The 111,543-nt window shown below is 71.5% G+C and carries 103 protein-coding genes and 3 pseudogenes; 50 read left to right on the top strand and 56 right to left on the bottom strand.

Features of this window, described 5'->3' with window-relative positions; genetic code table 11:
* Positions 1–367: 367 nt before the first annotated feature.
* Complete coding sequence (locus tag ACWGL3_RS01315; RefSeq protein WP_267950415.1) at positions 368–1,078, top strand: ABC transporter ATP-binding protein; 711 nt, start codon at positions 368–370, stop codon at positions 1,076–1,078.
* Positions 1,075–3,600, top strand: a complete 2,526-nt coding sequence (locus ACWGL3_RS01310) for an ABC transporter permease (protein ID WP_267944902.1) — start codon at positions 1,075–1,077, stop codon at positions 3,598–3,600. Before ACWGL3_RS01315 ends, ACWGL3_RS01310 begins: the two co-directional genes overlap by 4 nt.
* Before the next feature lie 204 nt (positions 3,601–3,804).
* Here the strand turns inward: ACWGL3_RS01310 and ACWGL3_RS01305 are convergent, their stop codons facing one another.
* Entirely contained in the window at positions 3,805–4,497 is a 693-nt protein-coding gene (locus ACWGL3_RS01305; RefSeq protein ID WP_267944901.1) for a TetR/AcrR family transcriptional regulator, read from the bottom strand.
* 81 nt (positions 4,498–4,578) lie between these two features.
* Between ACWGL3_RS01305 and ACWGL3_RS01300 the strand changes: the two genes are divergently transcribed.
* On the top strand, positions 4,579–5,499 hold the full coding sequence (locus ACWGL3_RS01300) for an alpha/beta fold hydrolase (RefSeq protein WP_267944900.1): 921 nt from the start codon (positions 4,579–4,581) through the stop codon (positions 5,497–5,499).
* 153 nt (positions 5,500–5,652) lie between these two features.
* On the opposite strand, the gene ACWGL3_RS01295 is transcribed toward ACWGL3_RS01300, so the two are convergent.
* On the bottom strand, positions 5,653–6,228 hold the full coding sequence (locus ACWGL3_RS01295; RefSeq protein WP_267944899.1) for a snapalysin family zinc-dependent metalloprotease: 576 nt from the start codon (positions 6,226–6,228) through the stop codon (positions 5,653–5,655).
* A 424-nt stretch (positions 6,229–6,652) separates the two neighbouring features.
* On the opposite strand from ACWGL3_RS01295, the gene ACWGL3_RS01290 reads away from it, so the two are divergent.
* From ACWGL3_RS01290 to ACWGL3_RS01275, 4 genes are read left to right on the top strand one after another with little or no spacing between them, the layout of a single operon-like run.
* Positions 6,653–7,684: an ABC transporter substrate-binding protein gene (locus tag ACWGL3_RS01290; RefSeq protein WP_267944898.1), complete on the top strand. Its 1,032-nt coding sequence runs from the start codon at positions 6,653–6,655 to the stop codon at positions 7,682–7,684.
* Positions 7,684–8,475 (top strand): class I SAM-dependent methyltransferase, encoded by a 792-nt coding sequence (locus tag ACWGL3_RS01285; protein ID WP_267944897.1) that lies wholly within the window; start codon positions 7,684–7,686, stop codon positions 8,473–8,475. The genes ACWGL3_RS01290 and ACWGL3_RS01285 overlap by 1 nt, the downstream gene beginning before the upstream one ends.
* The gene (locus ACWGL3_RS01280; protein WP_452460643.1) at positions 8,472–9,620 is read left to right on the top strand and encodes a FecCD family ABC transporter permease; all 1,149 of its coding nucleotides are present in this window, start codon (positions 8,472–8,474) and stop codon (positions 9,618–9,620) included. Before ACWGL3_RS01285 ends, ACWGL3_RS01280 begins: the two co-directional genes overlap by 4 nt.
* Complete coding sequence (locus ACWGL3_RS01275; RefSeq protein WP_267944895.1) at positions 9,617–10,402, top strand: ABC transporter ATP-binding protein; 786 nt, start codon at positions 9,617–9,619, stop codon at positions 10,400–10,402. The genes ACWGL3_RS01280 and ACWGL3_RS01275 overlap by 4 nt, the downstream gene beginning before the upstream one ends.
* Before the next feature lie 379 nt (positions 10,403–10,781).
* Here ACWGL3_RS01275 and ACWGL3_RS01270 read toward each other — a convergent pair whose 3' ends face one another.
* Entirely contained in the window at positions 10,782–12,326 is a 1,545-nt protein-coding gene (locus ACWGL3_RS01270; protein ID WP_267944894.1) for a trypsin-like serine protease, read from the bottom strand.
* Between the two features lie 115 nt (positions 12,327–12,441).
* Positions 12,442–13,047, bottom strand: coding sequence for a TetR/AcrR family transcriptional regulator (locus tag ACWGL3_RS01265; protein ID WP_267944893.1), 606 nt, complete (start codon positions 13,045–13,047; stop codon positions 12,442–12,444).
* Positions 13,048–13,250: 203 nt separating this feature from the next.
* Here ACWGL3_RS01265 and ACWGL3_RS01260 point away from each other — a divergent pair, with 203 nt between their 5' ends.
* Both ACWGL3_RS01260 and ACWGL3_RS01255 read left to right on the top strand, forming a co-directional pair.
* The gene (locus tag ACWGL3_RS01260) at positions 13,251–14,366 is read left to right on the top strand and encodes an FAD-dependent monooxygenase (RefSeq protein ID WP_267944892.1); all 1,116 of its coding nucleotides are present in this window, start codon (positions 13,251–13,253) and stop codon (positions 14,364–14,366) included.
* Between the two features lie 112 nt (positions 14,367–14,478).
* Positions 14,479–15,963, top strand: a complete 1,485-nt coding sequence (locus ACWGL3_RS01255; protein WP_267944891.1) for an MFS transporter — start codon at positions 14,479–14,481, stop codon at positions 15,961–15,963.
* 518 nt (positions 15,964–16,481) lie between these two features.
* On the opposite strand, the gene ACWGL3_RS01250 is transcribed toward ACWGL3_RS01255, so the two are convergent.
* Positions 16,482–17,084 carry a TetR/AcrR family transcriptional regulator gene (locus tag ACWGL3_RS01250; protein ID WP_267944890.1) on the bottom strand — a complete coding sequence of 201 codons (603 nt, stop codon included), beginning with the start codon at positions 17,082–17,084 and terminating at the stop codon, positions 16,482–16,484.
* Positions 17,085–17,156: 72 nt separating this feature from the next.
* Here ACWGL3_RS01250 and ACWGL3_RS01245 point away from each other — a divergent pair, with 72 nt between their 5' ends.
* Complete coding sequence (locus ACWGL3_RS01245; RefSeq protein WP_267944889.1) at positions 17,157–17,933, top strand: SDR family NAD(P)-dependent oxidoreductase; 777 nt, start codon at positions 17,157–17,159, stop codon at positions 17,931–17,933.
* Positions 17,934–18,111: 178 nt separating this feature from the next.
* On the top strand, positions 18,112–18,654 hold the full coding sequence (locus ACWGL3_RS01240; protein WP_267944888.1) for a hypothetical protein: 543 nt from the start codon (positions 18,112–18,114) through the stop codon (positions 18,652–18,654).
* A gap of 264 nt (positions 18,655–18,918) precedes the next feature.
* On the opposite strand, the gene ACWGL3_RS01235 is transcribed toward ACWGL3_RS01240, so the two are convergent.
* The 15 genes and pseudogenes from ACWGL3_RS01235 to ACWGL3_RS01165 all read right to left on the bottom strand — a co-directional run bounded on the left by ACWGL3_RS01235 (position 18,919) and on the right by ACWGL3_RS01165 (position 35,845).
* Positions 18,919–21,150, bottom strand: coding sequence for a xanthine dehydrogenase family protein molybdopterin-binding subunit (locus tag ACWGL3_RS01235; RefSeq protein WP_452460642.1), 2,232 nt, complete (start codon positions 21,148–21,150; stop codon positions 18,919–18,921).
* Entirely contained in the window at positions 21,147–22,130 is a 984-nt protein-coding gene (locus ACWGL3_RS01230; RefSeq protein ID WP_267944886.1) for an FAD binding domain-containing protein, read from the bottom strand. Before ACWGL3_RS01230 ends, ACWGL3_RS01235 begins: the two co-directional genes overlap by 4 nt.
* Positions 22,130–22,552, bottom strand: coding sequence for a (2Fe-2S)-binding protein (locus tag ACWGL3_RS01225; protein WP_378554867.1), 423 nt, complete (start codon positions 22,550–22,552; stop codon positions 22,130–22,132). Before ACWGL3_RS01225 ends, ACWGL3_RS01230 begins: the two co-directional genes overlap by 1 nt.
* Before the next feature lie 1,006 nt (positions 22,553–23,558).
* Positions 23,559–24,068 (bottom strand): GNAT family N-acetyltransferase, encoded by a 510-nt coding sequence (locus ACWGL3_RS01220; RefSeq protein ID WP_267950414.1) that lies wholly within the window; start codon positions 24,066–24,068, stop codon positions 23,559–23,561.
* 222 nt (positions 24,069–24,290) lie between these two features.
* A pseudogene (locus tag ACWGL3_RS01215) lies at positions 24,291–24,815 on the bottom strand (SAM-dependent methyltransferase); the annotation flags it as partial.
* 41 nt (positions 24,816–24,856) lie between these two features.
* Entirely contained in the window at positions 24,857–25,951 is a 1,095-nt protein-coding gene (rsgA, locus tag ACWGL3_RS01210) for a ribosome small subunit-dependent GTPase A (RefSeq protein ID WP_452460641.1), read from the bottom strand.
* Between the two features lie 927 nt (positions 25,952–26,878).
* The gene (locus ACWGL3_RS01205; RefSeq protein ID WP_452460640.1) at positions 26,879–27,220 is read right to left on the bottom strand and encodes a hypothetical protein; all 342 of its coding nucleotides are present in this window, start codon (positions 27,218–27,220) and stop codon (positions 26,879–26,881) included.
* 293 nt (positions 27,221–27,513) lie between these two features.
* Positions 27,514–28,308, bottom strand: a complete 795-nt coding sequence (locus ACWGL3_RS01200) for a nucleotidyltransferase domain-containing protein (protein WP_267944882.1) — start codon at positions 28,306–28,308, stop codon at positions 27,514–27,516.
* 131 nt (positions 28,309–28,439) lie between these two features.
* Positions 28,440–29,093 (bottom strand): hypothetical protein, encoded by a 654-nt coding sequence (locus ACWGL3_RS01195; RefSeq protein WP_267944881.1) that lies wholly within the window; start codon positions 29,091–29,093, stop codon positions 28,440–28,442.
* Between the two features lie 150 nt (positions 29,094–29,243).
* Complete coding sequence (locus ACWGL3_RS01190) at positions 29,244–30,290, bottom strand: hypothetical protein (protein ID WP_267944880.1); 1,047 nt, start codon at positions 30,288–30,290, stop codon at positions 29,244–29,246.
* Between the two features lie 364 nt (positions 30,291–30,654).
* Positions 30,655–31,209, bottom strand: coding sequence for a hypothetical protein (locus ACWGL3_RS01185; protein ID WP_267944879.1), 555 nt, complete (start codon positions 31,207–31,209; stop codon positions 30,655–30,657).
* A gap of 107 nt (positions 31,210–31,316) precedes the next feature.
* A complete protein-coding gene (locus ACWGL3_RS01180; protein WP_452460639.1) occupies positions 31,317–32,012 on the bottom strand; it encodes an alpha/beta hydrolase in 696 nt (231 codons plus the stop codon).
* A 301-nt stretch (positions 32,013–32,313) separates the two neighbouring features.
* Positions 32,314–32,997, bottom strand: coding sequence for an NAD(P)H-binding protein (locus tag ACWGL3_RS01175; protein WP_267944877.1), 684 nt, complete (start codon positions 32,995–32,997; stop codon positions 32,314–32,316).
* Positions 32,998–33,357: 360 nt separating this feature from the next.
* On the bottom strand, positions 33,358–34,443 hold the full coding sequence (locus ACWGL3_RS01170; RefSeq protein WP_267944876.1) for an SDR family oxidoreductase: 1,086 nt from the start codon (positions 34,441–34,443) through the stop codon (positions 33,358–33,360).
* 169 nt (positions 34,444–34,612) lie between these two features.
* Positions 34,613–35,845 carry an alkene reductase gene (locus ACWGL3_RS01165; protein WP_452460638.1) on the bottom strand — a complete coding sequence of 411 codons (1,233 nt, stop codon included), beginning with the start codon at positions 35,843–35,845 and terminating at the stop codon, positions 34,613–34,615.
* Between the two features lie 218 nt (positions 35,846–36,063).
* On the opposite strand from ACWGL3_RS01165, the gene ACWGL3_RS01160 reads away from it, so the two are divergent.
* Positions 36,064–36,450 (top strand): MerR family transcriptional regulator, encoded by a 387-nt coding sequence (locus ACWGL3_RS01160; protein ID WP_267944874.1) that lies wholly within the window; start codon positions 36,064–36,066, stop codon positions 36,448–36,450.
* A 259-nt stretch (positions 36,451–36,709) separates the two neighbouring features.
* On the opposite strand, the gene ACWGL3_RS01155 is transcribed toward ACWGL3_RS01160, so the two are convergent.
* From ACWGL3_RS01155 to ACWGL3_RS01130, 6 genes are all read right to left on the bottom strand, one after another.
* Positions 36,710–37,456 carry a sulfite exporter TauE/SafE family protein gene (locus tag ACWGL3_RS01155; protein ID WP_267944873.1) on the bottom strand — a complete coding sequence of 249 codons (747 nt, stop codon included), beginning with the start codon at positions 37,454–37,456 and terminating at the stop codon, positions 36,710–36,712.
* Positions 37,440–38,354: a sulfotransferase family protein gene (locus ACWGL3_RS01150; RefSeq protein WP_267944872.1), complete on the bottom strand. Its 915-nt coding sequence runs from the start codon at positions 38,352–38,354 to the stop codon at positions 37,440–37,442. Before ACWGL3_RS01150 ends, ACWGL3_RS01155 begins: the two co-directional genes overlap by 17 nt.
* Complete coding sequence (locus ACWGL3_RS01145; RefSeq protein ID WP_267944871.1) at positions 38,351–39,658, bottom strand: aminotransferase class III-fold pyridoxal phosphate-dependent enzyme; 1,308 nt, start codon at positions 39,656–39,658, stop codon at positions 38,351–38,353. The genes ACWGL3_RS01150 and ACWGL3_RS01145 overlap by 4 nt, the downstream gene beginning before the upstream one ends.
* A 9-nt stretch (positions 39,659–39,667) precedes the next feature.
* Positions 39,668–41,164: a GMC oxidoreductase gene (locus tag ACWGL3_RS01140; RefSeq protein WP_452460637.1), complete on the bottom strand. Its 1,497-nt coding sequence runs from the start codon at positions 41,162–41,164 to the stop codon at positions 39,668–39,670.
* Positions 41,165–42,076: 912 nt separating this feature from the next.
* Positions 42,077–43,357, bottom strand: coding sequence for an S-methyl-5-thioribose kinase (mtnK, locus tag ACWGL3_RS01135; RefSeq protein ID WP_267944869.1), 1,281 nt, complete (start codon positions 43,355–43,357; stop codon positions 42,077–42,079).
* 39 nt (positions 43,358–43,396) lie between these two features.
* Positions 43,397–45,103, bottom strand: coding sequence for a flavin monoamine oxidase family protein (locus ACWGL3_RS01130; protein WP_452460636.1), 1,707 nt, complete (start codon positions 45,101–45,103; stop codon positions 43,397–43,399).
* A 38-nt stretch (positions 45,104–45,141) separates the two neighbouring features.
* Here ACWGL3_RS01130 and ACWGL3_RS01125 point away from each other — a divergent pair, with 38 nt between their 5' ends.
* The gene (locus ACWGL3_RS01125) at positions 45,142–45,900 is read left to right on the top strand and encodes a hypothetical protein (protein ID WP_452460635.1); all 759 of its coding nucleotides are present in this window, start codon (positions 45,142–45,144) and stop codon (positions 45,898–45,900) included.
* 164 nt (positions 45,901–46,064) lie between these two features.
* Here ACWGL3_RS01125 and ACWGL3_RS01120 read toward each other — a convergent pair whose 3' ends face one another.
* On the bottom strand, positions 46,065–46,874 hold the full coding sequence (locus ACWGL3_RS01120) for a hypothetical protein (protein ID WP_267944866.1): 810 nt from the start codon (positions 46,872–46,874) through the stop codon (positions 46,065–46,067).
* Between the two features lie 237 nt (positions 46,875–47,111).
* The gene (locus ACWGL3_RS01115; RefSeq protein WP_452460634.1) at positions 47,112–47,669 is read right to left on the bottom strand and encodes a DUF5956 family protein; all 558 of its coding nucleotides are present in this window, start codon (positions 47,667–47,669) and stop codon (positions 47,112–47,114) included.
* A gap of 257 nt (positions 47,670–47,926) precedes the next feature.
* On the opposite strand from ACWGL3_RS01115, the gene ACWGL3_RS01110 reads away from it, so the two are divergent.
* Together ACWGL3_RS01110 and ACWGL3_RS01105 are read left to right on the top strand one after the other, a co-directional pair.
* On the top strand, positions 47,927–48,301 hold the full coding sequence (locus ACWGL3_RS01110) for a hypothetical protein (RefSeq protein ID WP_267944864.1): 375 nt from the start codon (positions 47,927–47,929) through the stop codon (positions 48,299–48,301).
* A 66-nt stretch (positions 48,302–48,367) separates the two neighbouring features.
* Complete coding sequence (locus ACWGL3_RS01105) at positions 48,368–48,787, top strand: hypothetical protein (RefSeq protein ID WP_267944863.1); 420 nt, start codon at positions 48,368–48,370, stop codon at positions 48,785–48,787.
* 183 nt (positions 48,788–48,970) lie between these two features.
* Here the strand turns inward: ACWGL3_RS01105 and ACWGL3_RS01100 are convergent, their stop codons facing one another.
* The 3 genes from ACWGL3_RS01100 to ACWGL3_RS01090 form a co-directional block, all read right to left on the bottom strand.
* Positions 48,971–49,717, bottom strand: a complete 747-nt coding sequence (locus ACWGL3_RS01100) for a phosphotransferase family protein (RefSeq protein WP_267944862.1) — start codon at positions 49,715–49,717, stop codon at positions 48,971–48,973.
* Positions 49,718–50,069: 352 nt separating this feature from the next.
* On the bottom strand, positions 50,070–50,603 hold the full coding sequence (locus ACWGL3_RS01095; protein ID WP_452460648.1) for a hypothetical protein: 534 nt from the start codon (positions 50,601–50,603) through the stop codon (positions 50,070–50,072).
* 249 nt (positions 50,604–50,852) lie between these two features.
* The gene (locus ACWGL3_RS01090; protein ID WP_267944861.1) at positions 50,853–51,218 is read right to left on the bottom strand and encodes a MerR family transcriptional regulator; all 366 of its coding nucleotides are present in this window, start codon (positions 51,216–51,218) and stop codon (positions 50,853–50,855) included.
* A gap of 146 nt (positions 51,219–51,364) precedes the next feature.
* On the opposite strand from ACWGL3_RS01090, the gene ACWGL3_RS01085 reads away from it, so the two are divergent.
* Positions 51,365–52,270, top strand: coding sequence for an NADP-dependent oxidoreductase (locus tag ACWGL3_RS01085; protein WP_267944860.1), 906 nt, complete (start codon positions 51,365–51,367; stop codon positions 52,268–52,270).
* Between the two features lie 228 nt (positions 52,271–52,498).
* Positions 52,499–53,413 carry an IS982 family transposase gene (locus ACWGL3_RS01080; protein ID WP_452460633.1) on the top strand — a complete coding sequence of 305 codons (915 nt, stop codon included), beginning with the start codon at positions 52,499–52,501 and terminating at the stop codon, positions 53,411–53,413.
* A 217-nt stretch (positions 53,414–53,630) separates the two neighbouring features.
* On the opposite strand, the gene ACWGL3_RS01075 is transcribed toward ACWGL3_RS01080, so the two are convergent.
* Together ACWGL3_RS01075 and ACWGL3_RS01070 are read right to left on the bottom strand one after the other, a co-directional pair.
* Positions 53,631–54,293 carry a hypothetical protein gene (locus tag ACWGL3_RS01075; RefSeq protein WP_267944858.1) on the bottom strand — a complete coding sequence of 221 codons (663 nt, stop codon included), beginning with the start codon at positions 54,291–54,293 and terminating at the stop codon, positions 53,631–53,633.
* A gap of 190 nt (positions 54,294–54,483) precedes the next feature.
* Positions 54,484–55,896: an MFS transporter gene (locus tag ACWGL3_RS01070; protein WP_267944857.1), complete on the bottom strand. Its 1,413-nt coding sequence runs from the start codon at positions 55,894–55,896 to the stop codon at positions 54,484–54,486.
* A gap of 109 nt (positions 55,897–56,005) precedes the next feature.
* Between ACWGL3_RS01070 and ACWGL3_RS01065 the strand changes: the two genes are divergently transcribed.
* The 5 genes from ACWGL3_RS01065 to ACWGL3_RS01045 all read left to right on the top strand — a co-directional run bounded on the left by ACWGL3_RS01065 (position 56,006) and on the right by ACWGL3_RS01045 (position 60,948).
* On the top strand, positions 56,006–56,695 hold the full coding sequence (locus tag ACWGL3_RS01065; RefSeq protein ID WP_267944856.1) for a TetR/AcrR family transcriptional regulator: 690 nt from the start codon (positions 56,006–56,008) through the stop codon (positions 56,693–56,695).
* A gap of 174 nt (positions 56,696–56,869) precedes the next feature.
* Positions 56,870–57,373 carry an NUDIX hydrolase gene (locus tag ACWGL3_RS01060; RefSeq protein ID WP_452460632.1) on the top strand — a complete coding sequence of 168 codons (504 nt, stop codon included), beginning with the start codon at positions 56,870–56,872 and terminating at the stop codon, positions 57,371–57,373.
* A 245-nt stretch (positions 57,374–57,618) separates the two neighbouring features.
* Positions 57,619–58,692, top strand: a complete 1,074-nt coding sequence (locus ACWGL3_RS01055) for a CPBP family intramembrane glutamic endopeptidase (protein ID WP_267944854.1) — start codon at positions 57,619–57,621, stop codon at positions 58,690–58,692.
* 143 nt (positions 58,693–58,835) lie between these two features.
* Positions 58,836–59,438, top strand: a complete 603-nt coding sequence (locus ACWGL3_RS01050; protein ID WP_267944853.1) for a dihydrofolate reductase family protein — start codon at positions 58,836–58,838, stop codon at positions 59,436–59,438.
* Between the two features lie 274 nt (positions 59,439–59,712).
* On the top strand, positions 59,713–60,948 hold the full coding sequence (locus ACWGL3_RS01045) for an epoxide hydrolase family protein (RefSeq protein ID WP_452460631.1): 1,236 nt from the start codon (positions 59,713–59,715) through the stop codon (positions 60,946–60,948).
* A gap of 91 nt (positions 60,949–61,039) precedes the next feature.
* Here ACWGL3_RS01045 and ACWGL3_RS01040 read toward each other — a convergent pair whose 3' ends face one another.
* On the bottom strand, positions 61,040–61,543 hold the full coding sequence (locus ACWGL3_RS01040; RefSeq protein ID WP_267944851.1) for a CGNR zinc finger domain-containing protein: 504 nt from the start codon (positions 61,541–61,543) through the stop codon (positions 61,040–61,042).
* Positions 61,544–61,650: 107 nt separating this feature from the next.
* On the opposite strand from ACWGL3_RS01040, the gene ACWGL3_RS01035 reads away from it, so the two are divergent.
* Both ACWGL3_RS01035 and ACWGL3_RS01030 read left to right on the top strand, forming a co-directional pair.
* Positions 61,651–62,520, top strand: coding sequence for an alpha/beta fold hydrolase (locus ACWGL3_RS01035; RefSeq protein ID WP_267944850.1), 870 nt, complete (start codon positions 61,651–61,653; stop codon positions 62,518–62,520).
* A gap of 226 nt (positions 62,521–62,746) precedes the next feature.
* Positions 62,747–63,268 carry a hypothetical protein gene (locus ACWGL3_RS01030; protein ID WP_452460630.1) on the top strand — a complete coding sequence of 174 codons (522 nt, stop codon included), beginning with the start codon at positions 62,747–62,749 and terminating at the stop codon, positions 63,266–63,268.
* Positions 63,269–63,403: 135 nt separating this feature from the next.
* Here the strand turns inward: ACWGL3_RS01030 and ACWGL3_RS01025 are convergent, their stop codons facing one another.
* The 4 genes from ACWGL3_RS01025 to ACWGL3_RS01010 all read right to left on the bottom strand — a co-directional run bounded on the left by ACWGL3_RS01025 (position 63,404) and on the right by ACWGL3_RS01010 (position 68,091).
* Entirely contained in the window at positions 63,404–64,486 is a 1,083-nt protein-coding gene (locus ACWGL3_RS01025) for an MBL fold metallo-hydrolase (protein ID WP_267944848.1), read from the bottom strand.
* An 82-nt stretch (positions 64,487–64,568) separates the two neighbouring features.
* Positions 64,569–65,705 carry an NAD(P)-dependent alcohol dehydrogenase gene (locus tag ACWGL3_RS01020; protein WP_267944847.1) on the bottom strand — a complete coding sequence of 379 codons (1,137 nt, stop codon included), beginning with the start codon at positions 65,703–65,705 and terminating at the stop codon, positions 64,569–64,571.
* Positions 65,706–65,845: 140 nt separating this feature from the next.
* Positions 65,846–66,949, bottom strand: coding sequence for a Gfo/Idh/MocA family protein (locus ACWGL3_RS01015; protein WP_267944846.1), 1,104 nt, complete (start codon positions 66,947–66,949; stop codon positions 65,846–65,848).
* A 170-nt stretch (positions 66,950–67,119) separates the two neighbouring features.
* Positions 67,120–68,091, bottom strand: coding sequence for an aldo/keto reductase (locus ACWGL3_RS01010; RefSeq protein ID WP_267944845.1), 972 nt, complete (start codon positions 68,089–68,091; stop codon positions 67,120–67,122).
* 137 nt (positions 68,092–68,228) lie between these two features.
* Between ACWGL3_RS01010 and ACWGL3_RS01005 the strand changes: the two genes are divergently transcribed.
* Positions 68,229–68,882, top strand: a complete 654-nt coding sequence (locus ACWGL3_RS01005) for a MarR family winged helix-turn-helix transcriptional regulator (protein WP_267944844.1) — start codon at positions 68,229–68,231, stop codon at positions 68,880–68,882.
* Between the two features lie 61 nt (positions 68,883–68,943).
* Here ACWGL3_RS01005 and ACWGL3_RS01000 read toward each other — a convergent pair whose 3' ends face one another.
* Positions 68,944–69,330, bottom strand: a complete 387-nt coding sequence (locus ACWGL3_RS01000) for a winged helix-turn-helix transcriptional regulator (RefSeq protein WP_452460629.1) — start codon at positions 69,328–69,330, stop codon at positions 68,944–68,946.
* A 202-nt stretch (positions 69,331–69,532) separates the two neighbouring features.
* On the opposite strand from ACWGL3_RS01000, the gene ACWGL3_RS00995 reads away from it, so the two are divergent.
* The 3 genes from ACWGL3_RS00995 (at position 69,533) to ACWGL3_RS00985 (ending at position 74,121) form a co-directional block, all read left to right on the top strand.
* Positions 69,533–72,307 carry an AAA family ATPase gene (locus ACWGL3_RS00995; protein WP_452460628.1) on the top strand — a complete coding sequence of 925 codons (2,775 nt, stop codon included), beginning with the start codon at positions 69,533–69,535 and terminating at the stop codon, positions 72,305–72,307.
* A gap of 876 nt (positions 72,308–73,183) precedes the next feature.
* Complete coding sequence (locus tag ACWGL3_RS00990; RefSeq protein ID WP_267944841.1) at positions 73,184–73,789, top strand: hypothetical protein; 606 nt, start codon at positions 73,184–73,186, stop codon at positions 73,787–73,789.
* A gap of 77 nt (positions 73,790–73,866) precedes the next feature.
* The gene (locus ACWGL3_RS00985) at positions 73,867–74,121 is read left to right on the top strand and encodes a hypothetical protein (protein WP_344178076.1); all 255 of its coding nucleotides are present in this window, start codon (positions 73,867–73,869) and stop codon (positions 74,119–74,121) included.
* A 208-nt stretch (positions 74,122–74,329) separates the two neighbouring features.
* Here the strand turns inward: ACWGL3_RS00985 and ACWGL3_RS00980 are convergent, their stop codons facing one another.
* The 3 genes from ACWGL3_RS00980 to ACWGL3_RS00970 all read right to left on the bottom strand — a co-directional run bounded on the left by ACWGL3_RS00980 (position 74,330) and on the right by ACWGL3_RS00970 (position 76,066).
* Positions 74,330–74,755 carry a VOC family protein gene (locus tag ACWGL3_RS00980; protein WP_344178160.1) on the bottom strand — a complete coding sequence of 142 codons (426 nt, stop codon included), beginning with the start codon at positions 74,753–74,755 and terminating at the stop codon, positions 74,330–74,332.
* Positions 74,756–74,908: 153 nt separating this feature from the next.
* Positions 74,909–75,406 (bottom strand): hypothetical protein, encoded by a 498-nt coding sequence (locus ACWGL3_RS00975; RefSeq protein ID WP_344178078.1) that lies wholly within the window; start codon positions 75,404–75,406, stop codon positions 74,909–74,911.
* 345 nt (positions 75,407–75,751) lie between these two features.
* Positions 75,752–76,066, bottom strand: a complete 315-nt coding sequence (locus ACWGL3_RS00970) for a hypothetical protein (protein ID WP_352987109.1) — start codon at positions 76,064–76,066, stop codon at positions 75,752–75,754.
* A 1,102-nt stretch (positions 76,067–77,168) separates the two neighbouring features.
* Here ACWGL3_RS00970 and ACWGL3_RS00965 point away from each other — a divergent pair.
* Positions 77,169–78,377, top strand: a complete 1,209-nt coding sequence (locus ACWGL3_RS00965) for a methyltransferase domain-containing protein (RefSeq protein WP_344178084.1) — start codon at positions 77,169–77,171, stop codon at positions 78,375–78,377.
* A 190-nt stretch (positions 78,378–78,567) separates the two neighbouring features.
* On the opposite strand, the gene ACWGL3_RS00960 is transcribed toward ACWGL3_RS00965, so the two are convergent.
* Entirely contained in the window at positions 78,568–79,242 is a 675-nt protein-coding gene (locus tag ACWGL3_RS00960; RefSeq protein ID WP_452460627.1) for a TetR family transcriptional regulator, read from the bottom strand.
* Positions 79,243–79,426: 184 nt separating this feature from the next.
* Between ACWGL3_RS00960 and ACWGL3_RS00955 the strand changes: the two genes are divergently transcribed.
* From ACWGL3_RS00955 to ACWGL3_RS00940, 4 genes are all read left to right on the top strand, one after another.
* On the top strand, positions 79,427–79,870 hold the full coding sequence (locus ACWGL3_RS00955) for an ester cyclase (protein ID WP_452460626.1): 444 nt from the start codon (positions 79,427–79,429) through the stop codon (positions 79,868–79,870).
* Positions 79,871–79,911: 41 nt separating this feature from the next.
* Positions 79,912–80,838, top strand: a complete 927-nt coding sequence (locus ACWGL3_RS00950; protein WP_452460625.1) for an oxidoreductase — start codon at positions 79,912–79,914, stop codon at positions 80,836–80,838.
* Positions 80,839–80,906: 68 nt separating this feature from the next.
* Positions 80,907–81,785: a patatin-like phospholipase family protein gene (locus ACWGL3_RS00945; RefSeq protein ID WP_452460624.1), complete on the top strand. Its 879-nt coding sequence runs from the start codon at positions 80,907–80,909 to the stop codon at positions 81,783–81,785.
* A gap of 47 nt (positions 81,786–81,832) precedes the next feature.
* Positions 81,833–82,006, top strand: coding sequence for a hypothetical protein (locus tag ACWGL3_RS00940; RefSeq protein WP_452460623.1), 174 nt, complete (start codon positions 81,833–81,835; stop codon positions 82,004–82,006).
* Between the two features lie 214 nt (positions 82,007–82,220).
* Here ACWGL3_RS00940 and ACWGL3_RS00935 read toward each other — a convergent pair whose 3' ends face one another.
* Positions 82,221–83,672, bottom strand: a complete 1,452-nt coding sequence (locus ACWGL3_RS00935) for an MFS transporter (protein ID WP_452460622.1) — start codon at positions 83,670–83,672, stop codon at positions 82,221–82,223.
* A 158-nt stretch (positions 83,673–83,830) separates the two neighbouring features.
* Here ACWGL3_RS00935 and ACWGL3_RS00930 point away from each other — a divergent pair, with 158 nt between their 5' ends.
* Positions 83,831–84,568, top strand: a complete 738-nt coding sequence (locus ACWGL3_RS00930) for a helix-turn-helix domain-containing protein (protein WP_452460621.1) — start codon at positions 83,831–83,833, stop codon at positions 84,566–84,568.
* Positions 84,569–84,783: 215 nt separating this feature from the next.
* Positions 84,784–84,990, top strand: coding sequence for a hypothetical protein (locus ACWGL3_RS00925; protein ID WP_452460620.1), 207 nt, complete (start codon positions 84,784–84,786; stop codon positions 84,988–84,990).
* Between the two features lie 674 nt (positions 84,991–85,664).
* Here ACWGL3_RS00925 and ACWGL3_RS00920 read toward each other — a convergent pair.
* The 3 genes from ACWGL3_RS00920 to ACWGL3_RS00910 form a co-directional block, all read right to left on the bottom strand.
* Entirely contained in the window at positions 85,665–86,309 is a 645-nt protein-coding gene (locus ACWGL3_RS00920) for a hypothetical protein (RefSeq protein ID WP_452460619.1), read from the bottom strand.
* A 425-nt stretch (positions 86,310–86,734) separates the two neighbouring features.
* Positions 86,735–87,313, bottom strand: a complete 579-nt coding sequence (locus tag ACWGL3_RS00915) for a hypothetical protein (protein WP_452460618.1) — start codon at positions 87,311–87,313, stop codon at positions 86,735–86,737.
* Between the two features lie 3 nt (positions 87,314–87,316).
* A complete protein-coding gene (locus ACWGL3_RS00910; protein ID WP_267944832.1) occupies positions 87,317–87,652 on the bottom strand; it encodes a PadR family transcriptional regulator in 336 nt (111 codons plus the stop codon).
* Between the two features lie 420 nt (positions 87,653–88,072).
* Here ACWGL3_RS00910 and ACWGL3_RS00905 point away from each other — a divergent pair, with 420 nt between their 5' ends.
* The 4 genes from ACWGL3_RS00905 to ACWGL3_RS00890 all read left to right on the top strand — a co-directional run bounded on the left by ACWGL3_RS00905 (position 88,073) and on the right by ACWGL3_RS00890 (position 92,486).
* Positions 88,073–89,053, top strand: a complete 981-nt coding sequence (locus ACWGL3_RS00905; protein ID WP_267944831.1) for an ArsR/SmtB family transcription factor — start codon at positions 88,073–88,075, stop codon at positions 89,051–89,053.
* A 590-nt stretch (positions 89,054–89,643) separates the two neighbouring features.
* Positions 89,644–90,819, top strand: a complete 1,176-nt coding sequence (locus tag ACWGL3_RS00900) for a sensor histidine kinase (protein WP_267944830.1) — start codon at positions 89,644–89,646, stop codon at positions 90,817–90,819.
* Positions 90,816–91,496: a response regulator gene (locus tag ACWGL3_RS00895; RefSeq protein WP_267944829.1), complete on the top strand. Its 681-nt coding sequence runs from the start codon at positions 90,816–90,818 to the stop codon at positions 91,494–91,496. Before ACWGL3_RS00900 ends, ACWGL3_RS00895 begins: the two co-directional genes overlap by 4 nt.
* 177 nt (positions 91,497–91,673) lie before the next feature.
* Complete coding sequence (locus tag ACWGL3_RS00890; protein WP_267944828.1) at positions 91,674–92,486, top strand: CPBP family intramembrane glutamic endopeptidase; 813 nt, start codon at positions 91,674–91,676, stop codon at positions 92,484–92,486.
* A 388-nt stretch (positions 92,487–92,874) separates the two neighbouring features.
* Here the strand turns inward: ACWGL3_RS00890 and ACWGL3_RS00885 are convergent, their stop codons facing one another.
* Positions 92,875–93,180 (bottom strand): hypothetical protein, encoded by a 306-nt coding sequence (locus tag ACWGL3_RS00885; protein WP_267944827.1) that lies wholly within the window; start codon positions 93,178–93,180, stop codon positions 92,875–92,877.
* Between the two features lie 74 nt (positions 93,181–93,254).
* Positions 93,255–94,820: a molybdopterin-dependent oxidoreductase gene (locus ACWGL3_RS00880; RefSeq protein ID WP_267944826.1), complete on the bottom strand. Its 1,566-nt coding sequence runs from the start codon at positions 94,818–94,820 to the stop codon at positions 93,255–93,257.
* A gap of 151 nt (positions 94,821–94,971) precedes the next feature.
* On the opposite strand from ACWGL3_RS00880, the gene sigK reads away from it, so the two are divergent.
* Together sigK and ACWGL3_RS00870 are read left to right on the top strand one after the other, a co-directional pair.
* Positions 94,972–95,592 (top strand): ECF RNA polymerase sigma factor SigK, encoded by a 621-nt coding sequence (gene sigK, locus ACWGL3_RS00875; RefSeq protein ID WP_267944825.1) that lies wholly within the window; start codon positions 94,972–94,974, stop codon positions 95,590–95,592.
* Positions 95,589–96,311, top strand: a complete 723-nt coding sequence (locus tag ACWGL3_RS00870; RefSeq protein ID WP_267944824.1) for an anti-sigma factor — start codon at positions 95,589–95,591, stop codon at positions 96,309–96,311. The genes sigK and ACWGL3_RS00870 overlap by 4 nt, the downstream gene beginning before the upstream one ends.
* 419 nt (positions 96,312–96,730) lie before the next feature.
* On the opposite strand, the gene ACWGL3_RS00865 is transcribed toward ACWGL3_RS00870, so the two are convergent.
* Positions 96,731–97,327 (bottom strand): TetR/AcrR family transcriptional regulator, encoded by a 597-nt coding sequence (locus tag ACWGL3_RS00865; protein WP_267944823.1) that lies wholly within the window; start codon positions 97,325–97,327, stop codon positions 96,731–96,733.
* A gap of 110 nt (positions 97,328–97,437) precedes the next feature.
* On the opposite strand from ACWGL3_RS00865, the gene ACWGL3_RS00860 reads away from it, so the two are divergent.
* Positions 97,438–97,683, top strand: coding sequence for a hypothetical protein (locus tag ACWGL3_RS00860; RefSeq protein WP_267944822.1), 246 nt, complete (start codon positions 97,438–97,440; stop codon positions 97,681–97,683).
* 48 nt (positions 97,684–97,731) lie between these two features.
* Here the strand turns inward: ACWGL3_RS00860 and ACWGL3_RS00855 are convergent, their stop codons facing one another.
* Together ACWGL3_RS00855 and ACWGL3_RS00850 are read right to left on the bottom strand one after the other, a co-directional pair.
* Positions 97,732–99,309 (bottom strand): alpha/beta hydrolase, encoded by a 1,578-nt coding sequence (locus ACWGL3_RS00855; protein WP_267944821.1) that lies wholly within the window; start codon positions 99,307–99,309, stop codon positions 97,732–97,734.
* Positions 99,310–99,433: 124 nt separating this feature from the next.
* Positions 99,434–100,132, bottom strand: a complete 699-nt coding sequence (locus tag ACWGL3_RS00850; protein WP_267944820.1) for a hypothetical protein — start codon at positions 100,130–100,132, stop codon at positions 99,434–99,436.
* Between the two features lie 113 nt (positions 100,133–100,245).
* Between ACWGL3_RS00850 and ACWGL3_RS00845 the strand changes: the two genes are divergently transcribed.
* A complete protein-coding gene (locus ACWGL3_RS00845) occupies positions 100,246–100,908 on the top strand; it encodes a TetR/AcrR family transcriptional regulator (RefSeq protein WP_267944819.1) in 663 nt (220 codons plus the stop codon).
* 17 nt (positions 100,909–100,925) lie between these two features.
* On the opposite strand, the pseudogene ACWGL3_RS00840 reads toward ACWGL3_RS00845, so the two are convergent.
* Together ACWGL3_RS00840 and ACWGL3_RS00835 are read right to left on the bottom strand one after the other, a co-directional pair.
* Positions 100,926–101,892 (bottom strand): annotated as a pseudogene (locus ACWGL3_RS00840) (IS630 family transposase).
* A gap of 234 nt (positions 101,893–102,126) precedes the next feature.
* Entirely contained in the window at positions 102,127–102,714 is a 588-nt protein-coding gene (locus ACWGL3_RS00835) for a TetR/AcrR family transcriptional regulator (protein WP_267944816.1), read from the bottom strand.
* Positions 102,715–102,814: 100 nt separating this feature from the next.
* Between ACWGL3_RS00835 and ACWGL3_RS00830 the strand changes: the two genes are divergently transcribed.
* Both ACWGL3_RS00830 and ACWGL3_RS00825 read left to right on the top strand, forming a co-directional pair.
* A complete protein-coding gene (locus tag ACWGL3_RS00830) occupies positions 102,815–104,041 on the top strand; it encodes an amidohydrolase family protein (protein WP_452460617.1) in 1,227 nt (408 codons plus the stop codon).
* On the top strand, positions 104,038–104,907 hold the full coding sequence (locus ACWGL3_RS00825; RefSeq protein ID WP_267944814.1) for an alpha/beta hydrolase: 870 nt from the start codon (positions 104,038–104,040) through the stop codon (positions 104,905–104,907). Before ACWGL3_RS00830 ends, ACWGL3_RS00825 begins: the two co-directional genes overlap by 4 nt.
* Before the next feature lie 70 nt (positions 104,908–104,977).
* Here the strand turns inward: ACWGL3_RS00825 and ACWGL3_RS00820 are convergent, their stop codons facing one another.
* A complete protein-coding gene (locus ACWGL3_RS00820; RefSeq protein ID WP_267944813.1) occupies positions 104,978–105,967 on the bottom strand; it encodes an alpha/beta hydrolase family protein in 990 nt (329 codons plus the stop codon).
* A gap of 56 nt (positions 105,968–106,023) precedes the next feature.
* On the opposite strand from ACWGL3_RS00820, the gene ACWGL3_RS00815 reads away from it, so the two are divergent.
* The 5 genes from ACWGL3_RS00815 (at position 106,024) to ACWGL3_RS00795 (ending at position 111,208) form a co-directional block, all read left to right on the top strand.
* Positions 106,024–106,602, top strand: coding sequence for a helix-turn-helix domain-containing protein (locus ACWGL3_RS00815; protein ID WP_267944812.1), 579 nt, complete (start codon positions 106,024–106,026; stop codon positions 106,600–106,602).
* Positions 106,603–107,399: 797 nt separating this feature from the next.
* Positions 107,400–109,274 (top strand): hypothetical protein, encoded by a 1,875-nt coding sequence (locus ACWGL3_RS00810; protein WP_452460616.1) that lies wholly within the window; start codon positions 107,400–107,402, stop codon positions 109,272–109,274.
* Between the two features lie 221 nt (positions 109,275–109,495).
* Complete coding sequence (locus ACWGL3_RS00805; RefSeq protein ID WP_267944810.1) at positions 109,496–109,813, top strand: hypothetical protein; 318 nt, start codon at positions 109,496–109,498, stop codon at positions 109,811–109,813.
* A 9-nt stretch (positions 109,814–109,822) separates the two neighbouring features.
* Entirely contained in the window at positions 109,823–110,680 is an 858-nt protein-coding gene (locus tag ACWGL3_RS00800) for a hypothetical protein (RefSeq protein WP_267944809.1), read from the top strand.
* A gap of 309 nt (positions 110,681–110,989) precedes the next feature.
* Complete coding sequence (locus ACWGL3_RS00795; RefSeq protein ID WP_267944808.1) at positions 110,990–111,208, top strand: cold-shock protein; 219 nt, start codon at positions 110,990–110,992, stop codon at positions 111,206–111,208.
* An 84-nt stretch (positions 111,209–111,292) separates the two neighbouring features.
* Here the strand turns inward: ACWGL3_RS00795 and ACWGL3_RS00790 are convergent.
* Positions 111,293–111,543: pseudogene (locus ACWGL3_RS00790) on the bottom strand (hypothetical protein); the annotation flags it as partial.

Here is a 111,543-nt window from a genome sequence, read left to right as displayed (position 1 = left end):
CGTGCGAAATTCGCATTCGGGGGAGGGGCGGCGACGCTGATGCCGATTCTCTCCGACGTCCCTCGCGCGGTCCCACGGCCACCGGGAGAGGGGGAATCGGACGAGCCCCCACCGGTGGGAAGAAAGGTCGCCACCGGTGGTCGAGGTTTCTCTACCCGACCACTCCCACCAGGGCCAGTGACGTTCGCGGCCCGCTTTGTTTGACTTTCCTCGAGTGGGCGACAGGGCGCACCCGGGGCCTGCGACCCGCGCAAGCGATCGGAACATCGGCATGGGCACAAATGGAGGGCGTCGATCCTCGAAAAAGGGGATCGGCGCCCACGACCGGCCATACGGAAAAGAAAAGGATGATCCGACGGTCCTGCGGATCACGGGACTGACCAAGACCTACTCCCGGGGCGTCGTTCCCGTCCATGCCCTGAGAGGGGTGGACGTCGTCTTCCCCCGAGGGGGGTTCACCGCGATCATGGGACCCTCCGGATCGGGGAAGAGCACCCTCCTGCACTGCGCGGCCGGACTGGAGCGCCCCGACGCCGGCGCGGTGCTGGTGGAGGGGCGGGACATCACGGGCCTCTCCGAGAAGGACCTGACACGGTTGCGCGCACGCGCGTTCGGCTTCGTGTTCCAGTCCTTCAACCTCCTCCCCGTGCTCGACGCGGAGGAGAACATCACCCTCGGGCAGCGCCTGGCCGGCCTGCCCCCGGACAAGGCCCGGCTGGCCGGACTCGTGGACTCGCTCGGCCTGGAGGGCCGCCTCCGTCACCGGCCCGCCGAACTGTCCGGAGGGCAGCAGCAGCGGGTCGCCGTGGCGCGGGCGCTGCTGCACCGGCCGAGCGTGCTCTTCGCGGACGAGCCCACCGGCAACCTCGACTCCCGCTCCGGCGGCCAGGTCCTGGAGGCTCTGCGGCGTGCGGTGACCGAGCACGGCCAGACCGTCGTCATGGTCACCCACGACCCGGTGGCCGCGGCGCGCGCCGACCGGGTGCTCTTCCTCCGCGACGGCGGCATCGAGGACGAACTGTCCGACCCCGCCCCGGACACCGTGCTGGAGCGGATCAGGCGCTTGGAGTCCGTGTGATCAGGCTCGTGCTGCGGGGCGTGGCCGACCGGGCGCGCCCACTCGTCCTGTCCGTCCTGACCGTGGCCCTGGGGGCGGGGCTGGCCGTGGCCGCCCTGTCCCTGCAGGGTTCGGCCGACCGGGTGGCCGCCGAGGGAGCGGGTGCTCCCTGGCGGCTCTCGGAGCCGCCGATCGTCGTGGTGGCCGCCCCGGAGGACGCGGGCCTCACCGCGACGCCCTCCGGGGAGCCCGCGCGACTGCCCCCCGCGACCGTGGAAGCGCTGGCGGGGGTCCCCGGGGTCGCGGAGACGGAGGTGGAGGCGCCCTTCCCCGCCTACGTGGTGACCGACGAGCGCACGCTGGGGGGCCAGACGCAGCGCTCCTGGGGGCACTCGTGGGCGCTCGCCGAGGCCGAGCCCCTCACGCTCGCCCTAGGGCTGCCGCCCGGGGCGCAGGGGGAGGTGGCGATCGACGCCGGGACCGCGGCCGACGCGGGTGTGGCCCCCGGTGACCGCACCCGGGTTCTCACCCCCGAGGGCACAGCCACCGTGCTCGTCACCGGGATCGTGGACCGCGACACGGCCGGCGGGCAGGACCGGGGCGTCTTCTTCACGCCGGGCGAGGCCGCCGCGCGGGGCGGGGACCCGGTCCTGGCAGCGGTGTGGCCCCGGGAGGGGACGGACCCCTCCCGGCTCGCCGAGGCGATTCGGGAGGAGGTCCCGCAGGTCAGGGTGTTGACCGGGGTCGAGCGGAGCGAGGCGCTCGCACCGGGCCGGACCGGCCGCGAGCTGGCCTCGGGCATGGGGAGGTTCCTGGGCACGGTGTCCGGACTCGTGCTGGCGGTGGCGGCCGTCATGGTCGCCGGCCTGCTCACCACGACGGTGCGCAACCGCGTCCGGGAATTCGCCCTGCTGCGCCTGGCCGGGGCCGGGCCCGGGCTCGTCCGGCGCCTGGTCCTCGGTGAGGCCCTGGTCCTGGGCGCCGTCGCCGCGGTGCTCTCGTGGGTGGCGGGTGCGCTTCTGGCGTTGCTCATGGCCCGGTTCTTCGAGGCCATGGGGGTGCTCCCGCCGGGGTTCGAGCCGGAGGTTGGGCTGCCCGCGCTCGCCGCCGGAACGGTTCTGGCACTGGCCGTGCCGCTGCTGGCCTCCTGGGCGCCCGCGCGTGCGGCGGGGCGGACGGCGCCGGTCGAGGCCATGCGCGCGGCCCAGGTCGCGTCCGCGCCCCTGGCACGGGTGCGGGTCGCTCTGGGCGGGGTGGTCCTGGGCGGGGCTGTGGCGCTGCTCGCCGTGGCATGGGCGGCGGCGGGGAGCCGGGGGGCGGTGGTGGCGGCGCTCGCCGCCTCGATGGTCCTCGTCCTGGCGGCGGCCCTGCTCGCCCCGGTCCTCGTCCGGGGCGTGCTGCGCCTGGCGGGTCCGCTGGCGTCGAGGGGATCGGTGCCCTTCCTGGTGCACAGGGAGGCGTACGCCGACACGCGCCGGGTGGCGGGTGTGATGACGCCGCTCATGGTGACCACCGCCGTCGCCTGCGTGCTGCTGTTCCAGGGGCCGACCACGAGCGAGGCACGCATGCACTCCTACGGGGAGCGCCTCGCCGCCGACCTGGTGGTGTCCGGCTCCGTGGGGGTCGGGCTTCCCGAGACCGCGGCGCAAACAGCCGCCGGGGTTCCCGGGGTGTCCGCCGCAGGAGGGTTCCGGCAGACGGTCACGGCCGGCACCGGCGCTTCCCTGACGACCTACCTCGTCGATCCCGGGACCGTGGCGGACCTCTACCGGATCGACGCGGAACAGGGTGCGTGGGAGGCGTTCGACGCCGGCGGGGTCGCTCTCGACGCCGGGACGGCGGGGCAGGAGGGCTGGCGGGTGGGCGACACCGTCACACTCTCCGGGCCCGACGGGCAGCCGATCCTGGCCCGGGTGGCGGTTCTCTACGAGGCGGGGCTCGACTTCCCCGAGGTCCTGCTCCCCCGGCAGGTGCTCGCCCCCCGGATGCTGGACGCGATGGAGAGCGCCGTCTACGTCACGCTGGACCCCGGGGCCGACCCCGCCGCGGTCGCGCGCCGGCTGGAGGGGGCGATCGACGCCGGGCCCGGAATCCTGGTCACCGACCGGCCCGGCCACCTGGCCGACGTGGCGGCCCAGGGGGAGGGCGACGACTGGATCACCTACCTGATGGTGGCCGTGGTGGCGGGCTTCGCCGGGATCGGCGCGGTCAACACACTCGTCGTCTCCGTGGCGGCGAGGGCGGGGAACTTCTCCCTGCTGCGCCTGGTGGGGGCCTCCAGAGGACAGGTAGCGGGCATGGTCGCCGCCGAGGCGCTGGCGGTGTCGTCGGCGGCGGTGGCCCTGGGGACCGCGGCCGCGCTGGCCGGGCTCGCAGCCTCCGGGTACGCCTTCACCGGTGACACGGTGGTCCTGTCCGTCGCCCCGGGCCGGTACGCCCTCCTCGCCTCGGCGGTCCTGGCGCTGGGCCTGTCGGCGAACCTGGCGCCGGTCGCCGCGGCCCTGCGTGCCCGGCCCCTGCACGTGGTGTCCGCCACCGGATGAGGTACCACCGCCCGGACGCGGCGACCGGGCCGGTCGGGCGCTCCCGGCCGACCCGGCGGGGGCGGGTACGCGCGGGGAGCTCCCGCGCTCCTCCGAGGGCTGCCGCGACCTGTCGGGGACACGTCGGCCGTCCACGGCCGTTGAGCCGCGGAAGGGGCGCGGGCGCCGGTGCGGCCGGGACCGCCCCGGGCGCCCGCGGGCGGTTCAGGGGTTGTCGACGAGCCCGGTGAGCACCCGGCGCACCACCCGCTCGAACAGGGTGTGCGTGTCCTGGGGCGCTTCGGCGCCGGGACCGTCCGCCAGCGCGGCCAGCAGGAGCGGATGCCGTTCCGCGGTCGCCGCGGAGGCCAGGTGGGAGGCGTGCGCCCGTCGGGGGTCGGCGGGCGCGTTCCGGCGCTGGAGCTCGGTGCGGGCGAACAGGGTCACCAGCCCGTTCAGCACCCCGACGGTCTCCAGCCGGGCGGGGGAGGACAGCGGCGCCGGAGCCAGTGCGCGCAGTGCGTACTCCAGGTAGTCCATGCCCCGGGGGCCCAGGGCGGGTTCCGCGGGCAGGTCGAGCAGCCACGGGTGGCGCAGGTGGACCTGCTTGGCGCGGCCGGCGAGGGCGGCCAGGTCCTCGACCGGGTCCCCGCTCAACGGGACGCCGAGGTCGATCTCCGCGGCGGCGGCGTCCGCCATGAGGTCGAGGAGGTCGGCCCGGGTGGACATGTAGCGGTACAGCGAGGCCGGTCCCGTGCCGAGCTGTCCGGCCACCTGGCGCATGGACACCGCCGCGAGGCCGCCCCCGTCCGCCAGCCCGATCGCGGCGGCGGTGATCTGTGCCCGGCTGCGCTCCGGCGCGGGACCGCGTGCACCCCGTTCGGGGCGGTTCCACACGGTCGTCGGTTCCTCGGTCATCGGTCCCCGTTCCACTCCTGTTGCGACGCCCCCTATCCTAATACTGAGAACATTGATCGCAGTATTGTGAGGAGTGGGAGCATGGACCGACGACCGTGGACACCGACCCGGTGGGCACGCAACGGCGACGTCCGACTGGCCTGCGACACGTGGGCCGGCGCGGACGGGGGCGAGCCGCTCCTGCTCGTCATGGGCATGGGCGTCAGCCGGCGGTGGTGGCCGGACGGCCTGTGCCGGATCCTGGCCGAGCACGGCTTCTCGGTCGCCCGCTACGACCACCGCGACGCCGGCGAGTCGACGCACCTGCCGCCGGCGAGGACCCGCCTGCCCGCCACCGCCCTGCTGGGCAGACGCGGCGAGGCCTACACGGCCGAGGACATGGCCGACGACGCCGTCGCCGTGCTCGACGAGCTCGGCTGGGAGGCGGCCCACCTGCTCGGCGTGTCCCTCGGCGGCGCCGTGGCGCAACGCGTCGCGATCCGCCACCCGGGCCGTGTCCGCACCCTGACCTCGATGTCGGCGGTCCCCGCGGACGCGGCGGGGCTGGGCGTCCTGCGCTACATCCGCGTCCCCGCCGTCGCCAGGCTCAGCCGGATGCACTATCCCGACACCGAGGAGGGCACCGTCCGGGCCGGCCTGGCCATCGCCCGGTTCTGCGCCTCACCCGCCCGGCCCTTCGACGAGCGGGAGGAGCGGGCGAAGGCCGAACGCCTCGCCGACTCCGGCACCCGCGACACCCGGGCGCAGAGCCGTCAGATCGGAGCCCAGTGGCACGGCCCGGCGATCAGCACGATCACGGCCCCCACACTGGTGCTGCACGGCCGGGACGACCCCCTGATCCGGCCGAACGCCGCCGCCGCGATCGCCTCCCGCGTCCCCGGCGCGCGCCTGGTCGCCCTGCCGGGCGTCGGCCACGACATCCCCGCACCGGTGTGGCGCACCGTCGCCGCCGAGGTGCGCGCACTCGCCGACGGCTCACCGGATCGGCCGCACCGGGGCTGATCACATCGCGGTCCCGGCCCGGAACGGGGGAGTGGAGGCCGTGGGACCGGAGCGTCGGCGACCGGTCTCACGCGGAAGCGGTGACGCCTCCGGCGCCGACCCCTGGTGAGGGTCGGTGCCGGAGGCCGGTGACCGCCGATCCGGTGTGCCCGGTCAGAAGCGGTCGACCAGGAGCCGCCCGTCGGCGGCGCGCTGGCCCGCCAGGCCGCCGCCGTAGTTGGCCTCGACCCGCGCGCGCTCGGAGGCGTTGGGGGCGCGGACGGTGCAGTTCACCCCGCCGGTGGAGCCCGACATCAGCGAGGAGCACGGGCCGGGCTTGACGTCGGGCAGGCCCAGGCTGTGGCCGAGCTCGTGCGCGGCGATGCGCACCGCGTCGTAGCCCTGGGCGGTGCCCTGGCGGCCCATCCAGACGGTGACCTGCCCGCCCGGGCGCACCGGGCCCAGGTGGGCGCGGGGCCAGCCGTCGTCGGCGATGATGCGGATCTCGGCCCGCCGCCCGGCGGGGGCCGGCTCCAGGCGGACGTTGTTGACGCTGGAGTTCCACACGCCCACGGCCGAGGCGACGGCGGAGGCGTACTCCGCGGACTGGCTCGCGTCGTAGTACAGGGTGGTCTGGCGCAGGGGCTGGACCTGGTCCGCGGGTTCCGCGGAGGCCGGTACGGCGCCCACCAGCGTCAGCGCCAGGGCGCTCAGCGCGATGAGGAGGGGTGTGAGGATGCGTCTCAGCATGGGGGTCTCCCTGGGGTGAGGGTGCTGATCTCTCTGGTGACCCGGTGAGGTCGCCCTGATGCTATGTGTAGTGCCGTGTCGCCACAAGACGGGCAGAACGTCTGTTTGCGGCGCGGTGTACCGGCGGCGAGGGCCGGGGAGGGAGAGCCGGTTCCGCCCCGGCGGGCGGCTTCGCGGGGCGGGGCCCTGCCCGGGCGGAGCCGGGGTCGCGTCGACCACGGCCCGACCCCCGGCCGGACCGGCGCCGAGAAGGTCGAACCGGCAGTGGCGGGGGAACGCGTCGTCGCCCCCTCGGGAAGTCCTGACGACGGCGCGGCACCGTCGCGGGACACGGGCGGAGGGTCCGAAGGCGGTCCGCGGGCGCCTCCTCGGTCGTCACGCAGTGGAGTACAGGCTGGTGGCAGAGGCACTGTAACCTACGGTCATGAAATTGAAAATCATTATCAGAACCGTAGGAGTCGCATCGACTCTCGCCCTGGCCGGCTGCGCGACGGCGGCCGTCCCCGAAACCGACTCCACGGCGGCAGCGGGCGGGGGAGCGACCCCCTACCCCCTCAGCGTCGAGAACTGCGACACCGAGGTGACCGTCGAGCAGGCTCCCGAGCGCGCGGTCTCGCTGAACCAGTCGGCCACCGAGATCATGATCCGGCTCGGCCTCGCCGATCGCATGGCAGGCACCTCGTACGAGACCGACCCCGTCCCGAGCGACATCGCCGACGCCTACGAGGGCATCCCCCTGCTCACGGACGGCCTGCTCAAGCACGAGACCCTGCTGGAGGCGCAGCCCGACTTCGTCTACTCGTCGTTCGCCTCGTTCCTCACCGCAGAGAACGCCGGTGAGCGCGCCGAACTCCACGAACTCGGCGTCCCGACCTACCTCAGCGAGTTCGACTGCACCTACCACGAGGCCGTCGAGGGCGGCGCGACCTTCGAGATGCTGTTCGACGAGATCGAGACCATTGCCGAGGTCTTCGACGTGCCCGACGCCGGCGAAGAGCTCGTCGCCGAGCAGCAGGCCGTGGTCGACGAGGGACTCGAGATCGCCGAACAGATCGAGGGCACGCCGAGCCTGGTCTGGTTCTACTCGACCGCGTCGTCCTCTTCCACCCCCTCGGTCGCGGGGCCCGGCGGGCTCCCGCAGACCGTGACCGAGATGCTCGGCGCCGAGAACGCCTTCAGCGACGCCTCGACCAAATGGCCGGAGGTCAGCTGGGACGAGGTCGCCGCGCGCAACCCCGACGTGCTCGTGCTCGCCGACCTGAGCCGCGGATACCCCGGCGACACGGCCGAGGAGAAGATCGAGTTCCTCAAGAACGACCCGCTGACCTCGACCATGGACGCCGTCGTCAACGACCGCTTCATCGTCGTGCCCGGACAGCACATGGACCCGTCGGTCCACAGCGTGCAGGCCGTCCCGACCGTCGCGCAGGGCCTCATCGACATGGAGATCGAGTAATGACGAACACGAACGCCCTCGACCGGCTCATCCGCGCCTGGGACGACCAGCAGGCGGCGTACATCACCCACCGCGAGCAGAGGTTCGAGATCATGCTCGACGTCATCACGCGGATGTGCGCCTCCTCGGACGAGTTCGAGACCGACGGAACCGGCATGACCGTCCTCGATCTGGCGTGCGGCCCCGGCAGTCTCTCGCAGCGCGTCCTCGACCGGTTCCCGGGCGCCCGGGTGATCGGAGTCGACTACGACCCGGTGCTGCTCGCGATCGCGGGCTCCTGGCTCGGCCGACGCCACGGTTCACGCTTCACGCCCCTCGACGTCGATCTGGCAGCGCCCGGCTGGAGGGCTCAGCTCCCCGACGGGCCCGTGCACGTCGCCGTCTCGTCGACCGCGCTCCACTGGCTGGAGCCGGCGCAGCTCGTCGCCGTCTACGACGCCCTGGGGACCCTGCTCCCCGCCGACGGCGTCTTCATGAACGCCGACCACCTGCGCTACGACCCGCGCTCGCAGCCCTTCCTCACCGAGGCGGCGGCCGCCGACGACGAACGCACCCAGCACGACGCGCACGCGCAGGGCGTGCAGACCTGGGACGAGTGGTGGGCGGACGCCGTCGCGGACGACGCGTTCGGACAGCACCACGCCGAGCGCGAGCGCCGCTTCGCCGACCGCCCGCCCACACCGCACGCGCCGCTCGAGCTGCACCTGCAAGCGCTCGGCACCGCCGGCTTCGCCGAAACCGGTGTCATCTGGCGGTACTACGACGATGTCGTGGTGTTCGCGCGAAGATGACGAAACTCACCGATCCCTCACAGACCGGCTCGCGCGACACGGGCGCGCTTCCCGGAGCCGATCCCCTGGCGGCGCGAGCGACGGCAGGCGATGCCGTGGTCTCCCCGACACGTGCACCGGGCAGGCTGCGCTCGTCCCTCATCGTCGGCGCCTTCATCGTCGCGTTGTGCGCGTCGATCATCGTCGCGACCTTCGTCGGCACGGCGGACATCGGGGCGCTCGACGTGCTCGGGATCATCCTGCGCAACATCGGGCTGGGCGCCCTCGCCCCCGTTGCGCCGGCGCCGCCGCTCATCGACGCCCTCGTCTGGGAGTCGCGTCTGCCACGTGTGCTCCTCGCCGCCGTGGTCGGGCTCGGACTCTCGGTCTCGGGCGCGGTGCTGCAGTCGGTCACCCGCAACCCGCTCGCCGAACCGTACTTGCTCGGGGTCTCCTCCGGGGCGTCCACCGGGGCGGTCTCGGTCATGATCCTCGGGCTCGGCTCGGGCGCGGTGACCCTCTCGACGGGCGCTTTCGCCGGCGCGCTGGTCGCCTTCGCGATCGTGCTGTTCCTCATCGGGGGCGGACGCGTCTCGAACCCCGCCCGCGTGGTGCTCACCGGTGTGCTCGTGTCGCAGTTCTTCTCGGCGATCACCTCGCTCGTGCTGATGCTCGACGGCGACGCGGACGCCACCCGGGGCTTCACCTACTGGCTGCTCGGCTCACTCGGGGGTGCGCGCTGGGAGCCGCTGATCGTGGCGTCCGCCGTCATCGTGCTCGGAGCCGTCGGCTGCCTGTTCCTCGCGCCGGCCCTGGACGCGTTCACCTTCGGCTGGGACACCGCTTCCTCGCTCGGGATCAACGTGACCCTGGCACGGGTGACGCTCATGGTCCTCACCGCGCTCATCACGGCGGCGGCCGTCGCGGCGTCCGGGGCGATCGGGTTCATCGGGCTGCTCGTGCCGCACATCGTGCGTCTGCTCGCCGGGCCCACGCATCGCCTACTGCTTCCCCTCTCGGGGCTCGGCGGAGCGATCTTCCTGGTGTGGGTCGACACCTTCGCCCGCTCGGCGTTCTCGCCGCACGACATCCCGGTGGGGGTGATCACGGCGCTGCTCGGTGCGCCGATGTTCGCGATCGTTCTGCGCAAGGCGGCTCGGCAATGACGGCACTGGCAGCGAACGACATCACGTGGTCGGTCGACAGGACACGCATCCTCGACGGGGTCTCGATCGAGGTGCGCTCGAACGAGGTGCTCGCCGTGCTCGGGCCCAACGGGGCCGGCAAGACCTCACTGCTGCGCATCCTGGCGGGGCTTCGGCGGCCGGATGCGGGGACGGTCCTCCTGGGCGGGGAACCGGTTCGCTCGTTGTCCCGGCGCGCGGTCGCCCGGCGGATGGCGATCGTCGAACAGTCGCCCGAGGTGCACACCGACATCACCGTCGACGAGGCCGTGGCGCTCGGCAGAACGCCGTACCGCAGCACCTTCGCCGGACTGGACGGCGAGGACCGTGCCGCGATCGAACACGCGCTCTCCCTCACCGGGATGCGCGCGTATCGATCCCGGTCGTGGCGGACGCTCTCCGGCGGTGAACAGCAGCGCGCCCAGCTCGCCCGCGCGCTCGCGCAGCAGCCGGAAGTGATCGTGTTGGACGAGCCCACCAACCACCTCGACGTCCGTTACCAGCTCGAAGTCCTCACCCTGCTCCGCTCGCTCGACATGACGGTGGTGACCGCCCTTCACGACCTCAACCTGGCCGCACGCTACTGCGACCGGGTCGCGGTCCTGCACGACGGTCGGGTCGCGGCGTCCGGGCCGCCCGCCGCTGTGCTGACGCCCGAGCTCATCCGCTCCGTCTATGCGGTCGAAGCCGTCGTCGACACCTCTCCACACACGGGTGCGCCGGTCGTGACCTACCTGGGGGCCGAGACCGGCATGCCCGCGTAGCCGGGTAGCGCCTGTTCGGGGCCGGGCTCCTGCCGAAAGACCACGGAGAGCCGTGGTCGGGGGCGTAGCGGTTCCCGGGGCTGCCCGGACCACGGCCGGGGGAGAGCCGGCGGCTGTCAGGGCTGTTGCCCGTGGCCGATCCGGCTCTCTCCCCATCTGCCACAAGCGCCCGGCCGAGCATGCCGATGGCTTTCGGGACGAGTTCCCGGGTGAGGACCGGGACCTTCGGGTACGCGGGAAGCACCGTCGGCGGGCCCCCCCCGGGGGGGGGCCGCGGCCCCCCCGGGGGCCCCCCCCGGCGGGGGGGGCGGCGGGGGGCCCCCCCCACGGGTCCGCCGCGGAGGCGGACCGGCGGGTGCGCCCGACCCGGACGGGTCGCTCAGGGGCGCGAAGCCCCGGTGAGGGTGCAGTCCGGCTGCGCCAGGTCCAGCTCCGACCCGGTGGTCAGGCAGTCCGTGACCATGTGCACCTGCTGGCCGTAGGCGCGGCCCTGCCCGAAGGTGACGTTCCCGTCCCCGTCCACCTCACAGGGGTTGTCGTCGGTGCACTCCTCGCCGTCCCGGTTGTGGGTGTTGTGGACCCCCACCACCGTGGAGCCGTCGGGGGCCAGCAGCGCCGAACCGGACATGCCCGGAAAGACATCGCAGCCCCCGCCCGAGGCGTAGCGGATCGCGTCGTCCTGCTCGTAGCCGCCCTCGCGCAGGTGCGGGACCACGGCTTCGGCCGAGCACCCCAGACGGGTGTAGGGGACGAGCATGCTGAGCGGATCGCCCGAGCGCACGGGTTCGGAGGCCAGTTCGAGGACCTTGGCCCCCTCCGACTCCAGCTGCCCGTAGGTCGTGTCCAGGCGGTAGAGGGCGACGTCGGTGCCGGTCATCGTCGCGTACACCAGGCGCTCCAGCCGGGCGGTGGCCTGCGGGTAGCCCCGGGGGTCGCCGATGTGCACCTCGCCGTCGGCCGGGCGGTCGACCAGCGCGCTTCCCGGGGCGGGCCGCTCCTCCTGCACGCAGTGGCCGTTGGTCAGCATGAGCGCGGGGTCCTCCGGGAGCGAGGAGGCGGTGCGCACCACCGAGCCCGCGCAGCCGCCCAGGTACGCCGCCCCCTCCACGTCCGGGATCTCGTCGTCGGCGGGCACGTCGGTGCCGTCGACGATGCCGTCGATCCACGCGGTGTGCAGGGTGGCGTCGGTGAACCAGACCGGGGCGTCGTTCCCGCTCGGGCCGCTGACCACGCCGGCCACGGCCCACTCACCGTCCTCGCGGACCAGCGCGGGCCCGCCCGAGTCCATGTTGGCCGCGTTGACGCTGCCGTCGCGGCTGCCGATGCACAGTTCGTCGGTGCGGTCCGTGATCCCGCACGCCGAGGCCGGCTGGACCACGGTGTCGGCCTCGTGCAACCGGTTCGGGTAGCACGCCGGGTCGTCGCTGTCGTCGCAGGTCATGCCCCAGCCCAGGAGTCTGGCCGGTGAGCCCTCCGCCGGGGTGCTCCGGGCGATCCGCACGGGTTCGGCCTCGACCGGGGCCGCCAGGTGCATCAGCGCCAGGTCCCTGCCCCAGAAGCCGCCCTCGTCGTTGCTGGTCGCCAGCCGGTAGTAGTGGTCGACCTCGGCCACCTCGCCCCCGGAGGTGCTGTCCAGCGACCCGATCCGGACCTTCCAGCCCTGGGGGACGCCCACCTTCGCGTTGGTCGGGTTCTTGCCGGCGCAGTGGCTGGCGGTCAGCACCCACTGGGGGGCCAGGAGCAGGACGCCGCATCCGTGGCCGTCCTCGCGCGGGGGAGCGGGATACGAGGGTTGGAACGAGCCCATGAAGGAGTAGGCGCGGGTGGACTCGGTGCCGCCCACGATCGCCTGCGCCGGGACCGCGGTGAACAGGGGTACGGCGAGCGCGCACAGGGCGCCGAGCAGGAGGAGTTGTCTACGCATGCGCCGGACCGTACTCGGCCCCGTGTTGCGCAAATGTGTGGTGCCGCGCCGCAGCGGAGGCGTCCGCCGGAGGCGCTCCGGCCCCCGGCCCGAACCTCGCGGCCGGGGCGGCGGCTCAGGTGTGCGCAGCCGTGGCCCGGAGGCCGGCGAGCACCACGCCGACGATGCGCTCCGCGTCCGCGCGGGTGAACGTGCGCATGCCGCGGTTGACGATGAGGTGCACCGGGCCGGAGATCATCTCGCCGAGGAAGGAGCTCTCGACCGGGGGGAGCTCGCCCCGCTCCACGGCGGTGTCCACCCGCCGCTGCATGGCGGCCACGCGCTGGTCGAGGATCCTGGTCAGCGCCTGGACGGTGGGGCCCTGGCGGGCGGGTTGGACGGCCTGTTCGAGGGTCCGGCCGAACGGCGTCTCCAGACCGCCGGCGAGGGCCTCCAGGAAGTCCACCAGGTCCCGGTGGATGTCGCCGGTGTCGGCGACCGAGGCGAGGTCCTCGGCGTAGCGCAGCAGGGCTTCGACCACCAGCTCCTCGCGGTCGGGCCAGTTGCGGTAGACGCTGGTCTTGTGCACGCCGGCGAACTCGGCGACCTCCTCGTAGCGGAAGCCCGTGATGCCGTCGCGCGCCACGAGCTCGGCGGTCGCGGCGAGGATCTGCGCCCTCACCCGTGCGTTGCGGCCACCGGGGCGCCGTGCGGTCGGTCGGACGGTGTTTCCCTCGGCCATCGCCGCGCCCACCTCCTGGTCCTCTGCTCGGGTGCCGATTGTCGCCCGGCGCGGCGTTGCGGTGCAAGCCGGTCGTCGGTAAGCTCTCTAAAAGCAACTGATTGTTTCTTTAGTGTCGGCGGGCTGCCGTGGCAGCGGCCCGGACGACGACCGCCCTGCTCCGCGGTTCGCACACCCACCCCAGCGAAACCTGGAGCGCACACGTGAACATCCTCGTCTCCGGAGCCGGTGTCGCAGGGCTCGCCTGCGCCCTCGGACTCGGCGCCCGCGGCCACGACGTCACCCTCGTCGAGTACGCCCACCACCTCCGGCTCACAGGAACACCCGTCGACATCCGCGGTGACGCGATCGAGGCCGCGGAGAGGATGGGACTGCTCGCCACGATCCGGAAGCAGCGGATCCGGATGTCCGAGCTCGCCCAGTTCGTCGACAGCGCGGGCGAGCCGGTGGCCCCGCTCCCGCTGGCGCAGATCAACGACTCCGACGACGACATCGAACTCCTCCGCGAGGACCTCGTGCGCATCCTCGCCGACGCGCTCCCGGACACCGCGGCGATCCGCTTCGGCGACTCGATCCAGGCGCTGAACGACGACGGAAGCGGCGTCGACGTGCGTTTCGCCTCGGGCCGCACCGGCCGGTACGACCTGGTGCTCGGCGCCGACGGCCAGCACTCCGCCGTCCGCAGGCTCGTGTTCGGACCCGAGAAGGACCACCTGCGGCACCTCGGCGTCTACTTCGCCCTCGCCGACCTCCCCGCCGAGGCCCACACCGGGGGCATCAACCCGATCCACAACGTCCCCGGCCGGATGGCGGGCATCTTCCGGTACAAGGGCAGGGCCGTCGCGGTCTTCCAGTTCCGCTCGGACCCGATCGACCACGACCACCGCGACCCGGACGCCCAGAAGAAGATCCTCCTCGACGCCTTCGCCGGCCACCGGTCGTGGCGGATCCCGGAACTGCTCGACGCCGCCCGCGCCGACCCCGGTTTCTACCTCACCTCCGCGAGCCAGATCCACCTGCCCTCCTGGCACCGCGGCCGCGTCGCCCTCGTCGGGGACGCCGGGTACAGCCCCGCCTACCTGTCCGGCCGGGGCACCTCGCTCGCGCTCACCGGCGCCCGCTTCCTCGCCGAGGAACTCGAACGGAGCGGCGGCGACCACACCGCCGCGTTCGCCCGGTACGAGGCCCGGCAGCGCCCCTACGTCACCTTCGCCCAGGGCCGCGTCCACAGCGGCCGCGACCGCATGCTGCCCGCCACCTGGGAAGACATCGCAGCCCGCAACGAGGCGCTGCGCGCCTCCGGCGCCGGCGCCCCCTGAAACCGGCGCGGGACGACCGGCGCCCGGGGGCACCGCTCCCGGACCGGCCCCGCCGCCCGCGCCTCGTGCCCTCCGCCGGGCCCCCGCCCCCATGCACTGGAGAGAACCCACAGTGAAAGACACGCCGGCAACGCCCGCCCCGGGCGCCCAGGAGCACCGCTGGAGCAAGCGGCTCCTCCTCTGGGCGGCCGTCCTCACCCTCGCCAACGTCCTGGCAGACGTGGCCATCGGCTCGCCCATGATGGTCCTGCCCCAGCTGCTGGCCCACTTCGACACCGACCAGGCCGCATGGCTGAACGCGAGCGCGATGCTGGCCGGCGCCATCTGGTCGCCGCTGCTCGCGAAGAGCTCCGACATCTTCGGGCAGCGCCGGGTACTCGTCGCCACCCTGCTCCTGGCCTGCGCGGGAGCGCTGGTCTGCCTCGCCGCCCCCAACGTGTGGGTCTTCCTGGCGGGGCGCTTCCTCCAAGGCGCCGCCTTCGCAGCCGTCTTCATCACGGTGGCCCTCGTCCGCCAGATCTGCACCCCGGGTGTGGCGATGGCCGTGGTCGGGATCGTGACGTCCGGCTCCGCGGTCGTCGGCATCGCCGAGCCGTTCCTGATGCAGCCGGTCATCGAGGTGTTCGGCCACCGCAGCGTGTTCGTCGCGGCGGCGCTGCTCGCCGCGGCGGCCGCGCTCTGCGTGCGCTCCTTCATCCCGGAGTCGCCGATCCGCGGCACCGGCCGGATCGACGTGGGCGGGGCGCTCCTTCTCGGCGGCGGCCTCGGCGCGGTACTCGCCTACATCAGCCTCGGAAGTGACCTCGGATGGCTGTCCGGGGGCACGGTCGCGCTGCTGGCGGCCGGAACCGCCGCGCTGACCGGCTGGGCGTTCCTCGCACTGCGGGTCGAGGAGCCCGTCATCGACATCCGTGCCCTCAGCCGCCCGATCCTGCTCACGCTGCTGGCCCTGGTCCTGGCGGCGGGATCCTTCCGCAGCATGCTCCAGCTGACGGGGATCATCGCCCAGGTGCCCCCCGACCTGGGGCTCGGTTACGGGCTGGGCCACGGGGAGGCGGTCGCCGTGCTGCTCGCCGCGCCCAACCTCGGCATCGTCGTCGGCGGCACGTGCGCCGGATGGATCGCGGGGCGGTTCGGCCCCGCACTGCCCCTCCTCGGCGGCATCGCCGTCGGGGCGGTGGCGACCTTCGCGATGCTGGCGGGGGTGTCGGTGCTCCCGGTCGCGATCGCCTGCGGAGCCATGGTCGGCATGGCCGCCGGCGCGATCGGCGCCTCCGGCTACAACCTGGCGACCGGCATCGAGGCGCCCGAGCGGCAGGGCACGGTCGCCGGACTGGTGTCGGTCGTGCTCGCCCTCGGCTCGGTCGTCTTCAACTTCGCCGGGGGAGAGGTGCTCAAGGCGACCCAGATCGCCGGGACCTCGGCCGACGGCGCCCCGGTGAGCACGGCGGCCGGCGTGTACCTCTACGTCGCCGTGGCGGGGGTGCTCTTCGTCCTCGCCGCGGTGCCCGCGACCATGCTGGTACGCGACCGGACCGCAGCGCCGGCCGCGCCCGAGGGGGCGGAGGGTTCGGGTTCTCCCGCGGTCGGCCGGTAGCCCGGGGGCGGAGCGGCACGGCCCGTCGCCGCTGCTGGCAGAACCTTCGTGGCGGACGGCCGGGCCGTCCCGCGCTCCCCCGTCGACGCTCGGCCGACATCACGCATACAGGCCCATCAGCTCAGGAACGGGTTGGAAGACAATGGCGGGATTCGCCGAAAGGCTTCTTGGCATGGCCGGCATCGGTCCACCCTTCTCGTTCGACGAGGACGAGTGGGGTGCGGTCGAGCGCCATGTCGGATCCCCTCTGCCACAGGACTGCAAGATGATCTCGTCCGCACGTGAAAACCTCAGGACCGGCGCTGTCTCCCTCGTGCCGGGAACTTGAACGAACTCTGGCCTGAGCGCGGTCCCGTGTGGCGGGGAGGTATGCGTGAAGCGGTCACCACTACGCGAGAGAACTCCGCCCGTATTCGGTGACCTCGAATGCGAGAACCGTGAGCTACCCGGTCAGGGCCGACGAGATTCTCAGGACCGTGTCGGCCCTCCTCGCGTCAGTGCCACCTCCCACCAGCTCATCAGAGCCGTTCCGGAGCCGGGCCCGGCAACGGAGAAGCACCCTGGGGCCGCAGCCCGTCGAAGAGGATGGTGAGGTGACGCCGCCATGAATCTGGAGTTTGTTCCGTCCGGAGACCGACCGTGTGGACGAGAGCGCAGAGAATCAATAGGATATCGGACCCGGTGACGTCAGAACGGATTCCACCGGCTTCCTGGGCTCGGTCGACCAAAGCATTGGTTCTCGCATGCAGCTGATTCCGACACTCGGTCACTGTTGAATCTCCTTCGGTGACCGCCTGCAAGAACACAAGATCCTGGTGCTGCAACTGTTCTGCCGCCACAGTCAGGAACTCCAGCAACGCACCCGTGGGATCAGCGGATTCCAGCAGATTTCCCGCGACGGCGCTGAGCGAGACGAAATGACCGCCGACGACCACGGCGACCAGTTCCTCCTTCGTGGCGAAGTGTCGAAAGACGGTCCCCTTCGCCACGCCCGCACGGCGAGCGATATCCGCGATCGAGGCATCCATGCCCCGCTTGGCGAACTCCTCCTCTGCGGCAGCGAGGAGTAGTTCTCGGTTTCGCGCCGCGTCTGAGCGCAGTGAACGGGCAGACAGGGTCATGCACGCCATCCTAACAAGTTGACCAGGCGGTCATCTTGTGGTCCACTGTCGGCTTAAGATGACCGATCGGTCATGTTCTTCCTCGCCGGGCAGCCCCGCAAGCCCAGATCGGACAAGGACCCCATGCAGCTACAAGGATCCACAGCCCTCGTCACCGGCACCAACAGCGGGCTGGGTCGCCACTTCGCCATCGAGCTCCTGCGTCGCGGGGCGAAGGTCTATGCCACGGCCCGCCGCCCGGAGCTTGTCGATATCCCCGGTGCCGAGGTGCTCTATACCGACATCACCGACCAAACGTCCGTCGAAGCCGCCGCCGCGGTCGCCACCGACGTCGACCTGCTGATCAACAACGGTGCCTACACGGGGATCGGAAACCTTGTCAGCGGAGACCTCGATGTAGTCCGGCAGCTCATGGAATCGCACTACTTCGGCACACTTTCCATGATCCGAGCGTTCGCCCCCGTGCTGGCCGGCAATGGTGGCGGTGCCATCCTCAACGTCCTGTCAGCGGTGGCTTGGACCACCGTCGAGAGCAACACCGCCCTCGCCGCCGCCAAATCCGCGCAGTGGGGACTTACCAACGGTGTGCGGGTGGAGTTGGCGCCCCAAGGGACCCTGGTGGCCGCCTTCGTCCCCGGGCTCGTGGCCAGCGAAACCCTGAAAGAAGCCATGAAGGCTTCCGGGTTCGCTCTCCCCGAGGATCCGATGATCGAACCGGACTACCTCGTTCGACTGGCACTGGACGGAATCGAGGCAGGGGAGGTCGAGATCCTTGACCGCTTCGGAGCCGCAGCGAAGGCAACCCTCTCGGGCCCTCCGCGCACCTTCGACCTGACAGCGCTGGCATAGCTATGGCATAGGTATAACCCCCTGGGTGTCGCGACGGGAACACCGGAGTGCGAGGTCCTGCCCGCCCATTTTCGCGGACGGCCGCTGTTCGGTGAGGAACGGGGCCGGTGAGGTGTGGTCGGATGGACTGTGCCGGGTGCCCGGAGCGGGGTGTTCCGTGGTACGTCGAGGGGATTTCATGAACCATCTGCAGTGGATGAAGGACAGATTTCCCGGGGCCGAGTCAGGGGAAGGCCCTGCTGACTGGAACGCCTTGGAATCGGAATCCGGGATCTCCTTTCCCGAGGACTACAAGGCTCTGCACGATCATTTCGGACCCTTCGCCCTGGATGACGGCTTCGCTGTCCTGGGTCCTGCCGCCATCGCGCGGGTCCGTGCGGGGGACCGGGAGGATCTGGGGCGGGCGACCGGGGGGAAGGCCGGTTTCTTCAGCGGCAGCGGGGTCGGGTTCACCCGCCTGGAGATCGAGGGTGAGTTCATCTACTTCGACGACCTGCTGAGATTCGGAACGACCGACGTGGCCTACAGCCTGTATTGGCACACCTCCTCGGACGACCCTCGGAAGTGGGGGATCGTGGTGGGAGATGCAAGCCGGTGGTACGTGTTCGACACGGGGATCACCGAATTCCTCGTCTCCATGCTCTCGAGGAACCTGTCCTGTCCTCCGCTGGTCCAGGACGACTGGCCCGATGAGAACACGGAGCTCTCTCCTCTCCGGTGACGCGTGGACCCCGGGGGCTCGGCGGGCGGGTGGAGCCCGCGAACCGGGGAGCACCGGGACCGGGCGGTGCGGGGCGTCCGGCCGAGAGCGGCGAAGCCGGGCACGGGCGTCGCCGCCGGACGAACGGGCGCGACCACCCCCGAGAGGACGGCTGCGGGGGTGGTCGCGGGTCGGTGTGGGCACGTCCGCGTCGAACGGTCGTCGGGGGCGGGTCCGGTCTCCCAGGCTGTCGGCCGTCGTGCCGAACCCGTCGGGACGGCCTCGTCACACGCGATGGAGGGCGCCGGTCTCCCCTCGGCCGATCAGCTTGTCGAGGGTGATCGGCAGGTCGCGGACCCGGATGCCGGTGGCGTTGAAGACCGCGTTCCCGACCGCGGCGGCGCTGCCCACGGTGCCGAGCTCGCCGAGACCGCGAGCCCCTGTGGCACTGAAGGCGGTGTCGGAGTAGTCGAGCCACGTCACGTCGATCGGTGGGACGTCGGCGTTCACGGCCACCAGGTAGTCGCCCAGGTTCCCCGCGGCGAAGCGCCCGCTCTCCTCCACCGGGTTCGCCTCCAGCAGAGCGCCGCCGATGCCGAAGACGACGGCGCCGACGAACTGGCTGCGCGCCGTGCGGGCGCTGAGCACCCGCCCGACGTCGAAGGCGCTCGTGAACCGGCTGACCCGGGGCTCGCCGGTGAAGCGGTTGACCCGTACTTCGCAGAAGTGCGCGCCGAAGCCGTGCGCTGCGAGCCGCGCGGCGGAGGGCTCGGCCACCGGTGTCGTGGCCTCGACCGCGGGCAGCCGGGCCATCCCGAGCAGCTCGGCGAACGAGGCCGAGTCCGCGCCCGCCTCGACCCGCCCCTCCCGGTAGGTCAGGGCGGACGGGTCGAGCCCTCGGAAGGGCGACCCCTCCGTCCGGACGGCCAGGTCCAGCAGGGCGGCGATCAGTACCCGCGAGGTCGACTGGATCGCCGGGGCCAGGGCGCCGGCGGCGCGGGAACCGGCCGCGGGGGCGCTCGCGGGCAGGGCGGAGTCGCCCAGCTCGGCCGTCACCCGTTCGATCGGCACACCGAGCGCGTCGGAGGCGACGATCGAGGCCACCGTGTACGTTCCGGTCCCGATGTCGGGCGTCGAGGCCGACACCACGACGGTTCCGGAGTCGCGCAGCTGCATCCGCACCGGCCACGGTTCCGCGTGCGCGGGGTAGACCGCGCTCGCCATGCCGACGCCGATCAGCCAGTCGCCATCGACGCGGGAGCCGGGGACCGGGTCCCGGTCCTCCCAGCCGAAGCGTTCCGCCCCGATGCGGTAGCACTCGTCGAGGCGCTTGCTCGTCCACGCCTGCCCGCTGCTGGGCACGGTCGTCGTGTAGTTGCGCAGCCTCAGCTCGAGCGGGTCCATGTCCAGGGCGACGGCGAGCTCGTCCATCGCGGTCTCGAGCGCGAACGCGCCCGGCGCCTCGTTCGGTGCCCGCATCGCCCACGTGGGCGGGGTGTCCATGGTGACCAGCCGCTGGTCGATCGCCAGGTTGCGGGTGCGGTAGAGGACGCCGGTCGTCTCCGTCGCGGGGATCTCGGGCCAGCCGCCGACAGCGGGCAACTCGGCGGCGCTCTCGTGGGACACCGCGTTGAGCGTGCCGTCCCGGTCGGCGCCGAGCCGGACCCGCTGGGTCATCATCGGCCGGTGCCCGGACAGCACGATGCTCTGCTCCCGGGTGAGGGCGAGCCGGACGGGGCGGGCGAGCTCCCGGGCCGCCACCGCGGCGAGCGCGGCCTCGCTCCAGACCGGCACCCGGCTCCCGAAGCCCCCGCCGACGAAGGGGCTGACCACCCGGACCCGGTCCGGGGGGATCCCGATGCGGGTCGCGAGCAGCATGGCGTACATCTGGGGTGCCTGAGAACCCGAGTAGACGGTGAGGTCGTCGCCCTGCCACACCGCCGTGATGCCGTGCGGTTCCATCGCGACATGGCTCTGCGCCTCCTGTTCCACGGTCGTCTCCACCACGACCGCGCTCGCCCGGAGCGCGTCGTCGATCGTGTCGACGCCCGGCGCGAGCAGGGTCGGGTCGGGCGACGGACCGTCCGGCGACATGCCGGGCGAGGGCAGGCCCGGAAGCCCTGCGGAGAGGGAGGTCCGGGCCGGCGCTTCCTCGTACTCGACGGTGACCCGTGCGGCCGCGTCCCGGGCCTGTTCCGCGGTCTCCGCCACCACCAGGCCGATGATCTGCCCGCGGAAGCGCACCTCCCGGTCCTGCAGCGGCGCGTAGTTCTCGCCGAAGCCGGGCACGGCGTGGATCGGCAGCGGAGCGAGCGGGGTGTAGACCGCGATCACGCCCGGTTGTCTCCGGGCCTCGTCGACGTGCATCGCCCGGACACGGCCGCGGGCGATCGCGCTCACCACGACGTGGGCGGCGGCGGCGCGGTCGACGGGGTGGTCGGCCGTGTAGCGCGCGGCGCCGGTCACCTTGAGCCGACCGTCGACGCGGGCGACGTCACTTCCGATCGGGGTGCTCACGACCGGCCTCCCAGGGCGACGAGGGCGCGCACGAGCGTGCGGCGGAGCAGGGCCGGCTTGAACATGTTGTGGGGGAGCGTGCGGGCGTCCTCGCCCGCCGGTGCGGCGGCCGCCTCGTACGTCGCGAGGGCGGCCGGCCTGCCGACGAGCGCCCGTTCCACCGCCTCCAGCCGCCAGGGGCGGGTGCCCACCCCGCCGGCGGCGACGCGTGCGTCGCGGATCGTGCCGCGGTCGAGGTCGAGGTCGAGCGCGACGGCGACGGACGCCAGGGCGAACTCGTACGACCGGCGGTCCCGGATCTTGAGGTAGGCCGACCTGGACGCCCACGGCAGCGGCGGCACGGTCAGCCCGGTGAGCAGCTCGCCGGCCCGCAGCTCGTTCTCGACCTGCGGGGTGTGGCCGGGCAGCCGGTAGAAGTCCGCCAGCGCGACGGTGCGCTTCTCCCGGAGGCTCTCCAGGTGCACCCGGGCGTCGAGGGCGACGAGTGCCACCGCGACGTCGCTCGGGTGCGTGGCGACGCACGCGTCGCTCGTGCCCAGCACCGCGTGCATCCGGCTGTGACCGGTCAGCGCGGCGCAGCCGCTGCCGGGCTCGCGCTTGTTACAGGCTGTCGTCAGGTCGCGGAAGTAGCCGCACCGCGTGCGCTGCAGCAGGTTGCCGCCCATGCTCGCCATGTTCCTGATCTGGGGTGAGGCGCTGAGCTCGAGTGCCTGGCTGATCATCGGGTACCGGGATCGGACGTCCTGGTGGTCCGCGACGTCGCTCATCCGTTCCAGCGCGCCCACGTGCAGACCGCCGCGATCGACGGTGATACCGCGCAGTGGCAGCCGGTTGATGTCCACCACGCGCGAAGGGGTCATCAGCTCGAGCTTCATCAGGTCCACCAGGGTGGTGCCACCCGCGAGGAAGGCGCTGCCCTCGTGGGCGTCGCCCAGGGCCGCACCGACCGACCGGGGGCGGGTGAAGTCGTAGGGACGCATCAGCCCACCTTCCCGCGAACGGACCTGACGGCGTCCACGATGAACGGGTACGCGCTGCACCGGCAGATGTTGCCCGACATGTGCTCCCGGATCTCCTCGTCCGAGCCGGTCCGTCCCTCCTCGACCAGGGACACCGCCGACATGATCTGTCCGGGGGTGCAGAAACCGCACTGGAAGCCGTCGTGGTCGATGAAGGCCTGCTGCACGGGGTGCAGCTCGTCGCCGTCGGCCAGACCCTCGATCGACGTGACCCGGGCGCCGTCCAGGGCCGCCGCCAGCGTCAGGCACGACAGCACCCGCCTGCCGTCGACCTGGACGGTGCACGCACCGCACTGGCCGCGGTCGCAGCCCTTCTTGGTGCCGGTCAGCGCGAGCCGGTCGCGCAGGGTGTCGAGCAGGGTCGCCCGCGGGTCGGTCTCCATCCGGACCCGGCTGCCGTTCACCCGCAGGCTCACCTCGACCAGGTTCTCGCCGACGGATTCCACGGTCGCGGTCGGGGCGTTCTCGGCCACGGTCGGCACGGCGCCCGCCGCCGTGGCCGCACCGGCGCTACCGGGGGACTGCCGGCGGGACGTCCCTGGCCCAGGGCGCGGACGTTCTCGCGATGGATCGGTGGGAGGCATGGCGACTCCTGATGTGTGCGTCCTGACGTGCGGGCCTGTGCGAATACCGGAAAGGCGGGGCGGGGGAACCGCCGGCCGTGCGGGGAGGTGGCGATGGCGTCCATGCTGGCGGCTCGGGGAAACCTCAGCCAGGACTCACCGATCCCCCTTTCGGGGGAACCTTCGCGGGATCGGGCGTCCGACCGTGCGGCGGTACGGGCGATCGCCCCATCGCGGGTGGCCGCGTCCCTGCGAGCCCCCACCGTCATCCGCGTCGCCTCCCGCCTTCTCCATCGCGGAAGCCGCCATCACCTGCCGTGTCCTGTACACCAGCGTGGATGACCGCAGCGGACCGGGAGCAGGGTATTCGAGCGGCGGGCAAGTACATCAAGGGCGGCGCTTCGAATACATCAGGACCGACGCAGGAAACGACTGGCAGAGCTGGTTTTGCGGAAATCTGCCTGGAATTCGTTCCGGAGTCTATATTCGCCGGAATTTTTCAGGCTGCTGAAAACCCCAATCCTCGGGCGGCGGGATCGGAGCCATCGTCCATCTCTGACGGGGAGGAAGGCAGGGGCTGTCGAGCCTTGGCCGTCCTGATATGGGCCTGGTTCTCTCGAAGCTGCGGCGAGGGGCAACGAGGGAACCAGGTAAGCCCGAAAGGGGCTATGGGTGAACCGAGGCGGGCAGCCCGGTCGGCCTCGCGGTGGGTGTCGTACTTCTGGAAACGAGCATTTCCGGGCACGGGCTGCCGGGGTGGCTTCTGGAAACACGCATTGCAGGGGCCGCGCCCCCGGGGGGAGCCCCCCTGGGGGCGCGGGAGGGGTCAGACCCCGAACGCGGCGGGGTAGCCGATGGTGCCGGTCGGGACGGGGCGGGCACCGTCCAGGGCCATGGCCATCATGGCCTCGTCGGGAACCTCGAAGGGCGCCCGGATACCGAAGCGGGAGGCCGGGGTGAAGCCGAACCGCGGGTAGTAGTCGGCATGGCCCAGGACGAGGACGAGGTTCTCGCCCATGGCCCGGGCGGCGCCCAGGGCCGCGCGAATCGCGGCCGAACCGGCCCCGGTGCGCTGGGCGGAGGGCACCACCGCGCACGGGGCCAGGGCGAGGGCGGGCTCGCCGTCGACGTGGCAGCGGCTGAGCAGTGCGTACCCGACCGGAGTGCCCTCAGCGGTCGTGGTGACCATCGACAACCCCTCGATCCACGCCCGGGGGTCGGCGCGCAGGGCGTCGACGATGTCGGCCTCGGCGGCGGCGGGGAAGGCCGCCAGGAGGATGTCGCGGATGGCGGGGATGTCGTCGGTGGCCTCGGGGCGGGTGGTCCAGGTGGTCATGGTTCCGTTCTCGGTGTCGTCGTGGGGGCGGAGCAGGTAGGTGGCGTAGTCGTAGTCGCTGCCGTACCGGCGCCGCATGTCGATCTCTGCCCGGTGCGCGGCCAGTGCCTCCGGCATGCCGGGGTACTGCGGGTCCGCTCGGGTGATGCGCTGGGTGAGGGGCGTGTAGTACTCGTCCCACCAGTCGCTCTCGGGCAGCGGCCAGTGCGCGAGCACCTCATAGCCGGCCGCCCGCGCGGCGGCGGCGTTGGCGGAGTGGGTGCGCAGCGGGTAGGCCGCCGCCCAGTAGGCGCGCGCCGCAGCGGCTGGGTCGGGCCCGGTCCATTCGATCTCGGTGAGGGCCAGGACGCCGTCGGGAGCCAGCAGGCGTCGCCAGGAGCGCAGGGCACGGTCGAAGCCGATGGTGTACACCGACCCCTCGGCCCAGATCAGGTCGAAGCTGTGATCGGGGACGGGCAGCGTGTCCATCGAGCAGTTGAGGACCCTGACCTGCTCGCCCAGGCCCCGGCGGGCCGACTCGGCAGCGAGGCTGTCCAGGAACGGCTGGTGCAGGTCGACCGCGAGCACGCGGGCGCCGGCCTCTTCGGCGAGCAGCAGGGCGGCGCGGCCGGGGCCGCAGCCCGCGTCGAGCACCCGCGGGCGCTCGGGCAAAGGACCGGCCGCCTTGAGCAGGCGGCGCGTGGTGGCGTCCGACCCCGGGCCCTGCCGGGGCAGGTCGTGGTGCAGGGACAGGAGCGCCTGCGTCACCGGGTCGTCGCCGGCGCCCTGGTGGGTGTTGTCGGTGTCCTTCACTGCTGGCGCTCCCGGAACCGGTAGGTGGCACGCAGGTGCCGGGTGATGTCCTTCTTGTCGGCTTCGCGGCCGGCGCGCAACCGCGCGTCGGTGCGGGAGGCGGCGTAGGCGTTCTCCCGGAGCAGCCGGTGGTAGCTGTCCAGACGGCGGTGGGGGATCTCTCCCGCCTCGACGGCTGCCAGCACCGCGCAGCCCGGTTCACTCGTGTGGGAGCAGTCGGCGAACCGGCACTCCTGGGCGAGGTGTTCGATCTCGGCGAAGGTCTGTTCCAGGCCGCCCTGGGCGTCGTGCAGGCCGATCGCCCGCAGGCCGGGGGTGTCCAGCAGCACGCCCCCGCCGGGCAGCGGGAGCAGCTCCCGCCAGGACGTGGTGTGCCGTCCCTTGCCGTCCGCCTCGCGCACGGCGCCGGTGGCCAGCAGGTCCTGGCCCAGCAGCCGGTTGCCCAGGGTGGACTTGCCCGCCCCGGAGGGGCCGAGCAGCACGATGGTGCCGTCGAGGACGGCGGTCAGGACGTCCAGGCCCTGCCCGGTCCGGGCACTGGTGACCAGCACGTCCACACCGGCGGCCACCTGTGACACCTGTTCCTGCACCGAGGGCAGGTCCGCGCACGCGTCTGCCTTGGTCAGGACCACGACCGGTTGTGCGCCGCTTTCCCATGCCAGGGCGAGCATGCGTTCGGTGCGGCCGTGCTTGAGCGGTGCGGCCAGGGAGACCGTCACCACGACGGTGTCGACGTTGGCGGCCAGGAGCTGGCCGTGCGAGGTCCGTGAGGCCGAGGCGCGCACCAGGGTGGTGCGCCGCTCCAGGACCTCGTGCAGGACCGGTGCGGCGCCGGTGAGGGGACGCAGGGCCGCCCAGTCACCGGTGCACGGTGCCGTCAGCGGATCGCTCTGGTCCGCGGCGCCGGGGAGGTCCGCGCGGACGGTTCCGGTGTCGGTGACGGCTTCGCACGAGCCGCGGTCGGCCCGGACGATGCGGGCCGGGATCAGCCCGTCGGCGCGATAGGGGGCGAAGGCGCGCTCGCACGCCTGGTCCCAGCCGTAGTCCGCCAGGGAGTACGGCTGAGCATGATGCGAAAGGGATGGAGACAACGTAGAGACCCTAGAAAAGGGGCCCCGATGAGCACGGAGTACCGCCTCCTGTGAGCCGTCAGGGCTCCGACAGGGGGATCAGCGTCAGGTCAGACCGGGGCCCGGGACGTGAGGATGGTCCAACGGGCGCTGCACAGGGCAGCAGCCTTCACCGCAGACATCAACTCACCTCCCATTTCTGGTCCCGCAGCCGACCGGGTTGTCTCTGCGCCGGTAATGGTAGCACGAAGGCGAGAAGCCCCGGCCTGTCGCGCGGGGACCTGCCTGACCGGGCCATCACACGGGGTCACCGCGAGGCGGAGTCGGTCGACCGAGGAGCTCGGCAGTCGTAGGCCAACCGGTCGCCCGGCCCCGGCCGCAGAACCGCGTAGCTCGTCGCGGGTTGTCTGCGGTCAATCCTGCGGTGCCGCCACAGCGAGGAGACCACGCCCCGCTGACCTGTGCGAAGAGCGCTTGGCGCACGATCCTGCTCTGCTGTTCCCCACGCCCCGACCCGTCCGGCCCCACACTCGAAGGCGTGTGGGGCCGGTGGCGTTCTGGACGTGTGTCCGAGGGGAGTCCGCAGGTCACACCTGTGACCCGCAGAGCGGTTCGGTGCAGCGCAGGGTACTGCGTCTGGGCGTCGAAGTCGGACCCGCTCATGAAGCTGGGCACCGACTCCCCCTGTCCCCACAGCATGTGCGGGCGATCCCGCTCGTCCAGGGCCAGGGCGGTCAGGGCCGGTTCCCCCTCCGCCAGCTCCAGCAGCGGGACCCTCGTTGCAGACCAGGTGGACCCCGGTCTGCCCTCCCGCGACTGCCGAGGGGGCTGGCAACACGGCCGGAAGCTGACCGGTACGGGGGTCACGGCCGGGAGGCCCCGGCCCGGCACGGCCGTGAGGGGAGCGCCTACGGGGCTGTGCCTGTGCCGCGGCCGGGGCGGGGCCGGTTACAGGGGTTCCAGGGCGGCGGAGGTCATCACCGCCGCGAACATGACGCACACCAGGGCCAGGAGCAGCGTGCCCACGATGCGGGTGCCGCGGCGCGTACGGCGCCCCTTCAATACCAGCATCATGTACAGGAACGACACCGGCAGGGCGGCGTAGAGCAGGTACAGGGCGATGGACAGCAGCGGCCCGTCCCAGGGGTGCGCGCCGTTGGCCGTGGCCATGTACGCACCCATGACGAGGACGAAGGCGCCGCCTCCCAGAACGAGGACCCCGAGGACCCAGAGGGGGAACGCGAGCCAGGGGTGACGGTCCAGGAAGGCGGCCGGTTCGGTGTATGCCATGCGCCCAGTCTGGCCAGGGGCGCGGCCACGCACATGAGTAGCCGTACCCGGGTGCCGCGGCCCTCTGCCTCTGCGGAGCCGGGCGTGCGGTCCGCGTGAGGCGACGCGTCTACGCGCCGGGCCCGCGCGGGCACGCAGGCGGTGGCAGAGGCGGCTGTCCCCTGCGGAGCGGCGGGCGTGGTGCCCCGCGTCCGGTCCACCGCGGGCTCAGGAGCAGTTCTCCTCGCACAGCCAGACCGGCTCACCGTCCACGTCGACGCATCCCCGTTCGGTGACCCGCCGGAGCACTTCGGTCAGGCCGGCCGGTCGATGACGTCGTGGAGGTAGCGGACGGCAAGCCGTTCGGCGGTGCGGCGGTGGTCGAGGGCGGCTCCGGTGTCGTCGCGCCAGCGTCGGTAGAGGTCGACCGTGGCGAGGATGGCCCGGCCGGCCTCGTGGGCGTCGTGACCGCAGAGTGTCGCCCGCAGCTCCCGGGCCTCGTCCGGTGCGACGGATTCGAGGTGGCGGACGCCGCGGGACGGCGCTCCCGCTCGCTGCGCGGCCAACGGGCCCAGCACGGCATCGCGCAGGTAGCCGAGAAAGCCGATGACCTCGAACAACTCTCCGCGGCCGAGCTTCGCGGCACCGTAGTGCACCCATATCCAGAACCGGTCCTCGATCCACTGGAGGTCGAGCGGATCGGTCGCGAGCGGGTGCGCCGCGAGGACGTCGGCCAGGTCGCCGTTCCGGTCCCACAGGATGGCGGGGTCCTCGACGCGCTCGGCGAAGTCGCGGACCCGCACGAACTTGAAGTCGACATGGAGAAGAGGCGGGCCGACCAGAGTGATGATCAGACGGGGTTCGCCGACGTGCTCCCCGGTGAATCCCGCCACGAGGTCGGTCCACGAGCCGATCAGAGCGAGGCGTTCGGCCATGACGGAATCGAACGCCTCGTCCTCGACGGCCACGACCAGATCGACGTCGGAGTAGATGTCGGACAGTCCTCCCGCGATCGACCCCGCGACGGCCACGCCGGCAATTCTCGGCTCCTGCCGCATCCCGGGAAGCACATCGTCGAGGAAGCGGCGGTGCGGGGAGGGCATGTCCATGGAGTTCCTTCCTGCGCGAACAAAGTTTTCGAACGTATCACACCGTTCGGCAGGGGTTTCGCAGGCGGTATCCGGTGAGCACCGCCGGGCCACGACGGCCGGCACCGTTGCGGCGCTTCAGGCGCCCGGCCTCACTTCGGGGCGGTTCTCGGCGAGCCCCCAGGCGTCCGCCAGTGTGCTCCGGATATGTTCTCCAGGCGGGACAGGGAAGCGAAGCCCGGCGCGGCCACGTGGACCTCCCACCCGGAGTCGGGATCGACCTCGACGATCTCCGCGAGCGCGCCGTCGCCCAGGAAGATCCTGCAGCCCGGCACCGGCCACTTCCAGGCGCCGAACGCGACTTCTTCCATGGGGGAGAGGATCTCCGGCAACGCTTCGTCGGGAACCGCGGGCGCCCACGTCCTGGCGGCGGCGGCGAAGGCGGCTTCTCTGACGGTGTTGTGGACGAGAAAGTCCGCGAGCCGTTCCGGGTTCCTCTCCACGGGGTCGTATTCCTCGGCATCGAAGACGCTGTCCGGCTCGTCCGGGTCGATGCACCAGCGCCAGTCGGCCGTCGAGTCCACCATGAAAACGGCCTTGCCGTCGGCGGTAAGAATTTTCTCGGGTGGAATCATCGACGTCGTGTGGGTGAGCCGGGTGTCCCACCGGCGGGCCAGAGTGTGCCAGTCCTTCAGCGGACCGGGGAGCCAGTCGCAGGAATCGGGAAGCGGTGCCGCGCGTCTGCTGGGCGCGCCGTACCAGGTGTGCAGGAACTCGGTCAGGTCGATGGTCCCGGGATCGATCACACGGTCATTCTCCTGTGGGAGTCGACGGTTCATGGCGTCGTGCCGAGAGCGCAGATCACGGGGTTGACCGTGGACATGGGGCGGATGCCCCCTCCCCGGGCGGGAGCGGGGCCGCAGACAGCGGTGCGCGGGCGGCCGCCGTCCGGGCGCTCACTGCATCAGCTCGGTGTGCGGGTGCTCCGGGTCCGCCGGGCAGATGTAGAGCTGCTGTCTGTAGCCGCTGGCGATCTGGACCGCGGTCGGCATCCTCGGGTCGGGGCAACCGGGGCGTTGGGACGACACAGCGGTCAGGTCCTCGTGCGGAACCCAGGTCTGGTCTCTGCTGTCCCATTCGAACGTGGCGACCGTCAGGAGCGGATCCATCCCGGTGCCGCAGGCGGGGCAGAACCGGGAAACGGGGTCCGTGGGGCCCCATGGCGCCCATCCGCCGACCTTCCAGCCGGGAGCCACGGACAACTCGTCCTGGTAGAACTCCTCCGGGGCGGGCGCGTAGGAGCTGTCCGGGGCGGCGCCGGCCGCCTCCCACGTGTTCCACCGTCCCAACAGCTCCTGCAGGTCCTTGCCCAACTCCAGGAGATGGGGGTACTCGGTGACCTGCTCCGGCTCGATCAGGCACGGCTCGGGCAGGTAGCCCGGGTACTGCACCGCCGCCGGTTCCGGGGGTGCGGTGCGGACGCCGGTGACCGCGGCCGAGGACCGCCAGACCAGCGCGGTCCTGGGCATGAACGTGTCCGGTGGGTGGTCGAAGGGGCACCACAGCACCTGGAGCAGGTCCGACCCCGCCGGGGCGGGCAGGTCGGGCACGTCGCGCGCGTACAGTTGCGCGAGCGGCAGCATCGCCACCGAACCGTGGTGCGGCGCGATCGGTGGGCTCGTGAGCGGATAGGCCCGGGACTCCAGCTGCCCGAGGGTCTTCTGCTCCTGCGGGGTCCTGTTCCTGCCGCGCACGGCGGCGCGTAGCCGTTCCAGCCTCAGGTCCACCAGGGACATGTCCACCGCGAAGCCTCGCTCGTGGGGGCCGTCGCAGTGCGGCCACGGCTCGGCGGTCGGCCACAGCAGCGGACCGCCGATCGAACTGTCGCGGACGGACGGTGATCCGGGGCGGGGGTGCAACCGGGTCGTGGTGCGCGCCAGCGGCGCCAGCCGGGGGACGACAGCGGTGATGTCGACCGGTCGCGGGGGTGTGGTGCGGGGCATGCCGGCTCTCTGTGGGACAGGTCGGTCCCGGAGGCCGGCCCACTGGCGGTTCCGGCGTTTCGGACGACGACTGCGCTGGACGGCGGTCGGGTTGTTCCGCCGGAGGGCCTGACAGTAGCGGCCACCGGTGACAAGGCCCGGGGCGGTGTCCTGCTGATCACGCGTTGCGTGCAGGCACACCCCGCTTCCGACCACCCTGACCGCGGAGCTGCTCATCCCTGCCCGCGCCCGGAGCCGGTCGAGAAGGAGGGCTCCTCCGCCGTTGCGGTGCGGTTCCCCGGAGTGCTTCCAGAAGCGCCGTTGGCCGTCTCTCGGCCTGGTCCGACCGGATGCCTGGCCCCGGGCCGTGACTTCGGGGGAGCGCTCAGGCAGGCGCGATCCGCATGATCGCGCTGTCACCGCTCACGTCCACCACCTCCAGGACGAGGTCGTTGAGGCCGACCTGCGCGCCGGGTCCGCCGGTCGCCTGTCCCGTGGCCGCGCCGCCGGGGCCGAACGTTCCTTGCAGACTGCTGTCGCAGGGCGCGGAGTCACTGTTCTGGCAGCCGAAGGACACCTCGCCCGCGGTGCTGGTCATCGTGAACGCCAACGACCCGTCCGTGATCGAGTCGATCGTGAGGGTGTCGATGGCGAACTCCGGGTCGAGGTCGACCTCTGCCGGTGCGGTCACCTCCACCTCGCAGTCGCCGTCGGAGCAGGCGGCCAGATCGGTGCCGTCGGACGGTGCGACCGGGGAGGGGGAAGCCGACGGGGAGGTGGAGGGGCTGGTCGGGGGCGTTGACGGGACGCCGGCCGACGGGACCTCTTCAGGGGGCTGAGCCGGCCCGCCGCAGCCCGCCAGGGTCAGTACGACCGCGGACGCACAGAGGGCGGATAAGGCGACCGAGCGGGACGGAACGGGTGCTTTCGGTGATGTCATGGAGCCATTGTTCCCGTGCACCCTGACCTCTGACAGGAGAATCGGTGAACCGGCAGGGGTGCGTTTGGTCGGGGCCGGAGGGTCCTGGCGTGTGTATCGAAGGTGGATCACATCGTCGTGGCGAGTTCAACGAGGTGCCCGGCTGTGCCGGCGGGATCGACGAGCTGGTGGAGGTGCGCGCCGGGCAGGTGCGCCACGCGCCAGCCGCGTTCACGCGCCTTGGCGGCAAGGCCGTCGTAGGCAGGGCTGAACTGCAAGTAGGAACAGGGATGGTCGTCCCAGGACTCGGGAACCGGGATGTGCTGCTCGTAGTAGGACAGCGGCAGGGTGGGCTGCTCCTCGGTGACGGTCCGCCGCACCAGCGGATCGGGGAACATGGGTGCGATGTCCGCCTCGTCCCACCAGTCGGTCCAGCGTGGCAGCCTGCCGTTCGCAGCCATCGGGCGGAGGAACTCCAGCACCTCGGGCGGGGCGACGGGTATCGGCCCGATCCGTGCCGGCAGTGCGGCATCGACGAAGACCGAACTGGCCACCGGGTGGTCGAGGCTCGAGCGGATCACCGGGAGGAACAAGCCTGCGTTGCTGTGTGCCACCAGAGTGACGGGACTGCCGGCCGGGGCCTGCCGCAGGTCGTCGCGGACGGCCTCCGCGATCCGGGGCCAGAAGGGCGGAGCACCGGCGCCGATGTGCAGGAGGGACGGCACCCGCACCCGGTAGCCCGCCGCCGTCAGGCGTTCGGCCACAGGTTGCCAGGTGGAGGGACCCACGGACGGGCTGTGCACGAGAACGAAGAGCGGCTGCATGCGACGATCCTGTCGCCTGTGCCATGGGAACCGCGACCGTGTCGGCCGACAGCAGAACGCCTGGTTCCGGCCAAGCCCGTGTCCGGCCGTTCACAGCCATGCGTCGACGGCCGGGACAAGGACGGCCGCCTCGTATCGGACCGCGGCCCGTCGTAGAGCGTGGCAACCGCGCGGTGCCTCTCGAGGCGGTCGGTTCCGCGCTCGACCGCATGGCGCTCGCGGTGGTCGACCGGGTCGAGACGCGGCGGCCGGCCGCCGCGGGAGCCGAGTTTCCCGCGGTTGCGCGCCTGGCCGGCCTTGCTCAGGGGAGCGCCTCGGGGATCGGTGTCGGGCCGTCGTAGAAGTTCACGGTCTGCCGGATGCCGGCGTTCGCGGTGATGACGTGGGTGATCACTTCGGCGACGTTGTCCCGGGAGGTGCGGCCCTCGTCGCCCGGCTGCCGGCCGTCGATCGTGCCGTCGGCGTCCGCGAGCCGGATCTTCCCCGTCGCCGGTTCGAGGGTGAGGTTCCCGGGGCCGAGGATCGTGAAGTCCAGTTCGGTCCCCCTCAGGTGCGCGTCGGCGTCGTGCTTGGCCTTCGCGTAGGCGTAGAAGGGGTTGTCCGGGTCGATCCTGTCCACATCGACCCCGGCTCCCGCGTAGGACACGATGACGAAGCGCCTCACGCCCGCCTTCTCGGCGGCCCTCATCGCGCGGACGGCCGCCTCGTGGTCGACCCTGGCGGTGCGCGCGGGGTCGCCCCCACCCGCGCCGGCGGCGAACACCACGGCCCGCGCGCCGTCGAAGGCTTCCGTGAGCGCCTCGACGTCCGCCCGCTCGATGTCGAGCACGACGGGGTTGCCTCCCGCGGCTTCGACATCGCCGCTCTGGGCGGGGTCCCGGATGACCGAGTCGACGGAATAGCCCGCGCTCGTGAGCTTGGGTGCGGTGAGCAGGGCGACCTTGCCGTGGCCGCCGAGGACGACCACGCGCTCGGCATCCGACATGAGCGCCTCCTTGTGTACCGGTTGCGAGGCCGGACGGTCCCGACCGGCGGCTCCTGGTGCCACAAGGTATCTGCTCCCCGGTTCCCTCCCTCCGGACCATCCTGGAGCAGGGCGAAGTGATCCGTAAGTTTTACGGGCGGGCCGTCCGGTGACGCCGACGAGCGGGCGGGGAGCGGCCCGGTGCGCTCCCCGTACCCGCTCGTCCGCGTAGGCCATGGCCCCGGTGTCAGCCGTGCTGCGCGGGTTCCAGGAGGAGGACCGGGATCTGCCGGTCGGTCCGGGCCTGGTCCCCGCCGTAACCGGGGAACGCCTCGACGGCATGCTCCCACCACAGGGCCCCGCGTGTCGGGGCCGGTGGGGTCAGGCGGGGATCACCCGCTCCTCGCGCAAGGTGTCGAACAGGTCGGTGAAGCAGGTGAGGGTGTCGGCGTAGTCGGTGAACCCGGCGCTGCGGCTGCGGGTCATGTCGGTGAAGCACTCGAGGGGACGGTTGAGGTCGCTGTCGGTGTGCCACCAGGACGCCACCCGGGTCAGGTCGGCCTCCACCAGGCCCTCGCGTTCCGCCAACAGGCGCCATGCGTCGGCTTTCCCGGCCATCTGCTCCTCCAGCGGGCGCGGGCGGTCGGCGTAACCCCGGGGTTCGACGCCGAGCCGCTCCGCGATGCGGGGCCACATCCAGCGCCAGCGGAAGACGTCTCCGTTGGCGGTGTTGTAGGCCTGGCTGGGAAGGCCGTCGGCGGTGGCGGCCCAGAGCATCTGGCGGGCGAGGAGGCCGGCGTCCGTCATGTCCGTGACACCGTTCCACTGCACCTCGTTGCCGGGGAAGACGAAGGGCCGTCCTTCGGCGCGGCACAGGGCCGCCTGAGCGGCCAGCGTCTGTCCGATGTTCATGGCGTTGCCGAGTGCGTGGCCGATGACGGTGTGCGAGCGGTGGACGCTCCAGGAGAACCGGTGGCGCTCGGCGGCCTCCCACAGTTCGTCTTCCTGGGCGTAGTAGAAGTTCGGGGTGTCCAGGCGGGGTTCGTCCTCGTGGAAGGGGGTGTCCCGCGTCGCGCCGGTGCCGTAGGCCTCGAACGGGCCCAGGTAGTGCTTGAGGCCGGTGACCAGCGCCACGTGCCGCAGCTGCCCGGACGGGCCCACCGCGTTCATGACGTTGCGGACCATGGCGGAGTTGACGGTGATGTTCTGCGCCTCGGTCGTCTGGCGGCTCCACGCCGTGAAGAAGACGTGTGTGGGCTCCAGTCCGGCCAGGGCCGCCCGGACGGACCCGGGATCGGTCAGATCGGCGCGCAGGGCCTCGACCCCGTCGCGGGGCGCGGTGGTCCGGCGGGAGAGGCTGGCGGTGTGCCACCCCTGCGCGACCAGTTCCCGGCACAGGGCCCGGCCGGCGATCCCGGTGCCGCCCACGACCAGGGCGCGACGCTGAGAGTTGCTTGCTGTGTTCATGTGTCTCCTTGCTTTCTCCGGCACGGGCGGACGGTGTCGGGATGCCCGTGCGCGGCAGATCGTCGTGGCTTCCGCGGGCCCGGCGGCCCCGCCCGGCCGGGGCGGCCGACGAGTGCCGAGGGCCCGGTGCGGCTTCGCCGGCGTGCGCGGGCGGCGCTGTCGTCGCTGCTCAGGGCCGGGCCGGGGCGGACGCGTGCTGCTGGGCCCAGGCCTGGTGCCACTGCTCCGGCGGCGTCTCGGAGACGAGCTCCAGGCCGGGGACCGGTTGGGCGCGCCCCTCGCGCAGGTCGGCGAGGAGTCGCTCGGCCTCCAGGGAGGGGTAGTCGAGGTAGCCGTGGTCGTCGCCGCCGTAGAAGGTCGCCCGGTCGGCCTCGTTCAGCGCGGCGCCGCGCTCCAGGCGCTCGGGCAGGTCGGGGTTGGCGATGAAGGCCCGTCCGAAGGCCACGGCATCGGCGGTCCCCCCGCCCACGGCGGCAAGGGCCCGCTCCCGGTCGTAGCCACCGGTCGCGATCACGCGCCCCGGGTAGCGCTTGCGGACCCAGGCGCTGTCGATGCCGTCGGCCGGCCGCTGCGCGGAGTCGTCGCCGAAGACGCCCGGCTCGACCAGGTGCAGGTAGGCCGGGTCGCGCTCGGCGAGTGCCTCCAGGACGTAGGCGAACAGCGCGATCGGATCGGAGTCGGTCATGTCCTGGAAGGTGCTGCTCGGGGACAGGCGCACGCCTACCCGGTCCGCGCCGACCGCGTCGATCAGTGCGTCGAGGGCCTCCAGCAACAGCCGCGCACGGTTCTCGATGCTGCCGCCGTAGCGGTCCGTGCGGTGGTTGGAGCCGTCCTGGAGGAACTGGTCGATCAGGTAGCCGTTGGCGGCGTGCAGCTCCACGCCGTCGAACCCGGCCGCCCGAGCGTTGCGCGCCGCCTGCCCGTACCGGGCGACGATCGCGGGGATCTCCTCGGTCTCCAGGGTGCGGCGCCTCACATGGGGGGTGCGGCCGTCGCGGGCGAAGGTGAGGCCGGTGATCGCGAGGGGGGAGGGGCCGACGGGGTCCTTGCCGCCGGGCTGGAGGCTGGGGTGCGAGGCGCGCCCGGTGTGCCACAGCTGTGTGACGATGACCGCTCCGGCGTCGTGGACCGCCTCGGTGACCGGCTTCCACGCCTGGACCTGCTCGTCGTTCCAGAGGCCGGGGATGTCGGGGTTGCCGACGGCCTCGGGGGAGATGGCGGTGCCTTCGGAGACGATGAGCCCGGCCGAGGCCCGCTGGGCGTAGTAGAGCTTGGCGGAGGGGCCCGGACGGCCGTCCGGCAGGGCTCGGCTGCGGGTCAGCGGCGGCATGACGATGCGGTTGGACAGCGACAGCGCGCCGAGTCGGACGGGGTCGAACAGGGTGGTGCGGTCGTGCAGCATGGTCTTCTCTCCGGGGCAGGGGCGAACGGGCTGGTCAGGCGGGGTCGCCGCCAGATTCCCCGAAGATAAACCTTGACGTTGACGTGAATGTCAAGCAAGGGGGGGATGGGTACTCTCCTCGCATGAAGCATTGCATAGAGTAGTCAGAGTGCGGGGGGCGGTACACTCTGACGTGTACGTGAATGTCAACCTTCGGGCAGTGGACGGGGGACCGGCCGGTGAAGATCGGTGAGCTGGCGCGCCGCACCGGCGTGACCACCAGGACCCTGCGCTACTACGAGGAGCAGGGTCTGCTGCACCCGGAGCGGGAGAGCAACGGCTACCGCTCCTACCCCGAGTCCTCCGTGACACGGGTGGAGCAGGTGCGCGACCTTCTCGCCGCCGGCCTGTCCACCCGCGTCATCCGGGTCGTCGTCCCCTGCTTCGAAGGCTCCGGGTCCCAGCTCCGGCCGCAGGTGGACGGCGAACTGGCCGCCAACCTGGCCCGCGAGGTCGAGCAGATGGACGCCCGTATCGACGCCCTGACCCGCAACCGCGACGCCGTCCGCCGCTTCCTGCGCGGCGCCACCCCTCCGGGGCCCGACCGGCACTCCGCATCGGCATGAACCCTTCGCGTGCCCGCCGCCCCCGTGGGGGCGGCCGGACGCACGGTACGGGTCCGCTGTCAGGAGCAGGAGCGGACCGGGACGGCGCCGACGACGGCCCACGGCCCGGCGAGGGGGTTTCCCCTCGATGCCGTAGGGCGTCCCGGGGTTCATGACTGCGCCCTGACCGGTCGCAGGGCGTCGCACCGGTCGCAGTGGCAGTGGCAGTGGCGGGAGGGGCGGGGAGCGTACCGGCGCCCGCCGACAGCGGTCCTCGGCTTCACGTGAGACCGAGGGCGCCCAGGGACACGACGGCCGACGTGGTGAGCAGGCCGAGGACGATGTGTTCGTAGCGGGTGTGGCCGAAGCGGTGGAAGGCCCGGGTGCCCGCCGCCTGACCCAGGAGCGCGGCGCCTACGAGCGGCAGCCACAGGGGGTAGACCTCCCAGGCGCCCGTGAACAGGAGCGCCGCGACGCTGAGGGGCAGGCGCACCAGGGAGAGGGCGACGAGGGTGTCGCGCATGGTGTGCGGGGTCAGGCCCCGGTGGACGAGGTAGTAGACGCTGGGCGGTCCCCCGAGGGACGTCGAGGTGCTCAACGCCCCGGACAGGAGGCCCGCCGGGGCCGCCCAGACCGGGTTCAGGACGGCGCCGTCCTCGCGCGAGAGGACCCTCAGGACCACCGCCGCGATGACCACGCACGCGACGAACACCTGGAGCCCGAGCGCGGGCAGCGCCGTGAGCAGCCAGGCCCCGAGGAGCATCCCCGGGGCCGACCACAGCGCGAGGGCGCACGTCTCGCGCACCGCCGGCCGCGGCACGTCCCGTCGCATCGCCAGGATGGCGATGTCGCAGGCGGTACCGGTGATCATGATGGTCGAGACGGCCTGGGGGCCGCCCAGCGCCGCCGTGAGCAGCGGGGCGCTGAGCAGCGCGAAGCCGAACCCGGACAGGGACTGGACGGCGGCGCTGAACAGGATCAGCGCGAACAGCCCCGCGAACAGGGCGGCGTCATCGGGAGGGGGCACCTGTGCTCCGCTCGTATCCGCAGTCGGCCAGCAGGTCCCCCGCGACGCTCTCGTACTGTGCCGTCCTCGTGTGGCCGAGTTCGCGTCGGAAGCGGCCCACGGAGTTCTGTGTGAGCCGCGCCTTGGTCTTCTCGGCGGCGGGGTGGGACCACGGGTTCCGGTGGAGGGGGTGCTCCAGCTCGTGGTGGCGGACCATGCGCGCCGACCACGCGATGCCCAGGAAGTCGCACATCCGGCGGGTGACCGCCTCGGGGGAGGCGACGAGGTCCTCGTAGCGCACCTCGAGGTAGCGGCCGGACGGGGCCCGGTGGCGCGCGAAGGAGATGATCTCCACCCAGTCCCGGGCCGCGGTCTCGACGTCCTTGTGGCCCCAGTCGGGCACCGTGTGGAGGTGGGAGGTGATGACGTCCCTGCCGTCGCGGACGATGTGGATGAACCGCGCCCGCGGCCAGATCCTGGCGAACTCGTCCACGTCCCTGATCTTGCGCTGCAGCTTGATGCCCCACGTCCGCGCGCCCTGCGCGCGTGCGCGGGCCTCGCTGAGGACCCTGATCAGCTCGCACCGCTGCGGGAGCGTGACGAGGTTGCCCCCGTCCCTGTCGAGCCGGGCGCGGATCGCCCCGGCCAGCTCGGCGTAGCCGATGCCGAACCGTTCGCACTGCTTGACGAAATGGGCCGCGTCGTACCAGTACGGATCCCCGCTGGAGGTGCCGGGGCCGACCGCGCGCGGGTCGCGCGACCGGACCAGCTCGATCGCCTCCAGGACGTGCGTGCCGAGGTTGGGGGGCTCGACGAAGTCGAGTTCGGGACCCACGCACAGGTCGGGGTGGGAGTTGAGGACGATGCTGAGCAGCGTGGTGCCGGAGCGGTTCTCACCGCCGAGCAGGACGGGGTTCATCGGAGCGCTCCCTTCTCACGGGCGGGTTTCACCTGTGCGGCGACCTTGGCCGTCCACCACAGGTCCGCCACCGAGGGGGTGGCGCGGAAGGCGTCGGCGCAGAAGTCGGCGAACGGCTGCCAGAGTGCGTCGTCGGGGGTCTCGAAGGGGCTCGCGTGGCCGGTCGCGGCCGTCCCCTCCGCGAGCGTGCGGGCCGTGCGGACGGCGAGGGCCACATGGTCGTCGGTCACCCCGGCCCCGGGCAGGACCGTCCCTCCGCTCCCCAGGAAGAGTCCGGCGTCGAGCATCGTCCGGTAGAAGCCGCCGGCGAGGTCGCCGGTGGCGAAGACCAGGTGGAGGATCCCGTCGTCCCACGCCGCGCACGCCGGGTAGCCGGTGGCGGAGAACACCTCGTTGAGCCCGGCGCCCAGGGACGCGGTGGTCCGGTGCACCCGTGCCGTCTCCTCGGCCAGGAGGTCGATGCTCTCCAGCGCCACGACGAACGGCGTCGTCTCGCGCAGGTAGGTGTTCCCGAGGTCGGTGGCCTCGTGGGCGCCGGCGACCCGGGGGCCGAGCAGCACGGCCGAGAGGGCGGTGCCGTTCGCGAGCCCCTTGCTGAGCACGGTGATGTCGGGCCTGGGGTCCAGGCGCGCCGTCAGCCCGCCCGGGCCGACGCGGAACCCCGTCATCACCTCGTCCAGGACGGCGACGCCGCCGAACCCGTGCGTGATCGAGATGAGCTCCTCCAGGTGCCCCGTCGGCATGACGTCGTGTTCGGGGGAGACGACGACGGCCGCGAGGTCGTCGGCGTACTCGCGGCAGAGCGCGAGCAGCTGGTCGGCGTCGTAGCCGAAGTGGTGCACCCGGGGGTCGTACGCGTGCTGCCGGGCGTCGCCCTGGTACTGCAGCTGCCAGTCGTGCCATCCGTGGTACCCGCTGGTGAGGACGGTGTTCTTGCCGGTCGCCGCCCGTGCCAGGCGCACCGCTGCCGAGGTCGCGCAGGAGCCGGTCCGCATGAAGGCGACCCTCTCGCTGTGCGGGAACAGGTCCAGCAGCCGTAGCGCGAGGTCGACGCGGATCCTGCTCATGGTCCCGGGGAGGATGCCGCCGCCGTCGGCGAGGTGCCGGGTGACGGCATCCACGATCCTGGGGTGCCCCATGCCGAGGGGGGCGGCGCCGGTGCACGAGGTGAAGTCGACGTAGGACCTGCCCTCGGCGTCGGTGAACGTCGCGCCCCGGCCCCGTTCCAGCAGCAGCGGGTTCTTGCGGTCCATGTCCCGCGTCCGGGTGCAGGTGGTGTCGAGTGCTTGCTGTATTCCGTCCAAGGGGTCCTCCTAGGAGTGCTGTGCGAGCTGCCTGCTGATGCGCAGCGCGTTGGCGATCACTGTCATCGTCGGGTTGGCGGCGGCCGCGTACGGGAAGTAGGCGGAGTCGGCGACATAGACGTTGTCGCACTGGTGCAGCCGTCCCTCGGGGCCGACCACCGAGGTCCTGGGGTCCGTGCCCGCGCGGCAGCCGCCCGCCAGGTGCGCCATGCCCGTGGCGTTGAACTCCTCCTGGGCACGGACGCCGCGTCCGATGCGTGCGAGGGTGTCGACCGCGATCGAGCGGAGGGAGCGCAGCCGTCGCAGGTCGGACCGGTGGGTCCTGTGCCGGATCACGACGTTGGGCCCGTCGGCGGAGGAGGGGGCCGGCGCCACGGAGTTCTCGGCCATCGGCGTCTCCGACACGACGAAGTGCAGACGGATCGTGTCGGGCCGGTCGGAGGCCGACGCCTCGTAGAGGAAGCCGCCGCATCCGCCCCCGGGCAGCCGGTGGTAGAAGTCCGTGGTCGCGGTGGTGCTGAACAGGGTGGGGCTCTCCCGCAGCTGTGCCGAGGCAGGGGCCCGCACGTCGGCGTACCCGGTGAGCTTGAACTGGATGCCCCGTCCCACCTGGTCGTTCCCGTTGGCCAGTCCGTGCGGGTGGAGGCGGCTGGTGGAGCGCAGGAGCAGGGCGCAGCTGTTGAGCGCGCCGGCCGCGATGACGAAGTGCCGGGCCCTGATGGTCGCGTGCCGGCCCCTGACCGTGTCCAGGCACTCGACCGCGCTGACCCGGCCGCTCGGGTCGACCCGGAGGGCCTCGGCGGTGACCGCGTGGGCGAGGCGCAGCCGGTGCTCGGAGCCGGATCCCAGCACGAGCGGGAGCACCGAGGCCTTCGCGCCCGTCCGGCAGAGCGTCTCGTTGCAGGGACCGCACCGGGTGCAGGCGGGGCGTCGGGCGAAAGGACGGGAGTTGACCCCGAGCGGTGTGGGGAAGTGTCCGATCCCGAGTTCGTCGAACGCCTCGTTGATGAGCTCGGCCCGTGCGCTGGGCGGATGCGGTGGCAGGAGGGGCGCGCACGAGGGCGGCTCGGTGGGGTCGAGGCCGGTGGTGCGCGCGATCCCGAAGCGCCGCTCGACCTCGTCGTAGTACGGGCGCAGGTCCTCGTATCCGATGGGCCAGCGCGGGTCGGCCGAGGCGTGTGCGAACGCCGCGGACCTGTCGAAGTCCTGTGCGCGGTAGCGGACCAGGATCCCCGCGTACCGCTCCATGCCGCCGCCGGGACCGCGCAGGGTCCACGGGTTGGCCGGATGGACGCCGTGGTCGCTGACGAGCACGCTGTCGGTCGTCGCGGCGCGCAGTTCGCTGTAGGAGCTCTCGGGCGAGGCCGTTCCGGCTTCCAGGAGCAGCGTCTCCCCGCGCCTGGAGAGCTCGTGAGCGGCGATGAGGCCTGCAGGCCCTCCGCCGATGACGCAGTAGTCGTAGTCGGGGCTTCGTGGGATCTGACTGAGCTGGACGAAATGCTTCACTGGCTCGGTGTCCCGTGCTGGGGCGTGGTTGGCCGGAGGCCATGGTCGGGTGAGGGGCCTCGGATGACCGCGTGATTCCGACTGGTTCTCGTTCGACGTGAAAGGGAGTAGCGAATCTGGAGCGAATTCTTCCGGCTGGGGAACCGGGTTCCGGGGCGCTCGGTACGTTGGAGGGAATGGGGTCTGCCGGCACTCCAGGGCCGTTCGGTCTGTTCACTGCTCGTTCTCGGTCGTCGGCGAGAAGCCCCCCGCGGAACATTAGTTCCCTCAATCGCCCCAGTCAATAGCAGTCCCTTATTCGTTGATTTACCCGAATTAGTGTTGGTGTGGGTCTTTATCGTTCCTTTGTGGGGGTGTTCCGGGCGAGGAGGTGGACAGATACTTCTGTCCTGCGGGTGATAGCGGTCCTCGACGCGGTCGTGCACACTCGTGGGAGTGTGCTGTGGTCCGTGGGATTCCCTGTGCGGCCGCGGGAACATATCCGCCCGCGGGAAAGGGGCGGTGTTTCCTTTCTGTTTCCACTCGCGACGAAGACCGGTGTGCTCCTTCGGTGGGAGTGGCGGCAGTGGTATCCGTCATTTTTCACGCAACCCCTTTCGTGCCGGTTCTGCGCGCGGTGGTTTCCGTCGGCCGGCGTGTGGCGGAACGGCGGATCGGTGCGCCGAACCGCTCTTCCGCCTTGCCGGCGAATGTTTCTCCGTGCGAGGACCCGTGTATCCGCGCACCGGGTTGTCTCGGGAGGGAGGGCCCCGCGCACATCGACCCTGTCCGCCGCGGCACGGCGCCCGGAGCCGTCGGTCCGACACCGCTTCCCCGGGAGGCACGGCGCCCGAGGGCACGCCGTGGGAGCCCGGCCGGGGGCCGGTGTGCGGCTCCGGACCCGCCCGGCCACGGCGTCGTGCCGTGCCTTCCTCACCCCGTGCGGGCGTGCCGGGCCGCGTCCGTGACGTCGCGCACGCTCCTGTGGCCGGAGGCGTCCACGAGCAGGCTCCGCGCCAGCCGCAGGGCCGCGCGTTCACAGGCCGCCCTCGCCCCGGGGTCGGTGATGCCGGTCAGGTCGGCGGGACGGGCGAAGCCGATCAGGCGCCTCATGAGCTCGGCTCCGCAGAAACCGACGGAGTCGCAGAGGACCCGGTCCAGATAGGCGCCGCGTTCGGCCTCCAGGGCGGCGGCCCCGCGGGCGTCGGCGAAGAGCGCGGCGGGGTAGGAGTCGCCGCGGCCCGACGAGCGCCACAGGGCGAGGAAGCGCTCGCGGAAGACGTCCCAGGTCTGCTCCACCTGGTCCAACAGCCAGGCCTGCTGTTCGTCCTCGGGGGGAGAGGGCGTTCCGCGGCGGCCGTCCGCGGCGAAGTAGGCGATGAGCAGGTGCGCCAGGAACCCGCCCACGTCGAAGCCCATGGGGCCGAAGCACGCGAACTCGTGGTCGAAGACCCGGCTCCCGGTCGCGCCCACCATGACCGAGCCGGTGTGCAGGTCACCGTGCAGCAGCGCCTGTCTGCTGGTGAGGTAGCGGTCCTTGAGGCGGGCGGCGGCGATCAGGACGCAGGTGTCGGCCCGGACGGCGGCCACCTCCGCGTCCAGTTCGGGAGAGGTCCAGCTGTTGCGGTGGAAGTCGCGGTAGATCTCCGTGAAGACCATGTCCTCCATGATTCGGCACATCTCGGTGTTGAGCTCGAACTCCGCGACCAGGGCGCGTTTGTCCGCGGCGGGCAGGGCCAGGTCCGAGGTGGCGAAGAGCGTGCGGGCCAGGTAGTCGCCGACCTGCTCGCCCAGCCCCGGGTGGAGGGCCCCTCGGCCCAGGCGGTGGCGCAGGACGGTGTGGTCCTCCACGTACTCCATGACGAGCAGGTGGCGGTCGCGGTCCAGGTGCAGGGGGGCGGGCAGCGCCCCGGGGGCCGCCCGCCCGTGCTCTTCCAGGGCGCGGTACTCGTGGACGACGCGTTCGGGGGTCAGCGGCCAGGACTCGCCCGCCACGCGCACGTAGGGCGGGGCCTGTTTGACGCACACCGAGCCGGAGGGGCCCAGGACCCGGTACACGAAGTTGACGTTGCCGTCGCCGACCTCCTCGACCCGCCAGTCGCCGGCCCCTCCGCCGAGCCTCGCCCGCGGCAGGGGGAGCGTCTCCAGGTACGCGGTCAGGGCACGGTCGGCGAACGCGGTGCGTCCGGGCGGGGCTGGATCGGTGTTCTCCACGGCGGCTCCTCCGGTCGTGTGCTTCCTGTCAGGGTGCGTTCAGCGGGCGCCCGAGTCGCGGTACCACTCCGGGAGGGGCAGGGCGAAGTGTTCGCGAAGAACGGCCTCCGCGCTGTCGAGGGTTCCCTCGACGGACCCCGGGTCATGGGTCCAGCAGTCGCCGACCACGTGCACGCGCTCGCGTGCGGCCGGCTGACCCATGCGCCGTGCCAGGGCGCGCGGGTCGTGACCGGGGCGCCTCGTGTGCCAGGCGCCGCTGCTCCAGTCCCGCCAGCAGGCTGCGAGGGGCGGTTCGAGGGAGGGCAGGCCGTGGACGTGTCGGAGCAGGGCGTGGGCGCGGGCGACCACGGCGGCGCCCGGCGCCGGAGCGTCGCCCGCGGAGGGGAAGGCGTGGTCCCCCGCCGGGCCCTCGCCGATCCTGCCGCTGAGCCACTGCCCCACCGAGGGGCCGCTGGGATAGGCGGCGAGCATCGGAGCGGGCGACGGGTGCGGATCGCCGCCGGGGGGTTGGCAGGTGCTTCCGTACCAGAGCTGGCGCAGGGGGGCGTCGGTGGTGCTCCTTCCCCGGCTCAGGCCCAGATCCCGCCACCACGGGCGCCGGTAGAGGTGGAAGAGCTTGAGGGCGGGGACGGCCTCGACCGCGGCCAGGTCGGCGGACAGGTGCGCGCCCACGGGCAGGCCGGTGAGGTCGAGAGCGCCCAGCGGCCCGGGAGGGAGGGCCAGTACGACGGCGTCGGCGCACACGCGGACGTGGCCGGGCAGGAGGCGCCCCCGCGTGTCCGACCGCCGGAAGAGGAGCCGGTGGTGTCGCCGCCCGGAGCCCTCGCCGGGAGCGCCCCCGCGCTCGACCCGCACCAGCCGGTGGCCGAGGCGGGTAACGCCGCCGGCCTGCGTGAAACGTTCGTGCAGGGCCCGCGGCAGGCTCTCCATGCCCCGCCGCAGACAGACGTACTCGGCGTCGGGCGGGGTCCGGTAGAGCAGGTCGAGCTGCGCGGTCGCGCCCTCGCCCCCTGCGGACACGTCGTAGCCGCCCGCGTCGTGCACGAAGGCCACGGCGTCGCCGCTCAGGACGGCCCGCAGGGCGTCGGACCAGGTCGCCTCCTCCAGGGGGCGGTTGTGCAGCCGCCCCGTACGGCACCGCGATCTGAAGTCCGCCAGCGCGCGGTCGGCGACCGACCGGTCCCCTCGCGCGCGTGCCTCGTGGTGGGTGCGGCGGCTCTCCGTGAACCCCGGCACCAGGGTCTGCGCCACCCTGTCGGCCAGGGCCCCCGGCGCCAGCCCGCGTTCGGCCGGGCGCAGCCGGTAGGGGAGGGCGGCACCGGCCAGGTCCCCCTGCCGCGTCCTGCTCCCCCTCAGGTGGAACAGGTTCTCCGGCCGTCCGAACTCGAACGGCACCAGGTCCGCGCCCAACCCCAGGTCCTCGACGAGCCCCAGGACCCGGCGCAGGCCCGTGTGCAGCCGCATGGCGCCCAGGTCGGCCCAGGCCCCGGACGGGCCGGGAAGCCGGACGGAGTGCATTCTTCCGCCGATCCTGTGGTCGTTCTCGAAAAGGCCGATTCTGCTCCCTCTCCTCGCCTCGGCCAACCTGTTCGCGACGTGGCATCCGGCGAGGCCGGCACCGACGACCGCTACATCCAGATATTCCACATCGGAATCCTCTTCCCCTGAAACCACAGAACCAACACCTGCACTTCCGCCCCACAGTACTCTTGCCAGCCGAAGACACCGCACGCATACTGAGGGCATAATATGCTGTTCATATTTTCTTGAGACCGGGGAGCTGCATGATCTTCCGTCCGCAGGTACTTCAGGAGACCTCGAACGCTTACGACCAGTTCTCCGAGTACTTCCGCGACATCAGATCATTCTTCGAGGTCCTCAGCGTCCGGTTCTCCCTCCCCGAATACGGGACCCGGCTCACCCCCGTGGCGGGAAAAGCGCTGTTCTCCAACGCCAACAGCTACCTCCTGTCGGACGACAGCGCCTACCCCTACTACCTGTGGCTTCCCAGCTGGCTGGGCCGTTTCTACATCGACGCCGAGCGCATCCCCGAGGGCAGGACCGCCGACGACTGCCGTATCGCCGACGCCGGCCTCGTCGCCTTCGTCTGGCCCTGGCTCGGCTTCGGCGACGCCTACGTGCAGAACTCCCCGCACCCGGAATGCTGGTTCGGGGTGACCGACCCGCGTCCACAGAATCCTGATGAGCCGGTTCTCACCACCGCTCAGAACCTCTTCAACCACTTTCGCCTGGAAACCACGTTCGAGGCCGAGTGCGGGGGCTGGCTCACCGGTGGTTTCCATCCCGAACCGAGGATCGGCTGCAACCTGACCGGCACCTGGTACCTGCGCCGTGTCCCCCTGTCGGTTCTCACCGACTACTACCAGGTGGAGAAGAACGTGATACGGCCGCTGGGAGAGAAATTCACGGAGCTGTCCGAAGCCGGGCGGGAAAACACTGCTGCCTTCTCGGCCGGGAAAATGGAGGGGCCCTTCACCGGCAAAGGCGTGAACGGTAATTCGCCGAAATCGGAGATCCCCTGAGGGCGCAGCCCGAATGCCCCGTGAGGCAGCTCCGGGGCCGGTACGGTGTCGCAGGCGTGGCGCACGCTCCGCTGTGAACTCAGCCCGCTGCCGGGCCCGGGGCGGACGTGGCCCGTGGGCAGGGGCTGCTTTCGGTGGTCGGGCGCCCGGTCGGGCGGGAGGACTCAGTCGGGGGCGCGTGTTTCGTCGAGCCGTTCGACGTCGGCTCTGGGGTAGCGGTCGAGTCTGCCGGGGAGCAGGCCGTGGCGTTCGGCGGTGACCTCGAACCTGCCGACGGACCAGCCCAGCAGGTCGGCGGCCTCCTTGCCGGTCAGGCTCGCCTCGATCCAGGCCCGGCGTTGCTCGATGACGGGGGCCAGGCGTTCCTCGGTCAGGGCGTCCAGGTCCCGCAGGGAGTACAGGGCCGAGCCCATGTAGTCGCCGACCGGGGACAGCGTGCCCCGGGCGGCGAGTTCGGCGACGTCGTCCCTGGTGACGGTCAGGCCGGTGCGCGCGGCCACGCGGTCGGCGGCCTTCTGCGAGCCCAGGCCGGGGTGGTCGCCGATCTCGCGCGCGACGTCGGCGGCGATCTCGGGCAGGGCCTCGGCGACGTGCTGGGACCAGCGGCGCCCGTCGATGTCGGGAGGTGGGATGAGGCCGCGCTGCGCGGCCCTCTTGACCTGCCATTCCTTCAGGCCCATGAGCCGGGCGAGTTGGAGGGACCCGTAGCTGCCGCGTCGGCCGGGTGTCTTCTTCTTGGGAAGAGGGGTCGGTTCCGGTGCGGGGGAGCTCGCGGGTGTGGGGTCGGCGGCCAGGTCGGCGAGGATGGCCCCGGTGCGTTCGGGCAGGGTCTTGGCGAGGGCTTCGGACCACTTGCGGTCGTCGATGTCGGGGGGCGGTACGAGGCCGCGGTGCAGGGCGCGGCGGAGTTGGTCGTGGTCCAGTCCCAGCCAGCGGGCGAGTTGGACCGGTCCGAATTCCCTGGGGCGACTCATGTGGTGGGGGTGCTCCTCGTCTGCGGCAGGGGGGCAGAGCGGTTCGCCGTCCATGATGCCCGGGGGCGGTGACAGGGGACGAAGAGTACCCAGGAGTGCTGGTGGCCGAGGGCTCCCCTCGGCTGTGGAATGTCGGTCGGGCGGGGTGCCGCCGTGCGCGGAAGCTCCTCTTTCCTGCTCCTGGACATGCTTGGCGGCAACCGCGGACTGCCCGCGCCCGATGGGACTGTCATCGGTTCACCCCGACCCGTCTCCCACAGATTCTCTGCTGATCTCCTGGGGAACGGCTGTGTACAGGGTCTTTGCGACCGCGATCATGGCCTCACGCTCCCGCCGCGGACGGGGGCCGGGCGGCAGGTCCATCAGAGCGGGCCCGAAAAGGGCGAAGAACTGATCGGCGTCGTCGATGCCGTCCGGCAGTTCGATGAACCACCGGTAGCCGCAGGGCTGGGAGGGCACCCGCGCATCGGTGAGGTAGTCGTGGATGCCACCGTCCACGGCCGACCGGTCGCCTCGTGTCCGCTCCTCGACTCTGACAGTGCGCTCGCCTTTGCTCTCATAGACCACGTGCACGGGTTCGGGGGGACGCACGTCCAGGCATCGGACCATGTGCTCGGGGCCGACAGCCCAGGCGAACAAGGTATGCCAACCGGACTCGGGGACCTCGAAGAACCTCCGTCCATCGCCCGTTCCGCCATCGGCCGGCGGTTCCGCGACGATCGGGACCGCCGACCATGAACGCTCGTGCATCAGAGCACTCTCCTCGACCTCGCAGCGGTCTGCCGTCTTCTGCATGGGGGAACGGGCAGGAATCGCCCCCGCCATGATCGGAGGGCAGTGGAAAACGCGTTTCCAACGAACGTATGTCCGTGGAACCATAGGCCCCGGGCCATGCATATTCCTTCACGGTGCATCGTACTGGAGAGCGTCTTCCATGCGGTCGCCGATGATCTTCCGGTATCCCGGAACTGCGCATCATGGAAATGTTTCCTACCGAGGGCGGATGACGTGGACAGTGAGCCGGACCGGATCGATCTCCTCCTGGGGTCTCAGTGATCGAGAAGACACCGAACATGAAGAGCCTCATGCTCTCGATCCGGGTGGCGTCCTGGAGCGGAGAACGCCAACTGGACTGGATCAGGCGCACGGGGTGCGCTGAGGACGAGATCGTGCTGCAGCTGGAAGACTTCTACATCGCTGTGAAAAGTCACGTCACGTATGACGAGGAGGAAGAGTTCCCCGACTTCCTTGATGAAGGGATCCGGGAGGTCCTCGACCTCTTCACGAGACTGATCGACGTCGATCCGGAACTGTGGAGCCCCGAGTCCATGGTTTCCGCCAGGCAGTGGGACGTGGTGAGAGAGAGGGCTCGGCGCCTCCTGGTGGAAATAAGGGGTTCTTCGTGGTCGTCTTTCCTGGATGAGTGATCTCGTCTCAGACCGGGGTCGGCGAGCTGGAAAGAAGTGATCGTCCTCGCGTCCGAGGGAGTGGTGATGGCCGAGCAGGCTGTTCGCTTGTCAGATGTGTGCGAGGTGTGCGGTCGCGCTCGTGAAGTCTGGGTGGTTCAACTGGTCAGAAGCGGCAGGCTCCGCTGGGAGGTCGAGCGAGAGTGTGCCGGCTGCCAGGTCTCCCATCAGTGGGTGTGGGGGCCGGCCCCTGCCCATGTGCGCGACCTGTTGATCGATCGGCATGGCGTGGAGCACGTGAAAACCGTGGGCGAGGTGCGGAAAAGGGGTGTGCTGCTCAAGGTCTTCAGGGAGGTCTTCGGCGCATCCATTGCCGAGGCCCGAGAATTCGGTCGCGAGGCGACGGGCACCGGATATGAGGGAACACGTGTGGAGGTGCATCTTCTGTCCCGGCTCCTGCGCGAGAGAGGTGTGGAAGTCGAGGTGCGCCCTGGTTCGTGTGGGTGATCCTCGAGCACGGGGAGATACGCGACGACATCCACCACGCGTTCGCCACCCTCGGGTGCGCCGTCATCTGCCGGCGACGACTGCGCACCGCACTTCGTCGGGAGTAAGGGCAGGCGATGCGACCCGGGGGACGGCCTGCTCGATGCGTCAGAACGCACTCACAGCGGTCGGGCCCGCGCAGCCTCACATCCGGGATCTCAGCACGTCGACCTCACAGCCCGGCGCGAAGGGGTCGAAGCCGTGCTCGACCAGCCAGCGAACCCCCAGCAGGCTTCGCAACGACCACCACGCGCGGATCACGTCGCGGTCGGCGTCGGGGCCGTAACCGGCGATGACGTCGTCGAGGTTCTCCTCGTGTCCGAGCGTCAAGGTGGCGAGGTCGAACAGGGCATTGCCCCGGCCCGCCTCGGACCAGTCGATGATGCCGGTGACCTCGTCGCCGTCGACGAAGACGTGGTCGATCTGCAGGTCGCCGTGCGCGAACACCGGAGTCCACGGCCGGAACGCGGCCTCGGCGACCTGGCGGTTGCGGGTGACCAGGTCAGCGGGCAGGACACCGTTCGTCACGAGCAGCTCGCACTCGCGGTCGAGTTCCGCCGCCCACTCGTCGGGACCCCGGCGGCGCCGGCCGGGCCAGGGCGGCAACGGCGCCTCGTGCAACTGCCGGATGACGGCGCCCGCCGCGGCCCACGCCGCCGCCGACGCGGTCGACGGCCCACCGAGGCGGCCGAGCGCCGTCCCCGGGACGGCGGCGATCGCGAGCACGGGCGGCTTGCGCCACAGGACCTGCGGAGTCGGGACCGGCGCGAGGGACATCGCCTCGACCTCGACGTCGATGCGCGCCTGGTCGGCGTCCACCTTCAAGAACACGTCGCCGGCGCGCAGGGTCGCGCGCTCGGAATGGGCGACGACGACTTCGATCTCATCCATGGGCGACCAGTATCCCGGGGATGACCGCCGGCGTCGCCGGGTTTGTCGCGTGCGACGACGCGGCTGGCCACGTCCCGCCACCCGGCGGCCTCGTGCACGGCACCGACCTCCGACCAGGTCAAGCCCACCGCTTCTGTGAGGAGTCCTCAGTGCTGCAACAATCTGTCGTTGCAGTACTGAGGGACTTGGTTCTGGGACTGCTGTCGGGCCTGCCACGCAAAAACTGTTGGAGCATCGCCGAATGGGCCGGGGAGGCCGCTCCGGACGGCAGACAGCACCTGCTCGGAGACCCGGTGAGCCACGACCGGCGACAAGCCGCACAGCCATGGAGATCACGAACTGTGATGGACCGTCAGCGGTCCTCCAACTCGACGAACCGGCTCGCCCATGCCCTGAACCGATCGTCGGACTCCTTCCGCCCGGCCCAGAGCGCGTGCGGGTCCTCCGGCGGCTCAAGGCCGAAGTTCTCGTTCAGCCAGGTGAGGAACTCATGGTGGCCGTCGCTGTGCTCCTCGATGTCCTCAGGGGCGAGAAACCCGAAGTCGGCGACGGGCTCGCTGTCGATCGCCAGAAGCTGGAACAGCTCCCTCAGGTCCCGCGCGATCACATAGAGGTGCCCTTCATCGCCGACCAGGACGACGGGCAGAGCGGCGAGGTCGGTCCGATCGTCGCACCGCCACAGCGCGTAGTCGGAGCCGGAGTGGTTGGCCTGCGCGAAGGGGATGAACCGGCTCAGGAACTCCGGGTGCTCCGACCAGGTGTGGAGGCCGGAGTCTGCGCCGTACCCGCGCAGCTCGAAACCCTCCGAGTAGTAGACCGGGCCGATCCGGTCCTCGAACTCCTTGAGCAGGTTCAGCTCCGGGATCGGCGAGTACGCCTCGCTCATGTGGCCTCCTTGCCCGGCCGGGACGCCTGGCGCGGTTGCGGACGTCTTGCACCGGCCAGGTGATGCTATCCACGCCGGGGACCATCGGGCGGGTGCCGGCGGGCGGCCTCGATCGGGGGCGGGCGAGGTCAGCCGGTCAGGGGCGACGGGCGGGGCGGGTCGCGCTCCTGAAAAGCAGCCGTCAGCGGCTCCGGGCCGTGACGCGCCCTCGCGCGCCGGTGGCGTCCGCAGTCGTTGCGGTGGTCGTCCTCACAGCATGGGGGAGCAGTCGGCATCGGGGTCCCGCGTGATGGCGATCACGTCGTCGAGCCGGTCGCGCACGTCGAGCAGGTCGGTGATCCGCTGGTCGATGCGGGCGCGTTCGGACTCCAGCTGGTCCAGGAGCGCCGGGTGCGCCTCGCCCGAGTCCACGCACGGCAGCACATCGCGGACCACCCTGCTGGGCAGGCCCGCGGCGTACAGCTGTTGGATCAGCCGGACCCGGCCGACGGCGGTGTCGGGGTAGTGCCGCTGGCCTCCGGGGCTGCGGTCGGCCGGGAGCAGATCCTGTTCCTCGTAGTAGCGCAGCGCCCGGACGCTCACCCCCGCCTTGTCGGCGACCTCACCGATACGCACCGGTCCTCCTCCGCCCGGGCGGCCTGCCCGATTTGCACCTGACGTCAACGTCAGGTTCTAGCGTAGTGGGTGTCGGCACTCGCCGAACATTCGCCTCACCGATCTCACGAACGGCCGGTTCCGGCCGCGTGGAAGGGCAGAACATCATGCGGGCAGTCCGTTTTCACGAGTACGGCGGTGTGGAGACCCTCGTGGTCGAGCAGGCGCCGGACCCGCACCCCGGACCCGGTGAGATCCGCATCCGCGTCGCGGCGGCCGGCGTCAACCCCGTCGACTGGAAGGTGCGCTCCGGTGCGGTACGCGAGGTGCTTCCCGTGGACCTGCCCGCGATTCCCGGGCGTGACGCCGTGGGCGTCGTCGACGGGATCGGTGACGGGGTACAGGGGGTGGACATCGGGGACCGCGTCTTCGGCCTGGGCGGCGTCACCGGCGCGACGGCGGAGCTGGCCGTGCTCTCGGCCTGGGCCCACGCGCCCACCACATGGACGGACGAGGAGGCCGCCGGCGCCGGTCTGGCCTCCGTCACCGCGATGGGCGGACTGAAGGCGCTCGGCCCCCTGAGGGGGCGCACCCTGCTCGTCGAGGGCGCCGCCGGAGGCGTGGGCAGTGCCGCGGTCGAGATCGCGGTGGCCCGGGGCGCCACCGTGATCGGGACGGCCAGTGAGCGCAACCACACGTTCCTCACCTCCCTCGGGGCCGTTCCCACCACCTACGGCACCGGCCTCGCGGAGCGCCTGGCCTCCCTGGCCCCGGGCGGGGTCGACCTCGCGCTCGACACCGCGGCCTCCGGCTCCCTGGACGACCTCGTCGCGATCGTGGGCGACCCCTCCCGCGTTTCGACGGTCGCCGACCACGCCAATGCGCAGCGACTGGGCACGCACCTGGCCAACGCGGAGAACGACTCCGCGCTCCTCGCCGAAGCGGGCGAACTCGGCCGACAGGGCCGCTACACACCGCGCATCGAGCGGACCTACCCCCTCGAACGGCTCGCGGAAGCGCACGCCCACGCCGAGCGCGGACACACACGGGGCAAGATCGTGGTCCGCGTCTGAGTCCGTCCGACCGTCCAGGGCTTCCCGCTGCTTCGGCCGCGGGGAGCCCGCGTCCCCGGAGGGGCCGTGCCGATGTCCTTGGGGCGGGAGCGGCGCTCCGGCGCGTCCCCCGCTGTCCCGACCCGCTCGGCGACCGGTTTGCCCCGGCCGATACCCGGGGTGCCCTAGATGAGTAATTCCAAGGGGTGCGTGGTCTGAGCACGAGGCGAGGGAGCCCATGGTCGAGTTGTGACGCAAGACCTGAACTCCCTCGCCCAAGCACTCTACGACACCACCGAGCGGCTCCTGAAGCACCGCCCGGACCTGGCCCCCTGGTGCCCCGCCATCGGTTTCCGACCCCGCCTGTCCGACGCCGACCTGGTCACCCTCGCGCTCATGCAGGCCATGCCCGGACACACCGACGAAACCCGGTGGCTGCGCTACGCCCGCACCCACCTGTCCGAACGCTTCCCCTACCTGCCCCAACAGAGCGGGTACAACAAACGCCTGCGCAAAGCAGCCCCACTGATCCGCACCCTCATCCGCTACCTGGCCACCGACACCAGCGTGTGGACCGACAACACCTGGGTCATCGATTCCACCCCCGTGGAATGCGCCCGCTCCCGCGAGACCGTCAAACGCTCCGACCTGGCAGGATGGGCCCAGTACGGGTACTGCGCCTCCCACTCCCGCTTCTTCTGGGGGCTGCGCCTGCACCTGGTGTGCACCCTGAGCGGGCTGCCCGTGGCCTTCGCCCTGACCGGGGCCAAGGCCGACGAGCGCACCACCTTGACCGGCATGTTCGAAGACGATCCCGGCCTGCTCGCCCAGCGGCCCGGGCAGATACTGATCGCGGACAAGAACTACTACGGGCGCGACTTCGAACGCTCCCTGGACCAGGCGGGGGTGAGCCTGCTGCGTCCGGCCCGCAAGGGCGAGCCCCCGCGGGCCGGAGCGGCGTTCTTCCGGCCGTTGCGGCAGGTGATCGAGTCGATCAACCAGACGTTCAAGGGCCAACTGGATCTGGAACGGCACGGTGGTCGCACCCCGGGCGGGGTGATCGCCCGGGTGCTCCAGCGCATCTTGGCGCTGACCGCGGCGATCTGGCACAACGACCGCACCGGCCAGCCGGTCCTACGCTCGTTGACGGCCTACGACCACTGACCCCTTGGAATTACTCATCTAGCTGCGAACCGCCTATGACCGGACCGCACAAGGGTTCAGAGCGCGGGTGTCCGGTCGCAAGGGCGCCCTGCCCCGGCCCCGTCCGGGCGGGCCCGCCCGCTGGGGAAGCCGCCCCCGAGCGCGAGGTCCACGAGCCTGTCGACGTCGCCGGAGTCGGCCTTCGCGGGGCCGCCGGTTGCACAGCCAGCGGGTGGGGTCAGCCCAGATCCGCCATGACGTAGGGCTCCAGCTCGGCGGCGAACGTCTCGCTTTTGACTCCTTGCGCCATGCCCGGGGTGCCGGAGTCGATCGGGATGCGCAACGCGCTCGGGCACGATGAGTACGCATCGAGGTCGCTGTCGATGACGAAGGTGGCTACTGCCTCACCGGTCCTGGCCTCGTACACCCTGAACGAGTGCGTCGCCGGGTACACCGGGCTCTCCCCGAAATCCCATTCGCCGGTGCCCATCGATGTGAACTCCCGCTGGTGAACACCGGTCAAGCACACGACCAACTGGCCCGGTAACGGTTCGTCCTCCTGCGTTTCCTCGTCGTAGGCCCGCCATTCGTGAGGCACCGTGTAGATGTCGAAAGATCCACTCCCCAGGTCAGAGCCGGATGAGGGCAACAATTCCACGCCGACCAGCACGAGGTGCGGTCCGGGACCCGCGTAGGGAGGCGCGGCCGGGTTCGGAACGCCCCCACCGCCGAGGCAGTAGTCGACGGAATTCGAGGGCTCCGGTGAAGTGGGAGCTGCCGTCGGCACGATCGGGGTGGGTGAGGGAGTCGGTTCCGGCTCACCCGACCCGCCGCATCCTGGGGCGCTCGCCAGCAGCACAGCGATCAGGGACAGCGCACTCCGGTATGGCATGCGTTTCATGGAACCGTAAAACCGTAAAGACGTGCCGAAGGGAACTCTGGTTGTTCCATTCTCCGTTCTGGGAAGACCTCGGTTTCTGGCCTGCTCGACCGGTTCCCCGAGTTGTGAGGGGCGGAGCGTCAGTGGCACACGGTGAAGAACATTCCGGTCGCGCTCGGCCTTTGAGAAGCCCTCATGGTCGCTGCCCGCATCAGGCTGCGGCTTCCTCGTGACGTGCCGGGCGGGGCACCCGGCGGGGGCTGATCAGGATCAACGTCGTCGCCACGGCGAGGCCGGACAGGAGGGCGGATACGGTCAGGACGGCTTGAACCCCGCCGGTGACAGCTTCGCGGTCGGCGCCGCCGTAGAGGGTGTAGACGGCGCCGAGCGCTGCGGTACCGATACCGGCTCCGACGGAGGCCAGGGTGGAGACGCTTCCGGCGACCATGCCGACGCGTTCGGGTGCGGTGACGTTGACCGCCACGGCCATCACCGGCGCTCCGGCGATGCCGCCTCCGGCGCCCCAGGCCAGCAGCGGGACCAGGAGCACCCACCACGGGGTGTCGGGGGCGACCAGCAGCGCCAGCGCGAGGAGCCCGGCGCCTTTGAGGGTGTAGCCCAAGCCGATGACCAGACCGGGCGCCCAGTGGCTGAGGAGCTTGGAGCCGACCATTCCGGTGATCATCTGCGCGAGGAAGATCGGCGTCATCAACAGGCCCGCGAGGGTCGGGCCCAGCAGCAGCGCGTCGGCGAAATACAGCACCAGGTAGACAGAACCCCCGATGCTCAGAACACGGGAGAGGAACACCGCGAGCATCGCCCCGGAGAACGCCGGCTGGGTGAACAGCCGCAACTCCAGTGTCGGCTGGGGCACGCGGAACTGGAGGACGGAGAACCCCGCCAACGACGTGAGCGCAACGATCAGCAGTGCCGTGTCCTGTATGCCCCAGGTTGCCTCTGGGCGGAGCATGAGCGTGGTGGCGGCGCCGAGACCGACCATCAGCAGCACGCTGCCCAGCCAGTCCGGACGGGCAGCGGGGCCGGGCTGCGCGGTGCGTGGCAGCACACGCGCTGCGACGATGTAGGCCGCGATGCCCAGGGGGATATTGATCCCGAAGACGGCCTGCCATCCGAAGGCCTCGATCAGCAGCCCGCCCAGGGTCGGGGCGAGCAGCCCGGCCGCGGTGGCGAACGATCCCCAGGCGCCGATCGCGAGGTTGCGTTCTTCACCCGAGTACCGGTCCGAGAGCAACGGGATGCCGTTGACCATGATCACCGCAGCCCCGGCGCCCTGGACGACCCGGGCGAGGTTCAAGAACCCCAGGCTCGGCGCCAGCATCGCCGCCAGCGAGGCCAGGGTGAACACCGCGATCCCGGTCAGGAACAACGGCCGCCGCCCCCACCGGTCGGAGAGGCTTCCCACCACCTGCGTGAGGGCGCCCATGGCGACCGTGTAGGTCACCACCACCGACTCCACGGAACCTCCATCGGCGACGTCGGCGCTGATCAGCGGTAACCCGAGCGCGACGATCGTGATGTCGACGACCACCAGCCCGGTGGAGGCCATCACCAGCACCAGCACCCCGCTCAACGGCGGCAGACGACGGGACTTCTCGGCGGCCATACGATCCTCGGCTTTCGACGCGTCAAGGGTTACCTGAGCCAGGGTGCGGCACCAACGACCTAAAAGTCAATGTGTGTGAAGTTTAAGTGTGCGGCCCTAGGATGGGGCCATGCCCAGCTCGCAACGCCGCCGACCGACGACCCGCAAGGGCCGCCCCGTGCTCACCCGCGAAATCATCGCGACCAAAGCCTTGGAGATGGCCGGCGCACAGGGGTTCCGCGCGATCACGATGCACGCCCTGGCCGCCGAACTCGGGGTGACCGTGCGGGCGTTGTACAACTACGTCGAGAACCGCCGCCAGGTCATCGACCTCACCGTCGACCTCATGCTCGACGCCTGGAACCCGCCCCCGCTCGACCCCGGGACCTGGGAGGACTCGGTAGCCGCCCACGCCCGATCACTGCGAGCGCTGTACCGGCGCTGGCCCCGCGCCCTGCTCGTCGCCGTCGACGAGGACACCCCGCCGACCTCGGTCCACCCCAACCGGCTGACCAACCTCGACCGGTTCCTGACACTGCTGCGCGACATCGGCCTCGACACCACCGCCGCGCTCGACGTCCACCGGCACCTGTCCCTGCTCGTGTTCTCCTTCGCCCTGATGGTCGACCACCCCGCCGACCGCGCCACCACCGCGAACCGACCACTCATCCCCGCCCCCTGGCTGGAGGAACACACCGACCTCGACATCCCCACCCTCCGCGAAGCCGCCGCCCTCCCCACGCCGAGCCCGGACGAACAGTTCCAGGCCCTGATCGCCTTGATCACCACACAGGTCAGAAGCCACCTCCACAGTCGGTAACCGGGTTGCTGCAAGGAACGCACCGCGTACGAGGGATGGCACGGTCTCGTCACAGGCCGGGGCGTTAGAGGGCCTGGACCGGTGGCTGGACGCCGGGAACGAATCCGGCGGGGGCCGCACCGTCTCCACGGCGGCCCCGGCCGCCGGCGAACGGCCCCGTGTACGGTCTGCGGCATGACAGCAGAGGAAGCGAAGGCCCCCAGGCCCCGGGTGCAGCTGGTCATCGGCATCGTCCGCCAGGGCCACGAGGTCCTGCTCGTGCGGGAGAGCCTCGGCAGCGGCGGCGAGATGTGCTGGTCACTGCCCGGCGGCGGGGTCGAGGACGGCGAGCTCATGCACGAAGCCCTGCGCCGCGAGCTGCGGGAGGAGACCGGGCTGTTGGTGGGCGACCCGGTGAGGACCGCGTTCCTCATGCACATCGACTCCGAGGAGCACCCCTCCGCAGTGGCCGCAGCCTTCGAGATCGACGAGTGGTCGGGGGACATCGCCCCGCAGGACGACGACATCGAACACGCCGCCTTCTTCCCCCTGCCCGACGCCCTGAAGCTGCTCGGCGAACTGGACAGCCCGACACAGCGGGAGCCCATCCTCGGCTACCTGACCGGGGCCGTCGCGTCGGGGGCCACCTGGCTGTACCGCAACCGGGGCACGCAGGAGAGGCTTGTCGCCCGCTGGTGACGCCAGACCGCATCCACTGTCGTCTTCGCGGCTGCCAACGGTCGCGCGGCCTCGCGCACGGCACCCCGTGAACCGGCGTCGCGTTCCGGGACCGCACCCGGTGCCACGACGGCGGCGGACCCGGCCGCTCCGCCGGTCACCGCGACCGCGCATGACATCTGTCATCCCGGGCCCGTGCGGAGCGCAGAGGTATCCCGTGACCGGTGGCACTCGGTTGCGGGCGCACCCCGAAATACGTTCGTGGCATGTACCGCAACGATGACTTCTCCGCCCCTCCTCCACCCTCGCGACCGGCCGCCGAGCCGTTCCTCACGGCGTGGGACGGCGGTGCGGGGCAGGCCCCGCCGCCCCCGCTGTCCGGGGAGCCGGCCCGTCCCGCGCCGGCCCCTGGGCGCCGCGGTCCGCGGGCGGTCCCGCCGGGCGTGGAGTACCACCGCGTGCTCGCCGGGGACAAGCGCCGCATCGGTCGGGGAGTCCTCGCGATCGTGCTCCTGGTGGCGGGGCTGTTCGTCTTCGGCCTTGCCTTCGTCCAGGCCGCTACCTTCCTGGACACGCGGATGGGCAACACCAACCCGGCGGCGGGCGGCACCGACTACACACCGCTCTACCACGCCGCGGGCATGCTCTCCCTCGCCCTGCTCATCCCATGGAGCATGCTCATCCAGCGGTGGCTCTACGGGGTGAGGGGCGCCTCGCTGCACTCGGTGGTCTCGGGTTTCCGGTTCGACGTGTTCGGCCGGGCCCTGCTGTTCATCGGCCCCGTCTGGCTGGTCGCCGTGTTCGTCATGAACGTCTCGATGCCCGTCGAGCAGACCTACTGGCCGGTCGCCGACCTGGTCGGCGTGCTGGTCGGCACCCTCCTGCTGACGCCCCTGCAGTCGGCCGGCGAGGAGTACGGCCTCCGCGGTCTCGTCCTCCGGGTCACCGGGAGCTGGAGCCGCGGGCCGCGCACCGGGCTGGTCCTCGGCGTCCTCGTCTCCAGCCTGCTGTTCACGACCGTCCACGGCGCGGACGACCCGTGGATCAACCTCTGGTACTTCACCCTCGCCGTCAGCCTGGCCGTCATCACCTGGCGCACCGGCGGCATCGAGATCGCCGTCGTCGTCCACGCCCTGCTCAACACGCTCACCTTCATCATCGTCACGGCCCTGCACTCCGACATCGGCAGTGCTGTCACGGACCGGTCGGTGGGCACAGGGTCGGCCGTCCTTCTCGTGCCGAGCGTCACCGTCGCCGCGATCGCGGCAGTGGTGTGGCTGCGCACGCGCAGGTCGGGACCGGCGCTCACCCCTTCCGACCCGCACCCCGTGCGGGTCTGACGGGGCGACGGCGGCCATGGGCGCACGGCCGCCGGCCGGCGTCGGCGGGGCCCGTCGACGTCTCCCTCTCCCGAACGCCGATGACCTTCTGTCCGGGGCCCGGTCTACAAAGACGGCTACAGACGGATCGACGGGAGCAACTCATGGGACAACTGGTCGTGGTCGAGTTCGTGTCGCTGGACGGCGTCATGCAGTCGGTCCTCTCCGCGGACGAGGACCGGGAGGGCGGGTTCGACGGGGGCGGCTGGGTGCTGCCCTACGTCGACGACGTCGTGGAGCGGGTCATGAGCGAGGCCACGGCCGGAGCCGGCGCTCTGCTCCTCGGCCGCAGGACGTACGAGATCTTCGCCGGAACCTGGCCGTACGCGGACATGGACGATCCCGCCGTTGCGGCGATGAACGCGATGCCCAAGTACGTCGCCTCACGCACCCTCGAGGAGCTCGGGTGGAACAACTCCGTCCTCCTCGGCGCAGACCTGGTGGCGGAGGTCGGCCGGATCAAAGCCGAGACGGAGGCGGAGACCGTGGTGCTGGGCAGCGGTGACCTGCTCCGGACGCTGGTCGGGCACGACCTCGTCGACGAGTACCGCCTGCTGGTCTTCCCGCTCGTCCTGGGCAGGGGCAAGCGGCTCTTCGCCGAGGGCACGGCCCCGCGCCGCCTGGCCCTGGCCGCCACACGGTCGACACCGTCCGGAGTCCTGATCAACACGTACCGCCGCGTAGGGGAGAGCGGCCCCACCGCCTAGGCCCGCCGGCTTCGGCTCGTGCGGAGAGGGGCTTCCACCCTGATGGGAGCCCCTCGCCGGACATGCGGGCGCGCGGCCGTCGTCGCGTCCCCTCACGGAGCGGCACGGACGTGGTTGGATTGGCGGCGCACCTTCGCGCCGGAACGTCCTGGCTCGTCGGGCGCTCGCTGCGCTGCCGCCCCTCGATCGTCTGCCGACGGGCCGGCCGGAGCGCCCTGGAGAAAGGCCGTCCCGGCCCGCTGCCCGACGGCACACCCCCGTGAGGAACCACGCGATGAGCACCCCGCCCGCCTTCCCCCTGAAGCCCGTTCCGATCCACGTCGGCGACGAGGTCCTCGACGACCTGCGCGCCCGCCTCGCATCGACCCGCCCGCCGCTGGACGAGGGGAACGGGGACTGGTCCTACGGCGTTCCCGACAGCTATCTCCGTGACCTGGTCGCCTACTGGCGGGACGGCTACGACTGGCGAAAGGCCGAGGCCGCCATCAACGTCCACGAGCACTACCGGGTGGACGTCGCCGGTGTCCCGGTGCACTTCATGCGCAAGCCCGGCCGCGGCCCCCGGCCGATCCCGTTGATCCTCACGCACGGCTGGCCGTGGACGTTCTGGCACTGGTCGAAGGTGATCGGCCCGCTCGCCGATCCGGCCGCGTTCGGAGGTGACCCCGAGGACGCCTTCGAGGTCATCGTGCCGTCCCTGCCCGGCTTCGGCTTCCCCGGCCCGCTCACCGGCTTTCCGGACGTCAACTTCTGGAAGGTCTCCGACCTCTGGCACACCCTGATGACCCGGACCCTGGGGTACGCGAAGTACGCCGCCGGGGGCTGTGATATCGGCGGGATCGTCTCCAGCCAGCTCGGCCACAAGTACGCCGACGCGCTGTACGGCGTCCACATCGGCTCCGGGCTGCCGCTCGACTTCTTCAACGGCCCCCGGGCCTGGGACTTCGCCCGCAACCGGCCCCTCACCGACGACCAGCCGGCCGATGTCCGCGCCCGGATCGTCGAGATGGACCACCGCTCGGCGAGCCACCTCGCCGTGCACATGCTCGACGGCGCCACCCTCGCCCACGGTCTGAGCGACTCACCCGCCGGACTGCTCGCCTGGCTGTTGGAGCGGTGGAACGCCTGGAGTGACAACGGCGGCGACGTCGAATCCGTCTTCACCAGGGACGACCTGCTCACCCACGCCACGATCTACTGGGCGAACAACTCCATCGCCACGTCGATGCGCTACTACGCCAACGCCAATCGCTACCCCTGGACCCCCTCCCACGACCGCACCCCGGTCGTGCAGGCCCCGGTCGGCCTCACCCTCGTCACCTACGAGAACCCGCCCGGCGTCCACACCGCCGCCGAACGCGTCCGGGCGTTCAGGAACGGCCCGCAGGGCGACTGGTTCAACCACGTCAACGTCAACGCCCACGACCACGGCGGCCACTTCATCCCCTGGGAGAACCCCGGGGCCTGGGTGGACGACCTGCGCCGCACCTTTCACGACATCAGGCCCTGACCGGCCTGCGCGGGCTCCCGGACGGACGGCCGGGCGGACACCGCCCGGCGGGGGAGTGCGCGTAGCCCGACCGGCCCCTCCCGTTCGTCTCTCAGGCCCCCGGCTCCTGGCGGACGCGCTCCTGGTGGCGACGGGCCTTCAGGCGGTTGCCGCAGGTCTTCATCGAGCACCAGCGGGCGGTGTTGGCGCGGCTGCGGTCCAGGAGGAAGAGGCGGCACTCGTCGTTGCCGCAGGGGCGCAGCCGGCCGGGCCTGCGTGCCCGGACCTCGTACCAGGCGAGCACCAGCTCCACCGCGAGCCTCCGTTCGGGCGGCCCGTGCAGAGGCCACCGCAGCTCCTCCCGGCCGACCTCGGGGACCCGGTGGGCGCCGGCGAGGATCCGCCGCAGCTCCGTCTCGGGCAGGGGGCCGCGGGTGGCGGCCTGGACCGCGTCCCTGGCCGTCCGCAGCCAGTCGAGCGCCGGCGCCTCGTCCGGGCCGCCGTGCTCCTGCGCCCACCGCCGCAGCACGGCGTCATCGGCCCACAGGTCCCGCGGCCGGCCGTCCACCACCGGGGTGCTGTTCAGCGCCTCCAGCAGCGCCTGTTCGTCGATCACGACCGCCCACCTCCCTGCCTAACCCTCTTGGTTCACTTGACAGGTTACCTCGAATGGGGTCCACTGTGGGTGTCGATAACCACCAAAATGGATTGATAGGGTTAGTCATGGTCGAGGTCCGCCACCAGTACGCCACCGTTCGAGGGCACCGCGTCTTCTACCGGGAGGCCGGCCCCCGCGAGGCGCCGGCCCTGGTGCTCCTGCACGGTTTCCCCACCAGCTCGCGCATGTTCCGCCACCTGATCCCGCGGCTCGCCGACCGGTTCCGCGTCATCGCCCCGGACCACCTCGGGTTCGGCCACTCCGACACCCCGCCGGCCGACACGTTCAGCTACACCTTCGACGCGCTCACCGACATCACCGAGGCGCTCCTGGCCGAGATCGGCGTCGACCGCTACGCCGTCTACGTGCAGGACTACGGCGCCCCCATCGCCTGGCGGCTCGCGCTCCGCGCCCCGGAGGCGGTCACCGCGGTGGTCTCCCAGAGCGGCAACGCCTACGAGGAGGGCTTCGTCCCGCAGTTCTGGGCGCCCCTGTGGGCCTACGCCGAGGACCCGGGACCCGGCACGGAGCCGGCTGTCCGCGCCGCACTGGGGCCCGACGCCGTCCGCTGGCAGTACCTCCACGGCGTGGACCGCCCGGAACTGGTCGACCCCGACACCTGGACGGCCGACCACCGCGACATCAGCCGCCCCGGCAACGACCTCGCGCAGCTCGCCCTCTTCCGCGACTACGCCGCCAACCGGCCCCTGTACCCGCGGCTGCACACGTACTTCCGGGAGAGCCGCGTCCCGCTCCTGGCCGTATGGGGGGCCGGGGACCTCATCTTCGGCCCCGACGGTGCGCGCGCCTTCGCCCGGGACCTGCCGGACGCCGAGATCCACCTGGTGCCCGGAGGCGGCCACTTCCTGCTCGAGAGCCACCTGGACACCGTGGTCGGCCACATGCGGGACTTCCTGGGCCGCACGCTGCCGTGACCAGGGCGGGTCTGACGCCGCGGCCCCCGGCGCGGGCTGTGACGCTCCTCGGCCCCCGGGCGGCCACGGCGGCCGGCGCCGCCCGGACACCCGCCGTGCGTGCCGGCGCCCCTCGGCGCGCACGGCAGGGAACGCCCGTCCCAGGGCCCCGCCCAAGCCGGGACAGTGGCGCGCCCCCGCCGGTGAGGCGGGAATCGGAGTTCTCCTGCGCCCGCCGGCCTCCCCGGTGAGGATGGGGCCATGCCCCTCCCGCGCCCCCTCCCGCGCCCCCTCCCGCGCCCCGGCCGCACTCCTCGCCCTCGCCCTCACCGCGTGCGGCGGACAGGACACGGCCCCCGACCCTGAACCCTCTCCCACCGCCGACGCCTCGACCTCCCCCTCTCCCGAGGGCCTGTCGCAGGAAGCCCTGGAGCAACAGGAGATCGACACCATCTCGGCGTGCACGCACGCGCGCATGGCCGCGGAGTCGTGGGACGTGGCCGCCGGTGTGGAGCCGGCGGAACCCGGTGTGGACGTCGACAGCACCATCACGTCCTTGACCGAGCTGGGCGACCTCTACGCCGGGACGGCTGCCGATTTCCTGACAACGGCGACCCCGGAGGCCCGGGAGGCGGTGGCCGACCAGGCTTCACCTCAAGGAATGGTGGCGGTCCTACGCGAGTGGTGCCTGGACACCGGGGTCATCGACGAGGAGGGGGAGCCGATCGACCCTCCGCCCGGGTACGAGCCCCCTTCCGAGGCGGAGTGACCCGGCCCCTCGCCCAGGAGGGACGTGGCCCGTCGTCCCAGGACGACGACCCGCTCAGGGGAAAGCCCGCCCTTCACACCTGTGGAGGGCGTGGCTTCTTCGCGTCCAACCGCACACCTGTCGTGCACGGCCGCGTCAGGTCTGGAAGGGCGGGGGGTTGGTCCCGCGCATGCGGTAGTCGGGGCGGGGCCGTTCCAACCGGATCGACTCCAGCACGGTGTAGGCGTGGTACTTGGTCTGGGTGGTGGCGCCCGCCAGGCGCTCCCACCACAGCTGCCCGTTACTGGTCCGCTTCTCCAGGACGTGCCGGGTGGTGTAGTTCGCCATGGAACTGATCCAGTTCTCCGTGCCGACGAAGACCCTGTCCTGGCCGGCGCCGGCCAGGATGCCGACCAGCACGTCGGAGCCGCTGAACCGCTCGACCGCCGCGGTGGCCCCTTCGAGCACGTCGGCGAAGTACTCCACGCACAGCTCCACCTGCTCACGGGTGCCGTAGTGCATGTGGTGCCCGCCGACGAAGAAGTCGAAGTCGTACTCGAGGATCTGGGAGTGCGCCTCGTACCAGCCGGAGATGTTCTGCGAGGCGTCGCAGTGCATGAACGTCACGGAGCCCGGGCTCAGGATGTCCACAGCGGTGAGCACCTTCTGCCGGGGGGCGTAGACGAAGATGTTCCCCGGGCAGTGGTTCTCGCCCTTGTAGGACAGGTGCAGCTCCACGCCGCCCACGTCGAGGACGTAGTCGTTCTCGAACGTGCGCGTCGGCACCGGGCGCTTGGGGTCGGGGAACCGCTCCAGGAGTTCCTTGGTGATGCGGTGGGCGACGATCTCGACGTCGGGACCGAACACGGAGGCCGCGCCGATGTGGTCGGCGTGCCAGTGGCTGTAGACCACGTGGGTCACCGGTTGGTCGGTGACCTCCTCGATCGCCGCCAGCATGTTCTCGCCCAGCGTCGGCGGTGCGTCGATGGCGACCACGCCCTCGCCGGTCACCACGAACGCGGCGTCGTAACCGGCGCTGGTGACCCAGTAGAAGCCGTCGCGCAGTTCCTCCACGTGGTAGCCGTACTTCTGGAAGCGCTCACTCCGCAGATACGGGGGGTAGTAACCCTTGGGGTCGGAGGGGTCGTCCTCCCCGACCCGGGGGAAACCGTAGTGGTCGATGCCGTAGAAGTCCGGGGCGCTGTCGGCGGTGATGGTTTTCTGGCCGCTGGGGCACATGGATGAAATACCTTTCCTTGCTCTTCGCTCTTGTGGAACATGCGGTCCTCGGCGCGGCGCACGACCGGCCGCGCTGTTCCGGTCACGTGAACCGCAGGACCGCCTTGGTGATCCGACCCGAGCCCGCGTCGTCGAACGCGGTGTTGATGTCGGTGAAGTCGTAGAAGGACAGCAGCCGGTCGATCGGGAACCGGCCCGCCCGGTAGAGTTCGGCGAGTTCGTCGACCAGCAGCGGCGAGACCGCGTCGCCCTGGATGATGCCTTGCAGCGACTGGCCCATCGTGAGCCGGCCCGCGTCGACCACCGCGCCCCCGCCCTCGTGGAAGGCCACGAAGCCGAACCGCCCCATGGGCGCCAGCGCGCCGACACCCGCGTCGAGGTTCTCCGCCCGGCCGCTCGTGTCCAGGACGTACTCCATGCCGCGCTCCTGGACCGCGCGGAGCTCGGCTGCCAGGTCCCCGACCAGCCCGGGGTCGACGGTGTGGGTCGCTCCCAGTTCGCGCGCGAGTGCGAGCCGGTCGGCGTCGACGTCGACCGCCACGATGACGGCCGCACCCGCGACGCGCGCCGCCATGACCGCAGCCAGGCCCACGGCGCCCACGCCGAACACGGCGAGGGACGCGCCCACCGGAACGGCGAGGGCCTTGAGCACGGCCCCGGCGCCCGTCTGCAGACCGCAGCCCAGCGGGGCCATGACCTCGAGGGGCAGGTCGGCGGGCACCTTGATGGTGTTGCGCTGGTGGGTGAGGGCGTAGGTGGAGAAGGAGGACTGCCCGAAGAAGTGTCCGCGGGGTTCGGGGCCGGTGTCGGGCCCACCGGCGGTGTGCAGCCCGTTCGACCCGTCCAGGCGGGCCCCCGCGAAGTTCGCCGCCCAGACGTCGTCGCAGTAGGCCGCGTGCCCGGAGACGCACGGCTTGCACCGACCGCACGAGTGGTAGGAGAGCACGACGTGGTCACCGGGTGCGACGGAGGTGACGGCGCTGCCCGTGCGTTCGACGATCCCCGCGCCCTCGTGCCCCAGCACCACGGGCAGCGGTGTCGCCATCCGCTGGGCCCGCACGTGGGCGTCGGTCGCGCATATCCCGGTCGCGACCATCCGGACCAGGACCTCGTCGGGCCGGGGTTCCTCGACCTCGACGTCGCGGAACTCGAACGGCCCGTCCTGCTTCTCGATCACGGCGGCCAGCGCGGGTGTGGTCGTACGGCGTTGCCCGCTCACAGGGCCCCGCCGACGCCGAAGCGACCGGGGACAGCATTCATCGACGACTCCTGGAATCGGTGTGGTGCGGGCCGAAAGACCCTCGAGCGGGACTGAACCTACGGCAGCCGTTCGGGTCCGCGAATCGGTCGCCGTATCGGTCACGGCCGCAGGTGCTGCCGGAGGCCGGTGCGCGCGGCCTGTTCCACCCGGGCGATCAGTCGGCTGTTGTGGACGGCGTGCGCGAATCCCGGGGTGTCGTACGTCCTGTTCCTGATGTCGCGGGCCAGAGCGGCATACACCTCTCCCACGTTGACGGAGGCGCCCGTCCAGACCTCCGCGGCGGTCGGGCCGGCGCCGGAGGCGACGGGGGCGTCGGGCGCCGTGAACTCCGCACTCGAGGTCAGCACGAGGTCGCCGACCTGAACACCCGCGGGATGGTCGCCGGTCAGCGCCAGCCGGCCGTCCGTTCCGCGGACCTCCAGGCTGAAGCGGGCGTCCGCCGCGGGTACGCCCGCCAGGACCTGCACTCCCACCGGCGCACCCGAGGCGGTCTTGACGACGGCGTCGAGGTGGTCCGGTGTCTCCCGAACCGACATCTCGCCGGTGTCGGTCAGCCGTACCCGTGGCCACAGGAGTTCGGTGCGCGCGTCGATCTCGGTGACGCGCCCGAGGACCGCCTCGACCACGTCGAGCACGTGGCCCACCGCGATGGTCAGGAAACCGGCTCCCGCCGCCGCCTTGTCGAAGTACGCGTAGGCGCTCACCGACTCCGGGCCGTTGCCGAACGTCGTCGCGGCGACCCGTGCCGAGAGCAGTCGCCCCAGCCGGCCCTCCGCCACGATCTGCCCGGCGCGGCGCACCGAGGGGTTGTGCCGCCCCTGCAGGCCGATCGCCGTGTGCAGTCGGCCCGCCGCCGCGGCCATCTCCTCGGTTTGCGCGACGGTCGCGCCCAGCGGGGACTCCGAGTACACGGCCTTGCCCGCCGCGAGTGCCGCCAGCACGAGTTCGCGGTGGGCCGGAACCTTGACGGCCACGGTGACGAGATCGACGGAGGGGTCGCCGATCAGTTCGAAGGGATCGGCGAACCAGGACTCGGCGCCGAACACCTCGGCCGCGCGGCGCGCACTCTCCTCGCGCCGGGTCGCCACGGCCGCCAACCTGAACTCCGGCTGCGCCGCCAGGGCGGGGACGTGCGACGCCCCCGCCCAACTCGCCTCGGTGTCGGCGCCGATGACGCCGACACGGATCGGGCTGTTCGACATGATGTGCGGTTCCGTTCTTGATGAGCGGCCGGCGTACGGCTGGTCCGTAGGTCCGGTCCGCTGTCGGGGCGCGGAAGTGGTGGGGCCGTCCCGGAGGCGTCGCGCCACCGCCCGGGAGCCGACCGGTTCGGTCGGCGGGCGCGCGGGGCGGTACGCGCCCCGCCGCCTTCTCAGCGGTCGACGGCGGCCATGTCGGCGGCGGCGTGGCGCTCGCCGGAGGCCGGCGCCAGTTCGTTCAACCGGGTGATCTGGGCGCCGGTGAGCCGCAGGCCGTCGGCGGCGGTGTTCTCCTCGAGACGGTCGGCGCGCCTGGTGCCCGGAATGGGAGCGATGCCTTCGCCCTGCGCGAGCAGCCACGCGAGGGCGACCTGCGCCGGCGTGGCTCCGACCTCCGCGGCGACCCCGCTCACCCCATCGACGATGCGCAGGTTGCGCGCGAGGTTGCCGCCGGTGAACCGGGGGTTGGTACGCCGCCAGTCGTTGGCGTCCAGGCCGTCCAGCGAGCGGATGCCGCCGGTGAGGAAGCCGTGCCCGAGAGGCGCATAGGGGACCAGGCCGATCCCCAGTTCCCGCAGAGCGGGCAGCACGTCGGCCTCGACGTCACGGGTCCACAGCGAGTACTCCGTCTGGACGGCGGCCACGGGGTGGACCGCGTGGGCCCGGCGGATCGTTGCCGAGGCCGCCTCCGACAGGCCGATGTGGCGCACCTTGCCCGCGGCCACCAGTTCGCCCAGCGCGCCCACCGTGTCCTCGACGGGGGTGCCGGGGTCGACGCGGTGCTGGTAGTACAGGTCGATGCGGTCGGTTCCGAGACGCCGCAGGGAGCCCTCCACCGCCGCGCGGATGTTGGCGGGGGTGCTGTCGGGGCCCGGTCGGCCGGTGTGGGAGACGAGGCCGAACTTGGTGGCGACGACGACCTGGTCGCGGCGGCCGCTGATCGCGCGGCCCAGGAGTTCCTCGTTGACGTAGGGCCCGTAGGCCTCGGCGGTGTCCAGATGGGTGGCGCCGAGGTCCACGGCCCTCTGGACGGTGCGGATCGACGCGGCGTCGTCACGGCCTGCTCCGGTGTAGAACGCGGACATTCCCATGACGCCGAGGCCGATGCGCGAGACCTGGAGTCCGCCGAGCGATGTGGTCCGCATGCGGTGGTCCTTCCTGGACGGGTCGCCGGTCCGCGGTGGCGCACCTGTGCCGGTGTGCCCCGGGCCGTGCGAACTTGACGCATCAAGTTCTACGTGACTCAACTTGATCCGTCAACAACGGCGGTTAGGATGGGGTCATGGCGAGAATCACGGCGGGGGAGCACGGGTCGGACCGGGACGCGTCCCAGGGGCCGACGACCGAGAGGGCGGAGCCCGGCGAGGATCTCCACGCGGGACGGCCCGCCCCTTCGGCTGCGCCGGCGCGGTGGCTGGAGCCCGACGAGTTGGCGGCGTGGCTGGCCAACTCCGCGCTCATGATCAGCCTGCCGGCCGCGCTGGACGCGCGGATGCAGCGCGAGTCCCGGATGACCTTCTTCGAGTACATGGTGCTCTCGGTGCTCTCCGAGCAGCCGGCGCACACCCTGCGCATGAGCGAGCTGGCCGCGCGCACGTCGGCGTCGCTGTCGCGGTTGTCGCACGTGGCGGGGCGGCTGGAGAAGCGCGGACTGCTCACACGGGCCCGGGTTCCGGGGGCCGGTCGGCGCACCGACGCGATACTGACCGAGGCCGGTCACGAGGCGGTGGTGGCGGCGGCGCCGGGGCACGTCGCGGCGGTCCGCGAGTATCTGATCGACGGCCTGGGGCCGCAGGAGCTCGCGGCGCTGCGCCGTATCGGCACCGCGGTCGAGGCCGCCATCAAGCACGGGCGATCCGAGAGCGGCTCAGCGGCACCGGCTCCCGAGGAGGGAGCGACATCCCGGGCGGACGGTCCCACACCGCCGCACGGGTAACCCCGCCGCCCGGTCCCGGACGGCCGGGGGTGGGGGCTCACCGGTCGTCGGTGACGGTCCCTCACTCCCGGTCGTTCTCGACGCTCCACTCGACGAGCGGGTGCAGGACGCGCATCAGCCCGGCCCCGCGTTCGGTGGGCCGGTACAGGATCTGCACCGGGGTGGTCGGCACGACCGTCCGGTCGATCAGCCCGTGGGCCTGCAGTTCCCGCAGGCGCTGGGACAGCAGCTGGTTCGAGATGCCGGGAACGTACGAGCGGTACTCGACGAACCTGCGGGCGCCCCGCACGGACGCCAGCAGCACCGAGGCGGTCCACTTTTTGCCCACGATCTCGACCGAGCGCTGGAAGCTGCGGCACACCTCGTCGTCGATGTACTCGAATTCGTCGGCTGCACCACCGTGTGCGGAGGGAGCCGCGGACGTGTCGGTCGGTCGGGATCTGGCCATGCGGGCAGGGTACCGGAGAGGGTCATCTTTGCTGACCGAGTCATGTCTGTTTTGTTGCTGAAGGGAGCTGTTGGGCAGTCTTGGACCATGAACACGCATCCCATCTGTCGGGAATCGCCATGAACCGGGGACACTCGCCGGGACACGGACCGCACCCGCCCGCCGGTGCCGCTCGCGAGCCCCTCACCGCCGATCGAGCGCCATGAAACCGCCGCTTTCCGACACGCACACCGCCGAAGCCGGGGTTCTCCCGGCAACGGCGGAGCCGATCGGCCGCCAGGAGGAGACCGCGGCCCTCGACGGGCTTCTCTCGGGGGCACGCGGCGGTAGGGGCGGCGCCCTCGCGCTGTGGGGCGAACCGGGCATCGGCAAGTCCACCCTGCTGCGCTACGCCCACGACCGGGCCGCGGACTTCGTCCGGCTCGGCCACCGGGCCACCCGGTCGGAGTCGGACCTGCCCTTCGCCGGGCTGCACGGGCTGCTGCGACCGGTGGCCGCGCGGACGGGGTCGCTGCCGACGGACAGGGGCGCGGCATTGCGTACCGCACTCGAAGCGGGTACGGCGTCGGCGAACCCTCTCCCGGTGGGGGCGGCCGTGCTGTCGCTGCTCTGCGCGATCGCCGAAGAGCGGCCCGTCCTCGTCTTGCTGGACGACGCGCAGTGGCTCGACGCAGCCAGCGCGCGGTGTCTGGGCATCCTCGTCCGGCGTGTGGCGGCGCATCCCGTGGTGGTGCTGGTGGCCGACCACGGCGACCCGGCCGCCCGGCCGTGGGAGGGCATCCCCGACGTGCGGGTCGAGGGCCTCGCCGAGGAGAGCGCCCGCCACCTTCACACGACCGTGGCCCCGCGCGCCGACGAGGCCGTGGTGCGGGCGGCGGTCGAGGAAGCGGGGGGCAACCCCCTGGCGCTGCTGGAGTCGGTCGGGGCCGACTGGGGCCCCGACGAGGTCGAACCCCTCCCCGGCCGGCTGCGGCCGCCCGTCGGACCGCGGCTGTGTCGCGCCTTCCGTGCCGCGATCGAGGCCCTGAGCCCCCCGGCGCGGTTGCTCACCGTACTCGTGGCGGCCGAGGACCACGGTGACCTGCTCGTGGTGCGGCGGGCCGGACGCGCCTTCGGCATCGACGACACCGCCTGGGACGAGGCGGCGGACGCGGGCCTGCTGCGCGTGAGGGGCGACCGAGTGGGGTTTCGCCACCCCGTCGTGCGCAGAGCCGTCTACGAGTGCTGCGGTGCCGCGGAGAGGCGGCGGGCGCACCAGGCCCTGGCCGCCGCGCTGCCGGACGAATCGGAGGAGCACGCCTGGCACCTCGCCTCCGCGGCACACGACCACGACGAGGACGTCGCCGGACTGCTCGAACGGACCGCGGCCCGCTCCCGGCTCCGCGGTGCCATGGAGGCGGAGGCACGGGCGCTGCGGCGGGCCGCCGAACTCTCCCCGGCGCCGATCGACGCCTCCCGGAGGCTCGCCGGAGCCGCACGGGCCGCCTGGGACGCCGGGTGGGCGACCACCGCGGAGCGCCTGCTCGACGACGCGGAGCGGTTGGCCCCGGGGACCCACATCGCCCGCTGCAGCCTGGGCCTGCGGGGTGTCATCGAGTCGTCCCGCGGCGCCCCCGAACTGGCCCACCACTACCTGACCACCGACATGGAGCTGGTCGAGGACCCGGGTACGGCGCTGGAGCTGGGCACCACGGCCATGCGCGCCGGCTGGGCGGCCGGACGCAGCGATCTGGCGGCCGGGGCTCTGGAGTCGCTGCTGGAACTCGACGTCGAGGAGCGGGCCGGGCTGCCCGTCCTCCTGGCCTGGTGGAGCGACGACCCGGCCGCCGACACCGCGCCGGCCGACGCGACCGGTTTCGCCGACGCCCTCTCCCGGGCGCGGAGGACGCCGCTGCGGTTGCTTCCGCCTGCTCCTCTCGCTGTGGTCTGGGGCATCGACACGGCGACGGGGGACGCGCTGCGCCGCCGAGCGCCGCACCTGCGGCGGCGTTTCGAACCGGCCCGGCTCGCCGACGTCCTGGCCCATACCGCGACGCTGGACGGCTTCGCCGGCCGCTGGGCGGAGTCGGAGTCCGCGGCCGAGGAAGGGTTGCGGCTTGCGGAGGACGTGGGCGCCGACCAGATCGCCGCCCACTGCCGCAACTGCCTGGGCTGGCTCGCCGCCGTGCGCGGTGACGAGCACCGGGCCGCCGAGGCCGCCGACCGCGTGCTACGGACCGCGCTCCCCCGGGGAAGCCGTGCGGTGAGCGCGGCGTCCTACTGGATCAAGGGCATGACGAGCCTGTTCCAGGAGCGCCCCGGGGAAGCGCTGGACACCCTCCTGCGCCTGGCCGACCCCGGACACGGCGCGATGCACCCGACCTTCGCGCTGCTGGCCGCGCTCGACACCGCCGAGGCCGCTGTGCACGTGGGACGGCTCGACGTCGCCGAGGAACGGGTGCGGCGGCTGCACGCCTGGGCGCGGCGCACCGGAGCGCCGTGGGCGTGCTCCTCCGCGCACGCCGCCGAGGCACTGTTGGGCGGACCCCGCGCCGAGGACGCCTTCCGAACCGCGCTCGACGTGCACGGCACACGATCGCAACCTCTTCTGCGGGCCCGCACCCAGCTGTTCTACGGCGAGTGGTTGCGGCGGGGCCGTCGGCGGACCGACGCGCGTGTCCACCTCGGGAGCGCCTTGGAGGTGTTCGACCGCCTGGGGGCCGAGCCGCTGAGCCGGCGCGCGCGGCGTGAACGGGACCTCACCGGCCCCCCGGGCGGCCGGGGGAGCTCCGACGCCGGAGAGGACGTCCGACTCACCGCCCAGGAGCACAGGATCGCCCGGCTGGCCGCTCAGCGGATGACGAACCGTGAGATCGCCGCGAAGCTGCGGATCAGTCACCGCACCGTGGGCCACCACCTCGGCAACGTGTTCGCCAAGCTGGGCATCACCGCGCGGTCCGAGCTGGAACGCACCCACGGCGGCCCGGAGCCGGGTTGAGCCGCGCCGGTGTGTGGGGCGCCGCGGTCGGGCGCTGTGGCGCCTGCTGCCCGGGGGCGACCGCATCGCGAACATCTGACAAGCACCACGGACGGGGCACCATGCCTCACCCGCTATCACGCACCAGCTCGTCAGGCTTCGTCGTGTCCGGGGCCGGCCCCGGCGGACAGGGCACCGCTGTGGGGGGCTGCCGAAGCCGTTCGCGGGCCGGACGACGCCGGGACGGTGGTCGCCGGGGGTTCGGGCCGCCTCCGGTAGCTCGGGGGGACCTACCGGAGGCGGCGCCGGGGGCACCTTCTCGAACGGGGCGCGAAGGTCTCCACTCCTCGCTCCCCGGTGTCCAGTCGAGTCGCCCTCCCAGGTTTCAGAATTCCGATAACCTGGTTTGCGCGTGACCGGAACTGAGAAACTTGTTCTGATCCGCGCATGGCGTTTTGTACCCGGCGTTCCGCGTTTAAAAGCCTACGAACGAGTAGATCTCACCTGTGAACGTTCCTGAACGTTTCTGAACGCCTGGGAACGCGATTCCGACGTGTGGGCGCATCAGACTCATTGGTTCATATTAGGCACTCAATCGGGCATACCCTGTTCTCCCCCATGCCGCTTCCTCCTCGACTTGAGGTACTTTTCCCCACATCGACACCTCACGGGCATCCACCTCTCGATCGCGACGTCTCCGGGGTATCTGTCGCGATTTCTTTCCGCTATGAGCGGGTGTGTTCCGGTCCAGTCGAAGAGGAAAATCCTTCACGAAAGGGTTGTTGAGCCCATGATTCGCTTCATCTTTCACAGGGGCACCACATCCACAGGCACATTGTGCGCCTGCGGCCGGACCGGGGGCACCGCCCCCGTCGCGCACGGGGCGGAGGCCGGCCGATGAACCAGCGGCGCCAGCCCGAGAGCGGCCCCCAGCAGTCCCTGTTCCGCTACCGCCCCGAATACGGCTACGAAGTCGTTCCCGACGCCCTGCCGCGCCGGGTCCGCGTGGACGCCGAGGGAATGCTGTGGGGCGAGGTCCCCGTGGTCCCGGTGGTCTCCGTGACGCCCCCGGAGGAGCCCCGCACCCGGACCGGCCGCAGCGTGGAGGTGCTCGTCGTCGGCGAGCGCTCCTCCCACGGTTCCGCGGCCGGGGCGCGCCGCCGGCCGCAGGCCGTGCCGGACCTTCCGGGCCACGACCTCAAGCCCGACCCGCTCCTGGCCGCGACCCCCGCCGAGTTCATCGAGACCATGCGCCGCTACCGGCGGTGGGCGGGGGAGCCCTCGTTCCGGGAGATGAACCGCCGGGTGGAGTTCTGCTCGGCGGCGGCCTTCTGCGCGACGCTGCGCGGTGACCAGCTCCCCAAGTACTCCGTGCTCAACGCGTTCGTGGTCGCGTGCGGAGGGTCCGAGGAGGACTTCCAGCGGTGGGTGACGGCATGGCGGCGCCTGGACCAGAACGGCGAGGAGCGCCCCACCATGATCCTGCTCCCGCCGAAGGACTGACGGTGCGGGGGGACGGGGCCCGTCGGCCCCAGCGGAGAAGGCCCAGGTCTCGCGTGCGAGGAAAGGCAGAGGGACAGGTGTCCGACAACCGGGACGGGGCGCGGGGCCGACGCGCCCGGAAGAGGGCGGAGTGCTGCTCCGCCGAGAACGGTCCGGCCGCCGAGGAGGCCCGGCGGAACACGAGGATGCTCCTGCTCACGGCCTTGGGAGTGGTGATCGCGGCCGCGGCGCTGGCGGTCGGCGTGGGCCAGTGGTACACGTCCGCCCGGCCGACGCCCGGGAGCGACTCCGACCGCTCGACCCTGCAGGTGAACATCACCGTGCAGGAGTGACCGGACACCGTTCCGGGCCGAGCGGCCGGAGCGCCCGCGACCGGCGTGGTGCCCCCTGTGTCCTGCCAGGAAACCCGGGGCACCCCGCCGGGACCCCGCCGGCGGGTGGTGATCGGCAAGGCGTGATCCTATCGGGGATCCGCCGATCGGGTCGGTCGGAAGCGGGAACGCCTGGTCACGCGTTCGCGCAACGGTGCCCGTGCCATCGCTAACCGAGCTGTTCGGCCAACCCGACGATGATCCCCGCGGGGCCGCGGACGTAGCAGAGCCGGTAGCTGTCCCCGTACCGGGCCAGCTCACCGACGAGTTCGGCGCCGTGAGTGCGCAGACGGGCAACGACGTCCTCGATGTCGTCGACGGCGAACATGACGCGATGCATGCCCGGCGTGTTGTGCGGCGGGTTGTGCGGACCGGCGCCGATCGGCGCGGGGGAGTGGTATTTTGCCAGCTCAAGACGTCCGTGCCCGTCTGGGGTGCGCATCATCGCGATGTCGCAGCGGACGCCGTCGAGTCCGACGGTGCGGTCCGCCCAGGGGCCCTCGATCTGCGCTCTGCCCTCTAATTCCATGCCGAGTTCGGTGAAGAAGGCGATGGCGGCCTCCAGGTCGTCGACGACGATGCCGACGTTGTCCATCCGCTGAATCGTCATGGTGGTTCTCCTTCGTCGCGTGGCCCGGCGTGCCCAGGTGTACCCGGGACGGAGCCGGCGCCGCGTTCTCGACACCCGGAAACGGGCTGAGTTCCCAGAGGCCTGCCTTGAGACCCTCACCGCTCCCGGGGTGCCTGCCTAGGAGGCGAGGTAATCCAGGGCGAACCCGAGCAGGAACAGCGGGACCGCGATGACGCGTACCGCTCGCTCGAAGCGGGGCCGCTCCAACAGGGCCCCGAAGCCGGCCACCGCGGACGGCCCGTGGAGCAGCAACAGCCAGACGGTGGGGTAGACCGCGAGCACGGCCAGGGCGATGAGGAGGGGCGCCCCCCATCGTCCCGCCACAGCGCTCGGTACGAGTGCGACCGCCACGATGAGCAGCAACAACCCGAGCAGCACCACACCGAGCAGTCCGACGATGAAGTACGGGCCTTCGCGCTCGGTACGAAGGGCGCGCCCCCAGGTCATCAGCCGGGCCGGGCCGATGACGTCCAGGAGGATGGTGGTACCGGCGAGGAACGCGAGCAGTTTCCCGAGTCTGCCCAACCACAGCACGGGCACGCCGTACAGGGTGTGGCCGGTGAGTTGCTGCCCGGACCACCACAGGTTCCAGGCGTCGAGGAGGGAGAGATCCATGCCTCTATGAGACCCCGTTCTGAGCACGACACGGGGTCTCCCACCAGATCCTGCAGTGGTCCTCCTGGACCTCGGGGAGTCGGGGCGGGGTGGTCAGGGTCGTCTTGGCGGCCGGGCGGGCTGAGGTGACCTGCGACAGAACCCGCCGCGCGGCGGGTTCATCGCGTAAGAGCCTGGGGACACTGCAGCCGCGCACGAGAAAGCCCCGCCTTCCACGCGAGGGTGGAGGGCGGGGCTGGTGTCAGGGGTGGAGCTGGGCGGCCAGGTCGAGCAGGCGCCGCAGCTGGGGGGCCACGGCGGACCTCAGCGCGTCGGCTGCCCGTAGCTTCGGGGGAATCAGGCCTTCTAGCATTCCTGGAGGCCGTCGAACCTGCTGGGCCACGGCCACTGGTAGCTCATCCGACCGTTCGCGGCAATCGTTGTGCAGGAGAAATCGGGGCCGTAGGCCAGCAGGACTTTGATACGAAGGTTGTCGTCGCAATCGTTGTACACCGTCAGATAGTCCGTAGCTCCGCTGTCGTTGAGGCTGGTGGTAACGCAGTTGGGGACCGCCGCGGCGGCCTGCGGAGCTGTCTCAGCGGCGACGGGAGTGGACCAGGCCAGAAGCCCGGCCGCCGCCAGCGCGCTGGCGGCGATTGCTGAAGTCGTCTTCCCAAGCATGACGAGAACTCCTTGTGCCAAAGGTAAACAGGACGAGGACAGCATGCGCGCCATGAGTCGGATCGGCCAAGGCCTCATGAGCGTCCAGGTGTGGCCATGACCGGACGCGGCCACCCTGCGCGGAAGAGGGCTGGAGGAGCTATTCGTCGTCGGTCAGCTCTGCCTGCTCGTGTAGAGCGCGAGACCGTCGCGTGGGGGGCTTCGTGGTCTCAGTCGTCCTTGGCCGGGGGCTGCTCGGTGCGCTCAGGGCACTGAACTGGTGCCTCTCTATGACGGGCTGCGCCAGGCCGAACGCTCCCGAACCCTGTTCACCTGGACGGGCAGAGACCACGTTCAGCGGACCCTCCAGCAGGCCCACGACCAGGACCACGATGACAAGGGGGAGTGTGGGGAAACCGGCCAGCCTGAACGCTTCGATGGTGTGCCGGTCCAGCAGTGAGGAGTACCCGGCGAGCGATGACAGCTCGGCCGGGGGCGTGGTCATCAACAGCGCCGCGAGTGCGAGGCCCAGGCTGCAGGACAGAATGGTCCACGGGGGGTAGGTACCCGCGAGCGGGTTCTGCGCCACGTGCCAGACCAGGAGGCCGATGGCGACGATCAGCAGAGCGGCCGCGTTCCACGCTCTGCCCCGGTCCGCAGAACCCGCTCGGCGCCCGTCCGCTGGCGCTTGGGCGGTGGAAACTGTCGGCGCGATACCGCGTCGGGGAGATCTCCCAGGCCCGCATCGCGCAGCCACGCGCGCCGTTCGGCCGGGGGGACCCACCCCGTGGCTCCGGCCTCGCTGCCGCTCCGGTGGACATGGTCCGTGCGTGAGAGGAGTTCGGAGCCGACGGATGAGCAGGCCGAGCTCTCTTGGTGCCGGGCCCTTCCGTGATGTTCCAACCCTCGTTCGCGCCGAAACCACCAGTCCGGTTCCGGCCAACCGTCGTGACGGTACGTGCACGCCGGGCTACCGTCTTCTCAGGACCACCCGAGGAGCGCGCATGGGCAGTCACGGCAAGCCCGACAGCGAGGACAAGAAGGACGGCCCCAAGTGGGAGCAGGACGGGCAGAAGCCCAGTCCCCACGGCGGAGGCGGCCAGAAACCGGGCGGCGGTAAGTAGTGCCTCCCCCCGGCTTCGACGTCGACGAGCGACTGGCCGCCCTGCTGGACCACCTTCAGGAGATCGGCGCGCTCACCGACGAGCGGTGGCGGGCCGCTTTCGCCGAGGTGCCCCGCCACCTGTTCCTCCCCGACCCGATCTGGGCCGACGACGGCGCCCGCGACGACGGGTGGATGGTCCCCGTCGGCCGCCAGGACCCCTACTGGTGGGAGAACGCCTACGCCGACTTCGCCCTGCCCACCCAGGTCGACGACGGCACCCCGGCCGGAGCGGACGGGCGGGGCCGTTACACCACCAGCTCGGCCTCCCAGCCCTCCCTCGTCGCACTGATGCTGGAGGCCCTGCAGGTCGAGGACGGCATGCGGGTGCTGGAGATCGGCACCGCCACCGGCTACAACGCGGCCCTGCTCAGTGCACGCCTGGGCGCGGAGAACGTCACCACGATCGAGGTCGACCCGCACCTGGCGGAGCAGGGCCGCGCGGCCCTGGCCGACGCGGGGTTCAAGCCGACCGTGGTGTGCGGCGACGGCGCCTTGGATGTGCCCGGGGCCGCGCCGTTCGACCGCGTGCTGGCGACCGTGGCCGCCAAGCGCATCCCCTATGCCTGGGTGGAGCAGACCCGGCCCGGCGGCCTGGTCGTCACCCCGTGGGGCAACGACTACGCCGCCACGGTCCTGCTGAGGTTGGAGGTGGGCCAGGACGGGACCGCGTCGGGCCGGCCGATCGGCGAGGCCCCGTTCATGTGGCTGCGCGAGCAGCGCTCGGCGAAGGGCGCCTGGTCCGACCACGTCGACTTCGACGCACCGGTCAGACGATCCGCGACGCAGGTCGACCCGCAGGTCCTCGCCGAACCGTGCGGTGGAGCCGAGTTCGCCGTCGGCGCGATGGTGCCCCACCTGGCGAAGGCCCTCTTCCACGCCCGGGACGGGTCCGGGGAGTACACGCTGTGGCTCTACGACACCCGCGGCTCGTGGGCGTCGGTGGACTTCGTTCCGGGCGCCGCGGAGTACGCGGTCGAGCAGGCCGGCTCCCGCCACCTGTGGGACGAGGCCGAAACCGCCCACCGATGGTGGGAAGCACAGGGAGGCCCCGGCCGGGAACGGTTCGGGGTGAGCGTGGGACCCGAGGGCCACCGGGTGTGGCTCGACGAACCCGCCCGCCCGGTACCGACCCCGCAGGGGCCCAGAACCTGGTCGCACCGATCCTGACTGCAACGTGTTAACGCACTTGTGTGCGAGGTGGGGGAGCCTCGAACGCGAGGAGGCCCGCACCCTGTGAACTGGTCTCCGGTGTAGCGAAACCGTGGCGACGGTACGCACCCTCACCGCCCTGTGACGGCCCGGGCTGCGAGAAGGTTGACGTCCGTGTCGTCCGCGACGTTGCTCCGGCACGGGTGGGTTAAAGGGAGGCGCGGGCGATGGTGCCCGCGGTGAGGGTGGCCAGCATCTCCTGCAGAGCAGTCACGAAGTCCAGCTTGAACGCGGTGAGTGACGGGTCGGCCTGGTAGGCGGCGAGCATCGCCTCGGAGGGGCGGGAGTGCGTCCACACGGCACCGATGGCCATGATCATGGCCGCGATCAGCTGCGGTGCGCTGTTGCCCAGCTCGGGAAGGTGCCGGTGGGCCAACGCCGCTATCTCGGCGACGTTGGCCACGGCCGCGCGCTTGTAGCGGGCGGCCACCTCGGCGGAGACGTTGTGCTCCAGCACCCCCGCCTGCGCGCTCAGCAGGTCGCACAGGACCCGGCGCTCGGCGAGGGAGCCCGCGATGACGGTGGCGAACTGCTCCGTACGCCGGTCCACGGACGCCGCCTGGTCGATGCCGGCGTCGAGGAGGACGGGCAGGTCGGCGATCCACTGCTGCCAGGCACGGTCGAGCAGCTCCAGCAGGATCGCCTCGCGGGATTCGAAGTAGCGCAGCACGTTGGACTTCGCCAGCCCGACACGGCGGCTCAGTTCGTTGAGGCTGACGGCACTGGCGGGCATCTCCTCGAGCATGGTCGCGGTGGTGTCGAGGATGGCCTGGCGCCGTATCTCGCGCTGCTCCTCACTGCGCGCACGCTGGAAGTTCGTCATGCCCCAAGGATACAGACTGCCGGTCTTTTGACATCAGACCACCGGTCCCTTAACTTGGGGGCGCGCCACAGAAGACCTCCTGGCCGGGCAGCCGGTCGCCGTTCAGGCTGCTCCGCGCACCACTGTGAGTAGTTTCCTGCTTACACAAGGGGCTGTCGCGGCACCCCCTGAAAGCGAGAACACCATGAGCCCCGCCGCAAGCACCGAAGCGAACATCGCGGTCGTCAGACGCTTCGTCGACGAAGTCGTCAACGGAGGCGACCTCGACACGATCGACGAGCTCTGGGCCGACGACATGATCTGGCGCGGCGGCAGCCTGGGTGAGCACCACGGCATCGACGCCTACAAGAACTTCATGGCGGCCAACGCCGTCGGCGCCTTCACCGGCATGCACCTGGACGTCATCCAGGTCGTCGCGCAGGGCGACACCGTCGTGCTGCTGTTCACCAACAGCGGCACCCACACCGGCGCATTCATGGGCACCGCTCCCACCGGCAGGCACGCCCGATGGCTGGGCACCGCCGTGTACCGCATCAAGGACCACAAGATCGCCGAAGCCACCTTCGCCGAGGACATCCTCGGCATGCTCTTCCAGCTCGGCATCACGACCCTTCCGAGCGCCGCATGACCCGCGCGCAGCACACAACGAACCGGCGGAGAACCACAGAGATGAACCACTGGACGCCTGACAGCATCCCCGACCAGAGCGGCCGCACGGCGCTGATCACCGGCGGGAGCAGCGGGATCGGGCTCGAGACCGCGCGCGTCCTGGCCCGGCACGGGGCCCGCGTCATCCTGGCCGGACGCAGCCAGGCCAAGCTGGACCAGGCCGCGGAGGCCGTGCGCGCCTCCACTCCCGGGGCCCGGGTCGACACACTGCTGCTCGACCTGTCCGACCTCTCCTCCGTCCGCGACGCCGCCACGCGCATCGCCGAGACCGAGACGGTCGACCTGCTCTTCAACAACGCCGGCGTGATGAACCTGCCCGAGCGCCGGCTGACACGCGACGGTTTCGAGATGACGGTCGGCACCAACCACCTGGGCCACTTCGCCTTCGACGCCCAGGTCTGGCCCGCCGTGCGCCGCTCGTCCGCGCCGCGCGTGGTCACCGTCAGCGCCATCGCGGCGCGGTGGCCGACAGGCAGGCTCGAGGACCTGATGAGCGAGAAGGGCTACCGCGCCATGGGCGCCTACGCCAAGTCCAAGCGCGCCAACATCGTCTACACCCTCGAACTCGCGCGCCGCACGGCAGCCAGCCCCGTCGAGGCGCTCGTCGTCCACCCGGGGTCGGCGATGACCGGACTGCAGCAGCACGGCAGCGACGCTCTGAGCCGCCTGGTCACCCCGATCGCCGCACGCCTGCTCATGGGCTCGGCCGAGGGCGCGGCCTGGCCCTCCCTGTACGCGGCGACCAGTACGCGCGTCACCTCCGGAGAATTCATCGGCCCCGCCGGACGCGACCAGACCTCCGGCACCCCCAAGCCCGCCAAGCTCCCCACGGGCGCCGACGACCCCGCGCAGGGCAGATGGCTGTGGGCGGTGAGCGAGCAGCTCACCGGAGTCCCCTTCCACCCCGGGGCCGAAACAGCCCCCTAGACCCCCAAGGGTCGGCAGGTGGGAAGCACACCCTCGACCGACACCCCCACCCACGCAAGGAGTTGGACATGAACACCGGACTGATCCTCGGCGGAGGCGGCTTGGTCGGCATCGCCTGGGAGACCGGTGTGCTCGCCGCCCTGTGCGAGCACGCGGGATTCACCCCCTCGGCCTGCTCGGTCGCCGTCGGCACATCGGCCGGCGCCTACGTCGCGACGATGGCCATGGGCGGAGTCGACCTGGTCGAGCGCGCCCGCGCCGAACAGAGCGGCGCCCTGCTCACGTCACCGGCACCGCTCCCCGAACCAACCCCCGGCGCCACCACCGACACCGGTGGCGGCACCAGCGCGGTTCCACCGGACATCATGCGCCTGATGCTCTCCCCCGAAGGACCGGGCATCGATCGCGCCCGCGCCATCGGTCGTCTCGCCATGGCCGCCACACGCGACCTGGACCAAGACGCGGCCGTGCACCTGTTCCGGTCCCTGCTGCCGCTTTCGATCTGGCCGGAGGGCGACCTGCGCATCACCAGCGTGCGCTGTGAAACCGGCGAGACCGTGTTGTGGACACGAAGCGACGGCATTGACCTGGCCACAGCCGTCGCTTCCTCCTGCGCCGTACCCGGCTTCTTCCCACCGGTCCGATTCGACGGCGCCCATTACTGCGACGCCCCCCGCCTTCCCGGCGCCGCCGCGCTGGCCGAGGAGAAGAACCTCGACGCCATTATCTTCATCGGCCCTCGAGCGGGGGCACTCGCCAACGTGGCCGAAGACGCGGAACTCGACGAGCTCGAACGGCAGGGTCTACGCATCGTGAGGATCACCGACGGCCCGGACTTCACCGAGGTCGCCGGAGAACTCCTCGACCAACGACTGCGCCCCCGCGCCGCCCGGATCGGCCTGGAGGACGGCCGCAGAGCTGCCCCACAGGTCGCGGCGCTGCTGTGAGGGACACCCCACTCGGCTGTCGAAGCAGGGGGTCGTCGTGGAGCGCGGTGCGATCATCCAGTCCCTGGCGGGCCGGCACCGGGCTGAGGTCGGGTCGGACGACGAACTGCACCGCGATCCAGTACGCCGACCACAGGGCGCCCACCACCAGCACGGTCTCCACGGCCTTGGGAACCAACCCCATCGTGTGCTCCGTGTCCCGGGGGTCCACCCCCGCGTAGAGGGCTCCGCCCACCGCCAGGGGAGCGCACGCCGCCATCACGACCGTGATCAGCTCCCCGGTGACCGTGGCCGCCTGGCTGGGCTGGCCCCCTGCGACCTCATCCGTAGCCGGCTGGGCAAGCACTCGGGTGGTGGTCTTGTCGTGGAGCCCCGGGCCCGGACGAGGACCGGGGACACGGGTCCGTGGAGTCGGAATGGAGCGGCCGCAGGCGGCTACCCCTGCTGTGCCGGGGTCTGGCCGGTGTCGACGGATCCCGGGTGGCGGCTCCCGAGCAGCATGGCGATGAGGGCGGCGCCGAGCGCGAGCAGCACGGCGGCGGCGACGAGCGCGAACGAGAAGCCCTCCGTCGCGGCGAGCGACGGGCCGACCGCGCCGGTGAGGGCGTCGCTGCGGTGCACGGCCAGGGCGACCAGCACCGCCAGGCCCACAGCACCGCCCACCTGTTGGACGGAGCTGAAGAGAGCCGCGCCCAGGCCGGCGTTCTCCTCGGTGGTGCCAGTCACCGCGGCGACGGCCAGGGCGGGCAGGCTCAGGCCGCACCCGAGGCTCGTGACGAGCAGGCCGGGAAGCACACCGGACGCGTAACCGTCATCCGGCGCCACGCCGGACAACAGAAGCAGACCGGCCGCGCTGATCAGGAACGACACGATCAGGGTGCGGCGCATCCCGAACCTGAGCACCGCGCGGGAGGAGAGCCACAGGCCCACGAGGATTCCGGCGCCGTAGGGCAGGTAGGCGACACCCGCCTTGAGCGGGCCGTAGCCGAGAACGGTCTGCAGGTGGACCATCAGCAGGAAGGCCATCGCGTAGAAAGCGGCGGAGAACAGCAGGGCCGTGCCGTTGGCCACGGCACGGGGCCGGAAGGCCAGGAACGACAACGGCACCAGCGGCTCGGCCGTACGCGACTCGACCACGAGGAACGCCGCCGCCAAGGCGACGGCGAGGAGCAGCGGTCCCACGAAGGCCGTGCCGCCCCAGCCCGCCTCCCCGGCCCGGAGGAAACCGTAGACCAGGGACACGACGGCGCCGGTGCCCAGTACCGCACCTGGTACGTCCAGGCGTGCTCGGCGGGCGGCCCGGCTCTCGGGGACCACGCGGGGGAGCAGCACCAGGGCCAGAGCGGCCACGGGCAGGTTGATCAGGAAGATCCAGCGCCAGGAGGTGAGGTCGGTCAGCACACCGGAGACGACCAGCCCCATCGTGCCGCCCAGACCCGCGATGCCTCCCCAGATGCCCAGTGCCCCGGCGCGCTCCTCGGTGCCGGGGAACAGGAGTGTGATCAGGGACAGCGCCGCCGGGCCGGCCATGGCCGCGCCCGCCCCCTGGGCGAACCGTCCGGCCACGAGCTGCCATGGCTCCTGGGCCAGTCCGCAGGCGAGGCTCGCCGCACCGAACAGCGCCACGCCGCAGAGGAAGACGCGCCGTCGGCCCAGCAGGTCGGCCGCACGGCCGAACAGCAGCAGCAGCCCGCCGAAGGCGAGGAAGTACGCGTTGGCCACCCAGGCCAGACCCGCGGCGCCGAAGCCGAGCTCGTGCCGGATGCTGGGGAGGGCGACGCTCACCACCGTGTCGTCCAGGACGAGCATGAACTGCACGAAGCACAGCAGGAACAGCGCCAGCCGACGGCGGCCGGCGATCGCGGTGAGGGATGACGCCGAGGTCATGACGCACGCCCCTGCGGCGTGGTCGGCAGTTTCGTCCTGGAGGAGCGCCGTCGGCGCGGATGATTGATCGGCATGCGACGAAGCTACGCACGGGCCGTGTCGGCCACAATCCGCTATGAGGCCACATCGTGTCGAGTTGAGGCCATACCCTGGAGCGCATGAGCGAAGACGACTTGGGAGCCGTTCCACCCGGGGTGGGGACGATCGTCGTCGGGAGCTTCCCCCTGTCGTCGGGGCAGTGGATACCCCCGCACAGCCACACGAAGCACCAGTTGGCCTGGTCCCGACACGGTGTGCTCGGCATCGCCGTCGAGGACACCTACTGGGTCCTGCCGCCCACGCGGGCGCTGTGGGTGCCCGCGGGGGTCGTCCACCGGACCGGTGCGACCCGCGACGCGGTGCTGCGCTGTCTCTACCTCGAACCGGACCAGCGCGGTCTGGACTGGACGGAGCCCACACCGGTAGGCGTCAACGGACTGCTGGCCCACCTGATCGAACACCTCAGTCGGCAGGACCTCGCCGACGACGTACGGCTGCGGGCCGAGGCGGTCGTGCTGGACCTTCTGCACCCCCTGCCGACGATGCCCATCGACGTGCCCCGCCCCGTCGACGGCCGTGTGCGCGCCGTGGCCGACGCGCTGCTCGCCGATCCCGCGGACCGGCGGAGCCTCGAAGCCCACGCACGGGCCGTCGGAGTGAGCCGGCGCACCCATGTGCGGCTGCGCGCCGCCCTGCCGCTCCTGGCCGAAGGCCAATCCGTGGCCCGGGTCGCACACGCCACGGGGTACGCGACACCGAGCGCGTTCCTGGCGGCGTTCCGCCGAACCGTCGGCACCTCGCCGAGGCGCTACCTCGACGGCGACGCCGTCTTCGAGGCGTCCGACACGAGCCTCTAGTGCTGGTCGGGGCCGGTCTTCCGCCGACCGGTCGGCGGACGGGACGAGGCCGTCGCCCGCTGTGCAGCGCGGCGAGGAGGGGACCGGAGCGGCGCCGGGCCGTGCGCCGAACAGTCAGATGCGCCGGCCACCATGGCAGCGGCAGCGGCGGCCCCGTCGCACTCCGGCGCCCGACCGTCCACAGCACCGAGCCCCCTGACGGAACTGGGTTCCCCGTGCCCGACCGCCTCACCCCGGCACGATTCGTCGCCCTCTACGAGCTGGACGCCGTAGCCGGGATCCTCGACCTCCGCGACATCCCTCCCGACCGGCGGCGTCAGGAGTGGTTGATCGACGCCGGGCTCTTCGCACGGTGCGGAAGCGCCGACCCCGACCACGCCTTCCGTCTCAGGCGGGCCTCGCCGTGGTGCGGGAGCACCTGACGTACCCGGAGGAGCGCGATCGCGCGCGGTTGCCGCACCGTTCCGGGAACGAGTACGGCATTCAGCGCGACATCCCGTACTCCCGCGCCCGCCTGGACGCGGCTCTGGCCCGGCGCGCAGTGCCTGGCCGCCCCGCCCGCGGGACCCGCGATCCCCGAATGGCGGTTCGGGCAGGGGACGAAGGCGTGGTCCGGGGCTCCTTCCGACGTGCTCGCGGCAGCGGCCGCGCCACAGGAGTCCGGGCACACGCCCGTGGCCTTCGTGGGGGCACGCACGAGGCGGGAGGTCCGAAGGGCTTCTACGTGGAGCCGCGCGGGGGGCTTCCTGTACGTGTACCACGTCGAGGCAGGCCGGTCGGCTCGCGAGGACGGGGCGTGGTTCACGGCAGAGCCGGACGGCTACGCGGACGCGCCGCGCGAGGCCGGATGGAGTGCGGAGCCGGGCGCCTGCCGGTGCGTCCACGTCCGGGCGCCCGGCCAGGGCGGCGACGCCGGGAACGGTGGAGGTCGTGGTTCCCCGCGGGGACGCTGCGACACAGGTGGGATCGGCCTGCCCGACCTCGGAGTGAGCGACGGCGGGTGGGCGGCGGGCGTCGACCCCTGGGCGCGGTGTCCGACGGCACCGACGGGGCGGCCCGCCCGTCGGATGACCTGACCGGAGGGCGCGAAGCGCCGTCAGTCCAGCTGCTCCTCGATCTTCGCCAGCTGCAGGGCCGGCCACCTCGCGACCATGTCCCGCTCCTCCTGTTCGCCCACCTGGTCGCTTCCGGCCCAGACGATGGACTCGACGACCACCGGCCCGGTCCGGACGGCCATGACCGTGACGCCCGGGACCTCGAACACCACGCCCGCGTCACCCAGATCGGACGGGCGCTTCTCGAAGTCCGAGAGTTTGCCGGAGGTACGGCGCTGGTCTGCCGTCAGCCCGTTCCACACGGCCTCCGCAGCCTTCTCGTCGTCGTAGGACAGGACGCGGAAGAACACGTTCTCCGACTGTTCGAGCACGACCATGCCCACACCGCGCACCTGCCGGCACGCCCAGCCGTCGCCTTCCTCCCGCCACGTCCGGCACTGCTCGTCCAGGTCGGCTTCGGCCAGTACGGAACGCCCCTCGTCGTTGTCGGGCGACACCGACAGGGTGCCGGTGAGCCCGTCGTAGGGGATGAACCCCGGCAGGTCCCGCTCGGTCGGGAGTACCGTGTCGAAGTCCGTGGCGTCGAGCGTGGGCGCGGGCCACAGCAGATAAGCGCCGAGGCCGACCAGTGCGGACACGGCGGTCACCACACCGATCAGCGCGCGGCGGCGCGTCGTTCGAGCCATGCCGGTCATGAACACCTTCCGGAGCGGGGGCCGGGCGCGGCCACGCTACAGCCGCGCCCGGCCCGGTGGGAGGCGAAGGCCGCATTCGGCCATGAAAAGTCCCGTGCCACGCCCCGTCTGCCGTGCCGACCCAACGCCGCACTTCCTCGGCCGGACGCGGTGGAGACGGCCGGCGGCGACCACGGCCGGGGCGACGGGACCGCGCAGGGAGAGAACAGGTGGTCGTCCGCCTCGAAGACGCGCTCGACGTCTTCTTCCACACTCCCGGGAGCCGAGGGCCGGGGCTGCGGGTGGAGGGGAAGCGACGCGGAGCGCACGGTCCCGCTCCGGTTGTTCCTCACGATCCGGCTCCGGGGGGGGCGGAGGGAACGACGCAGCCTTCGACCGCCGCTGAGCTGGGGGGCAGGCCTGCGGGCGGAGCGGTGTCAGCCGTGGTGCCCGGCATCCCCGGCCGGGGGCTCGGCGCCGGGGGCGAAGCCGTGCCGGGCCAGCACCGATCCCCGGTCGGGTCGGACGACGAACTGCACCGCGATCCAGTACGCCGACCACAGGGCGCCCACCACCAGCACGGTCTCCACGGCCTTGGGAACCAACCCCATCGTGTACTCCGTGCCCCAGGGGTCCACCCCCGCGTAGAGGGCTCCGCCCACCGCCAGGGGAGCACACGCCGCCATCACGGCCATGAGCGCGACCAGGCCCCAGGCGAAGCGGCGCACCGCGAACCAGCGCCCGGTCGCGTCGTCGCGGGCCCACATCCGGTACCGGTAGGGGAGCCGGGAGCCGAAGAGGCGGTAACCGGCCCACGCCCACAGCGGCGGCCTCTCGCGCAGGCGTGTGCGCACCCCCGCCAGGGCCAGCCCCCGCAGTTCGGCGCGGTCCACCGTGGTCGCGCCGGGGGCGCGCAGCTCCAGTGCGGTGGCCACGATCTCCTCGCCGCGGCTCTCGCGGTAGTGGCGCGGGTACCAGCGCAGTGCCCGGCGCAGCTGCTGTTCGTAGGCGTCCATCGGTCAGGCTCCTCCTGGCTGGGGGCGGGGGCCGGGGTTGAGCAGGCGGTGGGCGAGATCGGCGAGGCGGGCCATGCGCTCGGTCTCGGCGGCCAGGACCGCGTGTCCCTGGCCGGTGAGCCGGTAGTAGCGGCGGTTGCGCCCGTTGACGACCTCCTCGCCCGCGGCCTCGACCAGACCCTGGTCGCCCAAGCGGTCCAGGGCCCCGTACAGGGTGCCGGCGCCGAGCTTGACCTTGTCCTCGGACAGCCGGCGCACGGAGGTGATGATCCCGTAGCCGTGGGTGGGCCCCTCGGTCAGGGCCAGGAGGACGAGGTAGCTCTGCTCACTCAACTTCATACAGAGAATATATATCAGGAGACGACATATTAAGTCCAGGGGTACGTGTTGGCAAGCGGTCGTGGTGCCCCTGGGATGTCTGTTGCTCATTGTGACGATTCCCGTCCGTAATAGGACACAGGGTTACGAAATCGGCCCTGGGTCCTCTACGTTGAGTGCGGCGCGTCACCGAGAGACCTCGGTCCGCACGCGCTCGCCTCCTCTGAACCGGAGCTCCCCTTGCGCATGAAGACCCTCCCCGCCCCCGTCCTGGTCGGCCTCACGGCTACCGGACTGTTCGCGACCGTCGCTCCCGCCGACGCCTTTCCTCTGCCGCGGTACTGATTCCCCGACCCGTTCACCTCCCCGAGTTCCGCCCGCTCCGCCGCGCCTCATGCGCGGCGCACAGAGGCCTCGTCACATCAGGTGGGAATGGCAACGATGGTAAGAATCCACTTCACCAGCACCGACTTCGCGCGAACCGTGGTGGCGGCGGAGCCCGACCCCATGTGGGAGACGCTGCTCAGCCTTCACATGCTCCAGAGCCGGGACGGGCGCAGGGTGTTCGGACCCTGGCGCCGCACTCTTGGCGGGGTCCCTTCCGAGTCGCTGCGCGACGTGCTGCCCCTGGTGCCCCCGCGCGGTTACTCTCCCGACTTCCTCACCCCCGCGGGGGTCATCGGACACGTGGAGGAGGGGATCGACGTCCTCGCGGGCACACCGCGCTCTCGACTGCGCGGCGACCTGGAGGTCCTCGGACGCGACCGGAGGCTGCCCGGATGGAGCTCGGACCTGGCGAGGGGGAGCACGGGCGCCCTTCGCAGGCTCACGGGCGCCTTGCGCGACCACCACGACCGCGCCCTGGCGCCCCACTGGGACTCCATCCGCCGGCATGTCCACGCCGACCGGGCCCTGCGCGCCCGCACGCTGCTCCAGGGAGGCGTCGACTCCCTGCTCTCCGGCCTGAGCCCGGCCCTGGACTGGCAGTCCCCCGTGCTGGAGATGCGGAGTCTGCTCACCGACCGGGACCTGCACCTGGACGGGCGAGGACTGCGCCTGATCCCGTCCTTCTTCTGTTGGCGCGCTCCCATTCTGCTCCGGGATCCCTCCCTGCCGCCCGTCCTGGTCTACCCCGTCGACCACGACGCGGTGGAGGCCGACTGGATCTCAGGCGTGCGGGGGCGCCGTGGCGACGAGGCGCTGGGAAACCTCCTCGGCCGGACCCGGGCCGAGGTCCTGTGCACAGTGGCCCGTCACGGACACTCCACCACCCAGGTGGCCCGCCACGTCGGCGTCTCCATGGCGACCGCGAGTCAGCACCTGAGCGTGCTGCGGGAGAACGGCCTGGTCGCCACCCACCGGCTCGGCTCCTCCGCGCACCACACCGCCACACCCCTGGGGCGTGGTCTGTGCGGTGGTTGAGCGGTGGTCTGGCTCCGCGCTGTGTCGGTGCCGCCGTAGACCTCCGCTTCCCGGACGCCTTGATCCCGACCGGTGGGGTGGAGGGCCCCGCTGCGGGGAGGACTCGTCTCCGGGAATCCCTCCTAACTGCGGATTTCGGGCACGGTCGAAGGTTGTTGCCGGTCTACAGTCGTCGAGCGGAGGATATTGACAACAGCCGGAGCCCGCTCCGAGAGCGGCAGACGGACCCATGCCTCCTGTGAAAGTGGAGCCCCCATGCGAATGAAGACCCTACTCACCCCTGCCTTGGTCGGCCTCAGGGCCATCGGCCCGTTCGCTGCTTCCGCCGCTCATGCTCAGTCCATTCCATTGGTCTCCACGGCATGTGGCTTCACCGAGGCCGGAGGGATTTTCTGAATCGAGAACTGCGGCAGCGTCGACTTCTGGTTCCATGTTGACTACGCCCCGCCCAAGTCCGACCGGGTCCGCACTTCAGCGGACACCGCTCCCGCGAAGCGGCGGCCGACCGTGACGCCCGCCCGGCTCCGGTTCGCGACCACCGCGCAATGCGTTTTGTCCGACCCCGCGGCGGCGCGGGATAGTCTGCTCGGGTGTTCGAGACAACGGCGTGGAAGGAGCGCGTGCTCCGCCCCGTGCGAAGAGTGAGAGCGGCCGACGCCCTGCTCCCAGCGGCCTTCGTGGCCCTGTCCTTCGTCCCCGGGGTCGCCCACCAGGGGGTCGATCTGGTGGAACTGCCGGACGACCGGTCCCTGGACACCCTGGGTCTGGCCCTCATCGCCGCCCAGGCCGCGCCCCTCGCCCTCCGGCGCCGGTTCCCCCTCACCTGCCTGGTCGTGGTCGCCGCCGCGTTCACCGCCTTCCAACTGCTGCGCTACCCCAACGCCTTCGCCTCCCTCGCGCTGATCGTGGCCCTGTACACCGCCGGCACGCGCCCGCCGCGCCGCCCCGTGCCGGTGATCGCGGGGGCGGTCGCCGCCTACGCGCTCGTCTGCTCCTTCCTGCACCTCGCGGGCTCGCGCGCCACCGTGGCCGACTACTTCGCCTTCGGCCTCGTCCTGGCCGCGTGCTGCGCTCTCGGCGGGTGGGTCCGCGCCCGGGCCCTGGACGCGGAGGAGCGCCGCCGCCGCGCGGAGGCGGACGCCGCCGCCGCCGAACGGGCCCGTATCGCCCGCGACCTGCACGACGTCGTCACCCACCACGTCACCTCGATGGTGGTCCAGGCCGACACGGCGGGCTACCTGCTGGGGCGGTCCGACCGGGTGGGAACCACTCTGACCAGCATCGGGGAGACGGGGCGGCGCGCCCTGGACGATCTCCGGCACCTGCTCGGAGTCCTGGACGCGCGCGAGGAACCGACCGCTCCCTCCCTCGGCGAACTCGCCGGCCTCGTCGAGCGCTCCCGCAGGGCCGGGCAGAACGTGGACCTGGTCGAGGACGGCGAGCCCCGGCCGATGCGCCCCCAGGAGGAGGAAGCCCTGTACCGCGTCGTCCAGGAGTCCGTCACGAACGCGCTCAAGCACGCGCCCGACAGGCACGTCGTCGTCCGCATCGACCACGGGGACGACGCGGTGGGCGCGCGGATCACCACCGGGGGCGGCGCCCCTCCGGCCGAGGGGACCGGACCGCCTCGGCCCCATCCTGGCGGCGGTCGCGGCCTGACGGGCCTGCGGGAGAGGGTCGGCGCCGTCGGCGGGGAGCTGCGCGCGGGTCCCTCCGACGACGGGGGCTTCACGGTGCACGCCAACATCCCCAGGGGGGAGAAGTGAACGGTGGTTCGCCCATCCGTGTCGTGGTCTGCGAGGACGACGAGCTGGTGCGCGCCGGGTACGCCGCGGTGCTCGACGCCCAGCCGGACATGGTCGTGGTGGGGCAGGCCGGCGACGGCGCCGAGGCGGTGAGCGTCATCCGGGACCTGCGGCCCGACGTCGCGGTGATGGACATCCACATGCCTGGTCTGAGCGGTATCGAGGTGACCGCACGCCTGGCGGAGCCGCCGGACCCCCACCCGGTGCGGGTCCTGGTGGTGACCACCTTCAACCTGGACGAATACGTCTACGAGGCACTGCGGGCGGGAGCGAGCGGGTTCCTGCTGAAGGACGCCCCGCTGCACGAGGTGATCGCGGGCGTGCGCACGGTCGCCCGGGGGGAGGCCCTGCTGGCGCCGGCGGTGACCCGGCGGCTCATCGGCGAGTACGCCCTGCGGATCCGACCCGCCGACCCCGCCCCTCCACCGGTGCACACCGAGCCGCTGACCGGGCGCGAGCACGAGGTGCTGCTCCTCATGGCGGAGGGACTGTCCAACGGGGAGATCGCCGAGCGGATGACGATCGCGCACGAGACCGTCAAGACCCACGTGTCGCGGATCCTCACCAAACTCCGGTTGCGCGACCGGGTCCAGGCCGTCGTGTTCGCCTACCGCTCGGGGCTGGTGCGGCAGGGCTGAGAGCCGGGTCCCCCTTCCGAGCTACCGAATCGCGCTCGCGCGGGCGATGTGGCCGAGGGGGCTCCTTTTCTAGCCTGGGAACCGGTCGGAGCGCCCCCCGCGCTCCGCGTTCCAGGAAGTGGTCCCGACATGTCCCACGACGCCGCACCCGCGTCCACCCCCCGCAGGCTCCGGCAAGTGGCTCCGCGCTTGTTGCTCCTCCTGCTCCTGTTCGGCGTCCTGGCCGCGCTCATCCCCGGTGTGACGAGCGCGGTGGGCACAACGGTGTGGGCCCTGCCCGTCGGCGTCGCGGCGGCGGCCCTGGGCCTGTGGGCCTACCGGCTCGCGATCCGCCGGATCGAGGGGAGGGAGCCGCTGGAGCTCTCCCGCGAGGGGGCGGCCCGCGGACTCGGATGGGGGACGGCGGCCGGCCTCGGCGTGTTCACCGCGACCATCGCGGTCATCGCCGTCTTCGGGGGCTACCGGATCACCGGCTGGGGATCGTTCGAGGCGTTCCTCGCCGTGTGCGGACTGATGTGCGCGGTCGCGGTCGCGGAGGAGCTGCTGTTCCGCGGGGTGCTCTTCCGCGTCGTGGAGGAGGTCTCCGGCACCTGGGGAGCGCTCGCCGTCAGCTCCGTGCTCTTCGGCGGACTGCACCTGGTGAACCCGAACGCGACCCTGTGGGGCGCGCTGGCCATCGCCCTGGAGGCCGGTCTCATGCTCGGCGCCGCCTATGTGGCCACGCGCTCCCTGTGGCTGCCGATCGGTCTGCACCTCGGCTGGAACACGGCGCAGGCCGGGGTCTTCGGCACCGCCGTCTCCGGCAGCGAGGACGCGTTCGCCGGGCTGTTCGCCGGGGAGACGAGCGGGCCCACCGCGCTCAGCGGGGGCGCCTTCGGCCCCGAGGGCAGTGTCTTCGCGGTGCTGCTCTGCGGCGCGGTCACGGCGTACCTGCTGCGCGTGGCCCACCGCAGGGGCCACATCGTGCCCCGGCCCGCGCGCCGGGCCTGAGCTCCCGGTCGTCGGCTGCGTCGCCGAACGGCGAGGGGTCCCCGGTCGGCCCGGGGGTGGTCGCGATCCCGCGTCGGACGGGGACGTGGCCCCAGGGGGGCGGTCCGCGAACTGCTGAAGGGCCTGCGTGCTGCCGTCCGGGAGGGGCGCTGTGCCACGGGCCGGACGGACTCGCGCCGCCCCTTCCGCATGGGTCCGCGCGGGTAGCAGCAGCCCCAGGCACGGGATTCCGTGAGGGAGACGGAGGTGAGGACCTCGGCGCACAGCGCGTCGAGGTCCTCGCGGAGTTCTTCCACAGGGGCCGGGTCCACGCGCCCGTCACGACAACGCCCGTCGCCGCCCGGCCGCGGAGGCGGAGGCCGCCCCTCCTGGGGGCGGCCTCCGTGTGTCAGCCCTCGTCGTCCATGGGCTCCTCGTCCATTCCCTCGTCCATGGGATCCTCTGACATGTCGTCGCCCATGGGGTCCTCCGACATGTCGTCCTCCCCGGACTCCTCCGTCATCTCCTCGGACATGTCATCGGTCATCTCCTCCGACATGTCCTCGTCCGCGGGACCGTCGGTCATCTCCTCGGAGTCCACCGAGTCCCCCTCTCCCCCTGCCGTGTTCTCGCAGGCGGCCAGACCGAGGACGGCGGTGACGGCGATCGCGCCGGCGGCCAGCAGTGTGCGGCTCCGGTGAAAAGTCGTGGGCATGGTGTCTTCTCCTTCTCGTCATGTGCGTTTCCCGCCCGGCTCGCGGTCCGAGCCGGGTGTTCCTCACGGGCGGCTCAGACCACCGTCACGGTGATGCGGTGGTGTCCGGTGGCGCCGGCGGGCGCCGGGGCCGCCCGGTCGGGGGTCTGTACTCGCCCGGCCCGGTCGGTGGCGCGGACGGTGATCGTGTGCTCTCCGGGTTCGGCTTCCCACTCCAGGACCCATTGGCGCCAGGTGTCGGTGCTCCCCTCCGGGGCGAGTTCGGCCTCGGTCCAGGACCCGTCGTCGACGCTGACCTCGACCCGGTCGACGCCGGTGCCCTGTGCCCAGGCCACTCCCGCGACCGCGATCCGGCCCCGCTCCGGGCTCGCCCCGTCGCGCGGGGTGTCCACGCGCGACTGGGTCCTGATCGGGCCGCGCTCGGCCCACCCCCGCGGGACCCAGTAGGCGTCGAAGGACGCGAAGGTGGTGAGTTCGACGTCGACGATCCACTTGCAGGCCGAAACGTAGCCGTAGAGGCCGGGGACGACCATGCGGACGGGAAAGCCGTGCTCGTGTGACAGGGGGCGTCCGTTCATGCCCACGGCCAGGAGGGCGTCGCGCCCGTCCGTGACGTCGGCGACCGGGGTGCCGATGGTCATGCCGTCCTCGGACCTGGACACCAGTTGGTCGGCGGGCCCGCCCTCGTCGGGCGAGCGCACCCCGGCCTCGGCGAGCAGGGAGGCGAGCGGGACGCCGAGCCAGCGCGCGTTGCCCAGATAGCCGCCGCCCACCGGGTTGGACACGCAGGTGAGCGTGATGTCCCTTTCGCACAGGTCGGCGTGGCGGAGGAGGTCGTCGTAGGCGAGGACGAGCTCCCAGCGCACGCCGAGGCCGTGGATCCGCAGGGACCAGGTGGAGGCGTCGATGCGGGGGACCGAGAGCGCGGTGTCGATGCGGTAGAAGTCGCTGCCGGGGGTGAAGTACGGGGCGAGGCCGTCGATTTCCAGGTCCACCCCCTCGGGCAGGGGCGCGGCCCTGTCGGCGGGCGCCGGCAGACGGACGGTGGCCGGGGTGAGGCCGCCGCCGGAGATCCCGGCGGACAGCAGGCGGGCGCCGGCGCCGACTCCGGCCGCGGCGGCCGTGGCCGCTCCGGCGAGGAGGACGAAGCGACGCCGGTCGGGACCGCCCGCGGCGCCCGGAGCGGTTCGGCCGCCCCGTAGTGTGCGGATCGACCAGGTGAGGACGCCCGCGAAGACGACCGTTCCCGCGGCGGTGGGCAGGGCGTCGAGCGGAACGGCGTCGGGACGGCTGAGTGCGGCGGTCAGACCGGCGCCGGCGAACAGTGCGGCGCCCGCCGCCCCGAGGACGGGGCGCCGGGACGCCGCCGCGCCGATCAGGGCCGCCGCGCAGGCGAGGAGGACCCCGATGCCGGTGAGCAGCGCCACCTTGTCCGCAGTGCCGAAGAGGTCGACGGCGAACTGCTTGAGGGGGAGGGGGACCAGGTCGATGACACCGGCGCCGACGGCCTGGACCGGCGTGGCGGTCGGGCGTGACAGAACCGCTCCGACGACTTCGGCCGCGGCCAGGGCGACCGCTGCGGACACGAGTCCGGCCAGGGAGGCCGAGCCCGTGGGGATGCGTCGTGGTGTGTCGGTCATGCCCTTGGTTCGGTGCCGGACCGGCGAGGGCGACTCCGCATTCGGTAACGAAGAGGTGACGAATGCGGAGCGGCGGTCTCCTCGGGCCGCCCGGGACCGAATCCCGGAGTGACGAGGTGGGAAGGTCGGTGGCGAGGTGAGGCGGGCGAGGATGCGCGTTCCCGGATCGGGGGCCCACACGGTGTCGGACGGAGGGCGCGACGACGAGGAGTGCTCCGGCGGGAGGCACGCCCTGTCTGCTCTGCTGCACGAGGTCGCACTCGGCGACCTGTCGGCGTTCGAGTCGCTCTACCGGGAACTCTCGGGGGCGGTGTTCGGCGTGGCCAGACGTGTGCTGGTGGATACGGCCCAGGCGGAGGAGGTGTGCCAGGAGGTGTTCCTGGAGGTCTGGCGGACCAGTGCCCGCCACGACCCGTCCCTGGGCAGCGTGGGCGCATGGGTGCTGACCATCGCCCACCGCCGGGCGGTGGACCGGGTCCGCTCCGAGCAGGCGGCGTCGGACCGGTTGACCGCGGTCGGCCGACTGGAACCGCCGGCCACGCCGCACGACACGGTGCCCGAGCAGGTGGAGCACCGGCTGGAGCGGGAGAAGGTGCGCCGCTGTCTGCGGAAGCTGACCGAGCCGCAGCGCGAGGCCGTGCGCCTCACCTACTACACGGGGTACACGCAGCGGCAGGTGGCCGACCTCCTGCGGGTACCGCTGACCACGGTCAAGGGACGGCTGCGCGACGGGTTGATCAAACTGAGGGACTGCCTGGGGGTGACGGTGTGAGACGGCGGGGGGAACACGGTCTGACGGCGGGCTACGCCGTCGATGCCCTGGAGCCCGCGGAGGTCCGGGCGGCGGAGCGGCACCTCGCCGAGTGCGAGGACTGCCGGCGCGATCTCGCGGAATTCCGTGAGACAGCGGTGCGCCTGGCGCGCGCGGAGACGGTGCAGCCGAGGGAGGAGGTGTGGGAGTCGATCCTGGCCGAGGCCCGGGTGACACGTCAGAAGCCGCCGACGCGGTCCCGTCCGGCGGAACGGACCCTCCGTTCCCGGAGCGTAGGGCGGTGGCTGCCGTGGGGGCTGGCCGCGTCCCTCGCGCTGTTCTCCATGGTGCTGGCGGGGACCCTGGCGTCCGTCAGCGAGCGGCTCGCCGAGCAGGAGGCCCGGACCTCGGAGGTGGAGACGCTGCTGGCAGCGGCCGACACCAACATGGTCGCGGCGTCGCTGGGCGAGGCCCGGGCCACGGTCTTCGCCTCCTACGACCGCGACGCCGCGGTCCTGGTGGTCGAAGGGCTCTCCGCCGCGCCGGAGGGTATGGCCTACCGCATGTGGTGGGTGGACGGTGACGGTGTCCGCCCCGCGGGGGTCATGGAGTCCTCGGGCGAGGGCCGGTACGCGGGTGTGGCCGGTGACATGGGGTTCCCCGACCAGTTGTGGATCTCCCTGGAGCCCGAGGGCGACATGGCGGAGCCGAGCGGTGAGGAGCTCTCCATCGACCTGTGAGGGTACGGCCGTCCGGCCGGGTCCATGACCCCGGAGGCCGGATCCGCCGTCCTATGACGTCTGCGACTGGTCGGCCCACCCGGCGGAGGCCTCCGACGAGGTGGACCCCGCAGTGGTCGCGGGCGGGGACGCAGGCGTAGCGTGCGCGAGCCCGTGGGAGGCGAGCGGATCCCGGACGGCCGGGTCGGCCGGATTGGTGAAGAGCCCGGTGCAGGTGTCCGTCTCCCCGGTCACAAGACCGTGCACCACGGCCCTGCCGGAATCCTTGGTTGAGGACAACGGTCCTCCGCCGTCCATACCGGCGACCATCAGGGACAGGGCTCGCGGGCCCCTACCCGCGACGACGGAGCTCCGTCTCCCCGGGCTGAGAACGCCGTCGTCGCGGCCGAACCCTCGCCCTCCCGGGACGTCGCGGACGGTCAGCCGACGAAGAGCCGGTCCAGGTGGGCTTCGAGGACCGCCAGTGCCCTCTCCCTGGCCACATGGCCGAGAAGCGTCTGCGCCCTCAACCCCTCCACCAGAGCGAAGGCCTCAAGTGCCGCCGTCTCGGGATCGGTGCCGGCCGCGACCGCTCCCGCGTCGACCCCCTCGCTCAGCGCCTGCTCCAGGAGGGCCTGGATCCCCGCGTAGCCCTGGAGCAGGAACGCGGCCAGCTGCGGCTCGACCAGCGCCCGCGCCAGGAAGGCGACCCCGACCCGCTGCGCCTCCACCTGGCGGGGGTCTCCGTCGAGCAGGCCGCACAGAACCGTGCGGACGACATCCCGCGGAGACGGCGACGTCGCCGGCGCCAAACGCTCGCGGGTTCCGGCGACGTCGCGGGCGCCCACGTATTCCAGCGCGAACAGCAGCATCTCGTCCTTCGTGCGGAAGTAGTGCTGCACGCGGCCCATCGAGATCCCTGCCTCGGCCGCCACGTCGCGCAGGCTGACGCCCTCCAAGCCCCGTGCGGAGACGAGCGCGCAGACCGCTTCCGCGATCTGGGCGCGCCTCTGCCGGTGGTCCACCTGTCTGGGCATCGCTTCCTCCGTCTCCCGTCCAACGCACCGCATTGGACCACGCCTCACGCGTCAAGGTTACAATGCAGATGCATTGCAATGCGACTGCATTGTCAAGAGAGGAGCTCGGCATGTCAGCAGCACTCCGCCTCATGTTCGGAGAGGCCCGGATCTACGGACTCACCCTGGTCGCCGGCATCCTGCTGATCGTCCAGGGGTACGGGACGGGAGTCACCGAACTCCTCTGGGGAGTCGGTTGGGGACCCCTCGCGTGGGTCGGCGAGCGCGTCGCACTCCCGGACGGCTCACCGTTCCTGCTCGGCTCGCTGGGGTTCGTGTTCGTGCTCGCCACGTGCTTCGCCGTCCAACACGATTGACCACCGTTCACCGGCGCAGGCCGGGGCGGCTGCGCCGGCGGCGACCGTTCACAGGCTGCAGCGGGCGTCGGCGGGCGGGGATTCGAGGTCGAGGAGATACGCGTCGACCACGTCGTCGACGCACTCGCTGCCGCCGAGGAGGTAGGCGCCGTGCTGCTTGCCGTCCACCGTGAGCAGGCTTCCGCCGAGGGCCTGCGCCATCGCGATGCCGCCCTCGTGCGGCGTGACCGGATCGCCGGTGACCGACACGACGAGCGTCTCCGGGAGTCCTTCGACACCGGCGAGCCAGGGCTCGTCACGCGTGGGTGGCGCGGGCCACGCCTCGCACTCGCTGTGGTAGCTCCCCGCCGTGAACACGTCGAGGTCGAACATCGGCGCGACCTCTCCGATCTCGCGTGCGAGCGCAGTCTGTTCCTCCGGCGTCAGACGGGGTGAGTCCATGCAGCGCACGGCGATGTTCGTGTCGAAGTCCGTGCCGTAGGCGCCGTCCGCCGTGCGGGCGTAGAACGCGTCGCGCAGGGCGAGCATCCCGTCGGCGTTCCCCGCCTCGAGCGCGGTCAGGGCGGAGATGACCTCGGGCCACTTCGCTTCGGAGTACAGTCCACCGCTGATCCCGAGGTAGGCGTCCCAGACGCTCACCTCCCGGCTGTCGGCGGTCGCCGCCGGTGTCTCGACAAGCGGCTGGACGATCTCGTGCAGACGATCGTTCGCAGTCGCGGGGTCGGGACCCAGGACGCAGTCGGGCGATTCGGCGCAGAGTGCGGCGAGGTCGTCGAACCGTGCCTGCAGGCCGGCGAACGAGGAGACCCGGAACCCGCTCGCCGTCAGGTCGGGCGCGACGGCGCCGTCGAGCACGATCGCGCGGACCTTCTCCGGGTAGGTCGCGGCGTACATGGCGCCGAGCTCGGAGCCGTAGCTGTAGCCGAGGTAGGTGAGCTTCTCGTCGCCGAGCACCTCCCGCATGACGTCCATGTCGCGGACGACGTTGGTCGACCCGGCGTTGACGAGGTTCGCGACGCCGCCGGAGCCGTCGGTGCAGCGCTCTGCGAGCTCGACCGACTGTTCGGCGCTCGTGATGTCGTACACCGCGCCGAACCGCGGCACGTCGCCCGCGTCGTACTCCTCGTCGGTGTAGCAGTCGAGAGCGGGGGTCGACGATCCGATCCCGCGCGGGTCGAAGCCGACGATGTCGAAGCGCTCGGCGACGGGGCCCGCCTGCCACAGGGGCAGGGTCGATGCCACGAAGTTGGTGCCGGAGCCTCCGGGGCCGCCCGGGTCGATCAGCAGCGAGCCCTCGGTCTCGCCCGTGGCGGGGAGGCGCATGAGCGCGATGTGCGCCCTCTCGCCCTCCGGCTCGTCGTAGTCGAGCGGCACCTCGACCGAGGCGCACTCGAGCGCCGGGTTCGCGAACAGCTCGGCGTCCGCCGCGCTTGTCGCGGTGTCCTCGCACCCGGCCCAGTCGGGCTCTTGCCCGAGGTAGGCGCCGAGATCGGCATCCGTGCCGGAACCCGGTGGAGGAGGAGCGGGCGTGCATCCGGCGAGCAGGAGGAGCACAGCCGTGGCGGCCGCGGCGAGTGCGGTCTCGAGGTGTCGTGATCGATGGGGGAGCCGAGGATGTGATCGCATGCGTTTCTCCTGTGCCGAGCCGCGACCGTGTACGAGGGCGCGGCGACGGTGGACGGATCGTTCTTGGGTCAGGGGTGCTGAGATGCCCGACAGGGCGGCGACGTGACCGGACAGAGCGGGGAGGTCAGCCCCCGAGCCCCTCGGCCTCGGCGTCCAGGAGCCGGTGATGGCGGAAGGTGAGTGCTCGTTCGGTCCCCGCGAGGCCGGTGGTGACGGTGAGAATCGTGTTCGCCCATGCCGGCAGGTCGATGGGCGAGACGAACGGGGTGAAGCGATCGGCCCAGATCGGCAGGTGGGTGGCTGCCCCGAGCAGCTGCGGGGCGAGAAGGATCAGATTGACCGTCAGCACGAGGACGGCGCAGGCAGCGAGGGCGCGCCCGACCTCGGGATGACGGCGGGAGAGTCGGGCGCGCCAGTGCTCGGGTGTCCCCGGTGCGGGATCGAGACGTCGCCGGCTGCCGTCCGCGCTGATCAGGTGGATCCGCTGCATGCCGTACCTGCTCGCGGCGACCTCGATGCCGTCCGATCCGAGCGGGAACCGGACCGGCATGTCGGAGGTCTGCACGTGCCGGCCGTCCCGGTAGAGCGAGGCCCGGCCCGCCATGTGATCGACATCGACCGCCGCCGTCGACGCATCGGGAAGGTCGATCGCGAATCGTGTGCGCTGCAGCGAGGGGGAGGGGCGGAACGGCGGCAACGGCGAGCCAGGCTCGGGAGCGGGCGTCGACCACGCTTCCGCATCGCCGTCGAGGCCTTCGAGCCCCTCGAAGCCGTGAGGATCCTTCCGCGCCGCACCGGTCCAGGGCTGGTGCCAGTCGTTCATGCCTCGTCCTGCCCGGGGGCGTCACAGGACGGGGCACCGCCACGAAATCTATTTAGCATGTCCATGCCAAATAAAGTAGCACAAGCATGCCAAAAAATGGCTAGGATGGCGTCATGCCCAAGAGAGTCGACCCGGATGCCCGCCGGGAGCAGGTCGCCGAGGCCGTGATCGACGAGATCGTCGCGCATGGGATCCGCTCGGTGACCCTCGCTCGGATCGCCGCACGCACCGGCCTGGCCATCGGGAGCATCCGGCACTACTTCGGCGACACCGTTCGCGAGGTCATGCGCTTCACGCTGGGCGTCCTCATACAGCGCGTCGCGCGCCGAGACGCGACGCTGTCCGACGACCCGGTGGCACGGATCGGGGATGTGATCACCTTCGCCGCGCCGACCAGCGAGCAGGAGCGCCGGGAGAACATCGCCCTCGTCGAATACCGTGTCATGGCGCGCACGGACCCGGAGTTCGCGGCCGACATCGCCGCGACGTCCCTCGCGGGTGCGGAGGTGGTCCGCTCGCTGCTGCGCGAGGCGCTGGTCGACCGTGATGTCGAGGAGGAGGCGCTGCACCGTGAGGCGCTCCTGCTGTTCGCCCTGATCGAGGGCTTCTCGTTCAGTTCGGCGCTGTTCTCCGCCCCGTTGTGCGAGACGGACGTCCGTGCCGCCGTGACGGCGACCGTGCAGCGTCTGCGCGACGCCTATCCGCCTTCCGGGGGAGCCGTCGAGGGAACGTCCAGAGCTCCTGAGGCCGCCGAGGGGTCACGGAGCCACATCTAGTGCTGTGACCGGAAGGTTCACCGGGTCGAGGGGCAGGCCGTGAGGTCGACCGGCCGTCCTCCCCAGCGGATGCCTTTCTCGCTGCGCACCCGGGCGCGTTCTCGGCGTTGGGCCGCGAGCACGTGCGGGTGGCGGGCGTTGGCGTTGCGCCACCGCAGGTAGGCGTGCAGTACCCGGGTTGGGACCGTGTGGCCGGGGTGGTGGGAGTTGGCGATGGTGAACTGGCGCAATGGTCCGCAGTGGGCCTCGATCGGGTTGGCCCACCAGGCGTAGGTCGGGGTGAAGCACAGCTCGCCCTTGTTCCTGGCCGCCCAGGCGCGGATCTTGGGGCTCTTCGCGGACAGGTTGTCCATGATCGCGTAGACGGGGGCGCCGTCCGGGCGGGCGGTGTGGATCGTTTTCAGGGCCGTGAGTGTGTTCGCTCCGTCCCTGCGCCGGTGGTTGGTGCCCCGCACAGTGTCGGAGCCCACCGAGTAGCAGCCGTGGAAGTAGGTGATGCCGTGGGTGCGCCAGGGGGCGGGTGCCGAGCGGTCCGAACTCGTCGAAGGCGAAGACCCGGTCGGGGAAGTGGGTGGTGACGTGCTCGATGCGGTCGAGTTTTGCGTCCAGTTCGGGGTCGGGTGGGTCCTTCCAGGTACGGGTGCGCTGGAAGGTGACGCCGTGCCGGGCCGGCAGGGTGCGCAGGGCCTCGCGGCCGATGCGGACGGGGTGTGCGCCTCGCGTTCAGGTGGGCGGCGAGTTTGCGGATCGACCAGCGGGTGAAGGGTTGGCCGGGCGGGTGGTGGCCGTCTGGACGGCGAGTTCTTCGTCCTCGTGGGCTTGGACCAGGCGGGCGATCACGGGGACGGTGTTGCCGCTGGAAGGGGCCAGGATCTTCATCGCCCGCCGGTAGCGGACGCTGTTGGTGCTGCCCCGGCGGACGATGCGCTGGAGTTTTTGTCCCTCGGGCGGGGTGAGTCTGCGGGCTCGGACGGGTTCGGCCACCGGGTGCCTGCCAAGGGGTGGGGGCCCAGTGTTGGGTTCAACCCTGTCAGGTGTCACCAACCCGGTGAGCCTTCCCGGTCACAGCACCAGGCGGCGGGCGATGAGGGCCCGGGTGCTGTACGCGCAGGACCGCCGCACCTGCGAGGCCGCCCCGAATCCGCTCCGGACACACGCGGACCGCCCCGGGCGCCGGGTTCGGCGTCGGTGCAGCCTGTCGACCGGTCGGCCCGAGGGTCACGGGGTCGACGAGGTGCGACCTCCCCCCTCGAACGCCGCCAACGAGGTGATGAAGCGCTCGGCCGCGGCGTCGACCTCGGCGGTCGGGGTCAGTAGTTTCTGCAGCAGGAGTCCTCGCAGGGATGCGGTCGCGATGATGCTCTGCTGCCTGGCGTCGGCTGCCGTGGCGCCGTCGCGAAGAGCTGCCGTTTCGAGAAGCTGCGCCAGGCCGTCGATGTCGACGACGAGCTCCTGGAACGCGTCGCGTTCATAGACCGCCAGCCCGACCAGGTGGAAGAAGGCATGGACGCGGTCTTCGTGCGCGGGGTCCGAGTAGAAGCTCCAGACGGCTCTGCACAGGGCCGCGAACCCGAGTTCGTTGCCGGTCTCGGCGATGACGAGGTTGTCGCGGCGGCGCGCCTCCAACAGCACGGCACGCAGCAGACCCGGCCGCGACCCGAAGTGATACGTCAGCAGCGTGTGGTGCACACCGAGCCGCTCCGCCACTTGGCGCATCGACAGGTTCGGGCTGGGGCCGTTCTCGCCGAACTCGTCGAACAGCGCCTCCAGGAGACGCTTCTTCCCTTCCCCGACCGGCGATCTCACGTTGCCTCCGTTGACAGTTTCACCACTGTTGAGTACGTTACCGCACAGTGAATTCACCACTGTTGAGTACAGTGGGCCGCAACCCGGGGGAGGAGGTTCCATGACCGGTACATGGCTGGTCGGCGGTACCGTCGCGGACGGATCGGGCGCCGACCCGACCGCGGTCGACGTGTGCGTGGAGGACGGCATGATCACCGCGATCGGGAGGGCGCCGTCGGGCGCGGCGGTCGTCGACCTCGGCGGCATGGTCCTGACCCCGGGACTGATCGACGCACACGTCCACCTGGGTCTCTCGAGCCCGGTCGGAGCGCAGTTCGGGTTCCAGCTCTCGGCGGCCGAGCTCGCCGCCGACATCTTCGCCGCCGCGGGCCACGCCCTGGACGCGGGCTTCACCACGGTGCGCGACACCGGCGGCATCGACGGCGGGGTCGTCGGGGTCATCGCGAAGGGAAAGGTGCGGGGTCCGCGGGTCCTCTCGTGCGGTCCTGTGCAGTGCCAGACCGGGGGACACGGCTACTACGGGGCCGCATGGGAGCCGACCGGGCTGTGGGAGGCCCACCACATCCCCGGGCTCTGCGCCCTGTCGCTGATGTCGGGCAATGCCGACGAGCTGCGGCGCAATGTGCGCGAGTCGTTCCGTCGCGGCGCGAGTTTCCTGAAGCTGTGCGTCACGAGCGGCGTCGTCGGGGGACACGACCGCCTCGACGACACACAGTTCACGCACGAAGAGATCGCCGTGGCGGTGCAAGAGGCACAAGCGCGCGGTACCTACGTCACGGTGCACGCGCACAACAACGCGGGCATTCGCAACGCAGTGCGGGCCGGCGTGCGCTGTGTGGAGCACGGCACCGACATCGACGAACCGACGGCCCGGTTGATGCGGGAGCACGACGTGGCCCTGGTCCCCACCTTCGCCGTGGTCGAGCAGCTCATGGACGCCGAGAGCATGGGCCTGGACCCCGCGACGCGGGACCGCGTCGCCGGAGTCCGCCAACGCATGGCGACAGCGCTGGAGACCTCTCGCGCGGCGGGCCTGAGGATCGGCCTGGGCTCGGACCTCATCGGGCCGAACCAGCAGCGCCGGGGCCAGGAGCTGCGCCTGCGAGCCGAGCTGGAATCACCCATGCGGGCGCTGGTGTCGGCCACCAGCGTCAACGCCGACATCCTCGGGCTGGGCGGGACCGTCGGAATGGTCCGCGTCGGGATGCGGGCCGACATGGTCGCCTGGCGACAAGACCCGCTCCACGACCCGAACGTGTTCGCCGATCCGGACATGGCCGCCCTCGTCTTCAAGGGCGGTCACATCATGAAGGGACAAACCCGATGAGCGAGATACTGCACGGCTGCCTGCCGGACACGGAGTACCTGGAGATCACCGCGCGGTCGGGGCACCGCTACGGCGTCTGGGTGACCACGCCCCCCGGTTATACGGACTCCACGGAGCCCCTGCCGCTGATCTACGTGTTGGACGGCAACTGGACGGTCGGGCTCACCGCGCCCCTCATCGTCACCCAGGCGGACCCGTATCTGACGATCGCCCCCTACATCCAGGTCAGCATCGGGTACACCGGTGAGGAGGCGGCGGCCTGGGCGCAGATTCGCAACCGCGACCTCGTACCGCCGGGGGAACCCATCGGTGACGACATGCTGGCCACCCTCACGAAAGCTCGCGACACGGGTGCGATGACCCAGGAGCAGGTCGACGCCTACCTCGCGGAGCTGAAGGAGGCCCACGCCGACGTCTTCCTCGACTTCCTGACCGGCGAACTCCACCCCCACCTCCGGTCGAGGCTGCGTGTCAGCGAGTCCGGGCACGGCCTCTTCGGCTACTCCTACGGAGGTCTTTTCGCCCTCTACGCATGGCTGCGCGAGACAGGTCTCTTCGCGAGCATCGGTGCGGGCAGCCCCGGTGTGGCCAGTACGGACAGCCAGATCTTCACCCTCGTCGAAGCCCTGCCGGAACTCGGCGAGGACGCAGCCGCTCCACAGCTGCACATCACGCTGAACGAAGCCGAACTGCTGGGAGACATTCCGTTCTATCGCGGAATGGCCCGTAACGTCCTTGCGACGGTGGAACAGCTGCACACCCAGGGGCGGTCGGAGCAGGTTTCGCACGCGTTGTTGCGGGAGACGCACGTCACCGGGCTGCAGGCATCCTTCCTCAGCTACCTGAAGGCATGCCACAGGCGCTGACCGGCCGCGGCCGTGAGCGCCCCGACAGCCCATCCGCCGGGCCGGTGCCGAACGTGCGGCGCGGGCGGGCCTAACGCCCCACCGCCGTCGGCCGGGTGCGGTGGAGCCAGTCGGCGACGCCGGTGACCACGGCCGGGTCGACGTGGTGCGGCAGTGCGTAGTCGGCCGGGGTGGACGGGCCGGCGCCGGGGAAGAACAGGTGGTCGTCCGCCTCGAAGACGCGGAAGTCCACCCCGGGCCGGCCGGCCAGGCCCGTCCGCCACCGGGCGAGGTCGTCGGCGACGGTGACCTGGTAGTCGCGGCCTCCTTGGAGGATGAGCATCGGCTTGCCGAGTGCTGCGGCGGTCGCCACCGGGTCGTAGTCGCGCAGTTCGAGCCAGTACGACGCGGGCAGACCGAACGGCAGTTCCGAGGCCGGGGTCGCGGAGGTCAGTCCGGGGCCGTCGACGAGGGCGGCCTGTCCGGCGAACGTCTCGACCAACGAGGCCGGCACCTGGTCCGGGAGCACCGAGGAGAGGTGGGAGGCGACGCGGACGGCGGCATGGTGCATCGGCTGTGCGTCGCCGGCCATGACCACCAGACCGGCCACGGAGGGCTCGGCGGTCGCGACCAGCGGGGCGACCTTGCCGCCCATGCTGTGTCCGAGGACGAAGACGCGCCCGGCGTCCACCTCCGGGCGGCGCCCGAGCAGGCCGACCGCGTCGACGGCGTAGGGCACGTACTCCCGCGACATGGTCAGGTCGGGCGAGGCCGCGAACCCGCTGTGGGCGAAGGTCGCCTTGTCGAAGCGCAGCACCGCGATCCCGAGCCCCGCCAGCCCCCACGCCAGGTCCTTGAGCGGCTTGTTCGGCCCGCTGGTCTCGTCGCGGTCGAAGTGCCCGCCGCCGCTGAGCAGCACCACACCGGGACCGGGGCCCCGGTCCTTCGGGACGCTCACGGTGCCCGGCACGGCGAGGGGGCCGGTGCCGACCGTGACGTCGTGCTCGGTGAACAGGTGCGGGTCGGCGTAGGGCGGCGGGGCCCAGGCGGACACGGTTCCGGTCGGGGGTTCGTCAGACATCGTCATCACCTTTCTCATCTTCTGCGAACGTTAGCATGGTGTGAGATCATTTCTGCATGGACGGTTTCGAACTACTCGCACACCCGGTACGGCTACGGGTGATCCACGCGATGCGCGGCGGACGGGAGCTCACGACCGCCGACCTCTGCCTGCGCATCCCGGACGTCTCGAAGGCCACGGTCTACCGGCACGTCGACCTGCTCGCGGCCGGGGGAGTCCTGGAGGTCGCCGGGGAGCGGCGGGTGCGCGGCGCGGTCGAGCGCCGCTACCGGCTGCACCGGGAACGCGCGGCGATCGACGCCGACACCGCCGCATCACTCTCGCGCGAGGACCACCGGCGCGCTTTCGCCACCTCTCTCGCCGTCCTCGCAGCCGAGTACGACGCCTACCTCCGCCGTGACGAGGCCGACCCGGTGGACGACCAGGTCGGCTACCGCCAGCACGCCGTCTGGCTCAGCCCCGAGGAGCTGCGCGAGACGATCGAGGGGATGCGCGGGGCGATCGCGCCCCACCTGGCCAACGAACCGGCGGACGGCCGCACGCAGTACCTGCTCAGCCCGATCCTCTTCCCGATCGCGCCCCCACCGGCCGGGACCGATCCCGACACCGTCGACCCGCCGGCGCCCGGCGGCTGAACGAGCCGCCCCTCACCGCGGGGGCCGCTCTACCGTCGTTCCCCGAGGCCGGTCCCGGTGTGTGCGCCCCGGTGACACGGGCGGCGCCTCCCGTGCCGCGCTCTCCGCGCCCGGCATCCCGGCCGTCCTGCCGCAGCGCGAAGACCGGTGCGGGTACGAGAACCGTGTCGTCCGCGTTCTCCGCTGGTGCGGTTGACCGGGAGGGTGGACAGGACTGGTCAGAAAAGGGGAGAAAAGCCGTAGTACAAAGGCCGTGGCCACATCGAACCGGAAACCGGGATCACGTTTTTCGGGTTTCCGATAAAGCATCTCTGGTTTCTTGGGGTGAGAGTTGCTACGGGGGCGGGTGAGGCTGGTTTCCGCCTATTTTTCACCCCATGATCGACGGTCTCGCTCTATCGTTCACCCCCGAAGGGGCCGGGTCGTTTCGTCGCGATGGCCGACACCGGGGCTCGGACAGGGCGGAGCGGCCGTTTCCGTATCGGACCCGGCCATCACGGGGTTGTGGTCCTCGCCGGACGTGGGCGGACGGGGCACGGACTGGTGCCCGGCAACGTATGGAACAAGGGCCCCTCGAAAAACAGACGGTTTTCGCCATGAGATCGCTATGGGGCCGGGGTCGATGTTGACGACATCCGCATCAGCATCCGGATGTGGAGCCGAGGAGGACGACCGGGCTCTTTTTCTTATCCCGAAACCACTCGACTGACGAAAGCATCACATAGGCTAGCTGCTTCTCACCCTTCGGACATCGATGTGAATTTTTCCATCGCGAGCAGTCTTTCCTGGAGTGATGCATGGCCCGACCACCCCTCCCCGACGGCGCCGAGGGAACGACGTCCTCCCTACCGCCCGTGGACACCGCCTCCTACACCCGCAGCGAGGCCACCCGCCTCCTGAGCGCGGGGGCCTATCTCGACCCCTCGTTCCGCAGAACCGCTATCACCGAACTCGTCGAGCATCCCGAACGCATCGCCCCCCCGTCCCTGGGCTACGACGCGGTGACCGTGCTCCGGCACTGCCTGCGGGCCAGGAGCATGGATGTGAAGGCCTCGGTCCTGGTCCTGGCGGTCCTGGTGTCCGGGGCCGTGATTGCCGTGGGCCTGATGGTCGGGGGGATGCCGGACACGGAACTGATGAGTCGGATCGATTACGCCCTGCCCGGGGAGGCAGCTCAGGAGGCCCCCTCCGGTGAACAGACAGACCAGGAGGCCCGCGCCGCCGCCGAGGAGGCCCGCGCCGCCGCCGAGGAGGCCCGCGCCGCCGTCGAGGCGGCAGCCAGGGTGGCCCCCTCCGCCGGGGAGATGGGGCTGGCCGCCCTCGTCTCCCTGGTCCTGCTCGTCCTCGTCGGTCTGCTGTCCCGAGCGCGACAGAAGTTTCTGGGTCGGAGCGAATCGCTCCTGACGGTGGTCATCGGGGGCGCCATCGATCCGGCCAGGCCGGCCCACCGCTTCCTCGCCAGGCTCCTGGGCCTGGCCAACCTGGGGCTGACGGTGCTGTGGATCCTGCCCGCGTGGGCGTTCCTTCGGGGCGGCCACATCCTCGCTGCCCTGGCCGTCCTCTTCCTGCCGGTACTCCTCCTCGCGATCGGCGTGTGGCACCGACTCGCTCTCTCCCGAGTCCTGTGGACGGAACTGTCCCGCTCCTCCTTCACCGGCAGGGCCCCGAGGACCCCCCTGTTCGCAAGGCGGCACACGGGCACACTGGACGCGATCGGCGAGGAGCAGTTCTCCCGCCTCGTCCTCTACAACGAGGACCAACCCTTCCTCGGCGCCGGCGAGTCCTACCGCCCCTGGTCGCTGGCCCTGGAACTCGAACGCCTTCCCGGCGCCCCGCACAGGGCCGAGCCCCTGGACGGTCGCCGCGTCCTCGACCTCATCACCCCGCAGTTGGCGAGGCTCGCCGAGGTCTCCTCCCAAACCAGCAGGGACCGGCTCAAGGACCTGGAGCTACAGGAGTGCGTCTTCCTCCCGGCCGCCCTCCCCGAGGGCGTGTGGCACGCCGACCGCCTCTACGAGGAGAGCAGCGTCCGTGAACACCTCGAAGCATCCGTCGGGGAGGGCGCCGAGCAGCGGCGGCACTTCCTGCGGATCCGGGTGGGCGGTTGGGACGAGGAGGTCGTCACCACCGTCTTCGTGCGGGTGCACACCCAGGGCGACCTTCTGATCCTGGAGGTGCTGCCTTACGTCCTGTCCCCGTTGCGGAGCTCCTTCCACGAGGTAGACGCCATTACCGCGCGGTCGGCCCGTTTCCCGGTGTCGGCCCTGGTGACCGCGCCCGCGATGACGGTGGCCGTCCTGGTCCGCGGGGCGGGCACCCTCAAGTCGTGGTGGTTCGAATGGTTCGGGCTCGGAGTCGGGGAGACACAGGAGGCGCCCCGGCTCAGCATCCGCGAGTCGGGCTCGCGCGACACACGGTCGATGTTCCAGGAGATGGACGTCAACCGGTACGTCAAGACCATCCAGGACCGTATTACCTCCGGGGCCCAGCAGGCCCTGGTCGAAGCGGGCTACAGGACCGAGGAGTTCCAGCAGCGGGTGGTGAACATCAGCCGCGGAGGCGTGTTCATCGGCGGTTCCATGAGCGGATCGATCGCCACCGGAGCCGCAGCGAAGGCCGTCACCGATCTGGTGGCCAAGAAAAAGAGGAAAGGAGAGGAAGTAGCACCATGACCCACGACGACACCGCACCTGCTGAGGGCTCTGTCTCCATCGGCGGCTCGCTGCACGGCGGAGCGGTCTCCACCGGCACGGGCGGCTCCGCCGAGGTTTCTGCGCCAACGGATTCCGATCGCCGAGAGGAGCCACGCCCCTCCACTCCGGTCGCACTCCCCCGGGGAGCGGTCGGGAAGCGCGCCCCGGGATCCGTCGCCATCGGTGGTGACGCCCGGGGGGTGGCGATCTCTACCGGGGACCACGGCACGGCGCGCTTCGAGGCGTCCTCCGACGCCGTGCAGGACGAGCGGTACCGGGAGCTGTTGGAGCAGGTCCGCCTGCTGCGTCAGCAGCTCCCCCTGTTCGCCGACGCGGAGGGGGTCGCCGAGGTGGAGGCCGAGCTGGTCCAGACGGAGGAGGAGATCGCACAGACCGGCACCGCCGCACCGGGCCTGTTGCGCCGGTTGTGGGAGCGGCTGGAGCAGGCGAACACCGCGCTGGGCGCGCTGACCTCGGCCACCGCCCTGGCCGAGACGGTGCGACAGCTCACCGGCTGAGGGGGGACCGTGCCCGATTCCACGAACGCGCGCTGGGACGCCGACCAGCAGAGTTGGGTCGGAGGAACCCGTCCGGAATCCGCTGGAGGCGAGACACCGAGGCAGCTGAACATACCGACCCTGATGTTGGTGCCCCTGGTCGTCCTGCTCATCGTGGTGGCGGTGGCGGCGGCGGTCGGTATCAGCAGGCCCCCCTCCACCGGGGGCAGCGACTCCGGACAGCAGAGTGCTCCCGCCAAGGACGAGGCCAGTGCGGCGGAGTCCACCGCTGAGGAGCCGTCCGAAGAACCCGCCGAGGACGGGTGTGCGGACGGAGGGAACAGTGAAACCTGTGACGACGCGGAGAGCCCGGAACCCCCCGAGGCCGAGGACCCGTTCGCCGAAGAGGACGTAGAGTCCCAGGCGCTCGACGGATATGAGCTCAGCACGGATTCTGGCTGGTTCGGGCTCCACATACCGGAAGGGTGGCAGTACGAGGGCGGGGGAGCGTCGGAAGAGTTCTTCTACCATCCGGACGATCGGAGCCACTTCATCAAGATCATCGACTTCCAGGGCGAATACCTCTCTCCATGGCGGGCCATGAACGCCCTGGAGTCTGAGTTGGAAGCCACCTACGGGCAGTCTGGTTACGACGACTACAACGGGGCGGCGGTGCTGGAAGAGGATCCGTCGGTCATGGAGTTGAACTACGCCTACGACCACGACACATTCGGGCACCAGGACGTGTACGTGCGTACCTTCTTTGGTGAGGGCGGTGGAATCTACGCGGTATCGGCCGAAGGACCGTTCGAAGAGTGGCGGACCACCAAGGAGCACTGCAAGGAGGCCGCCAACTCGTTCTGCCTGAACGAACATGAATGCTCCTGACAGGACGGCCTCTCCAGGGCGTCGCGTGCGGTCACCACGAGGCCCGCTCGGGGCCGGTCACCGGCTCCGAGCGGTCGACGGCCCGCAAGTCCGGCGGGAGGAGGCCGCCCGTGTGAACCTGTCCTGCTCGACTCCCCGAGTACATCCCCCTCGTCTTCGGTCCGGGATGCCGCTTCGACGGGCGCAGTCATCCACGTCGCGGAGAGCGCTGCCACCGAAATCCTGACCTGCCGTCCCTGAAGGTCCTCACGTGCCATGATCCCCATGGGTCATCTGATGATGACCGGATGTCACTGAACGGGAGAGCACATGAGTGAGCGCCAGACTGGCACTGTGAAGTGGTTCAGCGAGGAGAAGGGGTACGGCTTCGTCACGCCGGATTCCGGAGACCCCGATCTGTTCGTGCACTTCAGGGCGATCGAGAGCAGCGGATTCAAGACCCTTAACGACGGGCAGAAGGTCAGCTTCGAGGCCGTTCAGGGGCAGAAGGGGATGCAGGCCGACAAGGTTCGCGTGGAAGCGGAGTAGGGGACCGGGGGCGGTCTTGCGCGCCGGACCGAAGCCGGGAAGACGCTTCCCGGCTTCGGTCCGGGGCTGATGAGTCGGACTCCATCATGTGCCGGGTGTTCGCCGAAGCTTCTCGTCCTGTGTGTGCAGGGTGGTGATGAGGTCGTCGATGTGTGCGGCGGTGGTGGGGGCTCCGGTGTCGGTGGCCAGGTCGCGGGCTTCTTGGAGGGTGCGGATGAGGGTTGCGTGGTCGGGTCGTGTGTCGAGCAGGGTGTGGAGCTGGGTGCGGGGGTAGCGGCGGTGTCCGCCGAGGGTTTTGACCGAGGCGAGGCGGCCGTCTTTTTCCCAGCGGGCGA

The sequence above is a fragment of the Nocardiopsis sp. NPDC055824 genome, from assembly GCF_053616335.1.
Note: the sequence above shows the minus strand (reverse complement) of the source record. Positions and strands in the feature narration are given on the sequence as shown.

Excerpts from the sequence above, each read along its gene's own strand:
- ACWGL3_RS01305 (WP_267944901.1), bottom strand. The coding sequence starts at position 4,497 with ATGACCGAGGAACCGACGACCGTGTGGAACCGCCCCGAACGGGGTGCA.
- ACWGL3_RS01300 (WP_267944900.1), top strand. The coding sequence starts at position 4,579 with ATGGACCGACGACCGTGGACACCGACCCGGTGGGCACGCAACGGCGAC.
- ACWGL3_RS01295 (WP_267944899.1), bottom strand. The coding sequence starts at position 6,228 with ATGCTGAGACGCATCCTCACACCCCTCCTCATCGCGCTGAGCGCCCTG.
- ACWGL3_RS01290 (WP_267944898.1), top strand. The coding sequence starts at position 6,653 with ATGAAATTGAAAATCATTATCAGAACCGTAGGAGTCGCATCGACTCTC.
- ACWGL3_RS01285 (WP_267944897.1), top strand. The coding sequence starts at position 7,684 with ATGACGAACACGAACGCCCTCGACCGGCTCATCCGCGCCTGGGACGAC.
- ACWGL3_RS01280 (WP_452460643.1), top strand. The coding sequence starts at position 8,472 with ATGACGAAACTCACCGATCCCTCACAGACCGGCTCGCGCGACACGGGC.
- ACWGL3_RS01275 (WP_267944895.1), top strand. The coding sequence starts at position 9,617 with ATGACGGCACTGGCAGCGAACGACATCACGTGGTCGGTCGACAGGACA.
- ACWGL3_RS01270 (WP_267944894.1), bottom strand. The coding sequence starts at position 12,326 with ATGCGTAGACAACTCCTCCTGCTCGGCGCCCTGTGCGCGCTCGCCGTA.
- ACWGL3_RS01265 (WP_267944893.1), bottom strand. The coding sequence starts at position 13,047 with ATGGCCGAGGGAAACACCGTCCGACCGACCGCACGGCGCCCCGGTGGC.
- ACWGL3_RS01250 (WP_267944890.1), bottom strand. The coding sequence starts at position 17,084 with ATGACCCTGTCTGCCCGTTCACTGCGCTCAGACGCGGCGCGAAACCGA.
- ACWGL3_RS01245 (WP_267944889.1), top strand. The coding sequence starts at position 17,157 with ATGTTCTTCCTCGCCGGGCAGCCCCGCAAGCCCAGATCGGACAAGGAC.
- ACWGL3_RS01240 (WP_267944888.1), top strand. The coding sequence starts at position 18,112 with ATGAACCATCTGCAGTGGATGAAGGACAGATTTCCCGGGGCCGAGTCA.
- ACWGL3_RS01230 (WP_267944886.1), bottom strand. The coding sequence starts at position 22,130 with ATGCGTCCCTACGACTTCACCCGCCCCCGGTCGGTCGGTGCGGCCCTG.
- ACWGL3_RS01225 (WP_378554867.1), bottom strand. The coding sequence starts at position 22,552 with ATGGAGACCGACCCGCGGGCGACCCTGCTCGACACCCTGCGCGACCGG.
- ACWGL3_RS01220 (WP_267950414.1), bottom strand. The coding sequence starts at position 24,068 with ATGACCACCTGGACCACCCGCCCCGAGGCCACCGACGACATCCCCGCC.
- ACWGL3_RS01205 (WP_452460640.1), bottom strand. The coding sequence starts at position 27,220 with ATGGCATACACCGAACCGGCCGCCTTCCTGGACCGTCACCCCTGGCTC.
- ACWGL3_RS01200 (WP_267944882.1), bottom strand. The coding sequence starts at position 28,308 with ATGGACATGCCCTCCCCGCACCGCCGCTTCCTCGACGATGTGCTTCCC.
- ACWGL3_RS01190 (WP_267944880.1), bottom strand. The coding sequence starts at position 30,290 with ATGCCCCGCACCACACCCCCGCGACCGGTCGACATCACCGCTGTCGTC.
- ACWGL3_RS01185 (WP_267944879.1), bottom strand. The coding sequence starts at position 31,209 with ATGACATCACCGAAAGCACCCGTTCCGTCCCGCTCGGTCGCCTTATCC.
- ACWGL3_RS01180 (WP_452460639.1), bottom strand. The coding sequence starts at position 32,012 with ATGCAGCCGCTCTTCGTTCTCGTGCACAGCCCGTCCGTGGGTCCCTCC.
- ACWGL3_RS01175 (WP_267944877.1), bottom strand. The coding sequence starts at position 32,997 with ATGTCGGATGCCGAGCGCGTGGTCGTCCTCGGCGGCCACGGCAAGGTC.
- ACWGL3_RS01170 (WP_267944876.1), bottom strand. The coding sequence starts at position 34,443 with ATGAACACAGCAAGCAACTCTCAGCGTCGCGCCCTGGTCGTGGGCGGC.
- ACWGL3_RS01165 (WP_452460638.1), bottom strand. The coding sequence starts at position 35,845 with ATGCTGCACGACCGCACCACCCTGTTCGACCCCGTCCGACTCGGCGCG.
- ACWGL3_RS01150 (WP_267944872.1), bottom strand. The coding sequence starts at position 38,354 with ATGAACCCCGTCCTGCTCGGCGGTGAGAACCGCTCCGGCACCACGCTG.
- ACWGL3_RS01130 (WP_452460636.1), bottom strand. The coding sequence starts at position 45,103 with ATGCCCTCAGTATGCGTGCGGTGTCTTCGGCTGGCAAGAGTACTGTGG.
- ACWGL3_RS01125 (WP_452460635.1), top strand. The coding sequence starts at position 45,142 with ATGATCTTCCGTCCGCAGGTACTTCAGGAGACCTCGAACGCTTACGAC.
- ACWGL3_RS01120 (WP_267944866.1), bottom strand. The coding sequence starts at position 46,874 with ATGAGTCGCCCCAGGGAATTCGGACCGGTCCAACTCGCCCGCTGGCTG.
- ACWGL3_RS01115 (WP_452460634.1), bottom strand. The coding sequence starts at position 47,669 with ATGCAGAAGACGGCAGACCGCTGCGAGGTCGAGGAGAGTGCTCTGATG.
- ACWGL3_RS01105 (WP_267944863.1), top strand. The coding sequence starts at position 48,368 with ATGGCCGAGCAGGCTGTTCGCTTGTCAGATGTGTGCGAGGTGTGCGGT.
- ACWGL3_RS01100 (WP_267944862.1), bottom strand. The coding sequence starts at position 49,717 with ATGGATGAGATCGAAGTCGTCGTCGCCCATTCCGAGCGCGCGACCCTG.
- ACWGL3_RS01095 (WP_452460648.1), bottom strand. The coding sequence starts at position 50,603 with ATGAGCGAGGCGTACTCGCCGATCCCGGAGCTGAACCTGCTCAAGGAG.
- ACWGL3_RS01085 (WP_267944860.1), top strand. The coding sequence starts at position 51,365 with ATGCGGGCAGTCCGTTTTCACGAGTACGGCGGTGTGGAGACCCTCGTG.
- ACWGL3_RS01075 (WP_267944858.1), bottom strand. The coding sequence starts at position 54,293 with ATGAAACGCATGCCATACCGGAGTGCGCTGTCCCTGATCGCTGTGCTG.
- ACWGL3_RS01070 (WP_267944857.1), bottom strand. The coding sequence starts at position 55,896 with ATGGCCGCCGAGAAGTCCCGTCGTCTGCCGCCGTTGAGCGGGGTGCTG.
- ACWGL3_RS01065 (WP_267944856.1), top strand. The coding sequence starts at position 56,006 with ATGCCCAGCTCGCAACGCCGCCGACCGACGACCCGCAAGGGCCGCCCC.
- ACWGL3_RS01060 (WP_452460632.1), top strand. The coding sequence starts at position 56,870 with ATGACAGCAGAGGAAGCGAAGGCCCCCAGGCCCCGGGTGCAGCTGGTC.
- ACWGL3_RS01055 (WP_267944854.1), top strand. The coding sequence starts at position 57,619 with ATGTACCGCAACGATGACTTCTCCGCCCCTCCTCCACCCTCGCGACCG.
- ACWGL3_RS01050 (WP_267944853.1), top strand. The coding sequence starts at position 58,836 with ATGGGACAACTGGTCGTGGTCGAGTTCGTGTCGCTGGACGGCGTCATG.
- ACWGL3_RS01045 (WP_452460631.1), top strand. The coding sequence starts at position 59,713 with ATGAGCACCCCGCCCGCCTTCCCCCTGAAGCCCGTTCCGATCCACGTC.
- ACWGL3_RS01035 (WP_267944850.1), top strand. The coding sequence starts at position 61,651 with ATGGTCGAGGTCCGCCACCAGTACGCCACCGTTCGAGGGCACCGCGTC.
- ACWGL3_RS01025 (WP_267944848.1), bottom strand. The coding sequence starts at position 64,486 with ATGTGCCCCAGCGGCCAGAAAACCATCACCGCCGACAGCGCCCCGGAC.
- ACWGL3_RS01015 (WP_267944846.1), bottom strand. The coding sequence starts at position 66,949 with ATGTCGAACAGCCCGATCCGTGTCGGCGTCATCGGCGCCGACACCGAG.
- ACWGL3_RS01010 (WP_267944845.1), bottom strand. The coding sequence starts at position 68,091 with ATGCGGACCACATCGCTCGGCGGACTCCAGGTCTCGCGCATCGGCCTC.
- ACWGL3_RS01005 (WP_267944844.1), top strand. The coding sequence starts at position 68,229 with ATGGCGAGAATCACGGCGGGGGAGCACGGGTCGGACCGGGACGCGTCC.
- ACWGL3_RS01000 (WP_452460629.1), bottom strand. The coding sequence starts at position 69,330 with ATGGCCAGATCCCGACCGACCGACACGTCCGCGGCTCCCTCCGCACAC.
- ACWGL3_RS00995 (WP_452460628.1), top strand. The coding sequence starts at position 69,533 with ATGAAACCGCCGCTTTCCGACACGCACACCGCCGAAGCCGGGGTTCTC.
- ACWGL3_RS00990 (WP_267944841.1), top strand. The coding sequence starts at position 73,184 with ATGAACCAGCGGCGCCAGCCCGAGAGCGGCCCCCAGCAGTCCCTGTTC.
- ACWGL3_RS00980 (WP_344178160.1), bottom strand. The coding sequence starts at position 74,755 with ATGGACAACGTCGGCATCGTCGTCGACGACCTGGAGGCCGCCATCGCC.
- ACWGL3_RS00975 (WP_344178078.1), bottom strand. The coding sequence starts at position 75,406 with ATGGATCTCTCCCTCCTCGACGCCTGGAACCTGTGGTGGTCCGGGCAG.
- ACWGL3_RS00970 (WP_352987109.1), bottom strand. The coding sequence starts at position 76,066 with ATGCTTGGGAAGACGACTTCAGCAATCGCCGCCAGCGCGCTGGCGGCG.
- ACWGL3_RS00960 (WP_452460627.1), bottom strand. The coding sequence starts at position 79,242 with ATGACGAACTTCCAGCGTGCGCGCAGTGAGGAGCAGCGCGAGATACGG.
- ACWGL3_RS00955 (WP_452460626.1), top strand. The coding sequence starts at position 79,427 with ATGAGCCCCGCCGCAAGCACCGAAGCGAACATCGCGGTCGTCAGACGC.
- ACWGL3_RS00950 (WP_452460625.1), top strand. The coding sequence starts at position 79,912 with ATGAACCACTGGACGCCTGACAGCATCCCCGACCAGAGCGGCCGCACG.
- ACWGL3_RS00945 (WP_452460624.1), top strand. The coding sequence starts at position 80,907 with ATGAACACCGGACTGATCCTCGGCGGAGGCGGCTTGGTCGGCATCGCC.
- ACWGL3_RS00935 (WP_452460622.1), bottom strand. The coding sequence starts at position 83,672 with ATGACCTCGGCGTCATCCCTCACCGCGATCGCCGGCCGCCGTCGGCTG.
- ACWGL3_RS00930 (WP_452460621.1), top strand. The coding sequence starts at position 83,831 with ATGAGCGAAGACGACTTGGGAGCCGTTCCACCCGGGGTGGGGACGATC.
- ACWGL3_RS00920 (WP_452460619.1), bottom strand. The coding sequence starts at position 86,309 with ATGGCTCGAACGACGCGCCGCCGCGCGCTGATCGGTGTGGTGACCGCC.
- ACWGL3_RS00915 (WP_452460618.1), bottom strand. The coding sequence starts at position 87,313 with ATGGACGCCTACGAACAGCAGCTGCGCCGGGCACTGCGCTGGTACCCG.
- ACWGL3_RS00910 (WP_267944832.1), bottom strand. The coding sequence starts at position 87,652 with ATGAAGTTGAGTGAGCAGAGCTACCTCGTCCTCCTGGCCCTGACCGAG.
- ACWGL3_RS00905 (WP_267944831.1), top strand. The coding sequence starts at position 88,073 with ATGGTAAGAATCCACTTCACCAGCACCGACTTCGCGCGAACCGTGGTG.
- ACWGL3_RS00885 (WP_267944827.1), bottom strand. The coding sequence starts at position 93,180 with ATGCCCACGACTTTTCACCGGAGCCGCACACTGCTGGCCGCCGGCGCG.
- ACWGL3_RS00880 (WP_267944826.1), bottom strand. The coding sequence starts at position 94,820 with ATGACCGACACACCACGACGCATCCCCACGGGCTCGGCCTCCCTGGCC.
- sigK (WP_267944825.1), top strand. The coding sequence starts at position 94,972 with ATGCGCGTTCCCGGATCGGGGGCCCACACGGTGTCGGACGGAGGGCGC.
- ACWGL3_RS00865 (WP_267944823.1), bottom strand. The coding sequence starts at position 97,327 with ATGCCCAGACAGGTGGACCACCGGCAGAGGCGCGCCCAGATCGCGGAA.
- ACWGL3_RS00860 (WP_267944822.1), top strand. The coding sequence starts at position 97,438 with ATGTCAGCAGCACTCCGCCTCATGTTCGGAGAGGCCCGGATCTACGGA.
- ACWGL3_RS00855 (WP_267944821.1), bottom strand. The coding sequence starts at position 99,309 with ATGCGATCACATCCTCGGCTCCCCCATCGATCACGACACCTCGAGACC.
- ACWGL3_RS00850 (WP_267944820.1), bottom strand. The coding sequence starts at position 100,132 with ATGAACGACTGGCACCAGCCCTGGACCGGTGCGGCGCGGAAGGATCCT.
- ACWGL3_RS00845 (WP_267944819.1), top strand. The coding sequence starts at position 100,246 with ATGCCCAAGAGAGTCGACCCGGATGCCCGCCGGGAGCAGGTCGCCGAG.
- ACWGL3_RS00830 (WP_452460617.1), top strand. The coding sequence starts at position 102,815 with ATGACCGGTACATGGCTGGTCGGCGGTACCGTCGCGGACGGATCGGGC.
- ACWGL3_RS00825 (WP_267944814.1), top strand. The coding sequence starts at position 104,038 with ATGAGCGAGATACTGCACGGCTGCCTGCCGGACACGGAGTACCTGGAG.
- ACWGL3_RS00820 (WP_267944813.1), bottom strand. The coding sequence starts at position 105,967 with ATGTCTGACGAACCCCCGACCGGAACCGTGTCCGCCTGGGCCCCGCCG.
- ACWGL3_RS00815 (WP_267944812.1), top strand. The coding sequence starts at position 106,024 with ATGGACGGTTTCGAACTACTCGCACACCCGGTACGGCTACGGGTGATC.
- ACWGL3_RS00810 (WP_452460616.1), top strand. The coding sequence starts at position 107,400 with ATGGCCCGACCACCCCTCCCCGACGGCGCCGAGGGAACGACGTCCTCC.
- ACWGL3_RS00795 (WP_267944808.1), top strand. The coding sequence starts at position 110,990 with ATGAGTGAGCGCCAGACTGGCACTGTGAAGTGGTTCAGCGAGGAGAAG.